The sequence below is a fragment of the Streptacidiphilus monticola genome (genome assembly GCF_042658505.1).
Classification (GTDB): Bacteria; Actinomycetota; Actinomycetes; order Streptomycetales; family Streptomycetaceae; genus Streptacidiphilus; species Streptacidiphilus monticola.
The window spans coordinates 36,795-129,851 of the sequence record NZ_JBHSQJ010000007.1 but is presented as its reverse complement, the minus strand read 5'-3'; the positions used below and the strand labels follow the sequence as shown (position 1 = coordinate 129,851).

98 protein-coding genes and 1 tRNA gene are annotated in these 93,057 nt (G+C 72.6%); 44 read left to right on the top strand and 55 right to left on the bottom strand.

Annotated elements, in window-relative coordinates; translation table 11 throughout:
* Positions 1-263: 263 nt before the first annotated feature.
* Both ACFP3V_RS02665 and ACFP3V_RS02660 read right to left on the bottom strand, forming a co-directional pair.
* A complete protein-coding gene (locus tag ACFP3V_RS02665) occupies positions 264-632 on the bottom strand; it encodes a (2Fe-2S) ferredoxin domain-containing protein (RefSeq protein ID WP_380579229.1) in 369 nt (122 codons plus the stop codon).
* A complete protein-coding gene (locus tag ACFP3V_RS02660; protein ID WP_380579227.1) occupies positions 629-2,551 on the bottom strand; it encodes a heavy metal translocating P-type ATPase in 1,923 nt (640 codons plus the stop codon). The genes ACFP3V_RS02665 and ACFP3V_RS02660 overlap by 4 nt, the downstream gene beginning before the upstream one ends.
* Before the next feature lie 74 nt (positions 2,552-2,625).
* On the opposite strand from ACFP3V_RS02660, the gene ACFP3V_RS02655 reads away from it, so the two are divergent.
* A complete protein-coding gene (locus ACFP3V_RS02655; RefSeq protein WP_380579225.1) occupies positions 2,626-2,973 on the top strand; it encodes an ArsR/SmtB family transcription factor in 348 nt (115 codons plus the stop codon).
* Here the strand turns inward: ACFP3V_RS02655 and ACFP3V_RS02650 are convergent.
* From ACFP3V_RS02650 to ACFP3V_RS02605, 10 genes are all read right to left on the bottom strand, one after another.
* Positions 2,961-3,491 carry a GNAT family N-acetyltransferase gene (locus ACFP3V_RS02650; protein WP_380579223.1) on the bottom strand — a complete coding sequence of 177 codons (531 nt, stop codon included), beginning with the start codon at positions 3,489-3,491 and terminating at the stop codon, positions 2,961-2,963. The genes ACFP3V_RS02655 and ACFP3V_RS02650 overlap by 13 nt on opposite strands.
* Positions 3,488-4,051: a helix-turn-helix domain-containing protein gene (locus ACFP3V_RS02645; RefSeq protein WP_380579221.1), complete on the bottom strand. Its 564-nt coding sequence runs from the start codon at positions 4,049-4,051 to the stop codon at positions 3,488-3,490. The genes ACFP3V_RS02650 and ACFP3V_RS02645 overlap by 4 nt, the downstream gene beginning before the upstream one ends.
* Before the next feature lies 1 nt (position 4,052).
* Positions 4,053-4,730, bottom strand: coding sequence for a phosphotransferase (locus ACFP3V_RS02640; protein ID WP_380579219.1), 678 nt, complete (start codon positions 4,728-4,730; stop codon positions 4,053-4,055).
* A 92-nt stretch (positions 4,731-4,822) separates the two neighbouring features.
* The gene (locus ACFP3V_RS02635; RefSeq protein ID WP_380579217.1) at positions 4,823-5,989 is read right to left on the bottom strand and encodes a hypothetical protein; all 1,167 of its coding nucleotides are present in this window, start codon (positions 5,987-5,989) and stop codon (positions 4,823-4,825) included.
* Between the two features lie 83 nt (positions 5,990-6,072).
* On the bottom strand, positions 6,073-7,728 hold the full coding sequence (locus tag ACFP3V_RS02630; protein ID WP_380579215.1) for a hypothetical protein: 1,656 nt from the start codon (positions 7,726-7,728) through the stop codon (positions 6,073-6,075).
* Complete coding sequence (locus ACFP3V_RS02625; protein ID WP_380579213.1) at positions 7,725-9,080, bottom strand: ATP-binding protein; 1,356 nt, start codon at positions 9,078-9,080, stop codon at positions 7,725-7,727. Before ACFP3V_RS02625 ends, ACFP3V_RS02630 begins: the two co-directional genes overlap by 4 nt.
* Before the next feature lie 21 nt (positions 9,081-9,101).
* Positions 9,102-10,640 (bottom strand): SCO6880 family protein, encoded by a 1,539-nt coding sequence (locus ACFP3V_RS02620; RefSeq protein ID WP_380579211.1) that lies wholly within the window; start codon positions 10,638-10,640, stop codon positions 9,102-9,104.
* A gap of 3 nt (positions 10,641-10,643) precedes the next feature.
* Positions 10,644-11,912 (bottom strand): hypothetical protein, encoded by a 1,269-nt coding sequence (locus ACFP3V_RS02615; protein WP_380579209.1) that lies wholly within the window; start codon positions 11,910-11,912, stop codon positions 10,644-10,646.
* The gene (locus ACFP3V_RS02610) at positions 11,902-12,708 is read right to left on the bottom strand and encodes a DUF8175 domain-containg protein (protein WP_380579207.1); all 807 of its coding nucleotides are present in this window, start codon (positions 12,706-12,708) and stop codon (positions 11,902-11,904) included. The genes ACFP3V_RS02615 and ACFP3V_RS02610 overlap by 11 nt, the downstream gene beginning before the upstream one ends.
* Positions 12,709-12,915: 207 nt before the next feature.
* Positions 12,916-13,224: a hypothetical protein gene (locus ACFP3V_RS02605; RefSeq protein WP_380579205.1), complete on the bottom strand. Its 309-nt coding sequence runs from the start codon at positions 13,222-13,224 to the stop codon at positions 12,916-12,918.
* A gap of 292 nt (positions 13,225-13,516) precedes the next feature.
* Between ACFP3V_RS02605 and ACFP3V_RS02600 the strand changes: the two genes are divergently transcribed.
* Together ACFP3V_RS02600 and ACFP3V_RS02595 are read left to right on the top strand one after the other, a co-directional pair.
* Positions 13,517-14,557: a bifunctional lytic transglycosylase/C40 family peptidase gene (locus ACFP3V_RS02600; RefSeq protein WP_380579203.1), complete on the top strand. Its 1,041-nt coding sequence runs from the start codon at positions 13,517-13,519 to the stop codon at positions 14,555-14,557.
* A 164-nt stretch (positions 14,558-14,721) separates the two neighbouring features.
* Entirely contained in the window at positions 14,722-15,438 is a 717-nt protein-coding gene (locus tag ACFP3V_RS02595) for a phosphatase PAP2 family protein (protein WP_380579201.1), read from the top strand.
* Between the two features lie 136 nt (positions 15,439-15,574).
* On the opposite strand, the gene ACFP3V_RS02590 is transcribed toward ACFP3V_RS02595, so the two are convergent.
* The gene (locus tag ACFP3V_RS02590) at positions 15,575-17,188 is read right to left on the bottom strand and encodes an FAD-binding oxidoreductase (RefSeq protein ID WP_380579199.1); all 1,614 of its coding nucleotides are present in this window, start codon (positions 17,186-17,188) and stop codon (positions 15,575-15,577) included.
* 9 nt (positions 17,189-17,197) lie between these two features.
* Positions 17,198-17,428: a hypothetical protein gene (locus tag ACFP3V_RS02585; RefSeq protein ID WP_380579197.1), complete on the bottom strand. Its 231-nt coding sequence runs from the start codon at positions 17,426-17,428 to the stop codon at positions 17,198-17,200.
* Positions 17,429-17,533: 105 nt separating this feature from the next.
* Here ACFP3V_RS02585 and ACFP3V_RS02580 point away from each other — a divergent pair, with 105 nt between their 5' ends.
* A complete protein-coding gene (locus ACFP3V_RS02580; RefSeq protein ID WP_380579195.1) occupies positions 17,534-18,430 on the top strand; it encodes an SCO4651 family lipoprotein in 897 nt (298 codons plus the stop codon).
* Between the two features lie 122 nt (positions 18,431-18,552).
* Positions 18,553-18,735, top strand: coding sequence for a hypothetical protein (locus tag ACFP3V_RS02575; protein ID WP_380579193.1), 183 nt, complete (start codon positions 18,553-18,555; stop codon positions 18,733-18,735).
* Here ACFP3V_RS02575 and ACFP3V_RS02570 read toward each other — a convergent pair whose 3' ends face one another.
* The gene (locus ACFP3V_RS02570; protein WP_380579191.1) at positions 18,736-19,053 is read right to left on the bottom strand and encodes a metal-sensitive transcriptional regulator; all 318 of its coding nucleotides are present in this window, start codon (positions 19,051-19,053) and stop codon (positions 18,736-18,738) included.
* Positions 19,054-19,254: 201 nt separating this feature from the next.
* Here ACFP3V_RS02570 and ACFP3V_RS02565 point away from each other — a divergent pair, with 201 nt between their 5' ends.
* On the top strand, positions 19,255-19,875 hold the full coding sequence (locus tag ACFP3V_RS02565) for a DUF47 domain-containing protein (RefSeq protein WP_380579189.1): 621 nt from the start codon (positions 19,255-19,257) through the stop codon (positions 19,873-19,875).
* Between the two features lie 5 nt (positions 19,876-19,880).
* Complete coding sequence (locus tag ACFP3V_RS02560) at positions 19,881-20,876, top strand: inorganic phosphate transporter (protein WP_380579187.1); 996 nt, start codon at positions 19,881-19,883, stop codon at positions 20,874-20,876.
* Between the two features lie 239 nt (positions 20,877-21,115).
* Here ACFP3V_RS02560 and pstB read toward each other — a convergent pair whose 3' ends face one another.
* The 14 genes from pstB to ACFP3V_RS02490 form a co-directional block, all read right to left on the bottom strand.
* A complete protein-coding gene (pstB, locus tag ACFP3V_RS02555) occupies positions 21,116-21,892 on the bottom strand; it encodes a phosphate ABC transporter ATP-binding protein PstB (protein ID WP_380579185.1) in 777 nt (258 codons plus the stop codon).
* 51 nt (positions 21,893-21,943) lie between these two features.
* Positions 21,944-22,999: a phosphate ABC transporter permease PstA gene (gene pstA / locus ACFP3V_RS02550; protein WP_380579183.1), complete on the bottom strand. Its 1,056-nt coding sequence runs from the start codon at positions 22,997-22,999 to the stop codon at positions 21,944-21,946.
* A complete protein-coding gene (gene pstC / locus ACFP3V_RS02545) occupies positions 22,999-24,090 on the bottom strand; it encodes a phosphate ABC transporter permease subunit PstC (protein WP_380579240.1) in 1,092 nt (363 codons plus the stop codon). Before pstC ends, pstA begins: the two co-directional genes overlap by 1 nt.
* Before the next feature lie 142 nt (positions 24,091-24,232).
* Complete coding sequence (gene pstS, locus ACFP3V_RS02540; protein ID WP_380579180.1) at positions 24,233-25,375, bottom strand: phosphate ABC transporter substrate-binding protein PstS; 1,143 nt, start codon at positions 25,373-25,375, stop codon at positions 24,233-24,235.
* A 205-nt stretch (positions 25,376-25,580) separates the two neighbouring features.
* A complete protein-coding gene (locus ACFP3V_RS02535) occupies positions 25,581-26,012 on the bottom strand; it encodes an NUDIX hydrolase (protein WP_380579178.1) in 432 nt (143 codons plus the stop codon).
* On the bottom strand, positions 25,991-27,004 hold the full coding sequence (locus ACFP3V_RS02530; protein WP_380579177.1) for a CHAD domain-containing protein: 1,014 nt from the start codon (positions 27,002-27,004) through the stop codon (positions 25,991-25,993). The genes ACFP3V_RS02535 and ACFP3V_RS02530 overlap by 22 nt, the downstream gene beginning before the upstream one ends.
* Positions 27,005-27,043: 39 nt before the next feature.
* The gene (locus tag ACFP3V_RS02525; RefSeq protein WP_380579238.1) at positions 27,044-29,266 is read right to left on the bottom strand and encodes an RNA degradosome polyphosphate kinase; all 2,223 of its coding nucleotides are present in this window, start codon (positions 29,264-29,266) and stop codon (positions 27,044-27,046) included.
* A gap of 119 nt (positions 29,267-29,385) precedes the next feature.
* Positions 29,386-30,249 carry a mycothiol synthase gene (mshD, locus tag ACFP3V_RS02520; protein WP_380579175.1) on the bottom strand — a complete coding sequence of 288 codons (864 nt, stop codon included), beginning with the start codon at positions 30,247-30,249 and terminating at the stop codon, positions 29,386-29,388.
* A gap of 109 nt (positions 30,250-30,358) precedes the next feature.
* Positions 30,359-31,630, bottom strand: coding sequence for an MFS transporter (locus ACFP3V_RS02515; RefSeq protein ID WP_380579173.1), 1,272 nt, complete (start codon positions 31,628-31,630; stop codon positions 30,359-30,361).
* Between the two features lie 44 nt (positions 31,631-31,674).
* On the bottom strand, positions 31,675-33,162 hold the full coding sequence (locus tag ACFP3V_RS02510) for a sensor histidine kinase (protein ID WP_380579171.1): 1,488 nt from the start codon (positions 33,160-33,162) through the stop codon (positions 31,675-31,677).
* Positions 33,159-33,884: a response regulator transcription factor gene (locus ACFP3V_RS02505; RefSeq protein WP_380579169.1), complete on the bottom strand. Its 726-nt coding sequence runs from the start codon at positions 33,882-33,884 to the stop codon at positions 33,159-33,161. Before ACFP3V_RS02505 ends, ACFP3V_RS02510 begins: the two co-directional genes overlap by 4 nt.
* Positions 33,885-33,965: 81 nt before the next feature.
* Positions 33,966-35,051 (bottom strand): S1C family serine protease, encoded by a 1,086-nt coding sequence (locus tag ACFP3V_RS02500; protein ID WP_380579167.1) that lies wholly within the window; start codon positions 35,049-35,051, stop codon positions 33,966-33,968.
* 66 nt (positions 35,052-35,117) lie between these two features.
* The gene (locus ACFP3V_RS02495; protein ID WP_380579165.1) at positions 35,118-36,152 is read right to left on the bottom strand and encodes a LacI family DNA-binding transcriptional regulator; all 1,035 of its coding nucleotides are present in this window, start codon (positions 36,150-36,152) and stop codon (positions 35,118-35,120) included.
* Positions 36,153-36,225: 73 nt separating this feature from the next.
* The gene (locus ACFP3V_RS02490; RefSeq protein WP_380579163.1) at positions 36,226-36,951 is read right to left on the bottom strand and encodes a response regulator transcription factor; all 726 of its coding nucleotides are present in this window, start codon (positions 36,949-36,951) and stop codon (positions 36,226-36,228) included.
* 183 nt (positions 36,952-37,134) lie between these two features.
* On the opposite strand from ACFP3V_RS02490, the gene ACFP3V_RS02485 reads away from it, so the two are divergent.
* The 8 genes from ACFP3V_RS02485 to ACFP3V_RS02450 all read left to right on the top strand — a co-directional run bounded on the left by ACFP3V_RS02485 (position 37,135) and on the right by ACFP3V_RS02450 (position 43,124).
* On the top strand, positions 37,135-37,941 hold the full coding sequence (locus ACFP3V_RS02485) for an alpha/beta hydrolase (RefSeq protein ID WP_380579161.1): 807 nt from the start codon (positions 37,135-37,137) through the stop codon (positions 37,939-37,941).
* Positions 37,942-37,987: 46 nt separating this feature from the next.
* The gene (locus ACFP3V_RS02480) at positions 37,988-38,272 is read left to right on the top strand and encodes a ubiquitin family protein (RefSeq protein ID WP_380579159.1); all 285 of its coding nucleotides are present in this window, start codon (positions 37,988-37,990) and stop codon (positions 38,270-38,272) included.
* A gap of 1,135 nt (positions 38,273-39,407) precedes the next feature.
* Entirely contained in the window at positions 39,408-40,493 is a 1,086-nt protein-coding gene (locus tag ACFP3V_RS02475) for a hypothetical protein (protein ID WP_380579157.1), read from the top strand.
* A gap of 82 nt (positions 40,494-40,575) precedes the next feature.
* On the top strand, positions 40,576-41,217 hold the full coding sequence (locus tag ACFP3V_RS02470) for an LmeA family phospholipid-binding protein (protein ID WP_380579155.1): 642 nt from the start codon (positions 40,576-40,578) through the stop codon (positions 41,215-41,217).
* Between the two features lie 197 nt (positions 41,218-41,414).
* Positions 41,415-41,495, top strand: a complete 81-nt coding sequence (locus ACFP3V_RS02465; protein WP_380579237.1) for an Ms5788A family Cys-rich leader peptide — start codon at positions 41,415-41,417, stop codon at positions 41,493-41,495.
* A gap of 184 nt (positions 41,496-41,679) precedes the next feature.
* On the top strand, positions 41,680-42,516 hold the full coding sequence (locus ACFP3V_RS02460) for a sulfurtransferase (RefSeq protein ID WP_380579153.1): 837 nt from the start codon (positions 41,680-41,682) through the stop codon (positions 42,514-42,516).
* 37 nt (positions 42,517-42,553) lie between these two features.
* Positions 42,554-42,844, top strand: a complete 291-nt coding sequence (locus ACFP3V_RS02455) for a DUF1416 domain-containing protein (protein ID WP_380579151.1) — start codon at positions 42,554-42,556, stop codon at positions 42,842-42,844.
* 82 nt (positions 42,845-42,926) lie between these two features.
* On the top strand, positions 42,927-43,124 hold the full coding sequence (locus ACFP3V_RS02450; protein ID WP_380579149.1) for a DUF3099 domain-containing protein: 198 nt from the start codon (positions 42,927-42,929) through the stop codon (positions 43,122-43,124).
* A 9-nt stretch (positions 43,125-43,133) separates the two neighbouring features.
* On the opposite strand, the gene ACFP3V_RS02445 is transcribed toward ACFP3V_RS02450, so the two are convergent.
* Positions 43,134-43,496, bottom strand: coding sequence for a DsrE family protein (locus ACFP3V_RS02445; RefSeq protein WP_380579147.1), 363 nt, complete (start codon positions 43,494-43,496; stop codon positions 43,134-43,136).
* Positions 43,497-43,729: 233 nt separating this feature from the next.
* On the opposite strand from ACFP3V_RS02445, the gene ACFP3V_RS02440 reads away from it, so the two are divergent.
* The 3 genes from ACFP3V_RS02440 (at position 43,730) to ygfZ (ending at position 45,822) form a co-directional block, all read left to right on the top strand.
* Positions 43,730-44,314, top strand: coding sequence for a heme-binding beta-barrel domain-containing protein (locus ACFP3V_RS02440; protein WP_380579145.1), 585 nt, complete (start codon positions 43,730-43,732; stop codon positions 44,312-44,314).
* A gap of 84 nt (positions 44,315-44,398) precedes the next feature.
* Entirely contained in the window at positions 44,399-44,848 is a 450-nt protein-coding gene (locus ACFP3V_RS02435; protein ID WP_380579143.1) for a Fur family transcriptional regulator, read from the top strand.
* Positions 44,849-44,853: 5 nt separating this feature from the next.
* Positions 44,854-45,822, top strand: a complete 969-nt coding sequence (gene ygfZ, locus ACFP3V_RS02430; RefSeq protein WP_380579235.1) for a CAF17-like 4Fe-4S cluster assembly/insertion protein YgfZ — start codon at positions 44,854-44,856, stop codon at positions 45,820-45,822.
* A 30-nt stretch (positions 45,823-45,852) separates the two neighbouring features.
* On the opposite strand, the gene dtd is transcribed toward ygfZ, so the two are convergent.
* Positions 45,853-46,278, bottom strand: coding sequence for a D-aminoacyl-tRNA deacylase (gene dtd, locus ACFP3V_RS02425; RefSeq protein ID WP_380579141.1), 426 nt, complete (start codon positions 46,276-46,278; stop codon positions 45,853-45,855).
* 211 nt (positions 46,279-46,489) lie between these two features.
* Here dtd and ACFP3V_RS02420 point away from each other — a divergent pair, with 211 nt between their 5' ends.
* Both ACFP3V_RS02420 and ACFP3V_RS02415 read left to right on the top strand, forming a co-directional pair.
* Positions 46,490-46,993 carry an RsiG family protein gene (locus ACFP3V_RS02420; RefSeq protein WP_380579140.1) on the top strand — a complete coding sequence of 168 codons (504 nt, stop codon included), beginning with the start codon at positions 46,490-46,492 and terminating at the stop codon, positions 46,991-46,993.
* Between the two features lie 44 nt (positions 46,994-47,037).
* Positions 47,038-47,997: an asparaginase gene (locus ACFP3V_RS02415; protein ID WP_380579138.1), complete on the top strand. Its 960-nt coding sequence runs from the start codon at positions 47,038-47,040 to the stop codon at positions 47,995-47,997.
* Between the two features lie 208 nt (positions 47,998-48,205).
* On the opposite strand, the gene ACFP3V_RS02410 is transcribed toward ACFP3V_RS02415, so the two are convergent.
* Positions 48,206-48,733 (bottom strand): type III secretion system chaperone family protein, encoded by a 528-nt coding sequence (locus ACFP3V_RS02410; RefSeq protein WP_380579136.1) that lies wholly within the window; start codon positions 48,731-48,733, stop codon positions 48,206-48,208.
* The gene (gene mshA / locus ACFP3V_RS02405) at positions 48,730-50,034 is read right to left on the bottom strand and encodes a D-inositol-3-phosphate glycosyltransferase (RefSeq protein ID WP_380579134.1); all 1,305 of its coding nucleotides are present in this window, start codon (positions 50,032-50,034) and stop codon (positions 48,730-48,732) included. Before mshA ends, ACFP3V_RS02410 begins: the two co-directional genes overlap by 4 nt.
* A 137-nt stretch (positions 50,035-50,171) precedes the next feature.
* Between mshA and ACFP3V_RS02400 the strand changes: the two genes are divergently transcribed.
* A complete protein-coding gene (locus tag ACFP3V_RS02400; RefSeq protein ID WP_380579132.1) occupies positions 50,172-50,984 on the top strand; it encodes a class I SAM-dependent methyltransferase in 813 nt (270 codons plus the stop codon).
* Positions 50,985-51,065: 81 nt separating this feature from the next.
* Here the strand turns inward: ACFP3V_RS02400 and ACFP3V_RS02395 are convergent, their stop codons facing one another.
* Positions 51,066-51,614, bottom strand: coding sequence for an O-acetyl-ADP-ribose deacetylase (locus tag ACFP3V_RS02395; protein ID WP_380579130.1), 549 nt, complete (start codon positions 51,612-51,614; stop codon positions 51,066-51,068).
* Between the two features lie 198 nt (positions 51,615-51,812).
* Here ACFP3V_RS02395 and ACFP3V_RS02390 point away from each other — a divergent pair, with 198 nt between their 5' ends.
* Positions 51,813-53,120 carry a PP2C family protein-serine/threonine phosphatase gene (locus ACFP3V_RS02390; protein ID WP_417774517.1) on the top strand — a complete coding sequence of 436 codons (1,308 nt, stop codon included), beginning with the start codon at positions 51,813-51,815 and terminating at the stop codon, positions 53,118-53,120.
* Here the strand turns inward: ACFP3V_RS02390 and ACFP3V_RS02385 are convergent.
* From ACFP3V_RS02385 to ACFP3V_RS02370, 4 genes are all read right to left on the bottom strand, one after another.
* The gene (locus ACFP3V_RS02385) at positions 53,056-53,400 is read right to left on the bottom strand and encodes a DUF2516 family protein (RefSeq protein ID WP_380579126.1); all 345 of its coding nucleotides are present in this window, start codon (positions 53,398-53,400) and stop codon (positions 53,056-53,058) included. The two genes, ACFP3V_RS02390 and ACFP3V_RS02385, sit on opposite strands and share 65 nt — an antisense overlap.
* A gap of 133 nt (positions 53,401-53,533) precedes the next feature.
* Positions 53,534-54,070 (bottom strand): hypothetical protein, encoded by a 537-nt coding sequence (locus ACFP3V_RS02380; protein ID WP_380579124.1) that lies wholly within the window; start codon positions 54,068-54,070, stop codon positions 53,534-53,536.
* Entirely contained in the window at positions 54,057-54,488 is a 432-nt protein-coding gene (locus ACFP3V_RS02375) for a helix-turn-helix domain-containing protein (protein ID WP_380579122.1), read from the bottom strand. Before ACFP3V_RS02375 ends, ACFP3V_RS02380 begins: the two co-directional genes overlap by 14 nt.
* Before the next feature lie 77 nt (positions 54,489-54,565).
* Positions 54,566-55,444 (bottom strand): sigma-70 family RNA polymerase sigma factor, encoded by an 879-nt coding sequence (locus ACFP3V_RS02370; RefSeq protein WP_380579120.1) that lies wholly within the window; start codon positions 55,442-55,444, stop codon positions 54,566-54,568.
* A gap of 83 nt (positions 55,445-55,527) precedes the next feature.
* On the opposite strand from ACFP3V_RS02370, the gene ACFP3V_RS02365 reads away from it, so the two are divergent.
* Positions 55,528-56,289 (top strand): SDR family oxidoreductase, encoded by a 762-nt coding sequence (locus tag ACFP3V_RS02365; RefSeq protein ID WP_380579233.1) that lies wholly within the window; start codon positions 55,528-55,530, stop codon positions 56,287-56,289.
* Positions 56,290-56,292: 3 nt separating this feature from the next.
* On the opposite strand, the gene ACFP3V_RS02360 is transcribed toward ACFP3V_RS02365, so the two are convergent.
* Positions 56,293-57,288, bottom strand: a complete 996-nt coding sequence (locus ACFP3V_RS02360) for an asparaginase (protein WP_380579118.1) — start codon at positions 57,286-57,288, stop codon at positions 56,293-56,295.
* 88 nt (positions 57,289-57,376) lie between these two features.
* On the opposite strand from ACFP3V_RS02360, the gene pip reads away from it, so the two are divergent.
* Together pip and ACFP3V_RS02350 are read left to right on the top strand one after the other, a co-directional pair.
* Complete coding sequence (gene pip, locus ACFP3V_RS02355; protein WP_380579116.1) at positions 57,377-58,345, top strand: prolyl aminopeptidase; 969 nt, start codon at positions 57,377-57,379, stop codon at positions 58,343-58,345.
* A gap of 67 nt (positions 58,346-58,412) precedes the next feature.
* Positions 58,413-59,045 (top strand): mycothiol-dependent nitroreductase Rv2466c family protein, encoded by a 633-nt coding sequence (locus ACFP3V_RS02350; RefSeq protein ID WP_380579114.1) that lies wholly within the window; start codon positions 58,413-58,415, stop codon positions 59,043-59,045.
* Positions 59,046-59,085: 40 nt separating this feature from the next.
* On the opposite strand, the gene ACFP3V_RS02345 is transcribed toward ACFP3V_RS02350, so the two are convergent.
* Positions 59,086-59,778 (bottom strand): class I SAM-dependent DNA methyltransferase, encoded by a 693-nt coding sequence (locus ACFP3V_RS02345; protein ID WP_380579112.1) that lies wholly within the window; start codon positions 59,776-59,778, stop codon positions 59,086-59,088.
* A gap of 145 nt (positions 59,779-59,923) precedes the next feature.
* Between ACFP3V_RS02345 and ACFP3V_RS02340 the strand changes: the two genes are divergently transcribed.
* From ACFP3V_RS02340 to ACFP3V_RS02320, 5 genes are all read left to right on the top strand, one after another.
* Positions 59,924-60,364, top strand: coding sequence for a hypothetical protein (locus ACFP3V_RS02340; RefSeq protein ID WP_380579110.1), 441 nt, complete (start codon positions 59,924-59,926; stop codon positions 60,362-60,364).
* Positions 60,365-60,496: 132 nt separating this feature from the next.
* Positions 60,497-61,339: a TetR/AcrR family transcriptional regulator gene (locus ACFP3V_RS02335; RefSeq protein WP_380579108.1), complete on the top strand. Its 843-nt coding sequence runs from the start codon at positions 60,497-60,499 to the stop codon at positions 61,337-61,339.
* A gap of 53 nt (positions 61,340-61,392) precedes the next feature.
* Complete coding sequence (locus ACFP3V_RS02330; RefSeq protein ID WP_380579106.1) at positions 61,393-62,400, top strand: hypothetical protein; 1,008 nt, start codon at positions 61,393-61,395, stop codon at positions 62,398-62,400.
* Positions 62,401-62,479: 79 nt separating this feature from the next.
* Complete coding sequence (locus ACFP3V_RS02325; RefSeq protein ID WP_380579104.1) at positions 62,480-62,896, top strand: SRPBCC family protein; 417 nt, start codon at positions 62,480-62,482, stop codon at positions 62,894-62,896.
* A complete protein-coding gene (locus ACFP3V_RS02320; RefSeq protein ID WP_380579102.1) occupies positions 62,893-63,333 on the top strand; it encodes a MarR family winged helix-turn-helix transcriptional regulator in 441 nt (146 codons plus the stop codon). Before ACFP3V_RS02325 ends, ACFP3V_RS02320 begins: the two co-directional genes overlap by 4 nt.
* A 79-nt stretch (positions 63,334-63,412) precedes the next feature.
* Here the strand turns inward: ACFP3V_RS02320 and ACFP3V_RS02315 are convergent, their stop codons facing one another.
* Entirely contained in the window at positions 63,413-64,684 is a 1,272-nt protein-coding gene (locus ACFP3V_RS02315; RefSeq protein WP_380579100.1) for a GNAT family N-acetyltransferase, read from the bottom strand.
* A 10-nt stretch (positions 64,685-64,694) separates the two neighbouring features.
* A complete protein-coding gene (locus ACFP3V_RS02310; protein ID WP_380579098.1) occupies positions 64,695-66,014 on the bottom strand; it encodes an MDR family MFS transporter in 1,320 nt (439 codons plus the stop codon).
* 119 nt (positions 66,015-66,133) lie between these two features.
* Between ACFP3V_RS02310 and ACFP3V_RS02305 the strand changes: the two genes are divergently transcribed.
* Entirely contained in the window at positions 66,134-66,892 is a 759-nt protein-coding gene (locus ACFP3V_RS02305; protein ID WP_380579096.1) for a phosphoglyceromutase, read from the top strand.
* A 92-nt stretch (positions 66,893-66,984) separates the two neighbouring features.
* On the top strand, positions 66,985-68,520 hold the full coding sequence (locus ACFP3V_RS02300; RefSeq protein ID WP_380579094.1) for a hypothetical protein: 1,536 nt from the start codon (positions 66,985-66,987) through the stop codon (positions 68,518-68,520).
* Between the two features lie 1,141 nt (positions 68,521-69,661).
* Here the strand turns inward: ACFP3V_RS02300 and phoU are convergent.
* A complete protein-coding gene (phoU, locus tag ACFP3V_RS02295; protein WP_380579092.1) occupies positions 69,662-70,336 on the bottom strand; it encodes a phosphate signaling complex protein PhoU in 675 nt (224 codons plus the stop codon).
* Positions 70,337-70,567: 231 nt separating this feature from the next.
* Here phoU and phoR point away from each other — a divergent pair, with 231 nt between their 5' ends.
* Together phoR and phoP are read left to right on the top strand one after the other, a co-directional pair.
* Entirely contained in the window at positions 70,568-71,803 is a 1,236-nt protein-coding gene (phoR, locus tag ACFP3V_RS02290) for a two-component system sensor histidine kinase PhoR (protein ID WP_380579090.1), read from the top strand.
* Positions 71,804-71,808: 5 nt separating this feature from the next.
* Entirely contained in the window at positions 71,809-72,486 is a 678-nt protein-coding gene (gene phoP / locus ACFP3V_RS02285) for a two-component system response regulator PhoP (protein ID WP_465270088.1), read from the top strand.
* Positions 72,487-72,579: 93 nt separating this feature from the next.
* On the opposite strand, the gene ACFP3V_RS02280 is transcribed toward phoP, so the two are convergent.
* Positions 72,580-73,161: a copper chaperone PCu(A)C gene (locus ACFP3V_RS02280; RefSeq protein ID WP_380579086.1), complete on the bottom strand. Its 582-nt coding sequence runs from the start codon at positions 73,159-73,161 to the stop codon at positions 72,580-72,582.
* 443 nt (positions 73,162-73,604) lie between these two features.
* Here ACFP3V_RS02280 and ACFP3V_RS02275 point away from each other — a divergent pair, with 443 nt between their 5' ends.
* The 7 genes from ACFP3V_RS02275 to ACFP3V_RS02245 all read left to right on the top strand — a co-directional run bounded on the left by ACFP3V_RS02275 (position 73,605) and on the right by ACFP3V_RS02245 (position 80,533).
* The gene (locus ACFP3V_RS02275; protein ID WP_380579084.1) at positions 73,605-74,087 is read left to right on the top strand and encodes a CarD family transcriptional regulator; all 483 of its coding nucleotides are present in this window, start codon (positions 73,605-73,607) and stop codon (positions 74,085-74,087) included.
* Between the two features lie 152 nt (positions 74,088-74,239).
* The gene (ispD, locus tag ACFP3V_RS02270; protein ID WP_380579231.1) at positions 74,240-75,016 is read left to right on the top strand and encodes a 2-C-methyl-D-erythritol 4-phosphate cytidylyltransferase; all 777 of its coding nucleotides are present in this window, start codon (positions 74,240-74,242) and stop codon (positions 75,014-75,016) included.
* Positions 75,006-75,512 (top strand): 2-C-methyl-D-erythritol 2,4-cyclodiphosphate synthase, encoded by a 507-nt coding sequence (ispF, locus tag ACFP3V_RS02265; RefSeq protein ID WP_380579082.1) that lies wholly within the window; start codon positions 75,006-75,008, stop codon positions 75,510-75,512. Before ispD ends, ispF begins: the two co-directional genes overlap by 11 nt.
* A gap of 6 nt (positions 75,513-75,518) precedes the next feature.
* Positions 75,519-75,926, top strand: coding sequence for a PPOX class F420-dependent oxidoreductase (locus ACFP3V_RS02260; RefSeq protein WP_380579081.1), 408 nt, complete (start codon positions 75,519-75,521; stop codon positions 75,924-75,926).
* Between the two features lie 106 nt (positions 75,927-76,032).
* Positions 76,033-77,430 carry a cysteine--tRNA ligase gene (cysS, locus tag ACFP3V_RS02255; RefSeq protein WP_380579079.1) on the top strand — a complete coding sequence of 466 codons (1,398 nt, stop codon included), beginning with the start codon at positions 76,033-76,035 and terminating at the stop codon, positions 77,428-77,430.
* Positions 77,431-77,496: 66 nt separating this feature from the next.
* A complete protein-coding gene (gene rlmB, locus ACFP3V_RS02250; RefSeq protein WP_380579077.1) occupies positions 77,497-78,474 on the top strand; it encodes a 23S rRNA (guanosine(2251)-2'-O)-methyltransferase RlmB in 978 nt (325 codons plus the stop codon).
* 637 nt (positions 78,475-79,111) lie between these two features.
* Positions 79,112-80,533 (top strand): DoxX family membrane protein, encoded by a 1,422-nt coding sequence (locus tag ACFP3V_RS02245; RefSeq protein ID WP_380579075.1) that lies wholly within the window; start codon positions 79,112-79,114, stop codon positions 80,531-80,533.
* 87 nt (positions 80,534-80,620) lie between these two features.
* On the opposite strand, the gene ACFP3V_RS02240 is transcribed toward ACFP3V_RS02245, so the two are convergent.
* The 3 genes from ACFP3V_RS02240 to ACFP3V_RS02230 all read right to left on the bottom strand — a co-directional run bounded on the left by ACFP3V_RS02240 (position 80,621) and on the right by ACFP3V_RS02230 (position 83,205).
* Positions 80,621-81,394, bottom strand: a complete 774-nt coding sequence (locus ACFP3V_RS02240; RefSeq protein ID WP_380579073.1) for a nucleotidyltransferase family protein — start codon at positions 81,392-81,394, stop codon at positions 80,621-80,623.
* Positions 81,395-81,479: 85 nt separating this feature from the next.
* Positions 81,480-81,914 carry a hypothetical protein gene (locus tag ACFP3V_RS02235; RefSeq protein WP_380579071.1) on the bottom strand — a complete coding sequence of 145 codons (435 nt, stop codon included), beginning with the start codon at positions 81,912-81,914 and terminating at the stop codon, positions 81,480-81,482.
* Positions 81,915-82,092: 178 nt separating this feature from the next.
* Positions 82,093-83,205: an ABC transporter ATP-binding protein gene (locus ACFP3V_RS02230; RefSeq protein ID WP_380579069.1), complete on the bottom strand. Its 1,113-nt coding sequence runs from the start codon at positions 83,203-83,205 to the stop codon at positions 82,093-82,095.
* 324 nt (positions 83,206-83,529) lie between these two features.
* Between ACFP3V_RS02230 and ACFP3V_RS02225 the strand changes: the two genes are divergently transcribed.
* A tRNA-Thr gene (locus ACFP3V_RS02225) sits at positions 83,530-83,602 on the top strand.
* A gap of 451 nt (positions 83,603-84,053) precedes the next feature.
* Positions 84,054-84,458, top strand: coding sequence for a DUF6924 domain-containing protein (locus tag ACFP3V_RS02220; RefSeq protein ID WP_380579067.1), 405 nt, complete (start codon positions 84,054-84,056; stop codon positions 84,456-84,458).
* 67 nt (positions 84,459-84,525) lie between these two features.
* Here ACFP3V_RS02220 and ACFP3V_RS02215 read toward each other — a convergent pair whose 3' ends face one another.
* Positions 84,526-85,272 (bottom strand): hypothetical protein, encoded by a 747-nt coding sequence (locus ACFP3V_RS02215; RefSeq protein ID WP_380579065.1) that lies wholly within the window; start codon positions 85,270-85,272, stop codon positions 84,526-84,528.
* A gap of 321 nt (positions 85,273-85,593) precedes the next feature.
* Positions 85,594-86,259, bottom strand: coding sequence for a DUF4097 family beta strand repeat-containing protein (locus tag ACFP3V_RS02210; protein ID WP_380579063.1), 666 nt, complete (start codon positions 86,257-86,259; stop codon positions 85,594-85,596).
* A gap of 234 nt (positions 86,260-86,493) precedes the next feature.
* On the opposite strand from ACFP3V_RS02210, the gene ACFP3V_RS02205 reads away from it, so the two are divergent.
* A complete protein-coding gene (locus ACFP3V_RS02205) occupies positions 86,494-87,285 on the top strand; it encodes a helix-turn-helix domain-containing protein (protein WP_380579061.1) in 792 nt (263 codons plus the stop codon).
* Positions 87,286-87,330: 45 nt separating this feature from the next.
* Here the strand turns inward: ACFP3V_RS02205 and ACFP3V_RS02200 are convergent, their stop codons facing one another.
* The 6 genes from ACFP3V_RS02200 to ACFP3V_RS02175 form a co-directional block, all read right to left on the bottom strand.
* Positions 87,331-88,716, bottom strand: a complete 1,386-nt coding sequence (locus ACFP3V_RS02200) for a wax ester/triacylglycerol synthase domain-containing protein (protein ID WP_380579059.1) — start codon at positions 88,714-88,716, stop codon at positions 87,331-87,333.
* On the bottom strand, positions 88,716-89,822 hold the full coding sequence (locus tag ACFP3V_RS02195; protein WP_380579057.1) for an alpha/beta hydrolase family protein: 1,107 nt from the start codon (positions 89,820-89,822) through the stop codon (positions 88,716-88,718). Before ACFP3V_RS02195 ends, ACFP3V_RS02200 begins: the two co-directional genes overlap by 1 nt.
* A 24-nt stretch (positions 89,823-89,846) precedes the next feature.
* A complete protein-coding gene (locus ACFP3V_RS02190) occupies positions 89,847-90,758 on the bottom strand; it encodes a 4'-phosphopantetheinyl transferase family protein (protein WP_380579055.1) in 912 nt (303 codons plus the stop codon).
* Positions 90,652-91,590: a 2-oxo acid dehydrogenase subunit E2 gene (locus ACFP3V_RS02185; RefSeq protein WP_380579053.1), complete on the bottom strand. Its 939-nt coding sequence runs from the start codon at positions 91,588-91,590 to the stop codon at positions 90,652-90,654. The genes ACFP3V_RS02190 and ACFP3V_RS02185 overlap by 107 nt, the downstream gene beginning before the upstream one ends.
* Positions 91,587-91,826: an acyl carrier protein gene (locus ACFP3V_RS02180; protein WP_380579051.1), complete on the bottom strand. Its 240-nt coding sequence runs from the start codon at positions 91,824-91,826 to the stop codon at positions 91,587-91,589. The genes ACFP3V_RS02185 and ACFP3V_RS02180 overlap by 4 nt, the downstream gene beginning before the upstream one ends.
* Before the next feature lie 110 nt (positions 91,827-91,936).
* The gene (locus tag ACFP3V_RS02175) at positions 91,937-92,965 is read right to left on the bottom strand and encodes a 3-oxoacyl-ACP synthase III family protein (protein WP_380579049.1); all 1,029 of its coding nucleotides are present in this window, start codon (positions 92,963-92,965) and stop codon (positions 91,937-91,939) included.
* Positions 92,966-93,057 lie beyond the last annotated feature (92 nt).

Genomic DNA, 93,057 nt, shown 5'->3' with positions numbered 1-93,057 from the left:
GCCGGTGGCGCGTGGCCGTCGGAGTACGGGCGGCCGGGCGGGACCTGGTGGGGTGGTGGCGGCTTGGCGAGAGTGGTGCCTCGAGTGTCGTCAACCCGCCATGTTGGCGGGGGTCGGCGGCAGGCAGCCGGTGGGGTGGTGGCGGGTTCGCGAGAGTGGGGGCGGGGCGGTCGCCAACCCGCCACGGCGGTGTGGCCGGGCGGGCCGTTCCCGGAGGTTCCGGCTGGCGATGCCTGCGCGGATCGCGGGGGCTCGCTCGGGCGTCAGTCGGTGTCGAGCGCGGCGCGGATGCGGCGGGACGGGGAGAAGACGTAGAGGTCGAGCATGCCGGGAGGGTCGGCCTGGCCGGGGCCGCCGGCGGCTGTCCAGGTGGCGATGTCGGCAGTCGCTTCGGGGTCGTTGACCAGGCCGAGCCAGACCGGGCGGGCGCCGGCGGCGCGGGCCGACGGGGTGGGTTGCACCACGACGACATTGGCGTGCTCGCAGGCGTCGAGGCAGTCCACGACGCGGAAGCGCGCGGTGCCCGCGCAGGCGGCGCGGAGTTCCTGGAGCTGCCGCGTGTGGTCGACGCCGGGGATCTTGCCGGTGCCGCAGCAGCAGCCCCGGCACAGCACCACGGTGGGCTGGGTCACGCGTTCCTCCAGGCGGACTCGCGGAGCAGCCGCAGTCCGTTCAGTCCGACGACGACGGTGGAGCCCTCGTGCCCCGCGACGCCGAGGGGCAGGGGGAGGGTCCCCACAAGATCCCACACGACGAGGCCGGTGATGAACAGGCCGGCGATCCAGAGGTTCTGGACGACCAGGCGGCGGGCCCGGCGGGAGAGGGCCACCACCCGGGGGACGGCGGCCAGTTCGTCGCGGACCACTACGGCGTCCGCGGATTCCAGTGCCAGGTCGGAGCCGGCCTGGCCCATGGCGATGCCGCTGTGCGCGGCGGCGAGGGCGGGGGCGTCGTTGACGCCGTCGCCGACGACGAGGACCCGGTGGCCGGCGGCGCCCAGTTCGCGGACGGCGGCGACCTTGTCCTGCGGGAGCAGTCCGGCGCGCACTTCGGTGATGCCGACACCGGCGGCCAGGTGGGCCGCTGCTTCCGGGCTGTCCCCGGTCAGGAGAAGGGGCGGCCGTGCGGTGGCGGCGGCGAGTGCGGTGACGGTGGCGGCGGCGTCCGGGCGCAGCCGGTCGCTGAGGTGGAGGAGGCCGACCGGACGGTCATCGTGGAGGACCACCACCTGGGTGTTGGTCTGCTGAGCGGTCGTCAGCTCGGGGGCGAGTCGGTCTGGGCGGCCGACGGTGACGTGTGCGCCGTTGACCCGGGCGGTGACGCCGATGCCGGGTTCGGCGGTGAAGTCGTGGGCCGGTGGAACGGCGAGTCCGCGGTCGCGGGCGGCGCTCAGGATGGCGCGGCCGAGGGGGTGTTCACTGCCGTGCTCGACGGAGGCTGCCAGCGTGAGGACCTGATCGGCTGTCAGGTGGCCGAGGGGACGGACGGAGACGACGTGGGGTGTGCCCTCGGTCAGGGTGCCGGTCTTGTCGAGAGCGACCGCGTCGATCTGTCCGAGGCGTTCCATGACGACGGCGGACTTGACCAGGACGCCGTGGCGGCCGGCGTTGGCGATGGCCGACAGCAGCGGCGGCATGGTGGCCAGGACGACGGCGCAGGGGGAGGCGACGATCATGAACGTCATGGCCCGCAGCAGTGTGGGGGCGAGCGCTGCGCCGAAGGCGAGGGGAAGCGGGAACAGCAGCAGGGTGGCGGCCACCATGCCCAGGGAGTAGCGCTGTTCGACCTTCTCGATGAAGAGCTGGGTGTGCGCCTTGGTCTCGGACGCCTCCTCGACCAGGGCGACGATCCGGGCGATGACGGAGTCGGCGGGGTCGCGGGTGACGCGGACGGTCAGGGCGCCGGCGCCGTTGAGGGTTCCGGCGAAGACGTCGCTGCCGGGTTCCTTCGGTGCGGGCATGGGCTCGCCGGTGATGCCTGCCTGGTCGACGTCGCCGGCGCCGTCGAGCACGATGCCGTCCGCGCCGATGCGTTCGCCCGGGCGGACGAGGATCGTGTCGTCGACGCGCAGGCGTTCGGCAGGGACGGTCTCCTCGCTTCCGTCGGGGCGGAGCAGGGTGGCGGTGGCGGGTGCGAGGTCGAGCAGGCCGCGTACCGAGTCCGCGGTGCGGGCGGTTGCCAGCGCCTCCAGGGCGCCGGAGGTGGCGAAGATGACGATGAGCAGCGCCCCGTCGAGGAATTGGCCGATCGCGGCCGCTCCGAGTGCGGCCACCACCATCAGCAGGTCGACGTCGAGGGTCCGTTCCCGCAGGGCCCGCAGTCCGGCCCAGCCGGGTTCCCAGCCGCCGGCGGCGTAGACGAGGGCGTAGAGCGGTCCCCAGGTCCAGGCCGGTGCCCCGAGCAGGTGGAAGGGCAGCGCCACGAGGAAGAGCACCAGGGCAGCGGCCGCCCAGCGGGCTTCGGGAAGCGCGAGCACTCGGGTGCGGCGGGGTGCCGCGGGCGGGGCGGCCGGCGGGGCCGGGGTCTGGAGCAGGGTGGCCTGGGCGGACATGGGCCCAGGCTACAGGAACGTATGAACAAGGATTCAATCCTTCAGTTCTGGGTGCCCTCGGTACGATGGTCGGCATGGGCCATGGAGCAGCACCTGCGGAGCAGGTCCCGCGCACGCGCCTGGACGCGCCCACGGCTGAGCAGGTGGCGACGACGCTCCAGGCCCTGGCCACGCCCTCGCGGTTGCTGATCCTCTCCCGGCTGCGCGAAGGCCCGCTCTCCGCTTCGGAGTTGGCAGCCGAGGTGGGCATGGAGCAGTCGGCCTGCTCGCACCAGCTGCGCCTGCTGCGCAATCTCGGCATGGTGGTCCGCGAGCGCCAGGGGCGTTCGGTGATCTACTCGCTGTACGACCAGCACGTGGCGGCGCTGCTCGACCAGGCGCTGTACCACGTGGAGCACGTGCGCCTGGGTCAGCCCGACTGAGTGCGCAGCTGCTTGTAGTAGAAGGAGCAGTCCTTCAGGGTGCCGTCGGGCGACGCGGCGTAGGCGGGGACGAGGCCGTAGCGGGTCCAGCCGGTCGCCGCGTACAACCGGTCCGCCGGGCTGTCGGTCTCGGTGTCCAGGACGAGCAGGGAGACGTCCGCCCCGCGGGCGGCGGCCTCCGCGGTGTCCAGCAGGGTGCGGGCGAGGCCGCGACCGCGGGCGCGCGGGTGGACCATCAGTTTCACGATCTCGGCCCGGTGCCGGGCGTTGGGCTTGGACGGCAGGGCCAGGCTGATCGTGCCGACGAGGTCGCCGGTCCCGTCGTGGGCTCCCCACACGCGCAGGCTGCCGGCCGCGACCGCTGGGCTGAGATCGGCCCACCAGGCCTGTGCGGCGGGCGCGTCGAAGGGGTGGACGAAGCCGAGCGAGGCGCCTGCGGCGACCGTGTCGGCGAGCAGGCGGCCGAGCGCGGGCAGCGCCGCGGTGTAGGCGTCGGCGTCGAGTTGACGGATCGTCATGGCAGCACCACGGCCAGGACGTACCGGGCCTCTGCGTCCCCGGGCACCCGGAACCGGGAGGAGCCCCAGAGGCGGAAGCGCAGGCAGTCGCCCGGCCGCAGGAGTGAGGTCCGGTCGTTGGCGGTGATCTCCAACTGGCCCTCCAGCAGCCAGATGTGCTGCTCCAGCCCACGCACGGCCGGCTCCGTGTACGCGATGTCCGCGCCGGGGGCGAGCCGTGCCTCGATCAGCTCCCCGCGCAGCGTGGGCAGCGGCGGGGAGACCTGGCGGCGGACGAAGCCGGAGGCGTCGTCGCGCCAGACGGGCTGCTCCGAGGCGGGCAGCAGCTGCGGCGGCTCGGCCTCGACTTCGGCCAGCAGCCAGGACATGGTGATGCCGTACGCCGCGCAGAGGCGGCCCAGCAGCGAGGCGGTCGGGCTGATCTCGCCGCGCTCCAGTCGGGACAGGGTGGACCGGCTGGCGCCGGTCCGCTCGGCGAGCTGGTCCAGCGACCACTCGTGTCCGGCGCGCAGCCGGGTCAGGCGCGCGGCAAGGCGCGCGTCGAAGTTGGCATCTCCCACATCAGGGAATGTATCCCAGATCTGAGAACTGGCTCAAGGCCCAGCGGGCGTCGGTCCGGTAGCGCAGGTCGTGACCCTCGGCGACATGGCGGGCGAAGGCCGGATGCCCCGCGTCCGCCTCGGCGTGCATGAAGTCGACCAGCGCCTCCAGGCGCTCGGCGACCGCCTTCCCCAGGCCGCGCAGCTCCTGCTCGGACAGGCCGTAGCCGTCGGCGAACAGGCGCAGCCGACGGCGGGCCTCCGGCACGGGGACCGGCCCCTCGGCGGCGTCCGGCGCGTAGAGCGGGACGAAGCGGTAGGCGGTGTAGGCGACGTCCCACAGCCGAGGGCCCGGATGGGCGGTGTCGAAGTCGATGAAGGCCACCGGGAGCCCGTCCCGGAACACGGTGTTGTACGTCGCCGCGTCCCCGTGGCAGACGACCTCGACGGGTGTGCGGACCGGCAACTGCCACACGTCCTCCTCGGGCCGCAGCGGGAAGTCGGCGGTGGCGTCGTGCAGTCGGCGCAGCAGCCGGGCCGCGGCCACCAGGGCCGCGTCGCTGCGGACCAGCGGGGCCCCGAAGTCGTGGCCGACCTCGCCCGGCAGGAACTCCACCAACTCCGTGTCGCCGTCCAGGCCGTGCGGCCGCGGCGCGCCGGTGAAGCCCGCCTCGGCGAGGTGGGCCAGCAGCCGCTGCACCGTCGCGCTCCAAGGCCCGGCCGGGCGGCGGACCAGGTTCCCCTCGCGGCGGACGGTGTTGACGCCGCCGGTGAGCTCCTCGTGATCCGCCGTCAGGAGTCCGCCCCCGGCCGGTCCTTGCCCAGGTCCACCGGGGAGTCCGCCACCGGCGGAGCCTGCGGCGGGGCCTGCGGTGGGGCCTGCGGTGGGGCCTGCGGCGGGACGTAGGGGTGCGGGGCGAGGTGGATACCGGCCTCAGCGGCGAGGTGCACGTCCAGGCTCTCCCGGCGGATCCGGCGGTCCACGTAGAGCAGGCCCATGGTCACCGGCTTCACCGGCTGGACGAGAACCTGCAGCAGCATCCAGACCGGGACGGTGAGCAGGGTGGTCAGCAGCATGGACAGCAGGTAGGCCAGCGGGTTCAGCTCCGCCGGGTCGCTGGGCAGCGTCGGGGAGCTGGTTCCGGTCACGGCCATCGCCACGACGGACAGCGGGGACAGTACGAGCTGGACCGCCAGGCTGCTGGCCAGGCTCGTCAGCAGCGGGATGCCGAGGCTGCGCCACCAGGCGCCCTCGTTGAGCCGCCAGGCCCGCCTGAAGGCCGCGAGGGGGCCGCTGCCCTCCAGCACGATCACCGGGTAGAGCAGGGACAGCCGCACGTACGCGTAGCAGACGCCGATGCCCGAGAGCAGCCACACCAGGGCGGCCAGCGCGGCGATGCCCGCGTTGCGGGTACCGAGGCCGACGCCCAGGACGAGGGCCAGGCCGGCTCCCTCCCAGACCAGGAAGCCCAGGGCCAGCAGCAGCATGCCGCCGAGCAGGCGCCAGCCGGCGCCCAGCGCCTCGCGCAGCAGTTGACGGGCCGTCACCCGGCGGCCGACGGCGGCGTGCCGCAGCACGGCCGTTCCGGTCAGCGTCCCGGTGAGGTCCATCAGCAGCGCGACCAGCACGAGCAGGCCGGCGCCGGCGCCCAGCAGGCCGACGAGGGACGAGACGTCGTGCCAGGCCGGGTGCCAGTGCGGGTCGGCGACGTGGTCCTGCGCGAGCCGGTAGAGCCGGTGGGCGTCCGGGTAGGCCAGCGCGACCAGCCCGCCGAGCGCGGCGATCGCCGCCGCGCCCAGGACCAGCAGGGGCGCGTAGACCGGCCAGAAGTACCGGCTGAGCGTCTGCACGACGCCGCCGAGGACGTCCCCGACGGACAGCGGCCGCAGCGGGACCACACCCGGCTTCGGCGGTGCGGGGATGCGCCCCCACGGGCTGGGCGGCACCTGCCAGCTCATCTGCAACGGCCCTCTCGTCTTCGTCCGTAGTCCGGTCGGAAGAGTGACTGTATGTCAGGCGCGACCGCGAGGACGAGGTGCTTTCACTGCGCGCTCCACTCCCGCAGACCCGGCGGCGGGCCAGGATCGACGGTGGCGCGGTGGTCCGCGGTCGTCCACAGGCTGTGGACGACGTCCTCACTCCAGCGGGCACGGGCCTGTTCGAAGGACCGCAGGGTCAGCACGGTGGTGAGGTCCGCGCCCCGGTCGACGAGCCGGGGGAGCCCTGGCGCGGGCGCGACGGCGGCGATGTCGTCGAGGACGAGCGTCGCCTTCGGAGGAAGCCGGGTGAGCAGCTCGTCGAGGAGCGCGGTCAGCAGCGGCATGGTGCTGTGGTCGGCGGCCCGCACGCGGGCCTCGGAGGCGGCGCCGAACAGGTAGAGCGGGCGGCGGCCTGCGACCACGTCGTCCAGGTCCAGGCCGTCGTCCTGCGGACTGCCGCTCGGCAGGCAGGACTTGAGCACGTGCAGCTCCTCCAGGCACGCGAGGGCGGCCCGGACCGGCTCCGGCGCGTCGGGCCTGGCGGCTCTCCGGGCGACGTGGCGGATGGACCGCCCCTCGCGCGCGGCGGCCTCCAGCCAGGCGGCGAGCGCCGCCTCGGCGTCGGTCCCGTCCCTGCCGGGGCGGAGCCCCGGCGCCAGCAGCGCGCGGCCCCCCGCGGCGGCGACGGCGGGGTCCGTGCAGCCGCCCTCCGGCGCCCAGGCCAGGCCCGTGGTGTCGGCGAGGAGGTGGCCGGGGTCGTACAGCGCGGCGTCCCGATGCGCGGGCCGCTGCTCCCACAGCGCCCGGTCCGCGGTGACCACCACCAACGCACCCGGCGCCTTCCGCGCCGCCTCCGCCAGCACCTCCCTCTTGGCACTCCGCGCCCCCACCTCCGGCACGAGCACACACGTCAACCCCGCACCCCCTGGGCCACCCATGCCGGCGCGAGCGCCCCACGCCCTGAGGGTCGGGGGCGGCACCTGGGCTGGGCCTGCTGGGGTGGCGGTGCCCTGGGGCGCGGGGGCTTCGCCCCACGTCTCCGAGACGCCTGACGGCACGTCAGGGAGGCCGGCACTGACGGGGCCGGAGGCCGGGCGGAGGGGCGGGGAGGACGGGCCGGGCGCCGGGTGGCCGCGGCCGTGAGCGGAGGCGGCCGGTGGCGGGGCCTCGCGGCCCACGGCAGGCTCGGCCGCGTAGGGCTGAGGAGCGATGCGGGCCCCGGGGTGCACAGCTGACGGGACGTCACTTCCGGGGGGTTCCTGCGCCGCAGGCCGCCGTGCCCACGCGCCGGAGGCGGTCGCGCCGCCTTGGACACCGGGTGGGTCCGCAGGACCCCGCTGAGGCGGAAGCGGGGCGGTCGGCTTTCCTCCGCGGGGAGCGGCGAACCGGGCACGCAGCGCCAGCGTGGCGAGGAAGAGCAGCAGCAGCGCGACCAGCAGCAGAAAGAAGCTCAGCCAGAACGCCGTCGGCGACGGCAGCTGTCCGGCGGGCGTGTCCGGCCAGGCCGCCGGGAGGTCGTTCGGGGCGGTGGCCAGGTGCCGGATGGCCACCGGGGTCGCCGAGAAGCGCAGCGGATGCGGGGCGTGCCCGTGGGTGGCGAACTCCGCCGCCTCCGTTGCCAGCCAGACCGCGCCGGTCGTGCCGAGCAGCAGCCCGAGTATGCCGACGATCAGTCCGTCGGGCACCCCGCCGCCCCCGGCGCGTCCGGGCGTGCTCACGCCGCCGGGTCCTCGGCGAGCTGCTGGGACGCGCGGGTCCGCTCGGCGATGGCCTCCTCCGTCATCGCGCGGTCGGTGAAGACCAGCGGGCGCTCCGCCTCGGTGATGATGTGCTTGACCACCTGCACGTTGCCGTTCACGTCCCACACCGCGATGCCCGGGGACAGCGTGGGGATGATCTCCACGGCCCACCGGGGCAGGCCCAGCACCCGGCCGGTCGCCCGGGCCTCGTCCGCCTTCTGCATGTAGATGGTCCTGGTCGAGGCCATCTTCAGGATCGCCGACGCCTCCTTGGCCGCCGCTCCGTCCACCACGTCGCTCAGGTGGTGCACCACCGCGACGAACGACAGGCCCAGTCGCCGCCCGAACTTCAGCAGCCGCTGGAACAGCTGCGCCACGAAGGGCGAGTTGATGATGTGCCAGGCCTCCTCGACCAGGAAGATGCGCTTCCTGCGGTCCGGCCGGATCCAGGTGTGCTCCAGCCACACGCCCACGATCGCCATCAGGATCGGCATGGCGATCGAGTTCCGGTCGATGTGCGAGAGGTCGAAGACGATCAGCGGGGCGTCGAGGTCGATGTCCTCCGTCGTCGGGCCGTCGAACATCCCCCGCAGGTCGCCGTCGACGAGGCGGTCCAGCACCAGGGCGACGTCCAGGCCCCAGGTCTGGATGTCGTCCAACGAGACGCCCAGCGAGTCGATGGAGTCCGTGTTGGGGCTGCGCAGCGCCTCGATGACGTCCGCCAGCACCGGCTGACGGGTGGTCACCCGGGCGACCACATGGGCGTGCGCGGCCTTGAGGGCGAAGCCCGCCCGCTCCTCCAGGCCCCGCCCCATCGCCACCTCGATGATGGTGCGCAGCAGCGCCAGCTGCCCGGTCGCGGTGATGGCCGGGTCCAGCGGATTGAGCTTGACGCCGCCGGACAGCGCGGACATCGGGTCGAGCCGGATCGGCGTTATCCCCAGCGCCTTGGCGATCAGGTTCCACTCGCCGACGCCGTCCTCGCCCTGGGCGTCGAGGACCACCACCTGCCGGTCGCGGAACCGCAGTTGGCGCAGCACATAGGTCTTCTCCAGCGCGGACTTGCCGTTGCCGGACTCGCCCAGCACCAGCCAGTGCGGCGCGGGCAGCTGCTGCCCGTACAGCTGGAAGGGGTCGTAGACGTAGCCCTTGCCGCTGTAGACCTCGCGGCCGATGATCACGCCGGAGTCGCCCAACCCCGGTGCCGCGGTGGGCAGGTAGACGGCCTGCGCCTGGCCGGTGGAGGTGCGTACCGGAAGGCGGGTGGTCTCGATCCTGCCGAACAGGAAGCTGGTGAACGCTTCGGAGAGCCCGCCGAGGGGAGCCGCCACAGTCCTTCTCCTATCTCCGGGTCAGCGCCGGATGCCGGTTGCGAAGGGCAGGGTGTTGACGAACGCCCGGTGGTGTTCCCGGTCGCACCACTCCAGTTTGAGGTAGCTCTTGCCTGCGGAGGCACGGATCGTGCGCTTGTCCCGGGCGAGCGCCTCCGGCGTGCGGGAGCTCACGGTGATGTAGCCGACGAGGTTCACGCCGGCCGCGCCGGAGGCGAGGTCCTCGCCGCGCTGGTCCACGCGGCCGCTGTGGGCCAGGTCGCGGGGGTCCACGGTGCGGTTCATCTTGGCGGCGCGCGACGCCTCGGCGTCGTCGTTGGTCTTCTCGGTGAGCATCCGCTCGATGGCGACGTCCGTCGGCTCGAGGTCCATGGTGACGGCCACCGTGCGGATCACGTCGGGGGTGTGCACCAGCAGCGGGGCCAGGAAGTTGACGCCGACGGGGGTCAGCGGCCACTCCTTGATCCACGCGGTGGCATGGCACCAGGGCTCGCGCGTCGCCGACTCGCGGGTCTTCGCGCCCAGGTAGTGCGGGTGCGTGGCGTCCAGCTCGGCCGGCCAGGCGTTGCGGCGGGACATGGCCTGGATGTGGTCGATCTGGTGGTCCGGGTCGTACATCGAGTGCAGCAGCGAGGCGAGCCGCGCCTGGCCGAGCGGCTGGCGGACCCGGATGTCGGCCTCGGCCAGCCGGGCGCAGATGTCGGTGAGCTCGCGGGCCATGACGGCCGCCAGTCCCTCGTCGCCGCGGGCCCGGCCGTGCGCGGTGCGGCCCATCGCCTGGGCCTCGGCGGCGAGTTCGCGGGTGTAGGGCATGCAGGCGACCAGGTAGGCGCGGTGCTGCTCGGAGGAGGTGGAGACCATGGCCTGCAGCTGGTCGTAGGACTCCTTGAGCCACTGCGGGGCGTCCGGGTCGCCGCGGCGGGCGACGTCCTTGGCGTGGGCGTCGGGATCGGCGGGGAGGGTGCGGGCGAGCATCTGAAGCCGTGTCACGAAGCCGTCGCCGTTGGCGACATGGCGCAGCAGCGTGCCGAACCGGTCGACCAGGGCCTCCTGGTCCTCGGAGTCGCGCAGGCCCACGCCGGGGCCCTCGATCTCGATGGCGGCGGTGACGGCGCGCCGGTCGAGGTGCAGCAGCACGGCGACCTCGTCCGGCCCGAAGGGCGCGGACAGCCAGCGGATCCGGCCGATGCCGGGCGGCGGGCCGACCTCGACCTCCTGGCCGTTCAGCTTCGTCCCCGCCTCCATGGCGGACGAGCGGTAGCGGGCGGCGGAGGAGCGCACGGTGCGGCGGTAGCTGCGGTTGATCTCGAACCACTTGTAGAAGGTCCGCTTGCGGTAAGGGAGATAGACCACGGCGAAGCCGAGCAGCGGCAGGGCGATCAGACCCAGCAGCCGGATGACGAGCACCTTGACGAAGATGCCCCAGAGCATGCCGAGGAAGGCGCAGAAGATGATCAGGAAGATCTCCCCGGCCTCGCGGTTGCGTCCGATGACCGCGTTCGGCCGGGCCTTTCCGATCAGATACGTGCGCCGGTACTGGCCCACGGGCTGGGTGGACACCGCCTACCGCCCTCCCTTGTCGGCGAACGAGCCGCCGCTGTTGCGCTGTTGGACTGACTCCTTGGGCGCCCCCGCCTGCGCGGGCGGCGTGGCGCTGCGCGCCGCGTGGGCGGCGATCCCCGGCTGGACGCCCCCGGCCGCACCGCCCCGGCCCCCTCCGCCGCTGCCGCCGGACTGCTCCGGCTCGCGGGCGGCGTGGGTGTTGATGCCCTGCTTCATGAAGTTGGCCGGCCCGTTGACGACGGCGCTGCCCGCGCTGATCGCGGACGCCCGGGCCCGGCGCATGGCGACCATGTCGTCGCCGAAGCCCGGCACGAAGCGGTAGATCGCGGCGCTGGCGAAGATGGAGAGGACGAGGATCGCCACGCCCGACGCGACGGTGGAGAACGCGTCGTTCGCCCCGGCGGAGGAGGCGACGGCCCCGGCGAGCCCGAGCACGATGACGATGACGGGCTTCACCAGCACGACGGCGGTCATCATCCCGGCCCAGCGCCGGACGTGCTTCCACAGCTCCTTGTCCACGAGCCCCGCGTAGACGGCGGTGCCGAGCAGCGCGCCCACGTAGAGCATCGCGGCCCGGATGAACATCTCCAGCCAGACGACGGCGGCGGCGAGGATCGCGACCAGGGAGACCAGGACCAGGATGATCGGCCCCCCGCCGATCTTCCCGGAGGTGAGGGTGTCGGCGAAGGTCCCGAGGTAGGTCGCGGTGTCGGTTTTCGTGCCGGCGGCGATGGCCTCGGTGAGCCCGTCGGTGGCGCTGACGACCGTGTAGAGGACGAGAGGGGTGAACGCGGAGGCGATGACGGTCAGCCACAGGAACCCGATGGCCTCCCCGAACGCCTGCGCCATGGGAACCCCGCGCGCCGCGCGCTTGGCGATGGCGAGCAGCCAGAGGATCAGGGTGAGGAAGGTGGAGGCGGCGAAGACGATCCCGTACTGCTTGAGGAAGGCGGTGTTCGTGAAGTCCACGTTCGTGGTGGAGTCGATCCCCGCGGACAGCTTCTTGACCACCCAGGCGGCGGCGGTGGCGCAGCCGTTGGCCAGGGACTGGAGGGGGTCGAGGGTGGAGGTCACGGGGGAGGTGACGTTGCCCCCGTTCCCCTGACACAGCTTGGCGGCTTCGCCGAAGAGGCCCGAGCAGTCGGGAGACGACGATGGTGTCGGAGAGGCCGGAGAGGCCGCAGCTGCCCCGGCCACCTGGAGCAGCAGCAGTTGGAACGCAGCGCTCGCTGTGGTCGCGACTCCGAGTCGGCGAAGCTCAACGTGCATAGCGGAAGCCTCCGAACTGGGTGGCCGCGTCGGCGATGCTGCTGGGGTCCGAAACCGGTTGGCTTCCGCTGATGGGTGTCGGGCCGTCGCTGTCGGCGTAGCTGGTGACCTTCCAGTCGCCGCTCCAGCTCAGTCCGAGCGTCACGGTCTTCCAGCTCTCGGTGACCGGATACTGCGATCCCGTCCCGGCCAAGCCGAAGAGGGTGGTCATCCAGACCTGCACGGTGGCGTCGGATGAGGAGAAGCGGGTGGTCCTGGTGCCCACTGGGACGGCTCGGCACACGAGTGTCAATTTGCCGCCCGCAGTGGCCGTCTGAGGACCGAGCTTCGCGTTGAGGTAGTCGTAGGACTTGTCGAACTTCTGCTGGAGCGCCTGCTGTGCTGGCCCGGCGGCCACCGTGGCGATGACGCCGTGGCGCGAGGACGTGCCGAGCATGGCGTCGGACCAGAGCGCAACGGCGTAGTTCGCGGCGGCGCTCTCCGCCCCCTGCTCGGTCCGGGCGTACCCCGTCGCGATGCCGTTGGTGGTGCCGGTCACCGGGGCGGTTCCCGTCGGGGCCGTGGCGTCGGCCCTGCCGTCGTTGCTGCCCGCCGCAGGCGCCGTCCCCGTCCCGCCGTTCGGGCGTGACGTCGTGCCGCCCGTGCGGTTGAAGATGGCCAGGGCCACCACCAGCACGAAGACCAGCACGAACACCGCCCCCAGCATCCGCAGCCGGCGCCACGCCGCCGCCGGGGCCTCCGGCCCCGTGAGGCCGCGCGCCGGGCGGCCCGGACCGCCTGCCAGGCCCTCGGGCATGCGCGTGCGCGTATGCGGCTGGTCGTCAGACTCGGGCACGGACACGGCGGCGGCCCCCTTGGGACGGAGGAGGGTTCAGGGCAGGCGGCGGAGACAGCGGGCGACAGGGAACAGCCTGGCACCCGGGCGCGGATCCGTGGGACCGGATCGGCGCAATCCACAGCCCTTGCGGCAACTCAGGGGTCGGGTGGCGACTCTGATGACCAGTCAGATAGCCATCCCGTACACAATGGTGAACAACGTCCCCAGCGAACCGATGATGAACACGCCGGTCAGCCCGGCGATGATCAGTCCCTTGCCCTGCTCCGCGCTGAACGTGTCCCGGAGCGCGGTCGCGCCGATGCGCTGCTTCGCCGCGCCCCAGATGGCGATGGCCAGGCAGCCGAGGATGGCCACGGCCATCACCACCTCCACCATCGTCCGGGCCTCCTGGCCCAGGCTGCCGAAGGGGCCCCAGTTGGGCGCGATCCCTCCGATGATGGTGTTGATGTCACCCTTGTTCGCACTCAGAAACAACGCAACCACCCACCTGATCATCATTCAAAACCCCACGCCCGGCCGTGGCGTAGGGCTCAGCCCTATTCTTGGCCAGATCGTGTGTCGACTTGGCCACTTTCCGCAGGAAGCCTCCTGAATCCTGGGGCGCGGCTGACACGATGAGGGTCCGTCAGAAACGGTCAGCCGTCCCGATGAGCGTACCGCTTACTCTCTGTATCACTGGTCATTGCGGTCAGCAATGCCCGCGTCCGTCCCGGTCCGAACAAACCGTCCGATCCGAACGAACCGCCGACAGTGAGGCCGCCCGCGCATGACGTCCCGCAGGACCGCACTCGCCGCCATCACCGCCGGAGGCGGCGGCTTCCTGGCGCTGTTCCTGGGGCTGGTCCTGCTCGGCACCTTCTCCGCCTACGGCTCGCTCACCCAGGCCGAGGCCCAGGGCCGGGTCGCCCTCGCCCCCGGCACCGTCCCCGCCGCGTACACCTCGCTGATCGAGCAATGGGGCACGCTGTGCCCGGAACTGACGCCCCCTCTGCTGGCGGCGCAGCTCTACCAGGAGAGCGGGTTCGACCCGCGGGCGCAGAGCCCGGTCGGTGCGCAGGGCATCGCCCAGTTCATGCCGGGCACCTGGAAGATCTACGGCATCGACCCCACCCACACGCACACGCCGGACGTGTGGAACCCCGCGGACGCCATCCCGTCCGCCGCCTCCTACGACTGCCAACTGGCCAAGGACACCGCGAAGGTGGGCGGGGACCGGGTGGCCAACATGCTCGCCGCCTACAACGCCGGCCCCTACGCCGTCATCCAGGCCGGCGGCGTGCCCCCGATCGCGGAGACGCAGAACTACGTCCGGCGGATCAAGCAGCTCGCCCAGTCGTTCACCGCCACCGCCCCGATGGCCTTCTCCTCGCAGGCGGCCGGGGCCATCTACTACGCGCAGACCAAGCTCGGCACGCCGTACCTGTGGGGGGGCGAGGGCAAGGCCTCCCAGGGCTACCGCTTCGACTGCAGCGGGCTCACCCAGGCCGCGTACGCCAGCGTCGGCATCAAGCTGCCCCGGGTCGCGGCGGACCAGTGGTACGCAGGACCGCACCCCAGCCGGGACCAACTCCAGCCCGGAGACCTGGTGTTCTTCGCCACCAACCCGCACGACCCGGCCACCATCCACCACGTCGGCATCTACGTCGGCGGCGGCTACATGATCAACGCCCCGCACACCGGCGCCGTCATCCGCTACGACAGCATCGACTCCGAGGGCGACTACTACGGCGCCACCCGGGTCACCTCCGACGGGGCCGCCGCCCTGCCGACGGTCAACGGCCAGGGCACGATCGCCAACGGCCACTGACCCGCCAGGGGCCGCATCTGTGCTGTTCCGGTGGGGGATGGACAACATTCCGATAACTTCCGGAGCGGACGGGACCCTTTGGGGGATTCGTTCCGTTGTGCCCCTTGTGAAGCGGGCACACTAGTGCCCGCACGGTGGGGCGGGCCAACAGACGGAGGTGTGGCGTGGGCGCGCTACTCGGGGCGCCTCAGGCGCAGGGCGGCAGTCTCGACTGGGACGTCGTCTCCTCGGTCAACGGCCTGGCCCGGCATCTGCCCTCGGCGCTCGACTCGCTGCTCGCCTTCATGGGGGAGTACGGCGTCCCCCTCGCATCGGTCCTGATGCTGCTCGCCACCTGGCTGTGGGCGCGGAAGCAATCGGACCCGGCCGGCTCGGTCGCGGGCGTGCTCTGGGCCGGACTCGCGGCGGGGCTCGCGCTGGTGGCCAACGTCCCGGTGCGGGCCCTGGTGGAACGGCCGCGGCCCTTCGTCGAACACCCCGGCAGCCTGGACCTGCTGATGGACCATCAGGCCAACGGCTCCTTCGCCAGCGACCACGCCACGTTCACGATGGCGGTCGCGGTCGGGGTCTTCCTGGTCAACCGGCGCTACGGCTTCGTCGCGATGGGCCTGGCGGTACTGGAGGGCTTCCTGCGGATGTTCGTCGGCGTGCACTACCCGACCGACATCCTGGGCGGGTTCGCCCTCGGGACGGCGGTGACGCTGCTGCTCGCGCCGATCGCGATGGCGTTGCTGACCCCGCTGGCCCACTCCGTTTCGCGCTCGGCGCTGGCCCCTCTGATCGCCCATCCCCGTCCCCGCCCTGCCACCGGCAGGCGGAGCGCGCGGCGGGGCGGCCCCGCTCCGCTCCCCGACGAGCCTCCCCACGACCTCGCGGCGTAGCCGCACCGTCAGGGGCGCGAGGAACTGCGCGATCGGCCCACCACTCGGGGAGGTTCGACCCTTGTGCGGGACGAACCTCCCCGGGTGGTGTGTGCCCGCGCGGTTCCTCGCGCCCCTACGGGGCCCTGACGGGGGCTTAGCGCAGGGGGATGGACTGGGGGAAGTGGAAGAGGTCGCTCGGGTCGTAGGCCCGCTTCACCGCCTGCAGGCGCGAGAGGTTGGGGCCGTAGTAGGCCTGGGCCCAGTTGGGCAGGTGCGGGTCGAGGTAGTTCTGGTAGGCCGCGCCGGAGGCGAACCCGCGGAGGGAGTGCCACGTGCCGTCGAGCCACGCCCAGGAGCGGTCCGCGGCGGAGCCGCCGGTGACGCCGGCGGGGTAGTCCGCCGTGTACTGGGCCAGGAACAGGGCGTTGCGGTGCGCGAACGCCGTGGCCGTCACGGGGATCCGGTTGATCGCGCCGCCCAGCGCGTCGAAGGCGACGGCAGCCCGGCCCCCGGCCGGGGCGCTGCGGGGGTAGCGGGCCACCGCGGCCACGACCGCGCGGGCGCCCGCGGCGCTCAGCGGGCGGGTGTAGAAGTCGGACCGCGCGCCGTAGGAGGACCGCCCCACCAGGCCGTTCGCCGTCTGCCCGGGCAGGGGGCCGCGCACGTGGGCCTGGCTGACGCTCTCCCCGGCGACGCCGCCCATGACCTGCATGGTGTGGAAGAACGACGCCGAGTGCAGTCCCACCGATGCCGGACGTACCGTCAGCCGCCGGATCTGCGCCGACAGTTCGGCCTGTGTCGCGCCGACCATGACGCAGGTCGAGGCGATCCGCAGGCGTCCGTCGCTGGAGGCGGACACGTGCAGGTTGGACCAGAGCCGGTCGGGGGCGCTGGGCGCCCAGGCCTGCCAGGCGCGGATGACGTCCGCCGCCTGGGACCAGTTCCAGCTCAGGAAGGCGTAGGCGCAGTCCGGGGCCGGGTGGGTGCGGAAGCGCAGTTGGGTGACGATGCCGAAGTTGCCGCCGCCGCCCCCGCGCAGGGCCCAGAACAGGTCGGCGTGGTGCGTCGCGTCCACGTCGAGGATCCGGCCCGCCGCCGTGACGATCTGAGCGCCCGTCAGGTTGTCACAGGTCAGCCCGTAGGCCCGGCCGGTGACGCCGACACCGCCGCCCAGGGTGAGACCGGTGACGCCCACCGTGGGGCAGGAGCCCGCGGGGATGGTGACGCCATGGGCGTTGAGCTGGGAGTAGACGTCGATGAGGCGGGCGCCGGCGCCGACGACCGCGCCGCCGGGCACGGTGCGGACGGTGTTCAGCCTGCCCAGGTCGACGACCAGGCCGCCTGCGGCCTTGGACCAACCGCCGTAGCTGTGGCCGCCGTTGCGGGCGGAGAGCGGCAGCCGGTACTTCCGGGCGAAGGAGACGCAGGCGGCGACGTCCGCGGCCGAGGCCGGGTAGGCGACGGCGGCGGGGTGGACGCCGTCGTAGCGGGGCTGGAACAGGTGCTGGGCGGCGGTGTAGCGGCTGTCGCCGGGGCGGATGACGGGGCCGTGCAGGCTGCGCGTCAGCGCGGCCCAGTCGGGCGCGTAGGCCGCGACCGCCTCGGAGCCCGCGGTCCCGACGGACCCGACGCCCTCGGTGTGCACGGGGGCGGCCGCGGCGTCGTGACGGATGTCGGCGCAGGCGGTGAGGCCGGCCGCGGCGGCGAGCGCGGTCCCGGCCCGCAGGACGGTGCGCCGGTGGGGACGTGATGCTGCGTCAGCTGCCATGGCTGCGTTCTACCTCTCCGCGGACGGTTCTCCAGCGGGAAGGACGGTCGACACGCCGTCGGCAGTTGCGGTCCCGCCCGCGCCGTCCAGGTGCTCGGCGACGTCGCGGCGGGCGCGGTCGCGGGAGCGGCGGGCGGGGGCGAACCAACCGCAGCTGCAGCGGGCGGTGCAGAAGGAGCCCCGTTCGACGAGGTCCGTCCGGTGCTCGGTGGTGGCGGCCGGGCGCGGCTCCTGCGTCATGGGACCACCGTATCCGGAACCCGTGGCTACGCCGAACGCCGTAACCCCGGGCGGGGGGCGGTCGTTGGTCACGGGACAGGACAGGAAGCGCAGAGAGGTACGGCCGTGTCCGCAGTCCGAGGAGTCCCAGCAGTCGCCCCGCGGAGCAGGAACCGCGCGATCGCCGCCGCGGTGGCCGCCTCGGCCGCCGCCGTCCTGCTGGCCGGCTGCGGCAGCAGCGCCGAGCAGAGCGCGGGGCAGGTGGCCGACCCCTCGATGGACCGGATCGCGGCGGACCCGCTGACCGCGGTGCGCCAGGCCGCCGACCTCACGGGGCACATCGGCAGCCTGGCCACGGCCACCACCCTGCACACCGAGTCGGCGCAGAAGCAGATGACGCTGCACGGCACCGGCGTCTACAACTACACGACGCGGATCGGCCGGCTGGTGGTCACCGTGCCGCCCGGTTCGGGCGGCACCACCGGCAGGCTGACCGAGGTCTTCGAGCCCGGCATCGTCTACATGCAGGGCAGCGGCGCCAAGGTGCCGGTCGGCAAGTGGGTCAAGGTGCAGGTGCAGCAGCTCGGCGACGGCAACCTGGTCAGCAGCGGCGCCACCGACCCGGCGAGCGCCGCCGGCGCGCTGCGCGGCGCGCAGACCGCGAAGCTGGTGGGCACGCAGAAGCAGCCGGACGGCACGGTGGTGCGCCACTTCTCCGGGACGCTGGACCTGGCGGAGGCGGCCAAGGCGACCGGCGGCGGCCAGGCGACGGGGCTCGCGGTCGGGGCGCGGACGTTCACGGTCAAGCAGGTGCCCTACGACGTGTGGCTGGATCAGCACGGCCGGATCCGCAAGGTCGTCGAGGTCTTCACCTTCGCCCAGGTGCCGGGGTCGACCAAGCCCAAGGACCAGGTGAAGGTGACGTCCACGAGCGAGTTCTCGGCCTTCGGGCAGCCGGTCGACGTCAGCGTCCCCTCGGGCGGGGACGTCTACTCCGCGGGCTCGCCGACTCCGTCGAAGTGACGAGCCGAGGCGGAAAATGACCCAGACGTGCCATGTGCGGTCGGGGTCGGCTGCCTACTCTTGAGTTCTGTCAGGGGAGTTCTGTCAGGGTTCGGGAGCCCGGCAGGAGAGGAGGTGGGCGTGTGGCAGCGCACGACCCGGTCGCCCTCGCCGAGATCGAGATGTACAGCAACCTCATCATCGCCGCGTCCGCGACCGAGGAGGAGCAACTGCCGGCCGAGCGCATCGACCAGATCATCGGCGTGGAACGCCCTCGCGTCCCGGCCCAGCGCACCCCGGATGACGCGCCGTCAGCTGCCGGCTAGTCAGCTCCGCAGCAGCCGGGCGATGGCGGCGGTCGCCTCGGCGACCTTGTCGTCGGCCTCGGGGCCACCGTGCTCCACGGCGTCGGCGACGCAGTGCCGCAGGTGCTCCTCGAGCAGGCTGAGGGCGAAGGACTGGAGCGCCTTGGTGCTCGCCGACACCTGGGTGAGGATGTCGATGCAGTACTCGTCCTGCTCCACCATCCGTTGCAGGCCCCGGATCTGACCCTCGATCCGGCGCAGCCGCTTCACGTGGTCGTCCTTGCGGGCGCTGTAGCCGTGCGGGCCGTGCGCCTTGGGCTGCTCCACCGTGTCCTCCACGGCTCCATGGTAGGGCGGCGCAGGGGGCGCGGGCGCAGTCACAAAAGAGTCTCGCTGGGTGCACGGCCGGATCCGTCGGCGCGTTCGTGCGCAAGGATGGTTTTCCGGCTCGGCGGGTCGGCACGGGGCCCCCGGTTTGCGCAATGACCGCACGCAGCGCCTAGCATCGCTACGACCGCACCCTGTACCTCGGAGACTTTTGTGCGAATTCGTCTGACCCCCCGGGAGACGAGCTTCTACGACATGTTCGCCGCCGCCGGCGCGAACCTTGTCACGGGCTCCAAGCTCCTGCTGGAACTGCTCGGCGCCGACGTCGCCGCGCGGTCGGAGATCGCCGACCGGATGCGCGCCGCCGAGCACGCGGGCGACGAGCACACCCACGCGATCTTCCACCAGCTCAACTCGTCCTTCATCACGCCGTTCGACCGCGAGGACATCTACAGCCTGGCCTCCTCGCTCGACGACATCATGGACTTCATGGAGGAGGCCGTCGACCTGGTCGTCCTCTACGGCATCGACACCCTGCCCAAGGGCGTCGAGCAGCAGATCGAGGTGCTCGCCCGCGCCGCGGAGCTGACCGCGGCGGCGATGCCGAACCTGCGCACGATGGACAACCTCACCGAGTACTGGATCGAGGTCAACCGGCTGGAGAACCAGGCGGACCAGATCCACCGCAAGCTGCTCGCGCACCTCTTCGACGGCAGCTTCGACGCCATCGAGGTGCTCAAGCTCAAGCAGGTCGTGGACGTGCTGGAGGAAGCAGCCGACGCGTTCGAGCACGTGGCGAACACGGTGGAGACCATCGCCGTCAAGGAGTCCTGAGCTCCGTGGACATCTTCGGACTCGTCCTGGTCGTCGGCGTGGCCTTCGGCTTCGCCTACACCAACGGCTTCCACGACTCCGCGAACGCCATCGCGACGTCGGTCTCCACCCGGGCGCTCACCCCCAAGGCCGCGCTGCTGATGGCCGCGGTGATGAACCTGGCCGGTGCGTTCCTCGGCGAGGGCGTGGCGGCGACGGTGAGCAAGGGCATCATCGAGACGCCCAAGGGCCACCACGGGATGGTCATCCTGTGGGCCGCGCTGATCGGCGCGATCGCCTGGAACCTGGTCACCTGGTACTTCGGCCTGCCCTCGTCCTCCTCGCACGCCCTCTTCGGCGGCATGGTGGGCGCGGCGCTGGCGGGCGGCACGACGGTGATCTGGTCGGGCGTCTGGGAGAAGGTCGTCGTCCCCATGGTGACCTCGCCGATCGTCGGTCTGATCTGCGGTTTCCTGGTGATGCTGGCCATCATGTGGATCTTCCGCCGGGCCAACCCGCACCGGGCCAAGCGCAACTTCCGTGTGGCGCAGACGGTTTCCGCGGCGGCGATGGCGCTGGGCCACGGCCTGCAGGACTCGCAGAAGACCATGGGCGTCGTGGTGATGGCGCTGACGATCTCCGGCCACCACACGGGATCGGAGATCCCGATCTGGGTGAAGGCCTCGACGGCGGTGGTGCTGTCGCTGGGCACCTGGGCCGGCGGTTGGCGGATCATGCGCACCCTGGGCCGACGGATCATCGAACTCGACCCGCCCCAGGGCTTCGCGGCGGAGTCGGTGGCGGCGTCGATCCTCTACATCACGTCCTACGCGTTCAAGGTCCCGGTGTCCACCACGCACGTGATCACCTCGGCGATCATGGGTGTCGGCGCGACGAAGCGCGTGCGCGCGGTGCGGTGGGGCGTCGCCCGGGACATCGTCCTGGGCTGGTTCATCACGATGCCGGCCGCGGGGCTGGTCGCCGCGATCATCTTCTGGATCAGCTGGGCCGTCGTCGGCTAGTCGCAGAGCCCCCGCGGGGCGCGGGGAACTGCGCGACCGGCCCACCACTCGGGGAGCTCCGTCCCCGAGCAACGGGCCGAACCTCCCCGGGTGGTGTTGCTCGCGCAGTTCCCCGCGCCCCTGGGGAGAGTGCAACTGATCGGTCGTCAAAAAAGGCCCGCCCCTGGTGCGTATCCAGGGGCGGGCCTCGGTGGTCTCCCCGGCGGCACCGCCAGTAGCGCCGGGGAGAGTCAGTGGGGCTATCCGAACCGGCCGGAGATGTAGTCCTCGGTCGCCTGCACCGACGGGTTCGAGAAGATCTTCTGCGTCGAGTCGATCTCGATGAGCCGGCCGGGCTGCCCGACCCCCGCCAGGTTGAAGAACGCCGTCCGGTCGCTCACCCGCGCCGCCTGCTGCATGTTGTGGGTGACGATGACGATCGTGTAGGTCTCCTTGAGCTCGCCGATCAGGTCCTCGATCGCGAGCGTGGAGATCGGGTCCAGCGCCGAGCAGGGCTCGTCCATCAGCAGCACCTGCGGCTCGACCGCGATCGCCCGCGCGATGCACAGGCGCTGCTGCTGGCCGCCGGACAGGCCCGCGCCGGGCTTGTCCAGGCGGTCCTTGACCTCGTTCCACAGGTTCGCGCCGCGCAGCGAGCGCTCGACGGCCTCGTCGATCAGCTTCTTGCTGCGGACACCGTTGAGCTTCAGCCCGGCTGCCACGTTCTCCTTGATGGACATGGTCGGGAACGGGTTCGGCCGCTGGAAGACCATGCCGACGGTCCGCCGGACGGCGACCGGGTCGACGTTGGCGCCGTAGAGGTTCTCGTCGTCGAGGAAGACCTTGCCCTCGACCCGGGCGCCGGGGATGACCTCGTGCATGCGGTTGAGCGTGCGCAGGAAGGTGGACTTGCCGCAGCCGGAGGGGCCGATGAAGGCCGTGACGGTGCGGGGCTCGATGGTCATCGAGATGTCCTCGACGGCCCGGAAGCCGCCGTAGTAGGCGTTCAGACCACTGACGTCGATGCGCTTGGCCATGGTGATCAAATCTTCTTTCGTTCCGGAAGTCTCTGTTGCCCAGCGCCGCGACTAGCGGCTTCCCTTGGGGGCCTTCCAGCGCGCGATGCCGCGCGCCACCAGGTTGAGGATCATGACGACCGCGATCAGGACCAGCGCGCCGCCCCAGGCACGCGCCGTGCTCTGCTCGGTGCCGCGGTTGTACTCGGTCCACACGTAGAGGGGGAGCGAGGACTGCGGGCCGTTGAACGGGTCGTTGTTGATCACGTCGGAGCCGAAGACCAGCATGATGATCGGCGCGGTCTCACCGATGATGCGGGCGATGGCCAGCATCAGGCCGGTGGTGATGCCGCCGATCGCGGTCGGCAGCACGATCCGGACGATGGTCAGCCACTTCGGCACGCCCAGCGCGAGGCTGGCCTCGCGCAGCTCGTTCGGGACGAGCTTGAGCATCTCCTCGGTGGAGCGGACGACCACCGGCAGCATCAGGATGGCCAGGGCGATCGCACCGGCGAAGCCGGTGTAGGGCTGGTTCAGGATGATGATCCAGAACGACAGGACGAAGAGACCGGCGACGATCGACGGGACGCCCGTCATCACGTCGACGAAGAAGCTGACCGCCCGGGCGAGCTTGCCGCTGCGGCCGTACTCGACCAGGTAGACCGCCGTCAGGATGCCGACCGGGGCCGCGAACAGGGTGGCCAGGCCGACCTGCTCCAGGGTGCCGATCAGGGCGTGGTAGAGGCCGCCGCCCTCCTGGTTCGGCGAGATCATGTTCATCGAGTGGGTCAGGAAGTTGCCGTCGACGACCTTGAGGCCCTTCTGGATGGTCATCCAGAGCACGCCGAACAGCGGCAGCAGGGCGAGCAGGAAGGCGACCCAGACCAGGCTGGTGGCCAGGCCGTTCTTGGCCTGGCGGCGACCCTCGACGCGGGCGGCGAGCAGGTACTGCGCGGCCACGAAGAGGATCAGGCCGATGAGGACCCACTGGAGCTTGCTGCTGAGTCCGGCGCCGGCGCCGATGCCGGCGGCGACCGCCAGCGAGCCGACCGCGGTGGCGGCGGGGCTCCACTTGGGCAGCCGACGCTCCGTCAGGGAGCCCTTGCGGGAGAGGACCTGTGTGCTCATCAGGCGTCAGCCCCCGAGTACTCCTTGCGGCGGGCGATGATCAGCCGGGCGCCGCTGTTGACCAGCAGAGTGATGACGAAGAGGACCAGGCCGGCGGCGATCAGCGCGTCCCGGCCGACCGTGCTGGCCTCGCCGAACTGGGTGGCGATGGTCTGCGCGATGGTGGAGCCGGCCGGGTCCAGCACGTGGAAGTTGATGACGTAGCTGGGGGAGAGCACGGTGGCGACGGCCATGGTCTCGCCGAGCGCGCGGCCCAGGCCGAGCATCGACGCGGAGATGATGCCGGAGCGCCCGAAGGGGAGGACGGCGGTCCGGATCACCTCCCAGCGGGTGGCGCCGAGCGCCAGCGCTGCCTCCTCGTGGGCCCGGGGCACCTGGAGGAAGATCTCTCGGGTCACCGCGGTGATGATCGGAAGGATCATGATGGCCAGCAGCACGCCGACGGTGAACAGGCTGCGCGGCTGGGCGCCGGGCTGCAGCTGGTGGAAGACGAAGGTCCAGCCGAAGTACTGGTTCAGCCAGGCGTTGACGCCCAGCATGTGCGGCACCAGGAAGAGCGCGCCCCAGAGGCCGTAGACGATCGAGGGCACCGCGGCGAGCAGGTCGACCACGTAGCCGAGGCCCTGGGCGATCCGGCGCGGTGCGTAGTGCGAGATGAACAGGGCGATGCCGACGGCGATCGGCACGGCCAGGACCATCGCGATGACGGCGGTGACCACGGTGCCGGTGGCGATGGCGGCGACGCCGAAGACGATCGGGTCGTTCTGCGTCTGCCAGTCGGCGGTGGTCAGGAAGTTGCCGTGGTCGGCGCTGATCGCGTAGCCGGCCCGGATGGTCAGGAAGACCGCGATGGCGGCCATGATGACCAGCAGCAGCACGCCCGAGCCGCGCGAGAGGCCGGAGAAGACGCGGTCGCCGATGCGGACCTTGCCGCTGCTCACACCGCTCCCGGACACGCCGGTACCCCGTCGGCCGGTGGCGTCGACGAGGGAGGTGAGGTTCTCGTAGGGGTTCAGCATGTCCTGCGGCGTCGGGTCCTGCGGTTCACGCGGATCCTGCGGCGGCGCACTGGTGTTGCGTGGGATGTCCATCATGTCTCCGGTCTGGTTGGCGCGGCCCGCGGGCCGCACCTGGCGGCGGTGCACCGGACTGGGTGTCGAGTGGGGTCGGAGCGGAGCCCGGGCGTCCCTGCCCTCCCCCTGAGGGGCAGGGACGCCCGGAGTCGACGGTCCGTCAGGCGAGGGTGGCGATCTCGGCCTTGACCTTGGCGGCCAGGTCGGCCGGGAGCGGGACGTAGCCGAGGCTGACGACCGACTGCTGGCCGGCGCTGGAGACCGTGTAGTTCAGGAAGGCCTTCAGGGCGGGCAGGGTGTCGGCCTTGTTGCCCTTGTCGCAGACGATCTCGTAGGTGACGAGGGTCAGCGGGTAGGCGCCCTTGGCGGTGGTGTTGTAGTCCAGCTTCAGGGCCAGGTCGTTGCCGGTGCCCGCGGGCTTGGCGGAGGCGATGAACGCGGTGGCGGCGTCGGTGGTCGGGGCCACGGCGTCACCGGACGCGGTCTTCAGCTTGACCGTGGACAGGCTGCCCTGGGTCGCGTAGGAGAGCTCGAAGTACGAGATCGCCCCCTTGACCTGCTTGACCTGGGCCGCGAGACCGGCGGAGCCGTTGGCCGCCTGGCCGCCCTTGGCCGGCCACGCCTTGTCGGGCGTGTACGGGAAGTCGCTCTTGGCAACGGTGTTCAGGTACGAGGTGAAGTTCTTGGTGGTGCCCGAGGCGTCCGAGCGGTGGAAGGTCTGGATCGCCAGGTCCGGCAGCGAGGCGGAGGGGTTCAGCGCCTTGATGGCCGGGTCGTTCCACTTGGTGATCTTGCCGTCGAAGATCTTCGCCAGGGTGGAGCCGTCGAGGACCAGGTCGGTCACGCCGGGCAGGTTGTAGGAGACCGCGATCGGGCCGCCGATCATCGGCAGGTCGATGCCCTGGCCGCCGGTGCAGACCTTCTTGGAGTCGGCGATCTCGGTGTCCTTCAGCGCGGCGTCGGAGCCCGCGAACGCGATCTTGCCAGCGTTGAAGTTCTGCACGCCCGCGCCGGAGCCGTTGGCGTTGTAGGTGACCGTGACGCCGGAGCACTGCGACTGGAAGTCCTTGACCCACTGGGTCACCGCGTTGGCCTGGGCGGTCGAGCCGGCGCCGAGCAGCTGGCCGGAGGCGCCGGCGCAGGCGGCGTTGGCCGAGGAGCCGGACGCGGCCGAGGCGGACGAGCCGCTCGCGGTGGTGTTCGAGTTGTTGTCGGAGCCGCACGCCGCGAGCGTCAGCGAGCTGACGACCGCCAGGGCGCCGATGGCGAGGGCCTTGGTGCGGCCGTTCCGCTGGAGCTTCACTGGTGTCCCTTTCGAGAGAACAGAGGGTCCAGAAGAGTTCTGGAACCCGTTCAGGTCCTGCTGGAAGGCGCCTGCGGCCTTCCGACGCTCCAGAAGTTAGGCAGGACAGGTGAAGCCCCAGGCCAGCACAAATGAACGGGGAGTGAACCTCGGACGGACACCGGGATACGCGGACCGGTAGTAACGGTTTCGACACGGCGAGGCCTCAGAATCGTTCCGGGAGGAACTTCCTGATCGCGTCCACCAGCTCCCGGTCGTGGTCGTAACTGAGCAGCGCACGGGCCTCGTCGACGGGCAGCCAGCGCAGCTCGTCCACCTCGCGGCCGGGGACGAAGCAGCCGGAGATCCGGACCGCGGCCCAGTAGCGGACCCGCTTCAGCCGGCCGCCGCGCACCGGATAGCGGGTGGTCGGCAACCGCTCGCCCAGCGCGACCCGGTAGCCGGTCTCCTCCAGCGCCTCGCGCACCGCGGCTTCACGGTGGCGTTCCCCGGGCTCCAGCTTCCCTTTGGGGAAGGTCCAGTCGTCGTACTTGGGCCGGTGCACCAGGGCCAGCTCGGCGACGCCGTGCGGGCCGGTCCGCCAGAGCACCACTCCAGCGGCGCGGACCAGCTTCTTCAGTTCGATCGGGCGAGCCATGGGTCGGTGAGCCATCCGGAGTGCGCGAGGTCGGGCCAGCTGACGCCGAAGGCGTGGCGCGCGGCCTCGACCTCCAGGCGTTGATCAGCATGCACCACGCCCAGCACGTACGCCGTCGCCGGAGTGATCCGCGGGGTGCGCGCCGCACCGGCCGCCGCCTCGGCCGCCGCGGCGGCCTCCGCCTGACGCTCCAGCAGATCGCCGTAGCCGCGCAGCAGTTCGAGCGGACGCTCGGCCGCCGCGCCGAGCAGCGGCTGCACGGCCTCCACGGCGTAGCGGGCCCTCAGCACCCGGGTGTGGACCTGGCGCCAGGGCAGGTCGTCGCTCTCGGTGCTCTCCGGGGTGACCGTGCCGCCGAGCCGGTGCAGGGCGTCCCGGTTGTACGGGGTGGCGGCCCGCTCCAGCGGCAGTTCGGCGACGCTCTCCGCCAGCTCCTGCAGCGTGGCCCGGACGGCGGGGAGCAGTGCCTCGGCGGGCTGCCGGTCCCCGCTGCGGTCGCGCAGCGGCAGGTCGGAGGCGAGCAGCGTCATCCGGTCGGCCAGCGCGTGGAAGCGGGCCGAGCCCAGCTCCTGCAGCCGGGCGCTGTGCGCGCGGGAACGGGCGAGGCTGACCTGACGCTCCATCAGCGCCCGCGCCTTGGGTGCCCCCGGATGGCCCGCGAGCAGTCCGACCGCCTCGCGCCCGGTGCCGCCTTCGGCACGCGGCCCGGGGACCGCGGCCTCGGCGCTGGTCAGCGAGTCGATCGAGGCGAGCAGTCGGACCAGGCGGCGGCCGTGGGCCTGCTCCGCGCCCAGCACCTCGCTCAGGGTGGCCAGGTCGGCCGCCAACTGCCGCGCCCAGTCCGCGTCGAGCAGCTCCCCGAAGGTGTGCAGCGCGCCGCCCACTCTGCGCAGATTGCCCTGCCGGACGTCGGGCAGCGTGCGCAGGAACAGCCCGGCCTGCGCGGCCAGGTGGGCGCCGAGCAGGCTCTCGGCCGAGGTCGCCTCGGTCATGTGCGTAAGTCCCCGTGATCCGTCTGAGTCGGGCGGTCGTCAGTCACTGGCCGCGGTCCGGCTGCGGCGGCGGGAGTCGATGAACAGTTCCTGGACGTTGCGCAGCGGCTTTCCGTCCGCGTCGTGGGAGTGGCGGGTCCACGAGCCTTCGGGGCCCAGGTGCCAGGAGGAGGTGTCGTCGGCCATGCCGAGTTCGATCAGCCTGGTCAGCTCGGCGCGGTGGCCGGGGTCGGTGACCCGGAGCAGCGTCTCGATCCGGCGGTCGAGGTTGCGGTGCATCATGTCGGCGCTGCCGATCCAGACTTCGGGGTCGCCGCCGCCGGCGAAGACGAAGACCCGCGAGTGCTCCAGGAATCGGCCGAGGACGCTGCGCACCCGGATGTTCTCGGACAGGCCGGGGACGCCGGGCCGGATCGCGCAGATGCCGCGCACCCAGACGTCCACCGGCACGCCCTCCTGGGAGGCGCGGTAGAGGGCGTCGATGACGGCCTCGTCCACGATCGAGTTGACCTTGATCTGCACCCGGGCCGGGCGGCCCGCCCGGTGGTGGGCGATCTCCTCGTGGATCCGGGAGACCAGGCCCTGCCGCAGCGAGCGGGGCGCGACCAGCAGGCGCCGGTACGACTCGCGGCGGGAGTAGCCGGAGAGCCGGTTGAACAGGTCCGAGAGGTCCGCGCCGACCTGCGGGTCGGCGGTCAGGATGCCCAGGTCCTCGTAGAGCCGGGCGGTCTTCGGGTGGTAGTTGCCGGTGCCGACATGGGCGTAGCGCCGCAGCGTGTCGCCCTCCTGACGGACCACCAGGGAGAGCTTGCAGTGCGTCTTCAGCCCGATCAGGCCGTAGACGACGTGGCAGCCGGCCTCCTCCAGCTTGCGGGCCCACTTGATGTTGGCCTGCTCGTCGAAGCGGGCCTTGATCTCGACCAGGACCAGCACCTGCTTGCCGGCCTCGGCGGCGTCGATCAGCGCGTCCACGATCGGCGAGTCGCCGGAGGTCCGGTACAGCGTCTGCTTGATGGCCAGCACGTTCGGGTCGGCGGCGGCCTGCTCCAGGAAGGCCTGGACGGAGGTGGAGAAGGAGTCGTAGGGGTGGTGCAGCAGCACGTCCCGCTCGCGCACGGCGGCGAAGATGTCGGGCTGCGACGCGGACTCGACGTCCGTCAGGCCGCGCGCGGTGACCGGCACGAACGGCTGGTACTTCAGCTCCGGGCGGTCCAGGGACGCGATGGCGAAGAGGCCGGTCAGGTCCAGCGGGCCGGGCAGCGGGTAGACCTCGGCCTCGGAGATGTTGAGCTCGCGGACCAGCAGGTCCAGTACGTAGGGGTCGATGGACTCCTCGACCTCCAGCCGGACCGGCGGACCGAAGCGCCGCCGCATCAGCTCCTTCTCCAGGGCCTTGAGGATGTTCTCGGTGTCGTCCTCCTCGACCTCGAGGTCCTCGTTGCGGGTGACCCGGAAGGCGTGGTGCTCCAGCACCTCCATGCCCGGGAACAGCTCCTCCAGGTGCGCGCCCATCACGTCCTCCAGCGGGACGTAGCGCTGCGGCGACGCCTCCAGGAAGCGGTTGAGCGACTGCGGCACCTTGACCCGGGCGAAGTGCTTGTGGCCGCTGACCGGGTTGCGGACCACCACGGCCAGGTTGAGCGAGAGCCCCGAGATGTACGGGAAGGGATGCGCCGGGTCCACCGCGAGGGGGGTCAGCACCGGGAAGATCTGCTGCCGGAACAGCGTCAGCAGCCGGCCCTGCTCCTGGTCGGTCAGCTCGTTCCAGCGCACCAGCTCGATGCCCTCGGCGGCCAGCTCCGGCAGCACGTCCTGGTGGAAGCACGCGGCATGACGGGCCATCAGCTCGCGCGACCGGGTCCATATCAGGTCCAGCACCTCGCGCGGCTGCAGGCCGCTGGCGCTGCGCTGGGCGACGCCGGTGGCGATGCGGCGCTTGAGGCCGGCCACCCGGACCATGAAGAACTCGTCCAGGTTGGACGCGAAGATGGCGAGGAACTTGGCCCTTTCGAGCAGCGGCGTCTCCGGGTCCTCCGCGAGCTCCAGCACCCGCTCGTTGAACGCGAGCCAGCTGCGCTCCCGGTCCAGGAACCGCCCGGCCGGGAGCTCGTCCGCCGGCGTGGCCAGTTCCGCTCGGCCGAGGGAGTCGGGGACGCGCACCGTGGTGGCCGCGTTGGGCTGAAGGGGGTACGCGGGGCGGGCGGACATGTCGGGCAGCTCCTCCGGCGTGGCCTCATCCGGTGCGGGCTCCACGAAGGGCATCGTCAACGGCCGGTGCCCGGGTCGCGGAGCCTGTACGGATTGCATTTCGTGATCTTTGCAACGGCGTCTGAACTCAAGGTAAATACAGCGTGGCCTGCAGGAAAGCTGAGCCCGACGCGTCAGCTGCGGACCCGGTACTGCAGGTCCACCTCGTGCAGCGTGAAACCCAGTCCTTCGTACACCCGGACCGCCGCGGTGTTGTCGGCGTCCACGTACAGCAGGACGGCAGGGAGCCCGAGGGTGTCGCCGAGGTGGTGCAGTCCGACGGACGTCAGCGCCTTGCCCAACCCGTTCCCCTGTTCGTCAGGGCTCACACCGACCACGTAGACCTCGCCCAGGCCGTCCTCCGCCTTGGTCCAGTGGAAGCCGACGAGCACGCCGCCGCGCTCGGCCAGGAAGAAGCCGCGCGGGTCGAACCACGGCTCGGCCTCGCGCTCGGTGAGGTCGCGCAGGGTCCATGACCCCTGCTCGGGATGGTGGGCGAAGGCCCGCGCGTTCAGCGCGAGCCAGGCCTCCTCGTCCTGCCCGGGGACGAAGGTGCGCAGCGAGACCCCGGCGGGGACGGGAGGGAGCGCCTGGTCGAAGGGCAGCGGGCGCCGCATCTGCCGCAGCTCGCGGACCAGCTCCAGCCCGGCCTCGTCGGCCAGGTGCCGGGCGGCGGGATGGCCCCCGTGGGCCCACACCTGCTTGGCGCCCTCCTGCAGCACGCCGACGAGCAGCGCCTTCCCGAAGCCCCGGCCCCGGCGGGCCGGGAGGACGACCAGCTCGGCGGTGTCCTCCGCGTCCAGCTGCGCGTAGCCGACGAGCTCGACGCTCTCGTCGCACTGCAGGAGGTGCCGGACGCCCTCGCGCGGAGCGCGCAGGTTCAGCCGCCCCGCCTCGGAGACGGCGTGGCGCCCGTCCTTCTCGGCGGCGAGCGCGAGCAGGGTCGCGACGGCCTCCCGCTGCGCGTCGTCCAGCGCCTTCACGATCACAAGGTCCATGCTCGGAGCCTACGTTCCGTTGCGCGGCCCGTCAGGGGCGCCGGGCGGTCGCCCGGGGTGCGACTCGGCCGCGTGGGTGCGACCGGCCCGCTTCCGTGGTGGTCCGGCCTCACCTTCCGGTCGGACCACCCGGGGCGGGGCTCCCCGCGCTGGGGGCGCCTCCCGCCGTGGCGGCATCCCGGGCCGAGGGCCGGGGGAGGGTGGTCCCGCCCCCCGCCCGCCCCGAGCGGGGCGGCAGCGTCCCGATCGCGGTCAGGGCACACGCTCCGGCCACCGCGAAGGCGGGGCCGTAGCCCGCGGCGGCGATCAACGCTCCGACGACGGGCGGGCACAGACTCGCCGTCAGGTTCTGGCCGGTGTTCTGGACGGCCAGCGTGCGGCCCGCCCAGTGCGGGCCGGCCAGCTCGGCCACCGAGGTGAAGGACAGTCCGTTCGTGCTTGCCGAGAGCCCGCACAGGACGATCAGCACGGGCACGGCCACCCACCTCACGTGGGCGAACGCGGCCAGCAGCAGGCACAGTGCGCCCACGGCCACCGCCAGCGTGCGCATCGGCCGCAGCCGGGAGCCGACCCGGTCCGACCACTGCCCCGCGCCGACCCGGCAGACCGCCGCGAACGCCTGCCCCACCGCCATGAACTGACCGGCCGTCACCGCCGACCAGCCGCACACGTCCGTCAGGTAGACCAGGCCGAACGCCCCGACCGTGAACTGCGGCCAGACCATCAGCGCGCTCGCCCCGTGGATCCGCCACAGCCGGGCTTCCCGATAGGGCGAGCGCGGGCGCTCACCGCCGGCCGGCGACTTCGGCGGGCGCGGCGGGTCCACCACGCACAGTGCGACCAGCACGGCCATCAGACCGCACAGCCCGGCCGCGAACGCCAGCGCGCCACGCAGGCCGTAGGCCTGGGCCAGCGGGGGCATGGTCACGGCCGCGACCAGCATGCTCAGCGGCGTCGACGTCTGCCGCAGGCCCATCGCCAGCCCCCGCTGCTCGGGCGGGAACCAGCCCAGGACGACCCGTCCGCTCGCCGCCGAGACGCTCGCCCCGGCGGCTCCCGCCAGGGCGAACAGCAGGGACAGCAGCGCCAGCCCGTGCGCGGCCGGCGTCGCCGCCAGGGCGACCGTCCCCAGCCCGAGGCCCGTGGTCAGGACGATCCGCTCGCCCCAGCGGTCGGTGGCCGCGCCCCAGGCGTAGAGCGCGAGCAGCAGCCCCGCGGTCGGCGTGGCGACCACCGCCCCCGCCTGGGCGAGCGTCAGGTGCTCGGCGGAGCGCAGTTCCGGGATCAGGTAGGGCAGCCCGTAGACGAAGACGAACGCGCTGGTCTGGGCGGCGGTGCCCAGAGCCAGCATCAGCCAGCGATTCGGAGGGGGAGCGTCCATGCCCGCCATGATGGTCCGTCATCCATATGGCGGGACAATTGATTTCACATCGTGGACGGAAGTTCCGGGAGTTCCGGCAGCTCCGGCGGCGGTGTCGGGGCGCCGGGCAGCCGGACGGTGGCCAGCGCGCCGGGGGAGACGGTGGCGAGGGAGACCTCGCCGCCGGCGTCCCGGATCGTCTGCGCGACGATGGCGAGCCCGAGCCCGGACCCGGGCAGCTGCCGGGCGGAGGGCGACCGCCAGAACCGCTCGAAGACGTGCGGCAGATCCTCGACGGGGATACCGGGCCCGTGGTCACGGACCGTCAGCTCGCCGAACTTCAGCCGGACTTCGATGGTCCCCTCGGCCGGGCTGAACTTCACGGCGTTGTCGAGCAGGTTGATCACGGCGCGTTCAAGGGTGTGCGGATCGGCCCGCACGAACCAGGGCTCCAGTCGGACGTCGAACCTCAGCCCCGGCCCGCGCAGCCGGGCACGTTCGAGCGCACGGGTGACGATGTCGTGCAGCGCCACGACCTGGAGCGGGGAGGCTCCCTTGGGCCGGGCGGGGCGGGAGAGTTCCAGCAGGTCCCCGATGAGCGTGGACAACTCGCCCATCTGCGCCTTCATGTTGCGCAGGAGCCTGCTGTGCGTCTCCGCCGGGAGCGCCCGCCCGGTCTCCTCACTGCGGACCAGGAGGTCGACGTTGGTGCGGAGGGAGGTGAGGGGTGTGCGCAGCTCGTGCCCCGCATCGGCGATCAGCTGGGACTGCCGCTCCCGGGAGGAGGCGAGGGCGGTGCTCATCGAGTTGAACGACTCCGAGAGCCGCGCGATCTCGTCCTTCCCCTCGACGGGGATGGTGGTCCCCAACTCCTCGGTCCGGGCGATGTGTTCCACGGCCTCGGTGAGCTTGTCGACGGGGCGGAGCGCGGCCCGGGCGACCCAGGCCGCCAGTGCGGCCGCCCCGAGGATCACGATGAGGGCCACCGTCGCGAGGATGATGGCGAGGGTCGTCAGCGCGTGGTTGACCGGCTCCAGCGACGCGGAGAAGGCGACGGCGGCCGTGGTGGTGCCCACGGGGTTGCCGTTGGCGTCGTAGAGGACGAACTGGCCCAAGCTGACCGTGTAGACGAGCACGGGGGTGCCCGCTTGCGTCTGCCCGGTGTGCAACGTGGTGGCCGGCTGGCGGTCGGTGCCCTGGCTCTTGGCCACGTTCCGGTCAGCCTGGGTGATCACTACGGCGCGTTTGTCATTGGTAGGACAGGACTTGCCGTTCGCGACGATGACGGTCGGGGTCGTCTTCGCCTGGTCGAAGGGCTGCCCTCCGGCGCACCACTGGTCGATCTTGCGCGACAGGTTCGGGTCGCTTGTGCTGGTCGGTGCGTTCTGCTGCAGGCTGTCCCGCACCTGGTTCATCATCTGCTGCTTCGCGAAGAACCAGCTCGCGAACGCGAACAGCACCACCGCCACCGCGACCGCCGCCGCCGTCAGGACCGCCAGCCGACCGCGCAGCGGCATCCGGGAGAAGCGGCTGTGACGTGCGTCCTCGCTCATGACGCACGCAGGGCGTACCCGACGCCCCTCACGGTGTGGACGAGGCGGGGCAGGCCGCCGGCCTCGGTCTTGCGGCGGAGGTACATGACGTACACGTCCAGCGAGTTGGACGTGGGTTCGAAGTCGAAGCCCCAGACCGCCTTCAGGATCTGCTCCCTCGTCAGCACCTGCCGCGGGTGGGACAGGAACATCTCCAGCAGCATGTACTCGGTCCGCGTCAGCTCCACCGGCTTGCCGGCCCGGGTCACCTCGCGCGTGCTGGTGTTCATCTCCAGATCCTCGAACCGCAGCACCTCCTCCGGCTCCTTCTCGCCCGCGCCCCCGCGCACCAGCGCGGAGCGCCGCAGCAGGGCGCGCACCCGCGCCAGCAGCTCGTCGAGTTCGAAGGGCTTGGCCAGGTAGTCGTCCGCGCCCACGTCCAGGCCGGTGACGCGGTCGCCGACCGCGTCGCGCGCGGTGAGCATGAGCACGGGCACGCTGTCGCCCCGGGCGCGCAGCCGCCGGACGGCCGTGAGGCCGTCCATGCGCGGCATCATGATGTCGAGCAGGACCAGGTCCGGCTGCCGTTCGGCCACCGCGTCCAGGGCCTCCAGGCCGTCGGACGCGGTGGTCACCTCGTACCCCTCGAAGGCGAGGCTGCTCTCCAGCGCGTCGCGCAGGGCGGGCTCGTCATCCACGACCAGGATGCGGGCGGCGGCCTCGCCCTCGGCGGCGGCAGTCATGTCTGGTTCCTCCGTCGGTTCCAACGTCTCGGCGTTCTCGGCGCGTCCGTGTGCTCTTGGGCTGATTGTCCGTCACCGGCCTCAGCTGGTGATGTTCTTCCCGGCCTGCAGGTCGCCCAGCACGGCCTTCACCGCGTTGATCGGGATGGCGAAGCCGAGGCCCACACTGCCCGCGGAGCTGGAGCCGCTGCCGCCGGAGGAGCTGTCGCTGTACATCGAGGCGTTGATGCCGACGACCTGGCCCGAGCTGTTGAGCAGCGGCCCGCCGCTGTTGCCGGGGTTCAGCGAGGCGTCGGTCTGGATGGCGTAGTACGTCGCGGTCTGGCCGGAGGAACTGCGGTTGTTGCCCTGCTGGCCCTGCCAGAACGGCAGTCCGAAGCCGCCGTTGTCCTGGGTGGTGGACTCGCTGACGTCCACGGTGACCTTGCGGTTGAGCGCGGAGACGATGCCCGAGGTGACGGTGTTGGTCAGGCCGTCCGGGTTGCCGATGGCGACGACGGAGTCGCCGACCGCGACCTTGCTGGAGTCGCCGAGCGAGGCGGTGGTCAGGCCGGAGACGTTCTGCGCCTTGATCACCGCGACGTCCAGGCTCGCGTCGGTGCCCACGATGGTGGCGGTGGTGGTCTTGCCGTCGCTGAACGTGATCTTGATGGTGGCGTCGCCGCCCACCGCGCTGGAGATCACGTGGTAGTTCGTCAGGATCTGCCCGGTGGACGTCAGCACGATGCCGGTGCCGAGATCCTCGCCGTTGCCCGTGGTCACGGTGATGGTGACCACGGCGGGGGTCACCGCCTTGGCGATCGCGGACACGTTGGTGGAGCCCGTGCTGTCCGAGGTGACCACGGCGGAGGTGCTGTAGTCGCCGGCGTTGGCGCGGTTCTGCGAGCCGATGACGCCGCCGGCCGCGCCGCCCGCGAGGGCGGAGATGACCGCCACGGCGGCGACGAGCAGGGCGGGCTTGGTGAGGAGCTTGCGCTTCTTCGCGGCCGGGGCCTCCTCCGCAGCGAGGGCGGCGCCCTCGACGGTGGGCGGCTCGGCGCTGAAGTCGGCCTGGTAGTAGTACCCGGTGCTGGGCGCGGGCGCCGGGGTCTGCGGCGCGTACTGCGGCATCGGCGGCACGGGGGTGTGGTCCGGCTCGCCTTCGGGGTTCCGGTGCATCTCGCTCATGGCATCAACGATCGACCGCTCTTATGAGAACCCTCTGAAAGCGTCGTCAGAACGCCGCGAGAAACCCTACGGCGTGCAGCCGCAGCTGCGGCGCACGACCAGTCGGCTGGGGAAGCGGCGGATGCGGGGGGTGTCCGAGCCGGGGACGAAGAGGCTGTCGTCGAGGACGAGGTCCACCGCCGCGCGGGCCATGCCGTCGCGGTCGGACGCGATGGTGGTCAGCGGAGGGTCCGCGAACGCCGCCTCCTTGATGTCGTCGAAGCCGATGACCGCCAGGTCCTCCGGCACCCGGATGCCCAACTCCCTTGCGGCGCGCAGCACTCCGATGGCCTGGTCGTCGGTCGAGCAGAACAGCGCCGGGGGCCGGCCTGCGGGGTCCGCCAGGACCCGGAGGGCGACGTCGTAGGCGCCGTAGCGGGAGAAGGGGGCGTCGATCAGGCGTCCCTCGGTGGGCACGCCGGACGCGTCCATCGCGCGGCGCCAGCCCTCGATGTGGTCGATCACCGGGTCGCCGGGCGCCGGGGCGTTGACCGGGCCGCCGAAGCAGGCGACGTAGGGGTGCCCGTGGTGCTCCAGCAGGTGACGGACCGCCAGTTCCGAGCCGCCGATGTCATCGGTGACGACGGCGATGTCGCCGGAGGTGTCCGGTCGCCGGTGCAGCAGCACGACCCGGGCGTCGCCGTGGGCGGCGATCTCCGCGTCGGCGCGCTCGCTGGGACCCTCGCTGATCAGGATGAGCCCGGCGACGCGCATGCCCAGGAAGGCGCGGACGTAGTGGATCTCGCGGTCGCCGGTGTAGTCGGAGTTCCCTATCAGCACGATCTTGCCGCGCTCGGAGGCCACGCGTTCGACCGAGTGGGCGAGCTCCGCGAAGAAGGGCTGGCGGGCGTCGGGGACGACCATGCCGATCAGGTTGGTACGGCGGCTGGCCATCGCCTGCGCCACCGAGTTCGGGCGGTAGCCCAGCTCCTCTATCGCGGCCAGCACCCGCTCCCGGGTCGCCGGGGCGACCGGGCGCGGGCCGTTGTTGATCACATAGCTCACGACCGCGGTCGAGGTACCCGCGAGCCGGGCAACGTCGTCGCGGGTCACCTTGGGCACGCGCGTAGTTTAACCGGCGTGTCGAACGGCCGTCAGTATGGCCGCATCCTGGGACGGCCGTATCGGCGGGCGCTCAGAGCTCCACGTCGGCGCGGTCCTCCGCCTCCGCGCGCGGCTGCTCCTTGTCCTTCTCCGGCACCACGAAGCGGTAGCCGACGTTCCGGACGGTGCCGATCAGCTGCTCGTGCTCCGGCCCGAGCTTGGCGCGCAGCCGGCGGACGTGGACGTCCACCGTCCGGGTGCCGCCGAAGTAGTCGTAGCCCCAGACCTCCTGCAGCAGCTGCGCGCGGGTGAAGACCCGGCCCGGGTGCTGTGCGAGGTACTTGATGAGCTCGAACTCCTTGAACGTGAGGTCGAGGACGCGGCCCTTGAGCTTGGCCGAGTAGGTGGCCTCGTCGACGGAGAGGTCGCCGTTGCGGATCTCCATCGGGCTGTCCTCCTGGACCACCTGCATCCGGCCCAGGGCCAGCCGCAGCCGGGCCTCGACCTCGGCCGGTCCGGCGGTGTCCAGCAGTACGTCGTCCACGCCCCAGTCCGCGGTCACCGCGGCCAGGCCGCCCTCGGTGACCACGAGCAGGACGGGGGCGCCGGGGCCGGTGGAGCGCAGCAGCTGGCACAGGCTGCGGGTGTGCGGCAGGTCGCGCCTGCCGTCGATCAGGATCACGTCGGCGCTGGGGGTGTCCACCAGGGCGGAGCCCTCCGCGGGGGCCACTCGCACGTTGTGCAGGAGCAGACCGAGCGCGGGGAGGACTTCTGCGGACGGTTGCAGGGCGTTGGTCAGCAGCAGCAGAGAACTCATCCCGGGGCGTCCCCTTTCCGGGCAGGCCGGTGACTCCTTCGTGGCCCCGGGCGGCGTACGACTCTGGACGTCTCCGAGGGTGCTTACGGATGTCGCACGCGTATCCGCAAGGTGTTCACAATGCGCAAAAGGACCCGGGGGCGACTCTGCCCGGATCCTTCATGGGACAGGAGAATAGCCGACATGGACCGCGCGGCGAAGAGTCAGTTCAGAAGTCAAAATCACATTTCCGAGTGGTCTACACCAATAGAAGCGCAGTTGAGCACGGCCGACGGGGTCCGCGTCCACGCCGCCTACCGACCCGGAACGGGGCAGGCCAGGGACACCGCCGTGGTGGTCGCGCACGGCTTCACCGGGGCGGTGGAGCGGCCCGCCGTCCGCCACGTGGCAGAGGTGTTCGGGGGTTGGGCCGGAGGAGTGGTCACCTTCTCGTTCCGGGGGCACGGGCGCTCGGGCGGCCGCTCGACCGTCGGCGACCGCGAGGTGCTGGACCTGGACGCGGCGGTCGGCTGGGCGCGCTCGCTGGGTTTCCGACGGATCGGCACCGTGGGCTTCTCGATGGGCGGCGCGGTCGTCGTCCGCCACGCCGGCCTGTACGGAGGGGTGGCCGCGGTGGCCGCGGTCTCCGCTCCCGCGCGTTGGTACTACCGGGGGACGGTGCCGATGCGCCGCCTGCACTGGGTGGTGCAGCGGCCCCTCGGCCGGGTGGTGGGGCGGGTCGGGCTGCGGACGCGGATCGACCCGCAGGAGTGGCGGGACATCCCCGTCCCGCCGGTGGTCGCGGCGGCGGCCGTCTCCGTCCCCTTCCTGATCGTGCACGGTGACCGGGACGCCTACTTCCCGCTCGACCATCCGCGTTCCCTGCATGCGGCGGCCCCGGACTCGGAGCTGTGGATCGAGCCGGGCTTCGGCCACGCCGAGAACGCGGCGGAGGACGCCCTGCTGGAGCGCATCGGGGAGTGGCTGGCCAAGGCCGCTCCGACCGGCTGACCTGGGCGGCGTGACTCCCGGCGGGGCTTGCGGCGATGATGGCCCGATGCACGAGAGATCCACGACAGGCGCCGTGACGGGAGTGATCCGTTACTGGGCGGCGGCGAAGGCCGAGGCCGGCACGGCGGAGGAGCCCTACCGGGCCGCGACGCTCGCCGAGGCGCTGGACGCCGCGCGCGCTGCCCGGACGGACCGGCCGCGGTTCGCGCAGCTGCTGGGGGTCTGCTCGTTCCTGGTCGACGGCGCCCCGGCAGGCGGCCGCGACCCTCGCACCATCGAACTGACCGAGGGCGGCACGATCGAGGTGCTGCCCCCCTTCGCAGGCGGGTGACCAGCGCGTGTCCCAGTACTCCTCCGGCTTCCCCATCGACCCGGACCCCGAGCGCACCGCGTACCTGCCACCCGTCCCGCCGGCACCGGGGGCGCCCGGGGCACCACAGGCGCCCGTCGCGCCGGAGCAGGGGTACCTCCCGCCGAGCCCGCCCGCCGGGTGGGCCCCGGCTCCGGCCCCGGCGCCGGAGCCGCTCGACCAGACCGCGATCATGCCGCCCATCCCCGCGCAGGGCGATCCGTACGGCTACGCCCCGGCCCCCATCCCGGGCTGGGACGCCCCGGCGGCCCACCCGCAGGGCACTCCGGCCCCCCTGACGGGCACTCAACTGCCCACGCCGGGGCCTGCCATGACCCCTCCCGGCGGCATCCCGGGCTGGGACGCCCCGCCGATCCCGGCGGCTGACAGCCCCGTCGCCCCGGGACCCTTCGCCCCGCCGGGCCCTCCGTCGCACTCCGGCCTCCCGGCCGGTCCTGACCAGAGCAACCCCCCGGGCATCCCGGGCTGGGACGCGCCCGCCGTTCCCGCTGCCGACGGTCCGTCGGTCGCAGCTGGCTTCCCCGCGCCGTCGGGTGCGGTGCCGCAGGGCGGCCCGGGTCACGGTGCGCCCGGGGCGGCCGGTCCGCTGACCGAGGGTCAGCTGGGGGGCCGTCACGGTTCGAGGCACGGCGATCCGGCTGGGCCGGGGAGTGCCGATCGCCTGGCGGCCGGCGCGCACCTGCAGCCTGCCGGCGTCCCGGGCTGGGACGCGCCTGCCGTTCCTGTCGCTGACGGTCCGTCCGTCCCGGGGGGCTTCCCTCCGCCGGTGGGCGCGATGGCTCAGGGCGGCCCGGGACAGGGTGTGCCCGGGGCTGCCGGTCCGTTGACGGGGGGTCAGGTCGGTGGCCGTCACGGTGCGGTGCCGCAGGGCGTCTCGGGTCACGGAGGCGCGGCAGTGGTCGGCACCGCCGGTCCGGAGGTGGGCGGCCCGCAGGTGCCGCCTGCCGGGGAGGGCATCCCGGGGTGGGACGCGCCTGCCGTTCCTGTCACCGGCGAAGCGTCCGGGGGCGGGGGACCCGTGTGGGGGGCAGCCGCCGCGCCTGGGGGGCTGACGGGTGGTCAACTGCTCGAAGCGCCGGGGGAGTCGAGCGCGGAAGTGAGCTTCGTCGGGGCGGCCGGCTGGGCTGACGCGCCGGTGACGTACGGGGAGCCCGCCTCGCTGCGGGAGCGGTTCGCCAACGCGGAGCCGACCGGTCCTGCCGGGCAGACGGTGGCCCGTCCGCTGGAGCCCGGTCCGGGGGGCTCGCTGCGCGAGGCCTTCGCCAACGCCGAGCCCACCGGTCCCACTGGTCCTGCTGGTCCTGCTGGTCCTGCTGGTCAGCCGACGGCCCGTCCGCTGGAGGCCGCGCCCGGGGGCTCGCTGCGCGAGGCCTTCGCCAACGCCGAGCCCACCGGGGCGCCCGCAGCGCCGGCAGCACCTGCCGCCGCCGCGCCTGCGGCCCGGCGGACCGGGTCGCCGATCATCGACCCGGGCGTGCAGCCCGCCGCGCTGACCGCGGCGCTCGGCGTCCTGCTCGCGCTCGGCAGCCTGCTCGGGCGGCCGGGGCTGCTGCTGCCCGTGGTCGCGCTGCAGGCCGTCACCGCCGCGGGCTGGTTCCGGCTCAACGGCATGTGGCCCGCTCGCCAGGGCATCGCCCTGGCCTTCCTCGGCGGGCTGGTCGCGGACGCCGCGATCCTGGTCGGGGCCGGTACGGCCGCCCAGGCGATCACAGGGACCCTGGGCGCGTTCTTCCTCCTGGTCCTGGTGCTGCAGATCTTCCGCCCCAGCGACCCCGCCGAGCGCTTCGCCGCGCTGACCGTCAGTGCCTCGGCCACCGTGGTCACCCTGCTGGCCGCCGGGTTCCTGGCCGCACCCGCCCACGCGGACGTGCTCCCGGGCGCCCTCGGGGCCGCCGCCGCGGCTGCGGTGTCGGCGGTGCTCAGGTCCCCGGCCAAGCTGGGCTTCGTCGCGGGCGGCTTCGCCGCCGCCGCCCTCGGCGGGCTCGTCGGTGCGCTGGGCGGCGTGGGGGCGGGTGGGGGGCTCTTCCTCGGCCTGGCCGCCGGCCTGTGCGGCCTGCTCGGCCGTCGCGTGGCCGCATTCGACTGGCCGTCGCGGTTCGTGCACATGACGGCCGGCGTCGCGCTCCCGCTCGCGCTGGCCGGACCGGCGGTCTACCTGGTCGGCCTGCTGCTGGCGAAGTAGCGGCAACCGGGGCGGCGCGTCCGCGCGTCCCCTCTCGCACCGAGTCGAACGCTCGAACGCCTCGAACGGAGAAGAGAGAACCATGCGCGGACTGCGGCGCCTGCTGATCCTCCTGCTCGTCCTGTTCGCCCTCTTCGCGGTCGCGGACCGGGTGGCCGTGCACTTCGCCCAGGACCAGGCGGCCAAGCAGCTGCAGAGCCAGCGGCACCTCGCCGCCAAGCCCTCGGTGAGCATCGAGGGCTTCCCCTTCCTGACCCAGCTGATCGGCTCCAAGTTGGACGAGGTCAGGGTGAGGGCGGACGGCATGACCGTGGACCACGGCGTGCGGCTGAAGTCCTTCAGCGCGGACCTCAAGGGCGTCAAGGTCTCCAGCGACTACTCCAGCGCCGTGGCCGACTCGGCCACCGGCACCGCGCTGATCTCCTACGCCGATCTCACCGCCGCGCTCCCGGACCACCCGGCCGTCTCGTACGCGGGGCCGGGCAAGGTCAAGGTCTCGGTCAGCGTGGACCTGCCGATCGTCGGCAAGCAGGACCTCTCCGGGACGGTCTCGCCCACCGTCCGGGACGGATCCATCAGCTTCGCGGGCCTGGACGGCATCGCGCCCACCCTCGGGCTGTCCGGGCTGCCGAAGAACCTGACGTTGGAGTCCGTGTCCCCGCAGCCGGACGGCGTCGCGGTGACCGTGGCGGGCACCCAGGTGGCCCTCACCGCGAACAGCTGAGCGGGCGAACAGCTGTCCACACCCTGAGACGCACCGTCCGCCAGGGGATCGAGGAGCGGGCGGCCGCCGCGTTCCGTGCGCCGTCCGCCACCGCACGGGGCGAGTTGAGTGACCGTCATCCCGCATCCTGGATTGATCGTTCTCATTATCCAAGACGCCGATGACAGCGGCCCGTCCGGTTCCCTAGCATCGACCTCATGAAGCGACAGGCAGATCTCACGAAGCGGCGGGCAGTCGACCTGTGCCGCGTCGCCGCCTGCCTCTGTCGTCTGCGCTGACCGGGGCCTTCTCCCACGTCCGGCAAGGCCCCACGCCGCCGGGGTGCGGCGCGTCCCGCGCCCGCCGCCCCTCCATGCAGCACCTTCACGTCAGACATCTCGCCGCGCGTCCCACGATCCGGACGGATCGTTCGTGCCCGCGTGCGGCAAAGCTTCCGCAACTGCCCCGGAGGAGAGAACTCCCATGAGCCGTAATGACGTCCTGGTCAGCGCCGACTGGGTCCAGGAGCACCTGGACGACCCCAAGGTCGTCGTCGTCGAGGTCGACGAGGACACCAGCGCCTACGAGAAGAACCACATCCGCAACGCGGTGCGCATCGACTGGAAGCAGGACCTCCAGGACCCGGTCCGCCGCGACTTCGTGGACCAGGCCGGCTTCGAGAAGCTGCTCTCGGAGAAGGGCATCGCCAACGACGACACCGTCGTCCTGTACGGCGGCAACAACAACTGGTTCGCCGCCTACGCCTACTGGTACTTCAAGCTGTACGGCCACGAGAACGTCAAGCTCCTCGACGGCGGCCGCAAGAAGTGGGAGCTCGACTCCCGCGACCTGGTCGCCGAGGTCCCGGTCCGCGAGGCCACCGAGTACAAGGCCAAGGCCCAGGACACCTCGATCCGCGCCTTCCGCGACGACGTCGTCGCCGCGATCGGCAGCCTGAACCTGGTCGACGTCCGTTCGCCCGACGAGTTCTCCGGCAAGCTGCTGGCCCCCGCCCACCTGCCGCAGGAGCAGTCGCAGCGTCCGGGCCACGTGCCGACCGCGCGCAACATCCCGTGGTCCAAGTCGGCCAACGACGACGGCACCTTCAAGTCCGACGAGGAGCTGAAGGAGCTGTACGAGGGCGAGGGCGTGGACCTGGCGAAGGACACCATCGCCTACTGCCGTATCGGTGAGCGCTCGGCCCACACCTGGTTCGTGCTGCACGAGCTGCTCGGCCAGCCCAACGTCAAGAACTACGACGGTTCCTGGACCGAGTACGGCAGCCTCGTCGGCGTGCCGATCGAGCTCGGCTCCAACTGAGCCCAACCGAGCAGCGACTGATCAGGAGTCAGAAGACATGTGTGGAGCGAAGGCCGGCGGCCCGGATCTGGCAGGAGTTGACGTGGCCAACGAGACGATCATCCAGGGTTCGGTGACCCGCGACGGCGAGCCGGTCAACGGCTACGTGCGGCTGCTCGACGCGAGCGGCGAGTTCACGGCCGAGGTGCCCACCTCGGCGACCGGCCAGTTCCGCTTCTTCGCGGCTCCCGGCCAGTGGACGCTGCGCGCGCTCGTCCCGGGCGCCACGGTGGACCGCGCGGTGGTGGCCCAGCAGGGCAACCTCACCGAGGTCGCCATCGCCGTCTGACCCGGCGACGGCAACGGCACGACGCGGAACCCCGCCCGAGTGGGCGGGGTTCCGCGCGTTCCGGGCCGGGGATGCTGACGGTATGCAGTCCCGACGCAGGCACGCCTACTTCGCCCTGATGGGCACCTGCGTGCTGCTCATCCTGCTGGCGTGGAACGTCGTCCGGCTGGTGTCGGTGCCGGCGGCCATCGCGATGAGTGTCGTGGCCATGGTGATCCCGCCGGTCGCGGCGATCGTGGCCAACCGCAAGGGGCCGGACGACCGGTGGTGGGACGAGTGACCGTGCCGGTCAGTAGACCAGCGCCTGCACCCCGTCCTGCATGATCTCGCTGACGAAGACCTGGGCCCCGGCGATCCGGACTCCGTCCAGGACGTCCGCCTGGGTGATCTCCCGCCGGGCCGCGCACTGCGTGCAGAGGGTGACCTGGCCGCCCGCGATCAGCGCGTCCAGCAGCTCGGGCAGCGGCGCGGCGTGCGGGAGTTCGAACTCGGCGGCCCTGCCGGGCAGCGCGAACCAGCTGGACTCCCCGGTGAGCCAGAGCGAGACGTCCACCCCGCTGGCGAGCGCGACGGAGGCCACCGTGAACGCCTGCGAGCACCGCTCCGGCGCGTCCGCGCCGGCGGTCACCTTGACGACGAGCTTCTTCGACATGCCGGTCACCATAGTGCCGACCGGGCAGCGGGCAGGGCCGCCGGGCAGGGTCGCTGGGCAGCGGGGATCGCGGCGCGACTAGAATCGGGCCTGCCCCGAATCCCTCATCGCAGAGGACACCCGAATGTCTGGCCTCGAGATCTTCTTCGACGTTCTGCTCGGCGTCATGGCCGTCGCGATCATCTGGTTCGCGTACTACTCCGTGAGCAAGCTCTTCCAGGGCCAGCGCTGACATGATCGAGATCCCCTCCGACCTGCACAAGGACCTCGTCTCGCTGGCCTTCCTGCTCGGCACCTGGGAGGGCGCGGGCGTCCACGACTTCCCGGGCGCGGAGAAGTGCAACTTCGGCCAGGAGCTGATCTTCCGTCACGACGGCCGCGCGTTCCTCGAGTACCGCTCCCGCACCTGGGTGCTGGACGGCGAGGGCAACAAGGTCCGTCCGCTGGAGAACGAGACCGGCTTCTGGCGGGTCACCAGCAACCAGCACGGCGCCCAGGGTGTGCGTGAGATCGAGTTCTCCTCGGTCCGCGACGACGGCACCGTCGAGATCTGGTACGGCGAACTGGCCGACGGCAAGCCGCAGATCGACCTGGCGACCGACGCCGTGGCGCGGATCGAGGGGGGCCCGCAGTACAGCGGGGGCAAGCGGCTGTACGGCCTGGTCAACGGCGAGCTGATGTGGGTGGGCGAGAAGTCCGCCCCGGAGGTGCCGCTGCGGCCCTACATGTCGGCCCAGCTGAAGAAGGTGCTCAACCCGGCCCAGCTGGTCAAGGACGTCAACGACCTCCCGGACGACGGCATCGCGTTCTTCCGCTGAGGTCACCTGCGTCCCGCATCCCCATAGACTCGGGATGCGGGACGTTCCGGTTCCCAGGACTGTGCGCGCAGAGGGGCGAGTGACGTGAGCGGCATCGACTGGCAGACGGACCTGCGCCAGCGCGGCTACCGGCTCACGCCGCAGCGGCAGCTGGTGCTGCAGGCCGTGGACACCCTGGAGCACGCCACGCCGGACGACATCCTGAACGAGGTGCGGCGCACCGCCTCCGGCGTCAACATCTCCACCGTCTACCGGACCCTGGACCTCCTGGAGGAGCTGGGCCTGGTCTCCCACGCGCATCTGGGCCACGGCGCGCCGACCTACCACCTGGCCGACCGCGACCACCACATGCACCTGGTCTGCCGGGACTGCGACAAGGTCACCGAGACCGACGTGGAGCTGGCCGCGCCCTTCGTGGAATCCCTGCGGGCCGCCCACGGTTTTGAAACCGACATGAAGCACTTCGCCATCTTCGGCCGCTGCGCCGAGTGCACGGCGAAGAGGACGGCCAACGCGAAGGACGCCGCATCGTGACCGCTCTGACCGCCAGCCCGCTGCTCGACCTGCCCGGCGCGGTGGCCGCCGACGGCGTGGACGCGCCGGTCGCCGCCCACTACGGCGACCTGTTCCGCGAACAGCGCGCGCTCGCGCGCGGCGAGGGCTTCGTCGACCTCTCGCACCGCGGCGTCGTCACCGTCTCCGGCGAGGACCGGCTCAGCTGGCTGCACCTGCTGCTGACGCAGCACGTCAGCGAGCTGCCCCCGGGGCAGGCGACCGAGGCGCTGATCCTCTCCCCGCACGGACACATCGAGCACGCGCTCTACCTCGTGGACGACGGCACGACGACGTGGATCCACGTCGAGCCGGGCACGCAGCAGGCGCTGCTGGCCTACCTGGAGCGGATGAAGTTCTTCTACCGGGTCGAACTGGCCGACGCCACCGCCGAGTTCGCGGTCGTCCACCTGCCGGCCGGGAACGCCGCCGAGGCGCCCGCGTCCGCCGCCGTCCGCGAACTGGCGTACGGGCGGGACCTGTTCCTGCCCCGTGCGGAACTGGCTGCGGCCGTCCGGGACTTCGGCCCGCCCGCGGGCCTGTGGGCCTACGAGGCGCTGCGGGTCGAGGCGCACCGGCCCCGGCTCGGCTTCGAGACCGACCACCGGACCATCCCGCACGAGCTGGGCTGGCTGGAGAGCGCGGTCCACCTGAACAAGGGCTGCTACCGCGGCCAGGAGACGGTCGCCCGGGTGCACAACCTCGGCCGTCCGCCGCGCCGCCTGGTCTTCCTGCACCTGGACGGCACCGAGGAGGTCCTGCCCGCGCACGGCGATCCGGTCCGGCTGACCGCGGACGGCCCCGAGGGCCGCCCGGTGGGCTTCGTGACCACGGCCGTGCGTCACCACGAGCTGGGCCCGGTGGCGCTGGCGCTGGTCAAGCGGAACGTCGCCGTGGACGCCCCGCTGCTGGCGGGTTCGGTGCCTGCGGCGCAGGAGGTCGTGGTCGAGGCCTGACCCTCGGGCGGAGCTGGGCCCGAGCTCCGGTCAGAACTCGAGGAGGACCGTGAACGGGCCGTCGTTGACCAGCGAGACCTTCATGTCCGCGCCGAACACGCCGGTCTCCACCGTCGCGCCCAGGGCCCGCAGTTGGGCCACGACCTCGTCGACCAGCGGCTCGGCCACCGGACCGGGCGCGGCGGCGTTCCAGGTGGGGCGGCGGCCCTTGCGGGCGTCCCCGTAGAGCGTGAACTGGCTGATCACCAGCAGCGGCGCGTTCAGGTCGGAGCAGGACTTCTCGCCTTCGAGGATGCGCAGGCCCCACAGCTTGCGGGCCAGCAGCGCGGCCTGCTCCGCGGTGTCCTCGTGGGTGACCCCCACAAGGACGCACAGCGCCGGACCGAGTACCGACCCGACGACCTCGCCGTCCACCCGGACCGACGCCTCACTGACCCGCTGCACCACTGCTCGCATGCCTGCCATTGTCCAGGACCGGCACGGTGGCCTGTCGGGGGGTCGGTTCGTGCACGGGCGCGTTTTCTCCCGGGCGCGCTTCCGGTCCACCCGTGTGGACGGCCGTTGCGCAGGCGCGATGCGCCGGTCGTATGAGCCACCCCAATTCGCCAGGGGCCGAACGGGTTCAGGCGGCCTGCGAAACCACGGTGGGGGATGGCACCATGCACGCGTGGCCCCTACCGACGAGTTCGCCGCGCTCAGCCTGGGCGCCCTGCGCATCCTGCGCAGGCAGGCCCAGGAGGCGGAGGCGGACCTCTCCTACCTGCGCCGGCTTCTCCAGGGCCGGGTGGACATCCTCCGCGCCGAGCTGGCCCGGCGCAGCGGCAGCGTGCCGCCGCCCGACACGCTGCTGCAGCAGCTACCGGAGATCCTGGCCGACGGCCCGTCCGCGGTCCGCCGTCCCGCGCGGCACCTGACGCTGAACACCCCGCGCACCGAGGAGTACCAGGCGCTGGCGGACGAGATCATGGCCGACATCGGCCTGGCCGACCTGCGCACCCAGTCGGACGAGCAGCTGCACGCCGCCTGCATCCGGCTCACCGCGCACGAGCGGACCATCTCGCTGCGCCGCAGCGAGCTCCAGCGGACGGTGGACGGGTGCAGCACGGAGATCACCCGCAGGTACCGTGAGGGGGAAGCACACGTCGACGACCTCCTCACCGGGGGGCCGTAGACGACTGTCCCCTCGCAACCCGTGAGCCCGGAGGCACCACCCTCATGCCCGAGCAGTTCTCGCCCGCCCCCGTCCTGGCCGAGGTCGTCCGGTCCGGTTTCGTCGAGGGGGTGCACCGCGGCTCGCTGGTGATGCTGGCCGCCGACGGCTCGGTGGAGTACAGCCTGGGCCGCCCCGAACTGCCCGTCTTCCCGCGCTCCAGCAACAAGCCGATGCAGGCGACGGCGCTGCTGCGGTCCGGCCTGGAGCTGGACGGCGAGCTGCTGGCGCTGGCGGCGTCGAGCCACACTGCAGAATCGTTCCACCGGGACGCCGTGCGGAAGATCCTCGCCCTGGCCGGCCTGGACGAGTTCGCGCTGCGGACGCCGGCCGAGTACTCCATCGACCCGGTGGAGCGCGAGCTGTGGATCCGTCAGGGAGGCCACGAGCAACCGATCCTGATGGACTGTTCGGGAAAGCACGCGGCCATGCTGGCGACCTGCGTCGCCAACGGCTGGGACACCGAGAGCTACCTGGACCCGGCGCACCCGGTGCAGGTGGCCGTCCATGACACGCTGGTCGAGCTTGCGGGCGAGCCCGTCGAGACCGTGGGCGTGGACGGGTGCGGGGCCCCGCTGATGGCGCTGTCGCTGGTGGGCCTGGCCCGGGCTTTCCGCGCACACGTCCTGGCGGCGGAGGGCACCCCCGAACGCCGGGTCGCGGACGCCATGCGCGCCCACCCGGAGTACGTCGCCGGCACGCGGCGGCTGGACACCGCGCTGATGCGCGGAGTGCCGGGCGCGCTGTCGAAGATGGGCGCGGAGGCGGTCCAGGCCGTCGCCCTGGCGGACGGCCGCGCGCTGGCTTTCAAGATCGACGACGGCGCGGGCCGCGCGACGGGACCCCTGCTGGGCGCTGCGGTGCGCCGGTGGGGACTCGGTGATGCGGAGTTGCTGGCGCGCTTGGAGCATTCGCCCATCCTCGGCGGCGGCCACGAGGTCGGCACCGTCCGCGCCACGATCTGACCCAGAGGGGACCGCAGGCCCCGTAAGGGCCGCGAGGCTGTAGGCATGTGCGGCTCCGCCGCGTAGGCGCGAGCGCCGCGGCGGAGCCGACCCGCACATGGGGACGGACCTCCCCGAGTGTTGGGCTGATCGCGCCCACGCGGCGGAGCCGCACATGTCCGCAGCCTCTCGCCCCCGTGCGGGGCCTGCGGCCCCGAGGCTGTGCCTCCTACGGGGCCGGCGGCCCCGGGTCGGGCTGGAGGTTGGTGAAGGCTTCCAGATTGCGGGTTGACTCGCCGCGCTTCAGGCGCCAGTCCCACTCGCGGCGGATCGCACTCTCGAACCCCATCGCCAGCAGCGCGTTGAAGGGCTCGTCGGCGTTCTCCAGCACCGCGCCCAGCAGCCGGTCCGTCTCCTCGGGCGTCACCGCCGCCAAGGGCATCCGCCCGACCAGGTAGACGTCCCCCAGCCGGTCCAGGGCGTAGGCCAGGCCGTACATCTTCGCGTTGCGCTCCAGCAGCCAGCGGTACACGCCCTCGAAGTTCTCGTCCGGGCGCCGCACCACGAAGGCGTTGACCGACAGCGTGTGCTCGCCGACCCGCAGCGAGCAGGTGGTGGAGAGCTTGCGCGTCCCCGGCAGGGTGGCCACGAAGGTCCAGGGGTCGCCCTCCGGCTGGTCCCATGGGACGCCGGCCTCGTCGAGGGCCTTCCGGACGATCTCCGCCGCTGCGGCCCGCTCATCTCCCTGTGCGCTCATGACGCAGACGCTACCGCCGCGCGCTGCAGCGACCACGCGGACTCCCGGTAGACCTCCGCCGTCGCGCGGGCCGCCGTGTCCCAGCCGAAGGCCGCCGCGTGGCGGGCCGCCGCGCGGCCCTGCCGCTCCGCGAGGCCCGGGCGGTCGACGTAGCGTCGCAGCACCCGCGCCCAGTCGCGCGGGTCGTGGCCGCGGACGAGGAAGCCCGTCTCGCCGTCGCGCACGGCGACCGGCAGGCCGCCGACCGCGGCGGCCACCACCGGGGTGCCGCAGGCCTGGGCCTCCAGGGCCACCAGACCGAAGGACTCGCTGTGCGAGGGCATCACCAGGGCCGTCGCGGCCCGGTACCAGTCGGCCAACTCCCGTTGCCCGACCGGTGGTTGGAAGCGCACCACGTCACTGATGCCGAGCGCCGCCGCCAGCTTCTGCAGCGCCTCGGGCTCGGCAGTCCCGCTCCCGCTGGGGCCGCCGACGACGGGGACGACGAGGCGGTCGCGGAGGTGCGGGTCCTCCTCCAACAACAGGCCCACCGCATGCAGCAGCACGTCGGGGGCCTTCAGGGGCTGTATGCGCCCGGCGAACAGCAGTACCACCGCGTCCCTCGGCAGGCCGAGCCGGGCGCGGATATGGCTGACGGCGTCACCCACGGCCCCGGTCGGGGTGGCCGTGGCGGGGCGGAAGACCTCCAGGTTGACGCCCGGGTGCACGACGGCGAGCTGCTCGGAGCGGGCCCCGTAGTGCAGGGCGAGCTGCTCGGCCTCCTCCCGGGTGTTGGCGATCAGCCGGTGCGAGGCCTCGACGACCTGGGACTCGCCGATGATCCGCGCGGCCGGCTCCGGGCAGTCGCCCTCGGCCAGCGCCGCGTTCTTGACCTTGGCCATGGTGTGCATGGTGTGCACCAGGGGCACGCCCCAGCGGTCCGCGGCCAGCCAGCCGACCTGCCCGGACAGCCAGTAGTGCGAGTGGACGACGTCGTACCAGCCCCGGCGGTGGCCCGCCTCGGTGCGCAGCACCCCGTGTGCGAAGGCGCACAGCTGTCCCGGAAGATCCTCCTTGACCAGCCCCTCGTACGGCCCGGCGGTGACGTGCCGGACCAGGACACCGGGCGCCAGTTCGACCAGCGGCGGCAGGTCGGAGGAGGTGGCCCGGGTGAAGATCTCCACCTCGGTGCCCTGCGCGGCCAGGCGCTTGGAGAGCTCGACGATGTAGACGTTCATTCCTCCGGCGTCGCCCGTTCCGGGCTGGTGCAGCGGGGAGGTGTGCACGCTCAGCATGGCGACACGGTTGGGCGTTGTGGCCACCGCGTATCGTCCTCTCGTCGTCTGTCGTGTTCCGCGCTGCCGGCCCCGAAGGTCCCGGGGTCCGGGCGCAGCACAGGCTTCAGTCCCTCAACACGGGCGTCCGGCCGCTGATTCCCACGCCCGGTACCCTGCCTGACGTGGTCGAACGCAGCAGGAGCGGGAAGAAGCCGGTCGGCGCGGTGACCCGGGGGACGACCAATCCGAACCGGCTGCGCCGCCAGGACCGCTGGATCGCCCACACGCTGGCCCGGCCGCTGCGGCTCGCCGCTGAGCCGCCGGTCGCGGTGGACCTCGGCTACGGCGCCGCGCCCTGGACCGCGGTCGAACTGTACGGGCGGCTGGCCCGGGTGCGGGCCGACGTCCGGGTGGTGGGCATCGAGATCGAACCGGACCGGGTGGCGCTGGCCCAGCGCTGGGCGCGGCCGCCGGGGCTCAGCTTCCGCCGCGGCGGCTTCGAGGTGCCGCTGGACGCCGGAGCCCGCCCGCTGCTGATCCGGGCCGCCAACGTGCTGCGCCAGTACGACGAGGAGCAGGTGGCTGCCGCCTGGTCGCTGCTGTGCTCCCGGCTGGCGCCGGGCGGCCTGCTGGTCGAGGGGACCTGCGACGAGATCGGCCGCCGCCAGGTCTGGGTGGCGCTGGGACCGGAGGGGCCGCGGACGCTGACCTTCGCGGCGCGGCTGGCGGGATTGGAGCGACCGTCCGAGCTGGCCGAGCGGCTGCCCAAGGCGCTGATCCACCGCAACGTGCCCGGTGAGCCGGTGCACGCCTTCCTGCGCGACTTCGACCGGGCCTGGGCCGCCGCCGCGCCGTACGCCGACTTCGGCGTCCGGCAGCGATGGATCGCGACGGCCCGAGCCCTGGCGGCGGACTGGCCGCTGACGGATGGTCAATCCCGATGGAGGCTCGGTGAGTTGACGCTCCGTTGGGACGCGGTGGCACCGCGCGGCTGACGCGCGCCCGCGCGGTGTTCGAACGCCTTCACGAAGTTCACTCGAACGAGTTATCGAATTCTCTGGTGGATTGACGCCCCGTCAGTCCACCATGGACCCGTGCAGCAACTCGTGCCACACCCTCTGGAACACCCCGAACGCTTCCCCGTCGAACAGTACGAACCTGGCCTCCTGGATGCTGCGCAGCGCACCACCGGCCTCCCGTACCGTCCCCAGCGCGATCCGCGCCGCCCCTTCCATCGGCCACCGGTAGACCCCCGTCGAGACGGCGGGGAAGGCGATCGTCCGCGCCCCGAGCCCGTCCGCCACCCGGAGCGACTCGCGGTAGCAGGAGGCGAGCACGCCCGCCAGCTCCTGCCCGCGCGCCCGGTCGTACACCGGGCCGACGGTGTGCACCACCCAGCGTGCCTGCAGCCGGCCCGCCGTCGTCGCCACCGCCTGCCCGGCGGGCAGCCCGCCGCCGTAGTGCCCGGCGCGCAGCGCCCGGCACTCGGCCAGGATCTCCGGGCCGCCCTTGCGGTGAATCGCGCCGTCGACACCGCCGCCGCCCAGCAGCGAGGAGTTGGCCGCGTTGACGATCGCGTCCACCTGCTGCTGTGTGATGTCACCCTGAACCAGCGTGATCTCCATCACCGCCGCCTCCGTCCCTCTCGTCCCGTCTTCACCGCTTCTTACCTGCCTGCCGCCGTGCAGACGCGGCCCCCGAGCTGGGGAGAGGGTGTGGAGATCGCTCTCCGCCCGTCGGCCGCCGGTCCGATCATGGTGTCTCATGGGCACTGCATGCCGTCCCCAACCGTTGTCCGAGCCGAGGAGTAGGAGGTGCCGATGATGACGGTGCAGAACCGCCGCGAGAGCGTCGCCGGCGCGCCCATACCGCGTCCGCGGCCCTCCGCGTCCGGCCCGCTCCCGGTGCTGCTCATCGAGGACGACCCGGTCGACGCCGAGGCCGTGCAGAACCTGCTGGCCGAGATCGGCACCGAGGTGCAGGTCCGCTGGGCCACCAGCCTCGCGGAGGCGCTGCCGCAGCTCACCGCCGACACCGCCTGCGTCCTGCTCGACCTCGAACTCCCGGACGGCAAGGGCCTGGAGGACATCCGGACGCTGCTGCGCCGCGCGCCGCGCACCGCCGTGCTCGCCGTCACCGGCACGGTGGACCTGCAGCTCGGCGCGGCCGCGGTCGCCGCCGGCGCGCAGGACTTCCTGGTCAAGCAGGAGATGGACGGGCGGCTGCTGACCCGCGCGGTCCGCTACGCCGTCGAGCGCAAGCGGGCCGACGAGTCCCAGCGCCGCCTGGTCGAGGCGGAGCTGCGCGGCCAGGAGAACGCCCGCCTGCAGCGCCACCTGCTGCCCACCCCGCTGCTGGACGGCTCCGGCCTGGCCTTCCACGCCCGCTACCGCCCCGGCCGCCGCCGCGCCCTGCTCGGCGGGGACTTCTACGACGCCGTGCGCACGGCGGACGGCGTCGTCCACGTCGTCATCGGCGACGTCTGCGGCCACGGCCCGGACGAGGCGGCGCTCGGCGTCGCGCTGCGCATCGCCTGGCGGACGCTGGTCTTCGCCGGCCTGACGGGCGAGGAGCTGCTGGCCACACTGCAGCGCGTGCTGGAGCACGAGCGCCGCAGCGAGGAGATCTTCGCGACGCTGTGCATGCTGGCCATCGCCCCGGAGGGCCACGAGGCCGAACTGCACCTGGCCGGGCACCCGGCCCCGCTGCTGCTGCGGGACGGCGCCGGCCCGGTGCTGCTGCCCTTCGACGACACCGGCCCGGCGCTCGGTCTGCTGGGCGGCGGCGCCTGGCCCGCCGCCCGGGTGCCGCTCGGCCCGGAGTGGAGCCTGATGCTCTACACCGACGGCCTGATCGAGGGCCGGATAGGGGCGGGCACGCGGCGGCTCGGCCAGGAGGGTCTGATCGATCTCATCGGCGACCACCACGGCGCCGGCCTGCACGGCGAGACGCTGATCGACACCGCCGTCTCCGAGGTCGAGGACCTCAACGGCGGAGCGCTGGCGGACGACGTCGCCGTACTGCTGCTGACGCGGGCCGCCGCCGAGGCGGCGCCCGCGCCTGCGGTCACCAGGGCCCGTAGGGCCCCACGTGGTCGTTCCGCTTCCCGCGCTTCGGGCTCACCTGCCTGAGCTTCGGGCGGACGTCCACGACGTAGACGATCGCGGCCACCAGCCCGAGGATCGAGAACATCACGCCCAGCGGGGTGAAGTTCAGCGCGGCGGCGACGGCCAGGATGATCAGCCAGAACGGCTTGGTCTGCTTGTCCGCCGCCCGGTACGCGTCCTCCCGTCGGATGGCCGCGTCGATGAGCGCGAAGACCTCGAAGCAGAGGATGGCGAGGGAGACGATCCCCATCACCGTGCTGAAGCCGCTCACCAGCAGCCCGCCGATGGCCAGCTGATGCTCCATCAGGACTCCTTCATCGTCTCCGGACGGTCTTGACCATCCTCGCAGAAAGCACCGGGGGGCGCGGGCGTGCGGACCCTGGTCCTCTACGAACGCAGCGGGCCGGTCGCACAGTTCCGCGCCCCCCGAGGCGTGGTTACTTCTGCGTGGCCTTGCGCGGGGTGGTCCGCTTGGCGGCGGGCTTCTTCGGCTCGGGCTCCTCCGCGGCGGCCTCCGCCTCAGGGGCGGCCTCGGGCTCCGGCTCGACGGCGGCGGCGAAGGCGTCGGCCTTGCTGGTGATCTCGGCGGCGGTCTCACCGCGGCCGCGGTCCACCACGACCTTGCCGCGCTCGGCCAGCTCGTCGTAGACCTCGCGCGCCTTGACGGCGAGCTCGGCCGCACGCCCCACGCCCTGCAGCGCCAGGTGCTGCGCCCTCTCCTGCAGCGAGCGGAGGTCGGCCGGCAGCGCCTGCACGGCCTGCACCGCCTCGGTCACCTTCTCGCTGACCTTGGCCTGGGCCTCGCCCAGCTTCGCCTGCGCCTTCTCCTGCGTCGCCTTCCGGTCGGCGGCCAGCGCCGCCGCCTTCTCCGGCACGGTCTTCAGCTTCTCCACCGCTGCGTCGCCCGCGCCGGCGATGGCGTAGAGCGGGGTGGGGTCGGTCAGGGTCTTGCGGAGGTCGTCAGCGATCGGCATCGGAATCCCTCCCCTTCGTCTCTTCGGTCTTTCCTTCGGACACGGCTTCGTCGGCTCCGGTCGTGGTCTCGGCCACGCCGTTCTCCTTGAGGAAGGAGTCGTAGACCGCGAGCAGCACCTGCTTCTGCCGCTCGTTGATGAGTGGGTCGGCCAGGATCGAGGCCCGCAGTTCCAGGCCCTGGTCCTCACGCTCCTCCAGGATCCCCGCCTGCACGTACAGGGTCTCGGCCGAGATCCGCAGCGCCTTGGCGATCTGCTGCAGGATCTCCGCGCTCGGCTTCCGCAGCCCGCGTTCGATCTGGCTGAGGTACGGGTTGGACACCCCGGCCGCGTCGGCGAGCTGGCGCAGCGAGTACTGCGCGTGCCGCCGCTGCTCACGGATGTACTCCCCGAGCGACCCGACGTTCAGTGAGGCCATGTCTTCATGCTGCCCTTCTGCGCTAACTATTGCAAGCACGCTGCTTGCAGCTGTGTAAACGTGTCGTGTCGCCCCGCTCAGTCCGGCAGCGCTGCGATCCGCAGCGCGGCGAGCCGCTCGTCCGCGATGACGTCGATGGCCGTGATGCCGTCGGGGCCGAAGGTGAAGGTGAGGACCACGCGCAGGCGGCCCTGCGGGGCCATGACGAGGCCGGTCGAGCCGTTGACGAGGGCCAGGCCGGTCCAGCGGGCACGGCCGGTGGCCGCCATCGCGCCCTGCGCGACCGGCTGGGCGCCGCGGACGAGCACGGGCTCGGGCGTGGGGACGACCATGCGGTCCGCGTGCAGGACCACGTCGGGGTGCAGCAGGGAGAGCAGCCCGGCCAGGTCGCCGCTGCGGGTCGCGGCCAGGAAGGCGGAGACCACCTGGCGCTGCCGTGCCGGGTCGCCTCCCGCGGCGGGTTCGCCGCCGCGGACCCGGCGACGGGCCCTGCTGGCCAGCTGCCGTACCGCCGCCGGAGACCGGTCCATCACGGCGCCGACCTCCTCGAAGGGGACCGCGAACAGGTCGTGCAGCACGAACGCCACCCGCTCGGCCGGACTCAGCCGGTCGAGCACCACCAGCAGGGCCACCCCCACCGAGTCGGCCAGCACGGCCTCCTCCTCCGGTCCGGGAGCCGCGTCGGAGGCCGTCGCACCCAGGGCGGGGACGTCCAGCGGCTCCTCGCGGCGGTGGGCGCGGCTGCGCAGCATGTTCAGGCAGATCCGGGACACCACCGTCGTCAGCCAGCCGCCCAGGTTCCCGACCTCGGCGGTGTCGCTTCGTTCGAGTCGCAGCCAGGCCTCCTGGACCGCGTCCTCGGCCTCGCTGAGCGAGCCGAGCAGGCGGTAGGCGACCGCGCGGAGGTGGGGGCGGTGCTCCTCGAATCGGGACGTCAGCACAGCGGCCTCGCTCACCGTGTCACATTCCTTCCTCGGCCGGGGTCAGCGCAGTGGATCGACGAAAGGCAAGACTCCCAAAGTAGTTGGAGATGATCACGATGACCTCCCCCATCCTCGTCACCGGCGGCACCGGAACGCTCGGCCGGCACGTGGTCCCGCTGCTGCGGGACGCCGGCCGTGAGGTGCGGGTGCTCAGCAGGCACGGCGGCACGGCCCGGGACGGCGTCAGCCACGTCACCGCCGACCTGCTCGACGGGACCGGCCTGGACGCGGCCCTCGACGGCGTGGAGACGGTGCTGCATCTGGCCGGCGGCCCGAAGGGTGACGACACCGCGACGGAGAAGCTGGTGCGGGCCGCCCGGAAGGCGGACGTCCGGCACTTCGTCTACATCTCGGTCATCGGCGCCGACGCCGTCCCGCTCGGCTACTTCCGGGCCAAGCACGGCGCGGAGCAGGCCGTCGCGGCGGCCGGTGTGCCGTGGACGACGCTGCGGGCCGCCCAGTTCCACGACCTGGCGCTCACCACGGTGCGGGCCATGGCCAAGCTGCCGGTCGTGCCGGCGCCGGCGACGGTGCGCTGGCAGCCCGTGGACGCCCGGGACGTCGCCGAGCGGCTGGCCGAGCTGACGCTGGGTCAGCCCGCCGGTCGCGTGCCGGACCTGGCGGGGCCGGAGGTCTTCGGCCTCGACGCGCTGGTCCGCAGCTACCTCGCGGCCGCGGGCAAGCACCGGCCGCTGCTGCCGATGCGCGTGCCCGGCAAGGTGGGCCGGGTCTACCGGGCGGGCGCCAACCTCAACCTGGAGACCGCGCAGCAGGGCACGCGCACCTGGGCGCAGTTCCTTGCCGCGCAGGTGGGTTGAGCCTCAGGACCCGTCGCCGCCGTGGCGTCCGAAGGCGGCGGCGACGGAGTCCCGGTCCGCGCCCCCGGCCAGCAGCAGGCGCAGCAGGACGCGGGCCCGGTAGGGCGAGAGGTAGCCGGCCCCGATCAGGCCCCGGTGGCGCAGGTCGGTCTCCGAACCGGGAGCCCCGTAGGTGCGGTGCAGCACGGGGCCGCTCCCGGTGCGCGAGGCCAGGACGACGGGCATGCGCGCGGCGAGATCGCCCAGCGGCTCGGCGAACCACGCGGGCACGTGGCCGACGCCGAACCCGGCGACGACCAGCCCGTCCTGGCCGGTGGCGACGGCCGTCAGCACGTCGGGGTCGTCGTCCAGGGTGACGGTGTGCAGGGCCACCCGGGTGCGGGCCACGGCCGCGGGGTCCACGCGCAGCACGGGCTGCCGGGGTGGCCGGACGAACAGGCGGACGCCGCCCTCGACGACGTGCCCGAGCGGCCCGGTGTCGGGGGAGACGAAGGCACCGGTCCGCGTGCTGTGCGCCTTGCGCGCCCAACGGGCCGCGTGGACCTCGTCGTTGAGCACGACCAGGGCGCCGAGGCCGCGGGCGGCCGGAGCGGCCGCGGTGAGCGCGGCGGCGAGCAGGTTCGCCGGACCGTCCGGCCCCGCGAGCGTGGGGTTGCGCATGGCCCCGGTGAAGACCAGGGGTTCCTCGTGCGGCCAGAGGAGATCGGCGAGGTACGAGGTCTCCTCCAGGGTGTCGGTGCCCTGGCTCACGACGACGCCCCGGGCACCGGCGCGCACGGCCCGGGAGGCGGCGGCGAGGAGGTCGAGCAGGTGCGTGAAGGTCAGGCTGCCGCTGGGGACGGCGTGAACGTCCTCGACGGTCAGCGGCGTTCCGAGTGCGGCGAGTCCGGGGACGGCGGCGGTGAGCTGCGCCCCGGTGAGCCGCGAGACGACCGGCGAGCCCGGCTGGTGGCCGGCCATGGAGATCGTCCCGCCGAGGGTGAAGAGGGTGATGCCCATGCCCGTACCCTAGGGCGGCGGGCCGTGCGCCCGTGCCCCGGTGCGGGATTGACGGGACGTCACGGCGGGCCGCGGGTAGCCTGCCGGGATGTCTGTGGAGCTGTACCCGCCCATCGAGCCCTACGACCACGGGATGCTGGACGTCGGCGACGGCAACCGGATCCACTGGGAAGCCTGCGGCAACCCGGACGGTGCGCCCGCCCTCGTCGTCCACGGCGGCCCTGGCTCCGGCTGCGGCACCGGCACGCGGCGGTACTTCGACCCGGAGCGCTACCGCGTCATCCTCTTCGACCAGCGCGGCTGCGGCCGCAGCACCCCGCACGCCGCAGACCACGCGACCTCGCTGGAGCACAACACCACCGCGCACCTCCTGGCCGACATGGAACTGCTGCGGCAGCACCTCGGCGTGGAGAAGTGGCTGCTGTTCGGCGGCAGTTGGGGCTCCACGCTGATCCTCGCCTACGCCGAGCGGCACCCCGAGCGGGTCTCCGCCATCGTCATCACCGGGGTCACCATGACCCGCAGGTCCGAGATCGACTGGCTGTACGGGGGCGTGGGCCGGTTCCTGCCCGCGCAGCTGGAGCGGTTCCGGGCGGAGGGCGGCGTGGGGCCGGGCGAGGACGCCGTCGCCGCGTACGCGCGGCTGGTCGAGGACCCCGATCCGCAGGTCCGGGACCGCGCGGTGCGCGAGTGGGCCCGCTGGGAGGACGCCGTGGTCTCGCACGAGGTCAACGGCAAGCCGGACGCCTACTCGGACCGCCCGGACGACGCCCTCACCGCCTTCGTCCGGATCACCGCGCACTATTTCTCCCACGCCGCCTGGCTCGACGAAGGCGTGCTGCTGCGCGAGGCGGACCGGCTGGCCGGCATCCCCGGCGTGCTGCTGCACGGCCGACTCGACCTCGGGTCGCCCCTCGCGACGGCGTATGAACTGGCACAGCGGTGGCCGAACGCCGAACTGGTCGTCGTCGACGACTCCGGTCACACCGGCAGCGGCACCTACCGACGCCGCGTCCGGGAGGCGCTGGACCGCTTCGCTGCGCCGGAAGCGCGCTGATTGGCCCAGGTTCCCGGCTGACCATTGTCCCGTGACCAGGGGCCAATATCCGCCTAGCGTAAGGGACATGACGACGACGAAGACGACCGTGGACATGTGGTTCGATCCCCGTTGCCCCTGGGCCTGGATCACCTCGCGCTGGCTGCTGGAAGTGGAACGGGTTCGCGACGTGGAGGCCCGCTTCCACGTGATGAGCCTGGCCCTGCTCAACAAGGGCCGGGAGGGGCTGGAGCCCTGGTACGCCGAGTGGCTCAAGCTGGGCTGGGGCCCCGTCCGGGTGTGCGCAGCGGCCGAGCAGAAGGCCGGCCCGGAGGTGCTGCGCGACCTCTACACCGCTCTCGGCACCCGGATCCACCACCAGAAGGCGCCCATCGCACGGGAGTTGTACCTGGACTCGCTGCGTGAGGTGGGCCTCCCCGCCGAACTCGCGGACGCCGCCGAGTCGGAGGAGTTCGACGAGGCGCTGTCCGTCAGCCACCACGCCGGCCTGGACCCGGTCGGCGAGGACCTGGGCACCCCGGCCCTGCACGTGCCGCTGCCCGACGGCCGGACCGTCGCGTTCTTCGGCCCGGTGATCACCCCCGTCCCCAAGGGCGAGGACGCCGGCCGGCTCTGGGACGGCGTGCTGCTCGTCGCGGGGACCCCCGGCTTCTACGAGCTCAAGCGCGGCCGCGACGTCGGGCCCGACACCCGTCCCTGAGCGCCCCGACCGGAGGGGGCGGACGCCTGTTGACGGGCGGTCACCTGCGCCAGACGTAGGCGGCGGAGACGGGGGTCCCGCGCAGCCGTTCCCACTTGGGCTTGAGCGCCACCCAGGCGTCGCCCACCACCTCCTCGCGGAACTCGGCCAGCTGCCAGCCACTTCCCAGCCCGGCCGCGATGTGGTCGCTGGGCAGGTGGACGTGGGTGGTGATGGCGAAGTGCTCGCCCTCGGCGGTCGTGAAGTGGGTGGGCATCCCCGCCGCCATGATGAAGAACGGGTGCAGGCCCACGGTCACGAAGCAGCCGCCGGGCCTGGCCAGCCGGAACGCCTCCCGGTAGAGCGGACGCAGGTCCGCCAGGTGCTCGTCCACCAGGGAGCTGACGACGAGGTCGTAACTCCCGGAGTCCAGCCCGGTCTCGGCGATGTCGGCCAGCCGGAGGGAGGCGTGGGCGCCGCGCTGCTCGGCGCGGGCCAGCATCTCCGGGGTGAGGTCGACGCCGTCCACCTCGGCCACGCCCTGGGCGCGCAGCCACGCCCCCGTGCGCCCGGTCCCGCAGGCCAGGTCGGCGGCCCGCCCGGACCAGGAGGGGGCCCGCAGCTCGGCGAGGACGTGCAGGTCCATCGCGTCCTCGACGGTCTCCTCGTACGTCCCGACCCAACGGGCGTAGCCCTCGCGGACGTCGAGCACCGGGTAGCCGCGTGCGTCGAAACGGGCGAAATCAGTAGGCATGGCCCCAGTCTCCAGGGCTGTGGCCCGGCAGGACCACTGCTTTTCGGCGCCGTGGACGCGGACTTGAACACGTTCAGGAACAGGGTCTAGAGTCCTGGACGACGCGAAGTTGAACGCGTTCAAGAAACTCTGAATGGGGGCTGTCGTGACCGTCGTCACGTACGTCGCATACCTGCTGCTCAGCATCGGACTCACGGTGTGGGTGGCCCGTACGCTCAGCCGGGCGGGGAGGGTCTTCCTGGCGGACGTCTTCCACGGGAACGAGAAGCTGGGCGAGGCCGTGAACCACCTGCTCGTGGTGGGCTTCTACCTGGTCAACCTGGGCTTCGTGGCGCTGTGGCTGCGCGGGGGGAACCGGAGCGTCGCCGACACGCAGCAGGTCTTCGAGGCGCTGTCGTACAAGGTCGGCACGGTGCTGCTGGTGCTCGGGCTGCTGCACCTGGTCAACGTGTACGTGCTGAACCGTTTCCGCCGCGGCGGACAGCTGCGCCGGGAGCAGCGCCCGTCGGCACCGGTCCCGCCGCACGGCTGGACCCCGCCCGCTCCGCCCGCTCCGCCCGCTCCGCCCGTCGCCCCCGCGCACTGACGCCGGGATGACGGAGCGTCAGGCGCGGCGGCGCCGGACCGGACCGGCCGCGCAGGGGACGGCCGGTCCGGACCGGGAACGGGCCGCCCGACGCCGGCCGGGCCGAGGCGGACGTCCCGATAACCTCGACCGGTGACCGAACAGCCGACCCCTCCCGCCTCCGCCCCCTCCGGGAACCGGAGCGCCACCGGCAGCCCGACCGGTCCGACCGCCGCGACCGCCAAGGGCGAGCAGACCCGGGCCCTGATCCTCGAGACGGCGATGCGCCTCTTCGAGGAGCGCGGCTACGACCGCACCACGATGCGCGCCATCGCGCAGGAGGCGGGCGTGTCGGTGGGCAACGCCTACCACTACTTCGCGTCCAAGGAGTTCCTGATCCAGGGCTTCTACGACCGGATGACCTACGAGCACGCCGCGGACGCCCGGCGGCGGATGGCGGGGGAGCGGGACTTCGCCGTCCGGCTGCGGATCGCGCTGGAGTCCTGGATCGACTGCGCGGCCCCGTACCACGAGTTCGCGGCCCAGTTCTTCCGCACGGCGGCGGACCCGGACAGCCCCATGTCCCCGTTCTCGAGCGAGTCCCACCCCGCCCGGTCCTGTGCCGTCGACCTCTTCCGCGAGGTCCTCGACGGTTCGGGCCTGGCCCCGAAGATCGACGCCGAGCTGGACGAACTGCTGCCCGACCTGCTCTGGCTGCATCTGATGGTCGTCGTCCTGTACTGGGTCTTCGACCGCACTGAGGACACCGAGCGCACCCGTGCCTTCGTGGCCCGCTGCGCCCCGTTCGTCGCCAAGGTCGTCGCCCTGTCCCGCTACCGCGTCTTCCGCCCGCTGGTCCGGGACGCGGTCGACATGGTCAAGGACTTCGTCCTGCCGACCATCGGCAAGGCCGGTACCCCGGTCCCCGCGAAGAAGTCCCCCGTCCCCAGCAGCACGACTCCCCGTACCAGCCGCAAACGGCGCCCGAAGACCTGACGCCCGGTCAGTCCCCTCTGCGCGCCGCCCTGGCGGCCGCAGAGAGGAAGGTCATGACCATCAGCAGACCGAGGCGGCGCGCCACGTTCGTCGGAGGGGCACCCCGCGTGGCGGCCTCCCGCCGGTCGGCGACGGTCTGGGGCCTCGCGGCCCTCTACGGTTTCGTCTCCGCTTTCGGCGTCGCGTTCTTGCGGATCGTCGCCGGCAGCCTCGTCTCGGGCGCCGGTGCGATCGGAGGGGTTGCCCTGCTGTTCGCCTTCGGTGTCTGTGTGGTGTTCGAGGCGTCCGCTTTCCTGCTGATGCGCCTGTTGATGCAGCAGACTTGCCCTGACCGTTCCTCCGGCGGGTCGGCCTTGGGCGTTCTGGCCCTGGGCGCGGTGGCGGACGTCGTGCTCAATCGCGTGCTCGTTGCGGCACACGCCTTTCCCCTCTTCTTCGGGCTCGTCTCGGTGATGCTGTTCTGCTTGCCGTATCCCCTCGCTTTCGAACTCGTCGTGGTGCGAAGCCGGACACGGTGGGCGGCTGCCGCGACGGTCGCCGTGGTGCTGGCACTGGCAGTGGGGCCGATCAGGAGTGCGCAGGAGCGCCTCGCCGTACAGCAGTGGTACGCCGCGCACCCGGGCCTCGACCGGCGTCTGCTGCAAGGCGTGGACTGGCCGGGTGGGGAGCCGGACGCCCTCGAGTTCGGACCGTTCGGGGCACGGGTCACGGTGTTCTTCCAGGACAGCAACATCGACGGCGTGTCGGATGCGGTGGTGACCGTGGCCCCGCCTGACGCCGACCCCTGCGGGAGCATCGGGATCACGGATGGCGAGGGGACGCGGCAGTCCGCACCCGAGCGGTGCGATCGCGTGGCGCCGGGCGTCTGGGCTGTCGCCGCCGGGGACTTCACCGGGCGCGTGGAGCGTCGTGGCGGAGTCCTGCTCACCCTCAGTGTGGACAGCAATCGGGGAAGCCAGGACGATCTGGCGGCTGTCGCGCGCTCGCTGCACCCGCTGAACGACCATCAACTCTGGCCCTACCTGCGTACGTTCTCCCTTCTGGACTGGCTGGTGCTCTGAGCCGTCGTGGGCGCTGGACAGATAGTCTGCGCGAAGATAATCTATGAATACATCATCGCCGAGGCCGGGGGAGGCCAGCATGTGGGAGTACCAGCACAGCGTCGAGACCAGCGCCGCGCCCGGCGTCGTGTGGGGGATCTGGGCGGAGGTCGAGCGCTGGGGCGAGTGGAACGCGGACATCGAGAAGATCGAGCTGCGCGGCGGGTTCGTGGACGGCGGGGAGATCACGATGGTGCCCGCCGGGCAGGAGCCGGTGGAGTTGACGCTGGCTCAGGTGCTGCCGGGGCAGGGATTCGTCGACGAGGCCGTCTTCGGGGGGATCGTGCTGCGCACCGCGCACACCGTCGAGGCGGTCGGGGAGGGCAGCCGGATCACCTACCGCATGGAGATCACCGGGGACGGTGCCGACCAGGTCGGACCGGAGATCGGGCCGGGCATCACGGCCGACTGGCCGGAGACCATGACCGCCCTCGCGCGGCGGGCGGAGGGGCGTTGACGGCGCTGGAGCCCGCGGCCAGCCCGGGCTTCCTGCTCTGGCACGCGACGCTCCGCTGGCAGCGCGGCGTCGCCGCCGCGCTGGCGCCGCTGGGGCTGACGCATGTTCAGTTCGTGCTGCTCGCCTGCACCTGGTCGTTGAACCAGGGCGGCAGGCGGCCCAACCAGCTGGCCGTCGCCCGGCAGGCGGGTACGGACGTGAAGATGACGTCGCAGGTGATCCGCACCCTGGAGCAGAAGGGCCTGGTGCAGCGGGAGGTCGACCCGGCCGACACCCGGGCCAGGCTGCTGCGCGTCACCGAGGCCGGCGCGGAGCTCGCGCCGAAGGCGATCGAGGCCGTGGAGGCGGTGGACGCCGCCTTCTTCGCCCCCGTGCCCGCCGCCGAGGCGGTCGCGCTGCTCAGCAGGCTGGTGGCCCCGGCGACCGACGGGGGCTGAACGGCGCACCGCCGGGCCGGAGTTCCGCACCTGCGGCCGGGCCGTGAAGGCTTTCGGCCGCAGGTCGGGTGACGATGCGTCAGAAGACGTCCGGGCACCAGGGGTGCTGGTCGGCGCGGAGGACGCGCTCCGCGTTGCGGAGGGCGCCCGGGACCAGTTCCACGACACGGCCCGCCGCGGCCAGTCGCCGCAGCGGCAGGTGGTCGAGCAGGAGCGCGCCCAGCACGCTCACGTCGCACGCGAACTCGGCCGGGTCCGCCGTGCGCGTGCACACCGCCGAGCCGTCCGCCGCCGCCTCGACGGCGTAGCGGCCGGCGGTGTAGCCCATGCGGTCCTCGACCTCGAAGACGAACCGCCCGGGCACGTCGTAGGTCCGGGCCCCGAAGCACTTGGGGACGTCCAGCACGCGCACCCACAGGAAGTCGTCGCAGCTGTCCCCGTTGTCCGTCATCGCGCGTCCGTCGCGGAGCATCAGCTGCAGCGGGTCGTCCAGGCGCAGGTCCTTGATGGAGACCCTGACGATCCAGTCGACCTCCAGCGCGAACTTCCACAGCGCCGCATAGGCCGCCGCGGACACCGCGTAGTAGTCCTCGACCTTGAGCGTGGTCTCCCGGGGCAGCCAGTTGCGCCACTCCTCCTCGGTCACCCGGTAGGCCAGCAGGCCGGCGGGCGTGCCGGCCGCGTCGCGGTAGAGGGCGACCAGCGGTTCCTTGTACGGCCATGGGGAGTTGGCCACCTGGCCGGTCCGCATCCGGTGGCTGAAGTCCGTGCGGGACACGGCGCCGGGCTGGGTGCGGCGGAAGCGCTCGTGCAGCTCGGGGCCGACCTTGGCGTACTCGTCGAGGGTCAGCAGTTCGATGCTGCCCTCCAGCGCCTCCGCCGGAACGTCGATGCCGCCCGCGCGGGCCTTGTCGATCAGCTTGCCGCGCTGGGCCGTCGCGGGTCCGAAGCCGAAGCGGCCGTAGATCCGGTACTCCGCGGCGATCAGCGTGGCGGCCGCGTCGCCGCGGGCGACGGCGGCGTCGAGGTCCTGCCGCATCATCCGGGAGAGCAGCCCGCGCCGCCGGTGGGTGGGGCCGACCGTGACGTTGGTGATCGCGTCGGTGGGGATGACCGCGCCGCCCGGGAGGGTCAGCTCCTGGGCGAAGCTGCGGAAGGTGCCCACGCACCGCCCGCCGTCGAACGCGCCGAGGGCGCGCCCGAGTTCGGGGAATCGCTCGCGATGGAAGTCCCCCTCGCCGTCGCCCTTGGGGCGCATGAACCCCGCGTTGAGCGCCTGCCCCCAGGCCCCGCGCTCCTCGTCCGTGATCGCCCTGACCTCGATGCCACTGCTGTCCGTGCTGCGTCCCATGCTTCGCACCCTACGAGGCCGCGCCGACCGGGTCATCCGCATTTACGGGCGCCTGCCCTGACGCCTGCTCGGCCGGCAGTCCGGACGCCTGCTCAGGCGTCTGGCGGTGCCCGCGCAGCAGCCGGACGTAGCCCGCCGAGCAGAGCAGGCCGAGGACCAGGCAGGCGCTCCAGACGGACGATCCGCCCCAGCCGGTCAGCATGGCGCCCGCCGCCAGCGGGGCCAGGAAGGAGGCGCCCTGCCAGGCCAGCGAGTAGACGCCCTGGTAGCGGCCGCGCGCGTGGGTCGGCGAAAGCTCCGCCACCAGCGCCATGTTGGCCGGGGTGCGCAGCATCTCGCCCGCGGTCCACACGACGACGGTCAGCGCGTAGAACCAGAGCGTGGCCGCGAAGTCGGTGAGCCAGAACCCGACGCCGTCCAGCAGTGCCGCGGTGACCAGGACCAGCAGCCGGCTGCGGCGCTCGGTGAGCCGGGTCAGCGGGATCTGCGCGAGCACGATCAGCAGTCCGTTGAGGCTGATGACCAGGCCGTAGGCCTCAGCGTCGAAGCCGTTCCGGCCCATCTCGATGGGCAGTGCGGTGCCGCCGAGACCGTCGACCATCGCGATCAGGAAGGTCAGCCCGACCAGGCCCATGAAGGCGGCGTCCCGCAGCACGGTCCCCATCCCGACCGCCGACGCGGTGTCAGCAGCGTTGTCCGGGGCGGCCGTTGGGCGCGCGGGCAGGGCGGGCCGGGTCTCCGGGATGCGCAGGAAGACGACCAGCGCGCACAGCAGGGTGGTGGCCGCGTCGCCGAGGAAGAGCAGCAGGTAGCCGTGCGCCGCGATGAAGCCCGCCGCAGCGGCGGAGACCGCGAAACCGATGTTGATGGCCCAGTAGTTGAGTGAATAGGCGCGCACCCGGTCGGCCGTCGGGACCACGTCCGCCATCACCGCCTGGATGGCCGGCCGGGCCGCGTTGCTGGTGAAGCCGAGGAGCGCGGCGAGCACCGCGATCAGCCAGGGCGCCCGGGCGAGGCCCATGGCCGCGGTCGCCAGCGCGGCGAGCCCCTGCGCGGCCACCAGCGTGGGCCGCCGCCCGAGCCGGTCGGCGCAGACGCCCCCCGCGACCGCGCCGAAGACGCCGCCCAGACCGAAGGCCGAGGCGACCGCGCCGGCGAAGGCGGCGGAGAAGCCGCGGTCCACCGTCAGGTAGAGCGCGAGGAAGGTGACGACGAAGGAGCCGAGCCGGTTGACCAGGGTGCTGGTCCACAGCCACCAGAAGGTGGTGGGCAGTCCGCGCACGGTCTCGCGGGTCGCGGATCGCAACCGGGTCAAAGCGGGCGTGGACACGCGGATGCCCCCTGAGCTGCCTGTGTAAGCGGTGGACTGGCATGAGGGACATTACTCGGTCGTTCGTGCGTACCGCCACCGTTTATCCGGCCGCAGGCGGCTCCATTAGGCTGCTGGCCATGGCTGAAGCTCCCTACCGACTTGTCCTGCTCCGCCACGGCGAGAGCCAGTGGAACGAGAAGAACCTCTTCACCGGCTGGGTCGACGTCGACCTGAACGAGAAGGGGGAGAAGGAGGCCGTTCGTGGCGGCGAGCTGCTCGCCGCCGAGGGCCTGCTGCCGGACGTCCTGCACACCTCCCTGCTGCGCCGCGCCATCCGCACCGCGCAGATCGCCCTGGACCGGGCGGACCGCCACTGGATCCCGGTGCACCGCTCCTGGCGCCTGAACGAGCGTCACTACGGCGCGCTGCAGGGCAAGGACAAGGCGCAGACCCTGGCCGAGTTCGGCGAGGAGCAGTTCATGCTCTGGCGCCGCTCCTACGACGTCCCGCCGCCCCCGCTCGCCGACGGCGCCGAGTACTCGCAGTCCGACGACCCGCGCTACGCGGACCTGCCGTCGGACATCCGGCCGCAGACGGAGTGCCTCAAGGACGTCGTCCACCGGATGCTGCCCCACTGGTACGACGCCATCGTCCCGGACCTGGCCGCCGGCCGGACCGTCCTGGTCACCGCCCACGGCAACTCGCTGCGCGCGCTGGTCAAGCACCTCGACGACATCAGCGACGCCGACATCGCCGGCCTGAACATCCCGACCGGCATCCCGCTCGTCTACGAGCTCGACGCCGACTTCCGCCCGCTCACCAAGGGCGGCCGCTACCTCGACCCGACGGCCGCGGCGGCCGCGATCGAGGCCGTGAAGAACCAGGGCAAGAAGTAACCCTGACCCCGCGGTCCCGCTGACGGAGGCTCCCTCTATCGTGAGGGGGCCTCTGCTCGTGTGAGCGGGGGTTTCGTGCTCAGGGGGGTTGTATGCGCAGATGGCTTGCGCTCGCCGCCGCAGTCGGAACGGTGCTGCCCGTGGTGGGTTTCACCGGGACCGCGCAGGCGGCAGGAAGTTCGTTGAAGGTGGCCGAGATCGGCCGCGACGGCCGGGCCGTCAACGGGTCGGTCACCGTGGTCGACTCGACCGGCATGCCGAGGTACCTGCAGTCCGGCCGGGCCACCGCGCTGCCGGCCGGGACCTACACCGTCCTCGCTGACGTCCAGTCAGCCGGGACGGACACGCTCATCGGAAAGAAGGTGCGGGTCAGCGGCGCCGGCCGGCTGACCCTGGACGCGCGGGCCGGCCGGTCGGTGCGGGTGGGCCTGGACGTCTCCGGGCAGCCCGGGCTCGACGTGCGCGTCTGCGCGCCCGGCGGCTGGGGCAACGGTGTGGAGGCGTGGAACAGGGCGGGCAGTCTGTTCGTCGTGCCGAACGCCGACCGGGGTTTCACGCTCGGGTACCTGGCGTCCTGGGGCGGCGACCTGCTCGGGTCCGGCTCGTCCTATGTCGTCAGCGGACTGCGCGGTGCGGTGCCGGCCGGGACGCTGGGCAGCTTCAAGCGCAGCGGTCTGGCCAAGTGGCGCGTCGACGTCCGGGGCGGGGAGAACACCACCGCCTCCTCGAACGTCATGATCCAGCCGACGCCCCGTCAGGACAGCTGCCAGACCGACCTGATCGCCGGCCTCGGCGGCGGCGACGGCGGCTACGTCACCCACGCCTACGTCTCGCCGGGTACCTGGACGGTCCGCAACGACTTCTCCAGGGCCTTCACCTTTGCCAAGCCGCGGACCGTCGCGGCCCGGGGCAGCTACTGGACGCTGTTCAACCGGGCGGTGCGCGGCCCCGCGTCGACCGAGGTCCCGGGGACGTACTGGGGCCATCGGCTGCTCTTCGACGCCGACTCGATGCTGGCCGACCCCTGGGGGACGGGCGCGGGCGGCGACACGTTGACGATCGGCACCTACACCCTCCGCCAGGGCGGCAAGGTGCTGGCGTCCAAGCGCCTGACCGAGTGGGCCACCGGCCCGTCCGGTCTCGACGTGGTGCTGAAGTCGAAGGGCTGGTACTCGCTCACGGCCGACGCCTCGGCCTACGCGCCGGGCAGCAGGCTGCCGACGGGCCTGCTCTCCACCCGGGCGACGCTCAGCTACCACTTCTACGCCGACCCGGCGAAGCGGCAGGCGGCCAAGGTCTTCGCCACGAAGTTCTTCCCGGCGGGCCTGGACCTCGGCAACCAGGCCAAGGCGGGCAGCACCACGGCGTTGACCGTCCAGGCGGTCCGGTCCACGACCGACCCGATGGACATCGCGGTGCCCAAGGCCACGGTGAAGTCCATCCGGCTCTGGGTCTCCTACGACGGCGGCCGCACCTGGCACGCCGTCAGCCTCCGCGCGGTGGGCGGTCAGTGGACCGCCCAGGTCCGCAACCCGGCCTCCGGCGCGGTCACGCTGCGGACGACGGTGGTGAGCGCGAGCGGCGACAGCGCCACGGAGACGGTTTACCGGGCCTGGTCCGTGCGCTGACGCGCGAAGCGCGCGTCGGCGCGCGGAGCGCTCGGGTCCGCGAGACATGCGGGATGCGCGGGGCGCGTGCAGACGGCGGGGCGCCGGGGGATCACCCCCGGCGCCCCGCTTGCTGTCGGGCTCGCTCAGCCGCAGTCGTGGCAGTGGCCGCCGCACTGGCAGGCGCCGCCGGACTGGCAGCCGCAGCCGCAGCCCCCTCCGCAGCCGCAGGCGGCGACGACGGGAAGAAGTGGACGGGCGTCGGGCTCGATGGGGGACGGTGGCGGGGTCTCGGTCACAGCGGGCCCTCCTCGCGGGCGGTCTGACTCACCCTCAGTGCATCCCCCTGCCTGACGGAGCGTCAACAGGCGTGCGGGGGCAGGCCCCTCCGCCCCCGTGCGCCCCCTGTCGGCCCGACCCCGCGCGCGGTGTGCGGCGTCCCTCGGCCGGAGGTCGGGGCGGGTGACCGGCCTTGGCCGGGGGCCCGAGAGCCGGCCCCGCCCTGAAGGCCGAGGGGCCCGGCCCNTCCCTCGGCCGGAGGTCGGGGCGGGTGACCGGCCTTGGCCGGGGGCCCGAGAGCCGGCCCCGCCCTGAAGGCCGAGGGGCCCGGCCCCGCCCTGAGGGCCGCCTTGGTCCGGCCCCGCGCCCTGAGGGCCGCCTTGGTCCGGCCCCGCGCCCTGAGGGCCGCCTTGGTCCGGCCCCCCGCCCTGACGGCCGCCTCGGTCCGGCCCCGCGCCCTGAGGGCCGCCCTCGGTCCAGTGGGGGCGGCGGCCCCCCCCGTCGGCCCTGCGGCCGTCCGGCTCGAACCCCCGGCCGTCCGGCCCAGCCCGCCTGGGCGGCCCCTCGGCCGAAGGCCGGTTCGCCCCCCTGACCCCCAGCCCCACGCTCGGCCTCGGTTCCGGCCGCGCCTGGGGCGGCGGGTGCCACGAAGGTCCGGCCGCCAGGCCCAGCCCAGATCCGCCAGGCCCCAGGGCGCCGACTCCCTGTCCCCACTTGGCGGCCCTCCAGCCGGACGCCGGGGCGCGTCACCGGCCCTGACCAGGCCAGAGGCCGAGGCACGTCCGAGCCCGAGGCCGGTTCGGCGCTGGACCACCGGTCACCCCAGCCCCGCCTCTGGCTCGCTCGGGCACCGTCAAAGCCCCGCGCCGCCGGGTCGGCGGGACTACTCCGCCAGGTCCGGGGTGGGGACGAAGTCGTCGGCGTGTTCGCCGGTGACGAGGAAGACGACGCGCTTGGCGACGGAGACGGCGTGGTCGGCGAAGCGCTCGTAGTAGCGGCCGGCCAGGGTGACGTCCACCGCGGTCTCGACGCCGTGGTGCCAGCGGTCGTCCAGCAGGTGGGCGAAGAGGGAGCGGTGCAGCTCGTCGATCGCGTCGTCGTCGCGCTCCAGCTCCAGCGCGGCGTCGACGTCCTTGGTGGCGATCACCTGGCCCGCCTTGGTCATCAGGCGCTGGGCCAGCTGGCCCATCTCCAGGACGATCGGGTGCAGGTCCGCCGGGATCGCGGACTCGGGGTAGCGCAGGCGCGCCAGCTTGGCGATGTGGCGGGCCAGGTCGCCGGAGCGCTCCAGGTCCGCGCTCATCCGCAGCGAGGTGACCACGATGCGCAGATCCGTCGCCACCGGCTGCTGCCGGGCGAGCAGCGCTATGGCCCGGTTCTCCAGGTCGTGGTGCAGCTCGTCAAGCTTCTCGTCGGCGGCGATCACACTCTCCGCCAGCGAGAGGTCGCCTTCCAGCAGTGCCGTGGTGGCCCGGCCCATGGCCGAGCCGGCCAGGCGGGCGAGCTCGACAAGGCCGTCGCCGATCGAGTCGAGTTCCTCGTGGTACGCGTCGCGCATGTCCTGTTCCTTCTCGTTCCGTCCGTCCGGCCGCTCGGCCAGCCCGGCTGCTCGGGCCGCCTGGGCAGACGTCTCCCCAGGGCGTCGGAACCACTGTGCGTCGCCCGGACGTACCAGGTCCTCAGCAGGAATGAACCACTGCCAACACTCAGGTGAATTCTCGGCGACCGGGAGCTAGCCCTTGATTCCAGGGGTTACAGCAGGTCATCGCCGTCCGCTTAGGCTGAATGCATGGACCTGAACGTGGCTGCGGCCTCCGCGAGCGCGATCGTCGGGCTCGGCGTCGGCCTCACCGCGGCACTCACCTTCCGGTGGAGCGAGGCCACCCGGAGGAAACCCGCCAAGCGCCCCGAGCAGCAGGCTGAGCCGCCCCTGCCGCCGGGCGTGGACACCGTGCTGTCGGTGCTGCGCTCCTGCGCGGTCGTGGTCGACGAGAGCGACCAGGTGGTCAAGGCCAGCTCCGCCGCGTACGCGCTGGGCCTGGTCCGCGGCGGCGCCGTCGCCGTCGAGCAGATCCTGGCCATGGCCCGGCTCACCCGGCGCGACGGCGAGATTCGGCAGGCCGACCTCGACATACCGCGCCGGATGGACAGCAAGGCCGGCGGGGACGTGCTCGCCGTCTCGGTCCGGGTGGCTCCGTTGGGCTCGCGCCTGGTGCTGGTGCTGGTCGAGGACCTGACCGAGGCCCGCCGGGTCGAGGCGGTCCGCCGGGACTTCGTCGCCAACGTCTCGCACGAGCTGAAGACCCCGGTCGGCGCGCTCTCGCTGCTGTCCGAGGCGGTGCAGGACGCCAGCGACGACCCCGAGGCGGTGCGCCGCTTCGCGGGCCGGATGCAGATCGAGTCCACCCGGCTGACCAGCCTGGTCCAGGAGATCATCGAACTCTCCCGGGTCCAGGACGACACCCGCCTGGTCGACGCCGAACGGGTCCCGGTGGACGAACTGGTCGCCGAGGCCATGGACCGGTGTCGGCACCAGGCCGCGGCCAAGCAGATCACGATGGCGGCCGGCGGCATCGCCGGACTCCAACTGCACGGCAACCGCGGCCAGTTGGCCGCCGCGCTGGGCAACCTGGTGGAGAACGCCGTCAACTACAGCCCGGCCCGCACCCGCGTGGCCATCGCCGCCCGCAAGGTCCCCGGTCCGGCCGGCAAGCCGGACACCGTGGAGATCTCGGTGACCGACCAGGGCGTCGGCATCTCCGAGAAGGACCGCGAGCGGATCTTCGAACGCTTCTACCGTGTCGACCCGGCCCGTTCCCGGGCGACCGGCGGAACCGGCCTCGGCCTGTCGATCGTCAAGCACGTGGCCGCCTCCCACGGCGGCACCGTCTCCGTCTGGTCGGTCGAGGGCCAGGGCTCGACCTTCACCCTGCGCCTGCCCGCGGGGAAGCCCGACCCCGACCGCGCGGACCCCGTAACCACTCCCACTCCCACCCCTGACGCCGCCCCGGAGGCAATGTCGTGACCCGTGTGCTCGTCGTGGAGGACGAGGAGTCCTTCAGCGACGCCCTCTCCTACATGCTCCGCAAGGAGGGCTTCGAGGTGGCCATCGCCGCCACCGGCCCGGACGCCCTGGACCAGTTCGAACGCAACGGCGCCGACTTGGTGCTGCTCGACCTGATGCTCCCGGGCCTGCCCGGCACCGAGGTCTGCCGCCAGCTGCGGGCCCGGTCCAGCGTGCCCGTGATCATGGTCACCGCCAAGGACAGCGAGATCGACAAGGTCGTCGGCCTGGAGATAGGAGCGGACGACTACGTCACCAAGCCCTACTCCACCCGCGAGCTGGTCGCCCGCATCCGCGCCGTGCTGCGCCGCCGCGGCGAGCCCGAGGCCGACGGCGGCGGCCCCGGCGCCCTGGAGGCCGGCCCGGTCCGGATGGACGTCGACCGCCACGTGGTGACCGTGGACGGCGCCAAGGTGGACCTCCCGCTCAAGGAGTTCGACCTGCTGGAGATGCTGCTGCGCAACGCCGGCCGGGTGCTCACCCGGATGCAGCTGATCGACCGGGTCTGGGGCGCCGACTACGTCGGCGACACCAAGACCCTGGACGTCCACGTCAAGCGCCTGCGCGCGAAGATCGAGCCGGACCCGGGCGCTCCCCGCTACCTGGTCACCGTGCGCGGCCTGGGCTACAAGTTCGAGCCCTGATCCCGCCCGGTTCCCCACGGACATGACGAAAGCCCGCCGCGGTCACCGNCGGTCACCGCGGCGGGCTTTCCTGCTGACGGCCTGTCGGCCGCCTCAGTGCTTGGACGGGGACGCCGACGGGCTGGTCGTCGTCTTCGCCCCGCCCGCGGGCTTCGACGCGGGGGCGGAGGCCGAGGGGGCGCCGCCGACCGGCGCGGCCGGGGTCGGCGTCGCGGTGGGGGCGTAGGAGGAGTACACCCCCTGCGCGGAGTTGACCAGCGCCTGGACGGTGACCGAGCCGCCGTTCTGGAACTGGAAGGTCACCGGGGCGTTGGCGCCCTCCTGGCCGCTGAAGCCGGGGATGTTGGCCGTGGTCCCGGCGCCGAGCTGCAGCGCGCCGCCGGCGGGGATCTGTGTCGGGCCGGTCAGCGTGGCGTTCTGGCCGGCCACCGAGACGGAGGTGAGCGTGTCCGCCTGGTCCGCCCAGTTGGCGATGTTGGCGGTGACGTTCGCGGACCCGTCGGTGCCCACCACGAGGGCGACGCCGTTCAGCTTCAGCGAACCGACCGAGGTCGCCGCGACGTTCGGCTTGACCTCGAGCGTGGCAGCGTTCGAACTGGCGGCGCAGGCCGCGAGCACGGGGGCGATGGCAAGGGCCAGAGCGGCGACCGCGCCGCGACGAAGACTGCGGCTCACGACGGAGTCATCTCCTTGGACGGATTGAACGGGTGTGCACGGATGCGCACGGGTTTCGGCGGCTTGGTCAAAGATCGAGCCGACCGCGCCTTAGATTACCGAGGCCCCTGATCCGCTCTGCACGGGGTGGCACCCCGTGTCGCGGGCGCCCTGACCGGGCATCCGCCGTCCGGGTGGATCCCGGGAACGTGTGCACCCCTCCGGTCGAAGATCAGATCACGGTTCGGCAACGGCCAGAATTCAAGATCATTGCGAGGTCAATGTGGGGCTGCCGGTTCGTGAACAACCGCTCCCACCTGCGGGAAGTTGTTCCAAAGCACCCCGCCCAGCACGTCATACGGCCCCTTGTCAAGCCCCGAGAGCGGCCCTGACCTGCGGAAACGCCCTTCGGATACGGCCAGGAGCGTGTTACTCTGGAAAGCCACGGAAGGGGTACCTGTCACATGACGTTCAAGGTTGGCGACACCGTGGTCTACCCCCATCACGGGGCCGCGCTGATCGAGGCTATCGAAATCCGCCAGATCAAGGGTGTGGACAAGACCTACCTGGTGCTCAAGGTGCAGCAGGGCGACCTGACGCTGCGCGTCCCTGCGGAGAACGCAGAGTTCGTCGGCGTGCGCGACGTGGTCGGCCAGGACGGGCTGGACAAGGTGTTCGACGTGCTGCGCGCACCGTACACCGAGGAGCCCACCAACTGGTCGCGCCGCTACAAGGCGAACCTGGAGAAGCTTGCCTCCGGTGACGTTATCAAGGTCGCGGAAGTTGTGCGCGACCTTTGGCGTCGCGAGCGCGAGCGCGGGCTCTCCGCAGGCGAGAAGCGCATGCTCGCCAAGGCGCGCCAGATCCTGGTCAGCGAGCTCGCGCTGGCCGAGAACACCAACGAGGACAAGGCGGAGTCCCTCCTCGACGAGGTCCTCGCTTCCTGAGCTTCTGCACCTCCAGCAGTCGCACCCTCAGGGGCGCGGGTCATCGCGCGGACAACCGAGCAGCACCGGGGATCACGGCATCGCCGTTCGGCCTCCGTGAAGCGGCTGGTTTCCCGTGCGCTGCCCCGCGCCCCTAAGGTGTGCGCAGCTGACTGTCCGTCAGTCACGCTCTACCCATTCCTCCGAAGGAACGAAACCTGAACGCCGCAGCAGTGGTCCCTGCCGCCGGGCGGGGCGAACGACTGGGGCCGGGCGCCCCGAAGGCTCTGCGAGAGCTCGGCGGAGTGCCGATCCTGGTCCACGCGGTGCGGGCGCTCGCGCGCTCGCGGGCCGTCTCCCTCGTCGTCGTGGCCGCGCCGCCGGAGGGCGTCGCGGAGGTGCGGACGCTGCTGGAGGACGCCGGGCTGGGCACCCTGGAAGGCACCTCGCTCACCGTCGTGGCCGGCGGGGCGACCCGCCAGGAGTCCGTCCGGCTGGCCCTGGCCGAGGTGCCGGAGGACGTCGACATCGTGCTGGTGCACGACGCGGCCCGGCCGCTGGTTCCCGTCGAGGTGGTGGACGCCGTGGTCCGGGCCGTCGCGGACGGCGCCGAGGGCGTCGTGCCCGCCGTGCCGCTCGCGGACACCGTCAAGCAGATCGAGCCCGTCGCCCCCGGGCGGCCGGAGCCGGTCGTGGGCACGCCCGAGCGGGCGCTGCTGCGTGCCGTGCAGACGCCGCAGGGCTTTCCGCGGGCCCGGCTGGCGGACGTGCACGCCAAGGCCGCGGCGGAGGAGTTCGAGGCGACGGACGACGCGGGGCTGGTCGAGCGCTTCGGCGGCCAAGTCGTCGTCGTGCCCGGGCACGAGGAGGCGTTCAAGGTGACCCGGCCCCTGGACCTGGTCCTGGCCGAGGCCGTACTCGCCCGCCGGAGGGCCAACGATGGGTACTGAACCGACCGCCGAGCCGGCATCCGGGCCGCGCCTGCCCCGCGTGGGCGTGGGGACCGACGTGCACGCCTTCGAGAAGGGCCGAGAGCTCTGGGTGGCGGGCCTGCGCTGGGAGTCCGAGTACGGCCTGGCCGGGCACAGCGATGCCGACGTCGTCGCCCACGCCGCCTGCGACGCGCTGTTCGCCGCGGCCGGGGTCGGCGACCTGGGCCAGCACTTCGGCACCGACCGCCCCGAGTGGGCCGGAGCCTCCGGGGTGACCCTGCTGGCCGAGGCCGGACGGATCGTCCGCGCGGCCGGCTTCGAGATCGGCAACGTCTCGGTGCAGGTCATCGGCGTCCGCCCGAAGATCGGGACGCGGCGGGCGGAGGCCCAGCAGGCGCTGTCCGAGGCGCTGGGCGGGGTGCCGGTCTCGGTGTCCGGGACCACCTCCGACGGGCTCGGACTCACCGGAAGGGCGGAGGGTCTCGCGGCGATCGCGACCGCGTTGGTGTACTGAGGGAGCATGACTTCCGCCACCGCACTCAACGGCCGGGCGCGCACCCTGGTCGACGACCGGTCCTTCGCGATCGTCTCCACGCTGCAGCCGGACGGCAGCCCGCACCAGTCGGTCATGTGGGTCACCCGGGACGGCGACGACCTGCTGCTCTCGACGCTGGTCGGTCGGCGCAAGGAGCAGAACCTGCGCCGGGACCCGCGGATCAGCGTGCTGATCTACCCGAGGGAGAAGCCGTACACCTATCTGGAGGTGCGCGGGGTCGCCGAGTTGACGCGCGAGGGCGGCCGGGAGCTGATCGACGCGCTGTCCCGGAAGTACACCGGTGCCGACTACACCGCCGACGGGCCGGACGACGTCCGGGTGGTGGTGCGGGTCCGGGCCCGGAAGGTGGTCGACAAGCTCGGCGGAGTCTGACCCGGTCCTGACGGTCCGTCGGATTTGTGTCACCGGCGTGAAGCCTGGATGGCCCCCGGCCGCGATCGGGCCTGGGCACCCCCCGGCTCCCACTACGCTTGACGCCGTGAGTATTCGTCTGCACGACACCGCCGCCGGTCAGGTCCGTGACTTCGTCCCGATCACGCCGGGCTGCGTCTCGATCTACCTGTGCGGCGCGACCGTGCAGGCCGCTCCGCACATCGGCCACATCCGGTCCGGGCTGAACTTCGACATCATGCGTCGCTGGTTCGCCTACCGCGGCTACGACGTGACCCTGCTGCGCAACGTCACCGACATCGACGACAAGATCATCGCGAAGTCGCGGGAGACCGGCCTGCCCTGGTGGCAGATCGGCTACGCCAACGAGCGCGCCTTCGACGAGGGCTACACCGCGCTGGGCTGCCTGCCGCCGACGGTGGAGCCGCGGGCGACCGGGCACATCCCCGAGATGATCGAGATGATGCGGACGCTGATCGAGCGCGGCTACGCCTACGAGTCCGAGGGCAACGTCTACTTCAGCGTCACCTCCTACCCGGGCTACCTGGAGCTCTCGCACCAGCAGCTGGAGAACCTGCTGCAGCCCGAGAGCGAGGGCGAGACCGGCAAGCGGGACCCGCGCGACTTCGCCATGTGGAAGGCGGCCAAGCCGGGCGAGCCCAGCTGGGAGACGCCCTGGGGCCGGGGCCGTCCGGGCTGGCACCTGGAGTGCTCGGCGATGGCGCACAAGTACCTGGGCCGCGCTTTCGACATCCACGGCGGTGGGCGGGACCTGATCTTCCCGCACCACGAGAACGAGATCGCGCAGTCCAAGGCCTTCGGCGACGACTTCGCGAGCTACTGGCTGCACAACGCCTGGGTGACCCTGCGCGGCGAGAAGATGAGCAAGTCGCTGGGCAACTCGGTGCTGGTCTCCGAGATGGTGAAGACCTGGCGGCCGATCGTGCTCCGCTACTACCTGGGCACCCCCCACTACCGCTCGACCATCGAGTACAGCGAGGAGGCGCTGCGTGAGGCCGAGACCGGGTTCAACCGGATCGAGGGCTTCGCGGAGCGGGTCACCGAGCTGCACGGCGAGGTCGCCCCGGCGACCGAGGTGCCGCCGGCCTTCGCCGAGGCGATGGACGAGGACTTCGGCGTCCCGCAGGCGATGGCGATCGTGCACACCGCCGTCCGGCAGGGCAACGCCGCGCTCGCGGCGGACGACAAGGAGAGCGCGGTCGCGCGGCTCTCCGAGGTCCGTGCGATGCTCGGGGTGCTCGGCCTCGACCCGCTCGACCCCTTCTGGCGCGGTGGCGGCTCGGGCACCGGCGAGCAGCTCGCCGACGTGGTCGACGCCCTGGTCGCCCTGGTGCTGGAGCAGCGCCAGGCGGCGCGGTCCCGCAAGGACTACGCCACCTCGGACGCGATCCGGGACCGGCTCACCCAGGCCGGACTGAGCATCGAGGACGGCGCCGAGGGCTCGCGCTGGACCCTCAACAAGTGATCTGACCAGGTGGGTTCACCACCGGGTGGTCTGACGATCGATCAAGCAGGAAGCAGGAAGCAGCAGATGGCCGGCAACAGCCAGCGGAGGAACCGCCGCAACCCTGGCAGCAAGAAGGGCGCGTCGGTCGGCACCGGTGGCCACAGCCGCAGGGCGCTCGAGGGCAAGGGCCCGACCCCGCCCGCCGAGATGCGCAAGGGCCACCCGAAGCAGCGCGCCGCGAACGCGGCCGCGAAGCGGGCGGCCGACGCGCGAGCGCGTGCGGGCATGCGCCGGGGCGGCCTCCAGGGGCGCACCGGAAAGAGCGGCACGGAGCTGGTCTACGGCCGCAACTCCGTGCTGGAGGCCCTGGAGGGCGGCGTCCCCGCGTCGGCGCTGTACGTGCTGCAGTTCATCGACAACGACGACCGGGTGCGCGAGGCGCTGAAGCTGGCGACCGAGCGCGGCGTGCCGCTGCTGGAGGCGCCCCGGCAGCAGCTGGACAACCTGGCGGAGGGCAACAACCACCAGGGGCTGATCCTCCAGGTGCCCCCGTACGAGTACGCGCACCCGGACGACCTGCTGGCCGCCGCGGCGAACGCCCACGCCGCCCCACTGATCGTGGCGCTGGACGGGATCACCGACTCGCGCAACCTGGGCGCGGTGGTCCGGTCCGTGGCCGCCTTCGACGGCCACGGTGTCGTCATCCCTGAGCGCCGCTCGGCGGGGATGACGGCGGGTGCGTGGAAGACCTCGTCGGGCGCGGCGGCCCGGGTGCCGGTCGCCCGCGCGACCAACCTGACCCGGACTCTGGAGTCGTACCAGAAGGCCGGCTGCTTCGTGGTGGGCCTGGCCGCGGACGGGACCGGGACGATCACCGACCTGGACGCGCTGACCGGGCCCGTCGTCCTGGTCATCGGATCCGAGGGCAAGGGCCTGTCCCGACTGGTCGCCGAGACCTGCGACCTGACGGTCCGTATCCCCATGCCCGGCCAGGCCGAAAGCCTCAACGCGGGCGTGGCCGCGGGCATCGTCCTCTACGAAGCCGCCCGACTGCGGGCGTAGGGGGCTGGGCGAGGGGGCGCTGTAGCCCCCGCCCCCCGCCCCGGCCCCCACGGCGTCGAGCTGCGCGAGCCCGCCCCGCTCGCGGGCGCGGGTCCGCAACCGGCCCCTGTGCGGCGTGCTGCGTGCATGCGCCCCGCTACGCGGTGCGGGCGACCGGCGGCCGTCGCGTTCCCCGCCCCCGGGGGTCGGGGCAGCCTGGCGTTCCCGGCCGAAGGCTGGGACAGCGCGGCCTGCGTGCTGCCTGGCGGCGCGGCGGAGCCGCGGACGCGCCCGGACGCGGCCGCCGGGGAGGGGCGCGGGTCCGCACCGGCCCCTGTGCGGCGTGCTGCGTGGGTGCGCCCCGCTACGCGGTGCGGGCGACCGGCGGCCGTCGCGTTCCCCGCCCCCGGGGGTCGGGGCAGCCTGGCGTTCCCCGCTGAAGGCTGGGAGAGCGCGGCCTGCGTGCTGCCTGGCGGCGCGGCGGAGCCGCGGACGCGGCCGCCGGCGACCGGTGCGGGCGGCCTTGGCGTTCGCGGGGCCGGGGTGGCGGGTTGGCCGCGGGCCGTGTTTCCACGCCGCTGGTGGGCGCTTGCTTCGCCATGGGCAGTTGCAGGGCTGGGGGCAGTGTCCTAACGGGGGTTCATCCGGTTAGAGGAGTGTGGACACACGAACAGCCTCGCGTCCTCGTAGGGACGCCGCGGAGGAGATCGCGTTCGCGTCGGTGAAGGTGCCGTCCGATCCCGCGCGGCTCAACACCACCACGGCGAGTTTCCGGGTTCGGTTCACGCCGCCGCCGGTCTCGTTGATCGAGCCGGCCGTGCCGCTGGCCGCGCCCAGCGCGGAGCTGGTGCTGCCGCCGCTCGTGGCCCCCGCCGGCGCGCCGAGGCGGCAGCCGCGGGTACGGACGATCACGTGGGCGGGGGAGGCGTCCCCGCTGCTCGCCGCGGCCGTCGCGGGCACCGGCACCGTTCCGGCCCAGGGCCTCGGCCCGGACACGGAGCTGACGGCGGGTCAGGACACCACGCAGGTGCTGGTGCGGCCCGACTACGAGACCGAGCTGGGCGCCGTCGAGCTCGCGCCGATCCCCGCGCCCGACCCCGACCGCGGCGACTGGTACCCGCGCCGCCGGGTGGACCTGGGCCTGGTGCTGCTGCCGCTGCGCATCCTGCTCGGCTGCGTCAGCGTCTGGGCCGGCTTCAGCAAGCTCTGCGATCCCGTGTACTTCGACGGGGGCGCGCGCGGCTCGATGATGCACTGGCTGCAGTCGCTGCACCCGTGGTCCGCCGCCGAGCCGCTGCTGCAGTTCGCGCTGACCCACCCGGTGGGCGCGGGGCTGGCGGTGGCCTTCACCCAGGTGGTCTGCGGCGTGCTGGCCATCCTCGGCCTGTGGATGCGCCCGGCCGCCGCGGCGACCATGGCGCTCAGCGCGGCCCTGCTGGTGACCGTGGCCTGGCAGTCCGTCCCGGCGTACGACGCGCCGGAGTTCCTCTACCTGGTCGCCTGGAGTCCGCTGCTGCTGGCGGGTGCCCCGATGTTCTCGCTGGACGGCTGGCTCGCCCTGGACGCCTGGCGCAAGCTCGGCGAGCGGGCCTCGACCGCGCGGCTCCGGCGGCGGGTGCTGCGGCGCGGCGTGGTGCTGACCACGCTGGTGGTCGGCACCGCCATGGTGCTGGGCTCGATGCTGGGCGCGGCGGTGCGCACCTCCAAGCTGGAGTCGGCCACGGTCCCGGAGAACCCGGCCACGCCGTCGGGGACGGAGTACCCGAGCCCGGTCTGGCCCAGTGGCGTCATCCCCGCCCAGGGCACCGGTTCGGGGCAGCAGCACGGCAAGCCGGCGAAGAAGCCCCGGGTGTCCGCGTCGCCCTCGCCGCACGCCTCGGCGAGCGCGCGTCACCACGGCGGGGGCACCACGACGTCCGGCTCCTCGACGACCACCAAGGCCTCGTCGAGCGGCGGGAGTTCGCCGCGGAGCAGCAGCTCCGGCGGCAGCGGCGGCGGCCACACCTCGGCGCCGAAGCCGTCGTCGTCCAGCCCGAGCAGCACCAACGGTGTCATCGGGGGCCTGCTGGGCGGCCACTGACGGAGCGTCAGCAAAGCGAAGGGGCGCGGGGCCCGCAGGCCCCGCGCCCCTTACGGCTCTACGCTCCGGTGCCTGGTCCTGCGCGCGTCAGGCCTCCGCGCGGGCCCGGGCTGCGGCCAGTTCCTTGGCGGCCTCGTTGAGGTCCTTGGCGGTGTCGATCGCCCGCCAGTAGACGCCCTGCGGCAGTTCGTAGCCGGCCAGCCGGCGTTCGCGCGCGAGCCGCGGGAAGGTGCTGCGCTCGTGGTCGCCGAGGTCCGGGAGCATCGCCGTGAACTCGGCCGAGAAGACGTAGACGCCCGCGTTGATCAGGTACGGCGAGGGCGGCGACTCGATGAAGTCGTTGATGGTGCCGAACTGGTCGACATCGACGGTGCCCCACGGCAGCCGGGGGCGGGCCAGGGCGAGCGTCGCGGCGGCGGCCCGCTCGTCGTGGAAGGCGGCCATCCGGCGCAGGTTGAAACGGGTCCAGATGTCGCCGTTGGTGGCGTACCAGGGCTCGTCGTGGCGCGGCAGCGAGGAGGCGGCGAACTTGAGGCCGCCACCGCGGCCCAGCGGCTCGGTCTCGACGACGGTGGTGACGGCGACCGGCAGATCCGCGGTCTTGAGCCAGTCCTGGAGCACGTCGGCCAGGTAGCCGCAGGAGATGACGACGTCGGTGACGCCGTGCTCGGCCAGCCACTGGAGCTGGTGGCCGATGATCGGGACCCCGGTGCCCGGGATCTCGATCATCGGCTTCGGGCGCGTGTCGGTGTACGGCCGGAGGCGGGAGCCCTGGCCGCCGGCCAGGATGACGGCCTGCGTCACCGGCGGGGCGGACAGCGGGGATTCCCCGCTGTCGGGGAGAAGCTGCTCTGCGGTCATGGCGCACACCCTATGCGCCTCGGGTGACGTGACGGTTGACGGCTGCCCCGTTCTTGACGGCTGTCCCGTCCGCCGTCACGTCAACTCAGTGAGCGGCGCCCGCGGCGGTGGCCCCGGAGGCGAAGGAGGCGTCGCAGACCGGGCGGGCGTAGGACAGCGCGCGCTTGACGTCGCCCTGGTACTTGCGCACCGCCGCCTGCCCCAGCTCGCGGGCGATGCCCGTGCAGTAGGCGCGCAGGTCGGGGTGCTGTTCCATGGCCCGCTGCAGGCCGTTGAGCGCCGTGCCGGGGTTGCCGGTGCGCAGTTCGCGCAGCAGGCGGTCGCGCAGGGCGTCCTGCGGGGCCTGCGCGTGGGCCTGGTTCTGGGCGTCGGCACGCGCGGCGGCGGCCAGCATGTTGGCGTCACTGGAACTGGGCGGCGCCCAGTTCACCCTGGTCACCGCGAGGGTGCCCGTGGTCACCATGACGACGGGCAGGACGAAGGCGAGGGTGCGGCCGAGTCGGCGGGCTAGCTGCTTCACAGCAGGGGATGCTAGCGAGGGGTATCGCGATGGTGACTCTAAGTCACTCCAATGAGTGACAGGCGTGCCGGTTTTGTCCCGGAAGCGGAGTGCAGCAAACCGCCCTCACGGGTGAACCCGTGAGGGCGGAGAGTTGACGTTCCGTCAGTGCCGCAGGCCTGTCGGGCCGTCGGCTCCGTCAGTCGCCGAGGCGGTTGCCGGTGTTGGTGGAGAAGACGTGGGTCTCGCCGGTGCGCGGCACCACGTGCAGCACCTCGCCACGGGCCGGGATGGAGCGGCCGCCGACGCGGATGACCAGGTCCTTCTTCTCGCCGCCGAGGTCGGCGGTGCCGTAGACGTAGCCGTCGGCGCCGAGCTCCTCGACCACGTTGACGGTGACGGCCAGACCGCTGCCGCCCTTGGCCAGGCCCTCGCCCTCGGACACGACGTCCAGGTGCTCCGGGCGGACGCCCAGCGTCAGCGTGGTGTCGCCGGCCTCGGACGCCTGGGCCAGGGCCTCGCGGGAGACCGGCACCAGCGAGTCACCGAACTTCACGCCGCCGTCGGCGATCGGGACCTCGATCAGGTTCATCGCCGGGGAGCCGATGAAGCCCGCGACGAAGAGGTTGGCCGGCTTGTCGTACATGTTGCGCGGGGTGTCGACCTGCTGCAGCAGTCCGTCCTTGAGGACGGCCACGCGGTCGCCCATGGTGAGCGCCTCGACCTGGTCGTGCGTCACGTAGACGGTGGTGATGCCCAGTCGGCGCTGCAGCGAGGCGATCTGGGTGCGGGTGGACACACGGAGCTTGGCGTCCAGGTTGGACAGCGGCTCGTCCATGAGGAAGACCTGCGGCTCGCGGACGATGGCGCGGCCCATGGCGACGCGCTGGCGCTGACCGCCGGAGAGGGCCTTCGGCTTGCGGTCCAGGTACTGGGTCAGGTCGAGGATCTTCGCGGCCTCCTCGACCTTCGCGCGGATCTCGGCCTTGTTGACGCCGGCGATCTTCAGGGCGAAGCCCATGTTCTCGGCGACCGTCATGTGCGGGTAGAGCGCGTAGTTCTGGAACACCATCGCGATGTTCCGGTCCTTCGGCGGCAGGTGGGTCACGTCGCGGTCGCCGATGCGGATGGCGCCGCCGTTCACGTCCTCGAGGCCCGCCAGCATGCGCAGCGAGGTGGACTTGCCACAGCCGGAGGGGCCGACCAGGACGAGGAACTCGCCGTCCTCGATCTGCAGGTCGAGCGCGTCGACGGCGGGCTTGGTGCCACCCGGGTAGAGGCGGGTGGCCTTGTCATAAGTCACCGAAGGCATGGGTGATCTGTCTCCTTCACCGGCAGGAACGTGCCGGACGATCCGAGTGAAGCCCCCTGACGGGGCCCGTAAAGGGGGTCCGGGCGACGGTACCTGGCGTTCCGTCTGTTTGTCAGCAGGTCAGACGAAACGAATTCATCACCCCCGGCCCCGGTGCTCGCCTCGCACCCCCGGCCCCGGTGCTCGCCCCGCACCCCCGGCCCCGGTGCTCGCCCCGCCCCCCCGGCCCCGGTGCTCGCCCCGCATACCCGCCCAGGGCGGCCGCCCCTCCGGGTAGACTGCGGCCCGGACCTGCCGTGGCGGCATGCTGCGGACAGGCTCCGTGCCTCCTTAGCTCAGTTGGTAGAGCGCCGCTCTTGTAAAGCGAAGGTCGTCGGTTCGAGTCCGACAGGGGGCTCGGCGGCTGACCAGCCGCGACAGCGAGCAGGGCCCCGCACTGAGACCAGCGCGGGGTCGCCGTGCCGCCAGGTCCCGCACCAGTACCCGGCCCGACCGCGATGCCGGTTCCCCGGAGGCGCCTGACGCCACCGACCCCGCAATGTGGCTTCGTTGGGGTCGCGTGCCTTTCGCAGTTCGAACGCCAGGTGGGAACTGCCCAGTTCGGAGGCACTGCGTCCTGCTCTGCAGGGCGGGCTTCTTGGAGCCCGGGCGGAGCGGGCACCGGCCGGCCGCGCTCTGCGGCGGCCAGGGCGGCGCTCGTGAGATCGAAGGGTGTGTCCAAGGGCATGGCTCCTCTGGTAGTCCAGGGCAGGTCCGGAAGGACGTGCTGTCGGTGACGCGTGAGAAGGTCCCAGCACTGGACCGTCACCCGGTAGCAGAGGAGAGGGAGTAAGCGGCAACTGCCCCCCGTGGTCCGCGATGAGGACTGGGCATCACTGGTCGTCAGGACTGACTACAGCGATGAGCAGGGGTGGCAGGCGGTGAGGGCTGCGCTCATGGAGCCGTGGGGGGACTGGCAGCAGGACGCCGATGTGCAGTTCGTCGACGATCCCGCTTGGAGCGAGGCCTCAGTGGACGAGGTGCTGGCCGTCGTCGATGAGTACCTGAGCGTCGTTTTTCTCGCGGACGCGATCACCATGCGCGAGCCTCGTCGTGCCCTCTTGGCGGTCAAGGTTCTCGATGACGAGGAGTGGGAGGACGATGAGGACTCGGGGGCGTGGGCCGAGCTCGGTCGCCCCTTTCGCATCGTTCCGGCCGAGTTCACGGCACACTCTTCCGCGTGGCGTGGCACTCCCGGATCAGCGCTTCAGTGACGCCCCCGGCAGCGGTGTCGGCCCCGTCATTGACCAGGGGCAGGGTCCCCGGGGCCTGCTGGCGCGACTAGGACGGTCGCGCGGCCCGCGCGCTATCGCTCAACCGCTTCACCTGATCGCTGCTCAGACGCCGGGTCTCCCAGAGGAGATCGGCCACGTCGATTGAGACCGGCGATGGAGCCGGGGTTCGGTGCGGCGGCTCGACGCCGGTCAGTGCGGCCAGGTCGCGGACGGGAACACCCAACACGGTCGCGTAGTCGGCCAGCAGTTCGGGGGTCACCACTCTGCGGCCGCGACCGACCTGTCCGTAGGTGGCTGCGGACCAGTACCGGCCGGTGAGGGCCAGGAAGGTCCGGGCTCCGGAGGCCAAGTCCAGGTTTCGGTTGGCGAGCAGACGCGCGAGGACCCTGCCCGGGCCGGGCGGATACTTCAGATGAGGTCGCGGCCCCGGAGCAGGCTGAGTGCGGGGCTCCTGCGGCAGCGCGCCCGCGAGCCGGCGCAGGTGGGCCCGTTCTGGCGTGGGCAGCTTCGCCGCCTGGCAGGCCAGAGTCGCCGCCCAGGTTCCGGCTCGCGGGTCCAGGGGGGTCATCTCGAGCGGCAGGGTCACTTCGGCGATGACGAACAGATCCTCCGGGTGCAGGTGGAAGGCTGACGCCAGCCTGCGCAGGAGCGCCGGGCTGGGACTTGCTCCGTCGAAGACCGCGCGGAGTTCGTCCTCACCGACGGCGGACAGACTCGCAAGGTCCCCGACAGCGAGGGCGCGTCGATCCGCCAGCCGTTTCAAGGACACGTTGAAGCCTGGGAGTTCCGTCACCCGGCAGACCCTAGCGACGGAGCGCACATCAGTGGCGGTCGCCTCCTTGGGGGTTGACCTCAGTGGATGCAGATCGTCTTGACCGCGAATCCCCGATGAGGCGTTCGACCACCGACCACGCCCGGTCGGTGGTCAGCACCGGGAGGCTGTGGCGCTCTGCGATGGCGTTGCACAGCGAGTCCGCGGGGGACGAAGTGCCGGGGGCTTCCCGTTCCGGGTGTGCCGAGGTCCGCCTCGGTCCATCGGGAGCGGGCGGCACAGGAGTGCCGTGGTCCACCGGCCCCGCCGAACTGGTCGGCGGGGCCGGTTCTGGTTCGCGGCTCACAGGCTGCGTGCGGTGATGTCGCCGTGGGAGGTGGTGGCGCGGATGGCGAGGGTGGGGGTGCCGTCGTTCTTGAGGGAGTTGCTGATGCGGCCGTAGCCGGTGTCGGCGTCCAGGGTGGCGGAGACGCCGGGGGCGGCGGTGACCGAGATGGAGCCGGACTGGGTGCGGAGCACGACGGCGCCGGCGCCGGCCTCGGCGATGCGGATGTCGCCGCGGGGGGTGGTGATCTCGGCGGGGCCGGTGAGGCGGCCGATCTCGACGTCGCCGTCGATCGCGGTGAGGCGGACGTGGGCGGCTTCGTCGATCTTGATCTGGCGGTAGGCGCCGGCGAAGTCGAGATCGCCCAGGCGGCCGACGACGCGGAGTTCGCAGCTGGCGGTCTCGGCCTCCACCCGGGAGCCGGTGGGCAGTTGGACGGTGACCTCCACGGAGCCGGAGGGGCCGAAGAGCTGGTTGGCGGCCTCGGCGGCCTGGATCCGCAGGACCCCTTCGCTGAAGGAGACGGTGGTCTTCTCGGCGGCGCGGACGTCGCGGTTCTTGCCGGGGTTGGCGGGCCGGATGTCGACGGTGGTGTCGGTGCGGTCGGCGGCGATGAGCTGGACGCGCCCGGCGGGGATCTGCAGGACGGCGGCGATCGGGGCGGTGGTGTCGAACTTCTGCATCGTGGGCTCCAGTGTGCGAGGTGGCGTTTCTGATATGGGAAACGCTACGTTGCTTTCTGCAGGATGGCAACTAGATCGTTGCGACACTCCTGCGTAATAGCAGCTCAGGAGCTAGAAAGTGTTGCAATGGAGTGACGGGCAATGCAATGAGGCGAAAGGCCGCCATTGCAATGACTGAGGGTGAACGCTATGGTGGGTGCGCCGCGACCACGAAGGACCACCGAGGAGAACGCGATGCCCGGAGGCAGGCTCACCCAGCAGGAGCGTCAGCAGATCGCGCTGGGGCTGGCCGACAGCCTGCCCTACGCCGAGATCGCACGGCGGCTGGACCGGCCGACCTCGACCGTCACCCGTGAGGTGATGCGCAACGGCGGCCCTACCGCCTATCGCGCGGACCTGGCCCACCGGGCAACCGAGCGGCGGGCCCATCGGCGCAGGCCGGCGTCGCCGCGCGGCGAAGGGGCCGCTGCGCGGCCGCAGGGGCGGGACGCCGAGGCCGTGGTCGAGTACGAGGAGACGCTGACGACCGTCCTCATGGCCACGGGCGTGCCCAAGATGGCGGCCCGGGTGCTCACCTGCCTGTTCACCAGCGAAACGGGGAGTGTCACCGCGGCCGAGCTGGCCCGGCGGCTAGAGGTCAGCCCGGCGTCCATCTCCAAGGCGATCGCCTTCCTGGAGAGCCAGAGCCTGGTGCGCAGGGAGCGCGACGAGCGGCGCCGGGACCGGTACATCGTCGACGACGAGCTGTTCTTCCAGGCGACGGTCGCCAGCGCCCGGGCGAACGACCAACTCGTCGCCGTCGCGCGGCAGGGCGTCGCCGTGCTCGGGCCGGACAGCCTGGCCGCCACGCGGCTGGAGAACATCGCCCGCTTCCTGGACTTCATCAGCGAGAGCATCCTGCGCGCCGCGGAGCAGGCCCGCGAAGTGCTGCACACCAGGCCCGAGCCGGCCGTGGCGAAGGCAGGGCAGGCGGTGGACGCGGAGGAGGCCAGGAACGGGGAGGAAGAGCGGGCCGGGCGGTCCTAGGGGCGCGGTCACGGGGGCGTTCCGGGCGTGGCCGCGCCGCCAGGGTCAGGTGCGCAGCAGTTCCGCCAGTTCCGCGCTGAGGGCCGGCCCGAGCAGCCGGGGGTCGCGGTAACTGACCACCGTGCCATGGACGGTGACATGCACGCGGTCACGGTAGCGGCTCGTCGCCAGGGCGAGGAGGTGGCCCTGGGCGAGCGGGGGGAGGGGGTGGACGGCGGCCAGCGGCGCGCCGCCGAGGGTGAACGGCAGGCCCGGGATCGGGACGTCGGTCGCGAGGGCGTCGAAGAGCAGCGGGGCCGTCGGGCGCAGCAGCGGGCCGGTGAAGCGCTGGACGCCGGCCGGCAGCAGTTCCGGGAGGGTGGCGACGGCGCCCGCGCCCCGGGAGGGGCCGTGGTCCTTGCAGGCGGCCATGGACTCGCGGACCCGGAACAGCCGTACCAGCGGGTCGGGTTCGCTCAGCGGCAGGGTGACCAGGTAGCCGGACAGCTGGTTGCCGTGCAGCACCTCCCCGGCCCGGGTGCGGCGGCTGACCGGGACGAGGACGCGCGTGCTGTGCCGTTCCGGATCGTGGCCCAGACCCAGGTACCAGCGGCGCAACGCGCCCGCCAGCAGGGCGAGTACGACGTCGTGCAGGGTGCCGCCGTGGGCCCGCCGGACGCGCTGGAGTTCGGCCAGCGGGAACGAACGCAGCGTCAGGACGCGGTCGACGGAGCCGGTCGGGCTGTGCAGGGGGTGGCCGCTGGGGCGCATGACGCTGCCGAGCGCGGCGGTGGCCACCCCGGTGAGGACGGAGGAGGAGCGCAGCGCCTGGTCGGTCAGGCGGCGCAGTGGAGCGGGGAGGGTAGGCACAAAAGGAGGTCCAACAGGTGGTACAGGAGGTGGTCCGGAGACGGGAGTTGACGGGGCGGAGGGGGCGCCGGGAGAGGCCACGGCAGAGGCGGCGGAGTGCTGGAGGCGGTCGAAGAGGCGGGTGACGATCTCGACCGCGCGCAGTCCGTCCACGGCCGCGTGGTGGAGCTTGGTCAGCAGGTGGAAGCCCTCCTCGGGGCCGCCGGGCCGGAACAGTACGTGCAGTTCCCAGGGCGGCAGCCCCCGGTGCAGCGGGCCGGCCATGAGCGACGCGGCGAGCCGCTCCACCGCGCCGGCGCCGCCCCCGACCTCGTGGACGCGGACGTGGCGCGGGGCGTGGAAGTTCGGGTCGGGCACCCACTGCGGGGCCTTGAAGGGGTTGAGCGGCACCGAGACGACCTGGCGCAGCCGCGGCGACCGGGCCGCCCGCTCCGCCAGCAGCACGGGCAGCACGTCGGCCGGGGGGCCGCCGGGGCCGAAGCGGAGCAGGGCGCCCAGGTGCATCGGGGACTCGGCGGACTCCAGGCCGAGGAAGGTCGAGTCCAGGGCCGTCAGCGGGGTGGCGGTGCCGGCGGCGGCCATCAGACCCGGACCCCTCTGCGACGAGCGGCGAACTCCTGGACGGCGAGCACGACTTCGAGCGCGCGGGCGCGCGGGTCCGCCTCCGAGCGGAACCGGAGCAGGGTGGCCAGCAGCCAGGTGCGCATCTCGCCCAGGTGCGCGGGCGAGCCGTGGACGTCGTCGAACTCCTTGAGTGCCAGCCGGTCCAGGGCGGCGCCCAGCAGGTGGCTGTCGCCGCGCGGGATGATCTCGTCGCGGCTGGACAGGACGTAGCCCACCGAGGCGGTCACCGTCGAGAGCTGAGGGGTGGTCAGCGCCCAGCCCTCGCCGGAGAGTGCGGCGAAGAGCGCGTCCTGGTCCGCGGCTCCGGTGAGCTGGACGAGCACCTCCTTGGTGACGTCCGGGACCTGCGCGCGCCACCACTGCTCGTCCGTGAAGAAGCGGGCGACCGGAGCGCCGACGGTGAGGATGCGGCGGATCCGCCGGTCCTCGATCGAGGCACGCAGGGCGAGGTGGCCGCTGAAGCTGAGGGCCAGCAGCGAGGTGTCGGCGGTGTCGGCCCAGCCGTCCAGGTGGTCGAGCAGTTCGGTGAGGAACCGCCAGGAGCCGGGCCCGTACGGTTGCTCGTTCTCGCCGACGCCGGGCAGTTCGGTGACCACGACGGCGAAGCCCAGCTTGGCGAGCTTGGGCAGCAGCGGCGCCCACTGCTCCTTGGTGGAGACGATGCCGCCCATCACGACCAGCAGCGGGCGCGGGCCGGCCATGTCCAGCCCGGAGGTCCAGGCGCGGACGGTGCCGCCGGGAAGGGCGAACTCCTTGCGCTCGATGCCGCCGCGCTCCTTGCGCCAGGCGTCGATCGCGGCGACGGCGTGCCGCTGCGCGTAGGCGCGGAACTCGTCGGCGGGATAGGGGAACCGGGCCAGGGTGTAGTGGCGGGCGGCGTCGAGGTGGCGGCCCTTGGCGGCGAGCTCGTCGCCGGCGCGGTTCCACACCTGCGCCCAGGAGTCGGCGCTGCCGGGCTCGTCGTCGCGGATGCCGGCCAGCAGCCGGGCGGTGCGGCCCTGCTCCAGGCCCTGGCCGCGGGCGTGCAGCCGGGCGTACTGCTTCAGTTCGGTCAACCGGGCCACGGCGGGCCACCTTTCGCACTCAAGTCACCAGTCGTCGTCTGCGGGAGTGGAACCGGGGCCGCCGGTGTCGTCGTCCGGGTCGTCGGCGAGGACGGCGGCGACGGCGTCCATGAAGCTGGGGTCGAGCATGGTGTGCGCGGCGGTGTCGTCGGTGCGGCCGAAACCGGCGCTGCGGACGGCCACCGCGACGGCGTAGTCGGCGCCGACCGTCCAGGTGCCGAAGGCCCAGGCGTCCTCGCCGCCGCTGCTCCGGTCGGCGCTGCGGACGGTGAGCCTGCCCTTCTCCTCGGCGAAGGTGAAGTCGGTGAAGCGGAACTGCATGCCGACGCCGAGCGCCTTGCTGTAGGACTCCTTGAGCGTCCACAGCCGGACCAGTTCGGGGTCGCGGCGCTCGGCCGGGAGGGCGTCCACGCGGGCGGACTCCTCGGCGCTGCACCAGTGCCGGGCGAGCCCGGCCTCGTGGAACCTGCGGTGGGCGTCCTCCACGTCCACCCCGATGGCGCCGCGGCTGGTGAGGCCGACCAGCAGCAGCCCGTCGGTGTGGCTGAGGCTGATGTCCAGGGAGTCGTTGCCGCGCAGGTACGGCCGCCCGGTGCCGAGGTACCCCAACTCCAGCCGGTCCGGCGGAACTTGGAGCGCGGCCCCGGCCGCGTACTTGAGCAGCACCCGGGACGCGGCGAAGCGGCTGCGCACGCCGGGGTGGCGCTGCTCCAGGTAGCGCTCCCAGTCCTGACGGCCCAGCAGTTCCTTCAGCCGCGGCCCGGCGGCCTGGTCCGGGCGCCAGTCCTCGGTGCGCGCGTAGACCAGGGCGGTGCCGTAGCGGTCCAGGTCAGCCCGGATCTGCGGCCACGGCCCCGAGCGGCCGGCGATCCGGATCAGCGGGCCGAACGCGGGCCCCGTGGCCGCCGGGCCGTGCGGCACCGTCGACGCCGTCATCGAATTCCTCCAGGGTGTGCTTGAGCGCGCCGAGGACCTCGGCGGCGAGGGCGCCGTCGACGACCCGGTGGTCGAAGGCCAGTCCGAGCCGGAGCACGGGGGCCACGACGACCTGCCCGTCGCGGACCACCGGGCGGTCGAGCACCCGCCCGAGGTTCACGGTGAGCGCGGTGCCGCCGACCGAGTGGAAGCCGTCCACCGGCTGGTGGCCCAGCGAGCTGACGGCGACCGTGCCGAAGATCTGCTCGCGGCGGCGGATGTCGCGCAGCGCCAGCGCGAACGCCAACCTGCCTGCCAGAACCGGGAGTCCGGACAGTTTGCGGACGCCGGCGAACTCCGGCAGCCGCTCGGTCTCCGGTCCCCGGTAGCGGTCGATGCGCTGCTGGATCTCGTCCAGCGTCGCCCGCTCCAGGTTCGGCAGCAGCGCGGACAGCACCGTGCGCTGCCCGTCGAGCCGCCGGTCCAGGGCCAGTTTGGCGGTGACGCCGCCGGTGTAGCGGGCGATCCGCGGGGTGCGCCAGCGGCTCGGCCAGCCGGGGGCCATCACCGCGTTGGCCTCGGGGTACTGCGCCAGGACCCGGCCCAGCGCCCAGAGCACGTAGCCGACATGGGAGTAGCCGTGGCCCTCGGCCCTGCGGGCGGCGCGGTGGGCGAGCACCCGGCCCATGTCGACCTCGGTGTCGAGGAAGACGGGCCGCTGGGTGGCGGCGAACTCCTGGAAGTAGACGGTGTGTCTGCGGGAGCGGACCGGCTCCAGCCGGGGCGGCGTCCGCTCGGGCGGCGTCTTGTCCGGCGGCGTCTTGTCCGGCGGTGTCCTCTCCGGTGGAGTCATCCGGTCACCGCCAGGGTGTGCAGTTCGGCCAGGCTGCGGGTCTCCAGCACCCGGCCCACCGGGACCTTGCGGCCGGTGGCCCGTTCCAGCGCGGAGACGAGCTTGAGCAGGTGCAGCGAGTCCCAGCCGGGCAGCCGGTCGTAGTCGAGCTGCAACTCCTCGGCGCCCAGGTCGAGGCCGGTGGCGTCGCGCAGCAGGTCGACGAACTCGGCCGGGGTGGCGATCGGCGCGGTCACGGTCAACTCCTCAGTGAACTCGGGGGCACGGGTGTGGGCACAGGTTCGGGCCGGGGTCTGGTCGGCGGCACGGCCGAGCAGGCAGGAGCGGGGGCGGGGCCGCCGGCGGGTCAGAGCTTCTCCAGGGCGAAGCCGGCCTTCAGCCACTTGCTGGACTCCACCGCGACGGCCAGCGCCTTCTGACCGGACGTCATCCGCCGCAGCAGTCGCTCGGTCTGCAGGAACGGCAGTGCGTTGCCGTTGTTGCCGGTGTCGGCGACGCAGGAGACCTCCTCCGCGCCGGGTACGCCCAGCTCGGCGGTGATCTTCGCCGTCATCACCCCGGACAGTTGCGGCGGCAGCAGGTAGTCCAGGTCCTCCGGGGCCCAGTCGAGTTCGCCGAGCAGCTCCCAGAGGATCTCGCCGGCCATGACCGGCACGGACTCCTCGATCGCCTTGTAGTCCTCCTTGACGGCCTGCTTGCCGCTGTCCTTGTCGGCGACGCCGAACCACTCGATCAGCTGGCCGGGCGAACGGCCCAGTCCCGTCAGCCGGTTGAGCACCCGGCGGAGCGCCACGCGCTCGCCGGACGGTTCCGGTGCGAGCACCGCCGCCCCGGCGCCGTCGCCGAACAGGACGTAGTTGACCAGCTCGCTGGGGGCGGCCCCGGTCAGGTCCTGGCGCAGGTCCAGGTGCTTGCTGCAGACGTCGCCGCCGATGACCAGGCCGGTGCCGCCGGTGGCGGCGACCAGGGTGCGGCCGAGCTCGAGGGCCTGGACCGCGCCCGCGCAGCCGGACTGGAGCTGGTAGGTGGGCACCTGGTCGATACCGAGCCGGTCCGCGACCAGGTTGACGGTGGCCGGCATCAGGTGGTCGGGGGTGGCGGTGCCCATGACCACGAAGTCGATCGCGGAAGGGTCGAGACCGGCGGCGTCGAGGGCGCGTTCGCCGGCCCGGGCGCAGAGGTCGGCGAGGGTGTGGCGGACCTCGCCGCTCTCCACGTCGCGGGCGAAGTGGCGTGTCTTCGTCCCGATGAAGACCTCGATCCACTCCTCGCTCACGCCGAGGGCGGCGGCCAGCCGGGCATTGTCCACCGGGTCGCCCGGCAGGAAGGTGCCGACGGAGACGAGGTACGCCGTCTGCGGGTCCGTCAGGTCCATCTGGAGCTCCAAGGGTCAGCGGGTCGGATGCGGGGTTGCGGGCGGAGCGGGGGCGGGCGGGTCCGGCGGTCAGGAGGCGGCGGTCGCGGCGG

What these genes read in the sequence shown, in the direction of transcription:
- ACFP3V_RS02660 (WP_380579227.1), bottom strand. Translation starts at nt 2,551, where the DNA reads ATGTCCGCCCAGGCCACCCTGCTCCAGACCCCGGCCCCGCCGGCCGCC.
- ACFP3V_RS02655 (WP_380579225.1), top strand. Translation starts at nt 2,626, where the DNA reads ATGGGCCATGGAGCAGCACCTGCGGAGCAGGTCCCGCGCACGCGCCTG.
- ACFP3V_RS02650 (WP_380579223.1), bottom strand. Translation starts at nt 3,491, where the DNA reads ATGACGATCCGTCAACTCGACGCCGACGCCTACACCGCGGCGCTGCCC.
- ACFP3V_RS02635 (WP_380579217.1), bottom strand. Translation starts at nt 5,989, where the DNA reads ATGAGCTGGCAGGTGCCGCCCAGCCCGTGGGGGCGCATCCCCGCACCG.
- ACFP3V_RS02615 (WP_380579209.1), bottom strand. Translation starts at nt 11,912, where the DNA reads ATGCACGTTGAGCTTCGCCGACTCGGAGTCGCGACCACAGCGAGCGCT.
- ACFP3V_RS02610 (WP_380579207.1), bottom strand. Translation starts at nt 12,708, where the DNA reads ATGCCCGAGGGCCTGGCAGGCGGTCCGGGCCGCCCGGCGCGCGGCCTC.
- ACFP3V_RS02600 (WP_380579203.1), top strand. Translation starts at nt 13,517, where the DNA reads ATGACGTCCCGCAGGACCGCACTCGCCGCCATCACCGCCGGAGGCGGC.
- ACFP3V_RS02590 (WP_380579199.1), bottom strand. Translation starts at nt 17,188, where the DNA reads ATGGCAGCTGACGCAGCATCACGTCCCCACCGGCGCACCGTCCTGCGG.
- ACFP3V_RS02585 (WP_380579197.1), bottom strand. Translation starts at nt 17,428, where the DNA reads ATGACGCAGGAGCCGCGCCCGGCCGCCACCACCGAGCACCGGACGGAC.
- pstB (WP_380579185.1), bottom strand. Translation starts at nt 21,892, where the DNA reads ATGGCCAAGCGCATCGACGTCAGTGGTCTGAACGCCTACTACGGCGGC.
- pstA (WP_380579183.1), bottom strand. Translation starts at nt 22,999, where the DNA reads ATGAGCACACAGGTCCTCTCCCGCAAGGGCTCCCTGACGGAGCGTCGG.
- pstC (WP_380579240.1), bottom strand. Translation starts at nt 24,090, where the DNA reads ATGGACATCCCACGCAACACCAGTGCGCCGCCGCAGGATCCGCGTGAA.
- ACFP3V_RS02535 (WP_380579178.1), bottom strand. Translation starts at nt 26,012, where the DNA reads ATGGCTCGCCCGATCGAACTGAAGAAGCTGGTCCGCGCCGCTGGAGTG.
- ACFP3V_RS02530 (WP_380579177.1), bottom strand. Translation starts at nt 27,004, where the DNA reads ATGACCGAGGCGACCTCGGCCGAGAGCCTGCTCGGCGCCCACCTGGCC.
- ACFP3V_RS02525 (WP_380579238.1), bottom strand. Translation starts at nt 29,266, where the DNA reads ATGCCCTTCGTGGAGCCCGCACCGGATGAGGCCACGCCGGAGGAGCTG.
- mshD (WP_380579175.1), bottom strand. Translation starts at nt 30,249, where the DNA reads ATGGACCTTGTGATCGTGAAGGCGCTGGACGACGCGCAGCGGGAGGCC.
- ACFP3V_RS02515 (WP_380579173.1), bottom strand. Translation starts at nt 31,630, where the DNA reads ATGGACGCTCCCCCTCCGAATCGCTGGCTGATGCTGGCTCTGGGCACC.
- ACFP3V_RS02510 (WP_380579171.1), bottom strand. Translation starts at nt 33,162, where the DNA reads ATGAGCGAGGACGCACGTCACAGCCGCTTCTCCCGGATGCCGCTGCGC.
- ACFP3V_RS02505 (WP_380579169.1), bottom strand. Translation starts at nt 33,884, where the DNA reads ATGACTGCCGCCGCCGAGGGCGAGGCCGCCGCCCGCATCCTGGTCGTG.
- ACFP3V_RS02500 (WP_380579167.1), bottom strand. Translation starts at nt 35,051, where the DNA reads ATGAGCGAGATGCACCGGAACCCCGAAGGCGAGCCGGACCACACCCCC.
- ACFP3V_RS02490 (WP_380579163.1), bottom strand. Translation starts at nt 36,951, where the DNA reads ATGAGTTCTCTGCTGCTGCTGACCAACGCCCTGCAACCGTCCGCAGAA.
- ACFP3V_RS02485 (WP_380579161.1), top strand. Translation starts at nt 37,135, where the DNA reads ATGGACCGCGCGGCGAAGAGTCAGTTCAGAAGTCAAAATCACATTTCC.
- ACFP3V_RS02480 (WP_380579159.1), top strand. Translation starts at nt 37,988, where the DNA reads ATGCACGAGAGATCCACGACAGGCGCCGTGACGGGAGTGATCCGTTAC.
- ACFP3V_RS02470 (WP_380579155.1), top strand. Translation starts at nt 40,576, where the DNA reads ATGCGCGGACTGCGGCGCCTGCTGATCCTCCTGCTCGTCCTGTTCGCC.
- ACFP3V_RS02465 (WP_380579237.1), top strand. Translation starts at nt 41,415, where the DNA reads ATGAAGCGACAGGCAGATCTCACGAAGCGGCGGGCAGTCGACCTGTGC.
- ACFP3V_RS02460 (WP_380579153.1), top strand. Translation starts at nt 41,680, where the DNA reads ATGAGCCGTAATGACGTCCTGGTCAGCGCCGACTGGGTCCAGGAGCAC.
- ACFP3V_RS02455 (WP_380579151.1), top strand. Translation starts at nt 42,554, where the DNA reads ATGTGTGGAGCGAAGGCCGGCGGCCCGGATCTGGCAGGAGTTGACGTG.
- ACFP3V_RS02450 (WP_380579149.1), top strand. Translation starts at nt 42,927, where the DNA reads ATGCAGTCCCGACGCAGGCACGCCTACTTCGCCCTGATGGGCACCTGC.
- ACFP3V_RS02445 (WP_380579147.1), bottom strand. Translation starts at nt 43,496, where the DNA reads ATGTCGAAGAAGCTCGTCGTCAAGGTGACCGCCGGCGCGGACGCGCCG.
- ACFP3V_RS02440 (WP_380579145.1), top strand. Translation starts at nt 43,730, where the DNA reads ATGATCGAGATCCCCTCCGACCTGCACAAGGACCTCGTCTCGCTGGCC.
- dtd (WP_380579141.1), bottom strand. Translation starts at nt 46,278, where the DNA reads ATGCGAGCAGTGGTGCAGCGGGTCAGTGAGGCGTCGGTCCGGGTGGAC.
- ACFP3V_RS02415 (WP_380579138.1), top strand. Translation starts at nt 47,038, where the DNA reads ATGCCCGAGCAGTTCTCGCCCGCCCCCGTCCTGGCCGAGGTCGTCCGG.
- ACFP3V_RS02410 (WP_380579136.1), bottom strand. Translation starts at nt 48,733, where the DNA reads ATGAGCGCACAGGGAGATGAGCGGGCCGCAGCGGCGGAGATCGTCCGG.
- ACFP3V_RS02395 (WP_380579130.1), bottom strand. Translation starts at nt 51,614, where the DNA reads ATGGAGATCACGCTGGTTCAGGGTGACATCACACAGCAGCAGGTGGAC.
- ACFP3V_RS02390 (WP_417774517.1), top strand. Translation starts at nt 51,813, where the DNA reads ATGACGGTGCAGAACCGCCGCGAGAGCGTCGCCGGCGCGCCCATACCG.
- ACFP3V_RS02385 (WP_380579126.1), bottom strand. Translation starts at nt 53,400, where the DNA reads ATGGAGCATCAGCTGGCCATCGGCGGGCTGCTGGTGAGCGGCTTCAGC.
- ACFP3V_RS02380 (WP_380579124.1), bottom strand. Translation starts at nt 54,070, where the DNA reads ATGCCGATCGCTGACGACCTCCGCAAGACCCTGACCGACCCCACCCCG.
- ACFP3V_RS02375 (WP_380579122.1), bottom strand. Translation starts at nt 54,488, where the DNA reads ATGGCCTCACTGAACGTCGGGTCGCTCGGGGAGTACATCCGTGAGCAG.
- ACFP3V_RS02365 (WP_380579233.1), top strand. Translation starts at nt 55,528, where the DNA reads ATGACCTCCCCCATCCTCGTCACCGGCGGCACCGGAACGCTCGGCCGG.
- ACFP3V_RS02360 (WP_380579118.1), bottom strand. Translation starts at nt 57,288, where the DNA reads ATGGGCATCACCCTCTTCACCCTCGGCGGGACGATCTCCATGGCCGGC.
- pip (WP_380579116.1), top strand. Translation starts at nt 57,377, where the DNA reads ATGTCTGTGGAGCTGTACCCGCCCATCGAGCCCTACGACCACGGGATG.
- ACFP3V_RS02350 (WP_380579114.1), top strand. Translation starts at nt 58,413, where the DNA reads ATGACGACGACGAAGACGACCGTGGACATGTGGTTCGATCCCCGTTGC.
- ACFP3V_RS02345 (WP_380579112.1), bottom strand. Translation starts at nt 59,778, where the DNA reads ATGCCTACTGATTTCGCCCGTTTCGACGCACGCGGCTACCCGGTGCTC.
- ACFP3V_RS02330 (WP_380579106.1), top strand. Translation starts at nt 61,393, where the DNA reads ATGACCATCAGCAGACCGAGGCGGCGCGCCACGTTCGTCGGAGGGGCA.
- ACFP3V_RS02325 (WP_380579104.1), top strand. Translation starts at nt 62,480, where the DNA reads ATGTGGGAGTACCAGCACAGCGTCGAGACCAGCGCCGCGCCCGGCGTC.
- ACFP3V_RS02315 (WP_380579100.1), bottom strand. Translation starts at nt 64,684, where the DNA reads ATGGGACGCAGCACGGACAGCAGTGGCATCGAGGTCAGGGCGATCACG.
- ACFP3V_RS02305 (WP_380579096.1), top strand. Translation starts at nt 66,134, where the DNA reads ATGGCTGAAGCTCCCTACCGACTTGTCCTGCTCCGCCACGGCGAGAGC.
- ACFP3V_RS02300 (WP_380579094.1), top strand. Translation starts at nt 66,985, where the DNA reads ATGCGCAGATGGCTTGCGCTCGCCGCCGCAGTCGGAACGGTGCTGCCC.
- phoU (WP_380579092.1), bottom strand. Translation starts at nt 70,336, where the DNA reads ATGCGCGACGCGTACCACGAGGAACTCGACTCGATCGGCGACGGCCTT.
- phoR (WP_380579090.1), top strand. Translation starts at nt 70,568, where the DNA reads ATGGACCTGAACGTGGCTGCGGCCTCCGCGAGCGCGATCGTCGGGCTC.
- ACFP3V_RS02275 (WP_380579084.1), top strand. Translation starts at nt 73,605, where the DNA reads ATGACGTTCAAGGTTGGCGACACCGTGGTCTACCCCCATCACGGGGCC.
- ispF (WP_380579082.1), top strand. Translation starts at nt 75,006, where the DNA reads ATGGGTACTGAACCGACCGCCGAGCCGGCATCCGGGCCGCGCCTGCCC.
- ACFP3V_RS02260 (WP_380579081.1), top strand. Translation starts at nt 75,519, where the DNA reads ATGACTTCCGCCACCGCACTCAACGGCCGGGCGCGCACCCTGGTCGAC.
- rlmB (WP_380579077.1), top strand. Translation starts at nt 77,497, where the DNA reads ATGGCCGGCAACAGCCAGCGGAGGAACCGCCGCAACCCTGGCAGCAAG.
- ACFP3V_RS02240 (WP_380579073.1), bottom strand. Translation starts at nt 81,394, where the DNA reads ATGACCGCAGAGCAGCTTCTCCCCGACAGCGGGGAATCCCCGCTGTCC.
- ACFP3V_RS02230 (WP_380579069.1), bottom strand. Translation starts at nt 83,205, where the DNA reads ATGCCTTCGGTGACTTATGACAAGGCCACCCGCCTCTACCCGGGTGGC.
- ACFP3V_RS02210 (WP_380579063.1), bottom strand. Translation starts at nt 86,259, where the DNA reads ATGCAGAAGTTCGACACCACCGCCCCGATCGCCGCCGTCCTGCAGATC.
- ACFP3V_RS02205 (WP_380579061.1), top strand. Translation starts at nt 86,494, where the DNA reads ATGCCCGGAGGCAGGCTCACCCAGCAGGAGCGTCAGCAGATCGCGCTG.
- ACFP3V_RS02200 (WP_380579059.1), bottom strand. Translation starts at nt 88,716, where the DNA reads ATGGCCGCCGCCGGCACCGCCACCCCGCTGACGGCCCTGGACTCGACC.
- ACFP3V_RS02190 (WP_380579055.1), bottom strand. Translation starts at nt 90,758, where the DNA reads ATGACGGCGTCGACGGTGCCGCACGGCCCGGCGGCCACGGGGCCCGCG.
- ACFP3V_RS02185 (WP_380579053.1), bottom strand. Translation starts at nt 91,590, where the DNA reads ATGACTCCACCGGAGAGGACACCGCCGGACAAGACGCCGCCGGACAAG.
- ACFP3V_RS02175 (WP_380579049.1), bottom strand. Translation starts at nt 92,965, where the DNA reads ATGGACCTGACGGACCCGCAGACGGCGTACCTCGTCTCCGTCGGCACC.